A 114,513-nucleotide genomic window follows, 5' to 3' on the forward strand; every position below is an offset into this window, starting at 1 on the left:
CAAACTGTAACCGCTATGTAATCTACTCCAATCTGCTGAGATGGCAATACATTGCAGAAAAAAAAACCAACAGCAGCAAATGCTATTATTTTTTATTTTTTATAATCATAAGGTTAACAAAAAACAGTACTATAAAAAAGTTCAATGTATTTTCATTTACAGCCAATATCTCACAGACTTTGTGCGATATATCTCACAAAAAAGGCAGCGGCTGAAAAAGAAAAACCGGCGATGAACGCCGGTTTTTCTGAGATATATAGCTAGATTAGTGTAAGCCACCCAGATATTGCGATAAAATTTCAATATCTTCATCAGTCAGCTTTTTGGCGATATCCTGCATCATACCATTTAAATCATTCGCGCGTTTACCGTCACGAAACTCCTGCAAGGTTATCTTCAGATAGTTTGCATGCTGAAACGAAATTTTTGGGAAACCGCTTAGATCAGAGCCATTGCCTCTTGGTCCGTGACAAGCAATACAAGCTGCAATGCCGCGTTCAGCATCACCACCACGATACAACTGGCCACCACGCTCAATAACATTTTCTGCCGTAGTGCCCGACTTCATTTTCTGCGATGCAAAATATGCGGCCAAGTCTTTCATATCCTGATCAGACAATGCTGCTACCATGCCGAACATAATGCTGTTATTACGACCTTGCTTGCCGGCGGTTTCCATACCGGTTTTATAGTCACGCAATTGTTTGTAAAGATAAGGCGCGTGCTGACCTGCAATTTTAGGATACATGTCAATTGCACTATTACCATCAGCATTGTGGCATGCAGCACACACAGCTGATTTCGCTTTACCTGCTTCGGCATCGCCGTCAAACGCCTGAGCTGTTCCGATAAAACCGAATAGCAGCGCCAGTGGAAATAGCATTTTTTTCATTTTTTATCCGTCTCTGTCCGCGTTAAACTGCCAGCATACTGGCATACTAAGGGTAATAACCTTATTTTTTCTACCTATTTTACACGAAACTGTACAAAGTAGAATCCCATACATTACGCAAATGCTTCTGCCGATCTATCAGATCCGCTACAATAGCTACAAAATGTTCGCCGGAGAAGGCAGTGTACAAGTCAAAAATAAATTATCAAAGCACCACATTTCTTACCAGTGCGCCGGATATCAGGGCTCTTCCTGCCGATACAGGCATAGAAGTTGCTTTTGCTGGCAGGTCCAATGCTGGCAAATCCAGTGCACTTAATACGTTAACACGGCAAAATAGTTTGGCTCGCACCAGTAAAACACCTGGCCGTACTCAACTAATCAATACTTTTAGCCTGGACAATGGACGCCGCCTGATCGACTTACCAGGTTATGGTTTTGCAAAAGTGCCATTAGCAGTTAAAGAAAAATGGCAGAAGTCGCTGGCAGAGTATCTAACAAAACGACAGAGCTTAAAAGGCCTGGTGGTGTTAATGGATATTCGTCATCCACTGAAAGATTTAGATCAGGATTTAATTCAGTGGGCAGTGCAGAGCAAACTGTCAGTGTTAATTCTACTGACTAAAGCCGACAAACTTGCGTCCGGCGCCCGTAAGAAAACCTTACTTGAAGTACGTGAAGCTAGCTTGGCTTTTATGGGCGACATTACTGTGCATACCTTCAGTTCACAAAACAAACACGGCTTGCCGGAGCTGGAGCAGGTATTGGATCTTTGGTACAGTGCAGATAACACCGTGGTTGCTGAGTAACAGTGATAAAAAAACCGACACTCTAAGGTGTCGGTCATAGCAAACGGGGAGAAGCTATAATTTCAAATCAACAGGGTGTCTTATCGCTAAGACAGCTGCATTATACAACAAAATTTCCTCGTTTGAAGTATTTACTCTAAAAATCTTGCAAATTTTCAGCGTGCCGCCAGCAAATACATCGGCTGCATGCGAATAGCATCACCGCCAGCCGGATTAGCCATAAAAAAACGCCCCACTGCAAGCAGTGGGGCGGCTAAATAAGCCTACTTTCATATGCTGTAGCGAATTGCTCCAACAGCGAAAGATAGAACATCTTACCTCTGTACCCTACAGTGCAGATTTTAGCCAGCCCCGTGCAGATTGCAAGCTATATATGTAATAAAACTACATAAAGCGGATTTTTTTGCTTTTTGTCGTCAATTTGGTAATTAAGTTACCAAAAAAATACCCCGAACAGTGTCGGGGTAAACGGTTTTATCAGGAGAGACAAAATGTAGCTGCTTGTTCAGACTACTAACAAACACAAAAGTTCCGCTTAATGTGCCTGATCCCAATTATCTCCGTCACCTGCTTCAGCCAACAGCGGGACATCCAGATTAGCGGCCTGCGCCATCAGCTCAGTCAGCTGTTGTTTAGTTTGAGCCACCTTGTCAGCATCTACTTCAAACACCAGTTCATCGTGTACCTGCATAATCATTACCGCAGCAGGTTTTTCCTGCTGAGATAACCACTGATCTACCTTGATCATCGCTTTTTTAATAATGTCCGCCGCAGTACCCTGCATCGGCGCGTTGATAGCTGCACGCTCTGCACCTTTGCGACGCATCATATTTTGCGCATTAATTTCCGGCAGATATAAACGCCGGCCAAACAACGTTTCGACATAACCCTGTTCATGTGCCTGTTTTCGTGTCCGCTCCATATAATCCAGCACACCGGGGAAACGTTCGAAGTAGCGGTCAACATATTGCTGCGCTTCATTACGCCCAACGCCAAGTTGCTTCGCCAGACCAAAAGCTGACATGCCGTAAATTAAGCCGAAATTGACTGCTTTCGCGCTACGACGCTGGTCAGCCGTAACATCTTCAAGAGCCACAGAAAAAACCTCTGCAGCCGTAGCGCGGTGAATGTCACGCCCATGAGCAAAAGCGTCAAGCAACGCTTTATCCTGAGACAAATGCGCCATAATGCGCAGTTCAATTTGTGAGTAATCTACGGCAACAATCTTTTTGCCGGGCGGGGCAATAAATGCCTGTCGGATACGGCGTCCCTCTTCAGTGCGGATAGGAATATTCTGCAAATTGGGTTCTGTTGAACTTAAGCGGCCGGTGGCAGCAACGGCCTGATGATAAGAAGTATGCACCCTGCCACTTGCTGGGTGCTGCATTTTTGGTAACTTATCGGTGTAGGTGGATTTCAACTTACTTAAACCACGATGCTCAGTGATCAGTTTGGGAAAGTCGTACTCTAATGCCAGTTCGGCCAGCACTTCCTCAGCTGTCGAGGGCGCACCAGTTGGGGTTTTTTTCAGCACTGGCAGGCCCATTTGATCAAATAGAATTTCTTGTAGTTGTTTAGGTGAAGATAAATTGAATGTTTTACCGGCCTGCTGATAAGCCTGTTGTTCCAACTCTGTTATGCGCTGCGCTAATTGCTCACTTTGCTTGCTTAGCAAGTTGCTATCTATCAGCACGCCGTGACGTTCAATACGCGACAAAATATCGACCAGCGGCATTTCGATATCGCGCAGTACCGCTGCCAAACCACTATGTTGTTGCAACTGTGGCCATAGTGTTTGGTGTAATTGCAACGTAACGTCAGCATCTTCTGCCGCATATTGCGCCGCTTTTTCTATTTCGATCTGATTAAAACTGAGTTGCTTGGCACCTTTGCCAGCAATTTCTTCAAAACTAATGGTTTTACGACCTAAATACTTCAGTGCCAGGCTATCCATGTCATGGCGCGACGCCACCGAATTCAGCACATAAGATTCAAGCATCGTGTCAAAGCGGACACCTTTTAACACGATGTCATAACGTGCCAGCACACTTTGGTCGTACTTAAGGTTTTGCCCGACTTTGGCTTTACTGTCATCCTCCAGCCAGGGCTTTAGTTGCTCCAATACCCAATCACGTTTTAGTTGTTCAGGCGCACCAACATAGTCGTGCGCTACCGGCACATACCAGGCGCTTCCGGAGACAGTTGCTACCGACAAACCAACCAGCTCTGCCTGCATATAATCCAGACTGGTTGTTTCGGTGTCAAACGCGACCAGGTCGCTGCCATGCAATGTTGCCAGCATGGCTTTAAAGGTCGTTTCATCCAACACGGTAAGGTAATTAGTAGACAATTCGTCTGTTACTGTGTTGCCGGTATTTTCAGTACTGTCAGCGCTGGCAAACATATCCGGTTGTGCAGCTTTAGTCTGTGGCCTGGCGGCTGCCGGTTCATCGCCTAGTACCTCGCTTAGCCAGCGACGAAACTCGCATTCTTTATACAGGGCAGCAAGCCGGGTATTGTCGGCACTTTTTATTGTTAAGTCAGTTAATTGATAAGGCAGCTCAACATCGGTTTTAATAGTCGCCAGTTGATAAGACAGCTGCAACTGGTCACGGAATTCTTCCAGCTTGGCAACCATTGTCTTCGCACCACGAAAACTCAGTGTTGCCACTTTATCCAGCTGCAAATAAATCTGCTCAATAGAGCCCAACCCTTGCAATAGTGCTGCTGCGGTTTTTTCGCCCACACCCGGCAAGCCGGGGATGTTATCGACTTTGTCACCCATAAGCGCCAGATAATCGATAATAAGCTCCGGACCTACACCAAATTTATCTGTTACAGCTTGAGGGTCAAGCAGAGTATTGGTCATAGTGTTAATTAACGTAATGTGTTGATCAACCAGCTGAGCCATATCCTTATCGCCGGTAGAAATCAGCGTATGTCGCCCCGCAGCACTGGCCTGGCACGCTAAGGTGCCTATAACATCATCCGCTTCTACGCCACTTACACAAAGCAGTGGCAGCCCCATCGCTTGAATAATCTCGTGAAGAGGTGCTATTTGGCTGCGCAAATCGTCAGGCATCGGTGGCCGGTGCGCTTTATATTCGCTGTACATGTCGTTACGAAAAGTGGGCCCTTTGGCGTCAAATACTACCGCCATTTGCGTTGGCTGATACTGCCGCAACAGACTTTTTAGCATGTTGACTACGCCGTAAATTGCCCCGGTTGCTTCGCCTTTAGAGTTTGTTAAGTGAGGAGGAGAATGATAAGCACGAAATAAGTAAGATGAACCATCCACAAGGATCAATGGCGTAGTGTCAGTTGTCGGCATGGTATAAAGTCCTGAAACCATAAAGCTATAGCATGCCACAGCGGGCAGTTAGCTGCCAGTTCTGGGCTATACCTTAGCTGGCAAAAGCTGTGGATAACTTTGTGAAGAACAATAAGATAACGATGACCTTTCCAGCTGAAAAGATCCGCTATTATTAAATAAGTCGCTAATTTTAAAGAAAAATTAAGGGGTGAACTACAGAACCCATACTATTATTTTTATATTTCCTTAATGTGGAAAACACTTTTTACTAAGTGTTTTCCAGCGATATCAAGACTGCTTGTCAGCGCAGATATCGGCCGAATAGACTACCACAACTACACAAGATGCAAAGTACAACCGTTAAAAAATTTTGCTTTAAAAAAAACCATAATCCCAGCATAAAAGTATAAAGCAGTAGCAGCAATGGTTGCCGCCTAATTGCCCTTGTAGACAATTACTCATACCCCTGTAGGCGCAATAGGCAAAATGCTGTACTTTTCAGGGCTTCCCCTTCGAGCAGCTTGAAGGCTATAATGGCGTAAACTTTGTGCGGACATGACCACAGGAAAGAATAATATGACTAAATATACACTCGCTGTCGCCTTGCTGTTAGCGACCTTTGGTATTAGTGCCAGTTCAGATGCCGACAAAGAGGCGTTAGCCAAACGACTGGCGCCAATTGGCCAGGTGTATGTTGCCGGTGCGGCTGCCCCCTCTGATGCTGCAACATCGGGTCCGCGCAGCGGCGAGAAAGTGTATCAGACGGCCTGTTTTGCCTGCCATGGCACGGGTGCGCTGAACGCGCCGAAAAAAGGTGATGCTGCATGGAAACCAGTTATAGCGCAGGGCTTTGACACTATGTTAAAACATGCCATTGAAGGCATTCGAAATATGCCGGCACGTGGAACCTGCGGTGACTGTAGCGACGATGAGATAGCTGCAGCAATTAAATTTATGACCGACGGCGTTTAATCTTAGTATTCCCCCCTACTACAGGCCGCTATAACGCGGCCTTTTTGTTACTTAGTACACTAGTCAATGCTATTTTCGCTGCACTTATAGCTAAATCGTCCAAATGATACTCTTCCCTGCGCTTAAACTTTGTGCATAATGGAGTGCAATCAAAAAAAGTTGTGCCATGCTGGCAGAAACAACATACGAGTCAGGTTTGAAGGGAATAACAGAACCGGGTAAACAGCTTAGACAAGCCCAGATAAAGATACGCCGCTTGACGTTGCTAGCGCAACGTTACCAGCAAGCATACATTAGCCAGGGTGCTCTGCTTAAATTGTCAGAACTTGCCAGTACCATCAGTGATATGCGGGATTTCTACCCAGCTATTCACAAAATGGTGGCTGAGTTTCTACATGCCGAAAATTTCTATGTTGTGTTTTACGACAGCGATAGCCAGCAATACAGTCCACAATATTTCTCTGATGAAAAAGATCAGCAGATGATTGCAGATGTACCGTCCAGTGCTTTCTCCAGTGGTTTGACCGGCTATGTCGCTCGCACAGCGCAACCCTTGCTATGTGATGTTGGCCAATTCAAAAAAATGGTGGCCGATGGCCATATCAAAGCCCAGGGCTCACCTTGTGCACATTGGTTAGGTATTCCGCTGTGTCGTGGCAATCGCGTTATCGGTGTGATGGCGATACAGTCTTACAATCCTGAGCAACTGTACACTAATACAGATCTTCTGCTGTTCAATAGTATTGGCGGCCACACCATCACAGCATTAGACCGGGTAAAAAGCCGTGAGTTACTCGAAGATACTGTGCGCCAACGCACCCGACAACTTGAAGTCATAAATCAATCTTTGCAACGTGAAATTAAAGAGCGCACCTCAGCAGAACAGCTGCAGGCAGCACTTTACCGGATATCCGAACTGACCGCCAGCAGCAGCGATATGCAGAGTTTTTATCGCGCGGTGCATCAGGTGCTATCAGGCTTAATGCATGCCGATAACTGTTACATTGCGTTGCTGGATCAGACAAAGGCAAAATTAACTTTTCCATTTTATCTGGATCAGTATTCACCACCGGCGCGAGAGCGTCCGCTTAGCCGTGGATTTACTGAATATGTTATACGTTGCGCCGATGCCAGATTAATTAACGAGCAACAGGCTATAAAATTAGTCAACGCAGGTGAAATAAAACGCGGCATGGCAGATCCAGCCAGGCCCGCCCGTCACTCTACCAGTTGGCTGGGCGCTCCATTGCTGATAGACCAGCAGGTTATTGGTGTTATTGCGCTACAGTCTTACGACAAAGGTAACAGTTATGGTGATAACGAGCTGAATATATTGCGTTTTGTCTCGCAACATATTGCCGTTGCTATTCAGCGAAAACTAACAACCGAGCAACAAAAACGCCACCAGGAAGAGCTCGAACGCAAAGTGTTTGAAAGCACTCGGGAATTACGCCAGACCAATCTTTTTTTACGCTTACAGGTGGAAGAGCGAAAAAAAGCCGAGCAGAAGCTGTTTTTCGAGGCAAATCACGATGCTCTTACCGGCTTGGCAAACCGGCAAATGTTTTTACAACAACTTAAGCAGCAACATGCTTTGTATAAACGTCAGCCGCTACAAAGCATTGCTTTGCTATTTATCGATCTTGATCGCTTCAAACTAATCAATGATAGCCTGGGCCATCATATTGGTGACGCCTTCCTCATAGAAGTAAGTAAACGTTTACAAAGCACTGTGCGTGAGCATGATTTGGTTGCCCGCCTTGGCGGAGACGAATTTGTTGTTTTGCTCACCAGCCTGCTACATGAGCAGGATGCTGAAGATGTTGCTGAGCGTATAATTGAGCACATTCGTCTACCCTTCTTACTCCAGGGGCAGCAGGTGCAGTCTGGCGCCAGTATAGGTATCGCTTACTTCAATGTGCATCATAGTCAGGCCGAAGCCCTGCTCCGCGATGCAGATGCCGCTATGTATCAGGCCAAGTCGATGGGCCGCAACCGCTTTGTAATCTTTAATGAAACCATGCGTGAGCGTATGCTGCAGGCACTGACCATGGAGCAGGTTATTCAGCAGGCTCTTGAGCAACAACAATTTAATGCGATATTTGAGCCTGTATTGTGCGGCCAGGCCAGAAGCCTGTTAGGCTATGAGGTTCATACGCAATGGCAACATCCGCAGTTTGGCACTCAGCACGATTTCAGCAAATATGCAGCCGATGCCGGCCTGATGCCACAGATTGAGCAACTGATTTTACAGCAAGCTTGTCGTCAGCTTAATCTGAGTGATGATTGCAGCGGCTTACTCACTGTGCGCCTTAGTACCAGTCACCTGTTGCAGCAAGAATTGTATGACTGGCTGAAACAGCAAGTACAGAACGTTGAACAGAAACATCGATTGTGTCTGGCGTTTACTGAACGCGAGCTGTTGCAAGCCGGTAATGACGTTAGCCAGCAACTGCAATATCTGCGTAAACAGGATATACGACTTGCTATTCATCAGTTTGCCGCAGAGACGGCGCCAATGGGTTTGTTGATACAACAGCTATTTGATTTTGTTAAATTGGCACCGGCGTTCTGTCGTCAACTGGTCCGCAGCGAACAACGGCGCCAACTGTTACAAATGCTGCAAACACTGGCACTGCATTATAAGTTTCGTCTGTTAGCCGATGGCGTAGACAGCCCGGAGTTGCTCAACTTGCTGCTGGCAGAAGGCTGTTGTTTTATGCAAGGCAAGTATGTTGCAGACTTAATCTCAGCCGAGCAACTGGCCAAAACCCCCTCACTTGTTTTTAAGCAACTGGCGTAAACGTTCGATATGCGCTTGTCCGCTCTGCTGACGTTGCTCAGCCGTTTTTACCACTACCGCGCTTTGCCACTCTAAATCATCTGACGGCAGCTCGTGCAGAAACCGGCTGGGTTCAGGCCGGATAACTTCACCAAACTGCCGGCGCTCTCTGGCGTAGGTGAAAAACAGTTCACGCTGGGCCCGGGTAATACCAACGTAAGCTAAACGCCGCTCTTCCTCCACATTGTCTTCATCTATGCTGGTTTGATGCGGCAAAATGCCTTCTTCCATGCCAACCATAAACACATAGGGAAATTCCAGGCCTTTAGAGGCGTGTAGTGTCAACAATTGTACCTGGTCAGCATTGTCTTCCTGCTCCTGTCGCTCCATCATATCGCGCAATGTCAGTTTGGTGACGACTTCAGGCAAGGTCATTGGCTGTGCATCATCTTTGCCCTGCAGCATTTCACTGATCCAGCGATACAGTTCGTTGACATTTTTCAGCGCCATCTCTGCCGCTTTAGCACTACTGCTGGTTTCAAACAACCAGGCTTCATAATGACTCTGGCGAATTAAGTCTCTGATTGCCTCTGCCGGTTCAGCACGCTGTACATTATCGGCAATTGCAATTATCCAGTCAGCAAACTGTCTTACGGCGCTATGGGCACGGGCAGAAAGGTGCATCGACAACTCACTCTCACAGCACGCAGCAAACAAGCTGATATGTTTGTCTTTGGCCAAATTACCAATTTGCTGCAAGGTAGCGGCACCAATTTCCCGACGCGGTACGTTGATAACACGCAATAAGGCATTGTCATCATCCTGGTTTACTACCAGGCGCAAATAAGCCATCACATCTTTAATTTCAGTGCGGGAAAAAAACGAGGTGCCACCAGAAATTTTGTAAGGAATACGGTTAGTCATCAAGGCTTTTTCAAATACCCTCGATTGATGGTTCCCCCGGTATAACAGCGCATAGTCGCGATACTGGCTGCGATTAATAAAACGGTGTGAAATAATCTCTGCTACAACCTTTTCCGCTTCATCTTCTTCGTGTTTACACGGAATAACTTTTAGCGGCACGCCATAGCCATTCTCACTAAATAATTGCTTATCAAACTCATGCGGATTGTTGGCAATTAAAATATTGGCTGCTTTGAGAATACGCTCAGCCGAGCGGTAATTTTGCTCCAGCTTAATCACATTAAGATTGGGGAAGTCGGTTTTTAATAACGCCAGATTTTGTGGCCGGGCGCCACGCCAGGAGTAAATAGACTGATCATCATCGCCCACTACAGTAAAACGCTGCCGCTCACCTACCAACCATTTCACTAATTGATACTGGCTGGTATTGGTATCCTGATATTCATCTACCAGCAGATACTGGATCTTCTGCTGCCATTTTTGCCGCACCTCGGCATTGTGGGCAAACAGCAAGGTAGGCAGAAGAATCAAGTCATCAAAATCCAGCGCATTACAGGCATTTAATTGCTCAGTATAACGCTGATAATAACTGGCGAAACTGATATTTAGCGCATCGTTGGCCTCTGCCAGAGCTTTTGCAGGCAAGGTAAGTTCATTTTTCCAGTTGCTGATCCGACTTTGCAGCGCGCGCAATGAATCTTTATCGCCTTGCAAATCGTGTTCAGTCAGCTCTTTTAGCAGCGCCATGCTGTCTTGATCATCGAACAGCGTAAAGTTAGCCTTGTAGCCAATATGGCGGTATTCCTTTTTTAGGATTTCCAGCCCAAGTGTATGAAAAGTAGAAATAGTCAGGCCGCGGGTCGCTGCTTTTGGCAATTGCTGGTTTATCCGTTCACGCATTTCACGTGCGGCTTTATTAGTAAACGTTACAGCGGCAATATGCCTGGCAGGCATATCGCACTGCTCAATCAGATAGGCAATCTTGTTAATAATCACCCGGGTTTTACCACTCCCGGCGCCCGCCAATACCAGACACGGCCCACTAATGTATTTGACAGCAGCATTTTGTTGCGGATTCAGCTTCATTCACATACCCTTTTTGCAAGGCGGGCATTGTAACGAAAATTGCGGGTAAATTTCATTCGCGCACAACACTTTTCGCCGTAGAATAGCCAACACTATATAGCAACCGTCACTAACTGCCTGATGCAACACAGGAGCATAGCATGATCGATCCGAAGAAAATTGAAGATATTGCCAAACAAATCGGCAATGCCATTCCGCCTCAGGTGCGCCAGTTCGCCGATGACGTCGAAGCGAAAGTAAAACAAGTACTGCAGCACAAGCTTGCTGATCTGGATTTTGTCAGTCGTGAAGAATTTGATGTGCAACGCAACGTATTGCTGCGCACCCGGGAAAAGGTTGAAAAGCTTGAGCAGCAACTGGCTGCATTGTTAGCAGAAAAAACCCAGCACTTTGACAAGCAGGACCTGCCGTCGTCAGATCAGCAATAACTGTATAATCACCAGTAAGCTTAATTTGAACAGGGGCTCATCGCCCCTGGTCTGTTTGGCATTGCTGTGGTTGTTACCAGATTTTTACCCGTACTTTATCGTCACGGTACATACCGTCGCCTGGCTTCACATCATACGCACCGTAAAACTGCGGCATATTCGATAGCGTACCCAGTACGCGATACATGCCCGGTGAATGCGGCCCGGTAATGACTTGCTGGCGCAGCGCTTCGTCACGAAACTTAATCCGCCACACCTGGCTCCAGCCCATAAAGAAACGCTGCTCTGGTGTAAAACCATCAATTACTACGCCCGGTTGGCCTTGCAGTGAGTTTTGATAGGCCTTGTACGACACGGTTAACCCACCTAAGTCAGCGATATTTTCACCCAGGCCCAGTGCCCCCTGCAGGTGTAAGTCGTCTATTGGATTAAAGCTGCTGTACTGATCGACCATCAGCTGGGCACGTTGCTGGAATTGTGCAGCGTCTTGCTCTGTCCACCAGTCGCGTAGGTTACCATCACCATCTGAGCGGCGGCCTTGATCGTCAAAGCCGTGGGTAAACTCATGGCCGATAACGCCGCCAATAGCGCCATAGTTAACAGCGTCGTCAGCATCTACGTTAAAGAATGGCGGCTGCAAAATAGCGGCGGGAAACACAATTTCGTTCATGGTAGAGCTGTAATATGCATTTACTGTTTGCGGCGTCATGCCCCACTCGGTGCGGTCGACCGGCTTACCTAAACGCTCGATAGTACGCTGATACTCACACTCGGCGCTGCGACGCAGGTTACCGATCAAATCGGCAGCGTTTATTTCTACACAGCTATAGTCACGCCATTTATCCGGATAGCCAATTTTGGTATTAAATTTTGCCAGCTTAATTTGTGCCTGCTTTTTGGTTACGGGGCTCATCCACTCCAGCTCGTCAATCGACTGGCGAAACGCGCCGCGCAGATTTTCAATCATCTGGTCCATCCGCGCCTTGGCTTCTGGCTTGAAGTATTGTTCGACATACTTTTTGCCCACCATAAAACCGAGGTTATTGTCGACCAGGCTAACAGCACGCTTCTCACGGCTGCGTTGTTCCTGCAAACCATTTAGGGTTTTGCCGTAAAAATCAAAGCTGGCATCAACAAAGGCCTTGCTCAGGTTATTGGCATTGCTGCGCAGCAAATGAAACTTCAGATATTGCTGCCACTGCTCAACCGGCGTATTCGCCTGTAATTTGGCAAAAGCAGTAAAGTAAGTTGGCTGACGTACCACCAGTTCATTAACATTACCAAGGCCAGCAGCAGCTAAAAAAGCTTGCCAGTTAAAACCCGGCGCTAATTTGCTTAGCTCAGCCAGCGTCAGTTTATTGTAGGTGGCGTTACGATCGCGGTTTTGCACCCTGTTCCAGTGCGCAGCCGCAATTTGTTTTTCCAACGCGACAATATCTGCAGCCACTTGTTCGGCATTATCAAAGCCGGCAAGGGTCCACAGCCTGGCAATAAATGCCTGGTACTGCTCTAGCAATTCTACTGAACGGGCATCATCTTTTAGATAATAGTCGCGGTCTGGCAAGCCTAAACCTGCTTGCGAGGCGCCGGTAATGTATTGATTTGACTGTTTTTGATCCTGCCCAACGTAGACTGCTACCGGCGTACCGACACGATAGCGCTGCCAGTTACCCCATAATTCGGTTAGATCTGTATGGTTGTTAATATTTTCTATCGCAGCCAGCTCGCCGCGCAGTGGGTTTAACCCCAACACTTCGGCCAATTTTTCATCCAAAAATGATTGATATAAATCCGCAATTTTCTGCTCGTCCGAGCCTTTGGCATGCTGCTCTGCTGCCAGTTGCTGCACTATGGCTAATACCTGCTTTTCAGCATTTTCGCGCAGTTCGTCAAAACTGCCCCAACGCGCTTTGTCAGCTGGGATCTCGGTATTATCCAGCCATTTGCCATTCACATAGCGGAAAAAGTCCTGCTGCGGTGCCACGCTGGTATCCATATTGGCCAGCGTAATGCCCGAGCTTAAATCGCTCTGGCTTTTAGTTGCAGTTTGCGCTGCGGCACTATCGCTTGTGGTTAGGGTGCTGTTAGAACAAGCGGCTGCGCCAAGCGCCAGCGCAATACTTAGCGCCACTGTGGTCATTTTTTTCATCTTGGGTTCCTGGTTGAATAAATCACTATTGTTGTTATAACTGCTGCTATTTAGCTGATTACAGTGCCAGTGTAGGGCCCGGATCAGCGCTGTCTAGCGCTTAACGGTTAAGCGCAAGGCAATCTGCGATAAATAACCATGCACTACCGGCCGATTTAACTTGAACTACGTAGCGTTTTTGCGCAGGATCGGCGCCAGACGTTTTTAATAAAGGACTTGTCATGTTAGATACCGCCTTAACTTCACTGGCTGGCTTACCCGCCTTCGCCGCTTATTTTGGCTTGGCTGTTGTGCTGCTGCTGCTGTTTATCCGCTTATATACCTGGGTAACGCCGCACGACGAATTTGCCTTGATCCGCGCTAATAACCCGGCAGCCGCGATTGCCTTTGCCGGTGCTATTATTGGCTTTGCCTGGCCGCTTTCAAGCGCCATTACCCATTCAATGTCGCTGCTCGATTGCGCCATCTGGGGCGGCGTGGCATTAGTGGTGCAGGTGCTGACGTTTATAATCAGTAGTGCCGCACTAAAACAGCTGCCACAACGTATTACGCAGGGTGAATTAGCCGCAGGCATGTTCTCTGCCGGCTGTTCAATTACTGTCGGTATGCTAAACGCCGCCTGTATGAGCTATTAAGGAGCACCCTATGAGCAAAACATTTAAACGCAGCAAAACGGCCCGCTTAATAATGATGGTGCCGGCCGCCGGCATGGTTCTGGCTGGCTGTGGCGAAAAGCCGGTAGAGGTACAAGTATTTAATACGCCGGATGAGTGCGCAGCCTACTACAACCCGCCGGCAGAGTGCAAATCTGCCTTTGCCGATGCTAAAGCCTTGCACCCGCAGGTAGCACCACGCTATGCCAGCAAACAGGAATGCGAAACCGATTTTGGTAGCGGCCAGTGCGAGACTGCACCGGTAGTCGCAGCAAACAATACCGTAGCAACAAGCAGTAGTGACCAAGGCCAAACACAAAGCCAGCAAAGCAGCGGCTTTTTTATGCCTATGATGATGGGCTTTATGGCTGGCCAAATGTTAAATCGCGGCGGCATGGCTGGCGCACCACAACAACAATCTACTGCAGCAAACCGCTCTCCGGTTGCGAACCAGCCGCTGTATAAGTCCCGCGATGACCGTGGCACGTTCCGCACCGCCACTAATACCGCGGTAGCAACGCAGCCAGGCACGACAAGTATTAAACCATCCGCAGTGCAACCCAAGCCTGCCACTATGGCTCGCCGTGGCGGTTTTGGTGCTCAGGCAGCTAAACGCAATGTCAGCAGCTACGGTGGTTAACACCCTATGAAACGCATAGAAAGTAACCCCCGCCCGGGCTGGAAAGCCTTTGCCGAAAGCGTCGGCTTTAATTTTCATACATTTGACGGTGAGCCGTACTGGGATGAAAGCGCTTATTATCAGTTCTCTCTTGAACAGATAGAGCAGGATCTGGAAGATCCCACCGAACAGCTGCACCAAATGGCGCTGGATCTGGTCGACGATATCGTCAGCGATGAGCAAAAACTGCAGCAACTGGGTATCCCGCCGCAGTTTTGGGATGCCGTGCTGGCCAGTTGGCGCGGTAAAGAACCGCATTTGTACGGACGGATGGACTTTAGCTATAACGGCAGCGGCCCAGCCAAGCTATTAGAGCTGAACTACGACACCCCCACCTCCTTGTATGAAACCGGCTTTTTTCAATGGGTATGGCTTGAAGATCAGCTAATGCGCGGCGAATTACCGCAGGGTGCCGATCAGTTCAATTCTCTGCAAGACAAACTGCAACAAGCCTTTGGCGAGCTTAACCTGCCACAACCGTTCTACTTTGCCAGTGTCACCGAAAGTATCGAAGATAAAGGCACCGTCGATTACCTGATGGACATTGCACTGCAGGCCGGCTTGAACTGTCGCTATATTCAACTGGAACAGTTGGGCGATATCGACGGCCAACTGGTCGATTTAGATGGCTTCCCTGTTCATGGCTTGTTTAAGCTGTATCCGTGGGAATTTATGCTGCAGGAGGATTTCGCCAGTACTATTCTCAGCAGCAAGACGCAGTTTATAGAACCGCTGTGGAAATGCCTGCTGTCAAACAAAGGCATACTGCCAATGTTATGGCAAAAGCATCAGGGTCACCCCAACCTGCTGCCTGCCTTTTTTGATGATGGTAGTGCGCTGCAAAACGGTTGGCTGCGCAAACCACTGCTATCGCGTGAAGGCGCCAATGTTGAATTACTGACTAGCGATGGCCGCAACATTAAACAAGACGGTCCTTATAACGACAGCGGCTTTATTCGTCAGCAACTGGCACCGCTGCCAAAATTCGGCGATAACTATACGCTGATTGGTAGCTGGGTAGTTGGCGACAGCGCAGCCGGTATTTGTATCCGTGAAGACAATAGCCTGATCACCAAAGACAGTTCGCGCTTTGTGCCACACATAATCCTCGACTAAATCATCAGCAATAACTACAGCGCGGCTAACAGCGCTGTAGTTACAATTAACATCCTTCCCGAAAAGTGCTTTTCTGGCCCGATAATCCGTAAAGTTTTCTGACAGTAAAACCGAATTATTTTTACAGTTAATTCAGCTAGTTAATTACTAATCATAAAAATATCATTGAAATCTAACTGCAATATTTTGACAACGCTGTCATTCTTGCCATAGTCAATACCGCTTATTTTGTAAGCAACAGGGAGCAGTACTGCCGGACTGGCGTAAAAACAAATCAACCTGAATAGCGGCTGAATAGCGTGCCAAACAGGTAATAAATAATCAATTAAAATTATAAATTATTGATGCAGCACGACTGGAGGAAGTTATGTTAAAACAGATGGTTAAAACAAGCGGCAGTATGTCATTGCTGTTGTTGGCAGCCACTATTCAAGCCGCTACACCCAACACACCGGTGATCAGTTGGATGCCATCCGACTACCAATTGCAAAACGGCAGTGTACAGGTGCCGCTACGCTGGGATATGTGGTGGGGCACCAACGGCAACAAGTGGTACTTAAATAAAAATGACAGCGTTGTCTTTGAGGCTGCATTGACGCCAAATGGGCAGAGCGCACAAACAGGCACTACTAGCTTAATCTTTACCCAGCCAGGTAGCTATCAACTACAAGTCAACCTGTGTCAAGTAAGTGCCGCCATTGAAGAATGCGCCCCAAGCGGCATCACCACAGTCAATATAACTGGCACAGGCGGCGAGCCTGATCCGGTGGAACCTGATCCAGTTGACCCTGTAGAGCCTGATCCGGTGGAACCTGACCCGGCCGCACCGGCCAAACCGGTATTTGCCTGGAGCGACAACAACATTACGTTAACCGGCGGCAGCGCCAACCTTAACTTGAGTTGGAATATGTGGTGGGGAACTAACGGTAATCTGTGGCAATTAAAGCAAAATGGTAGCGTAGTGCACAGCGCTGCGTTAACGGCCAATGGCCAGCAAGCGCAAAGCGGCAGCAAGACGGTTAGCTTCAACACAGCCGGTAGCTATAACTTTGTTGTGAGTTTATGTCAGCAAAGCAGCAGCGCTTTGCTGTGTACCGACAGTGATGTGAAAACAGTCTCTGTCACCAGTGATGGTGGTGGCGGTGGTGGCGGTAGCTTCGATCCCTGGACCGATCTGGATATGACAGCCTGGCCGCATCCGTTAAAACAAAATAACCAGCCTTACCACAACAGCACTGGTAAAAAAGTAGGCGCTTATTTTGTTGAATGGGGTATCTATGGCCGTGCCTTTCATGTCGCGGATATACCAGCACAAAACCTGACGCATATTTACTACGGCTTTGTTCCGGTATGCGGCCCGAACGAAGGTTTGCGCCAGGCTAATCCGGAAGGTTATGCGGCTCTGCGTAGCCAGTGCGTCGGTAAGCCAGATTATTCGGTGGTAGTACACGATAAGTTCGCTGCGCTGGAAAAAGGCTATCCGGGCGATCGCTGGGACCAACCGATACGCGGTATTTTTGCCGAGCTATACCGGCTGAAACAAGCGCATCCGCATATCAAAATTCTGCCTTCTGTTGGCGGCTGGACCTTATCTGATCCGCTATATCAGGTTGGCGTAAACCCGGCAGCACGTGCTGTATTTGTCGACTCCATTATCGACTTTATCCGCACTTATGACTTCTTTGACGGTATTGATATCGACTGGGAATTCCCGGGCGGCGGCGGTGCTACACCGGATCTGGGCAGCCCGCAAGACGGTGCCGGTTTTGCTACCTTAATGCGTGAGCTGCGTGAAGCCTTAGATGCCCTCAGCGTGGAAACCGGCCGTGAGTACGAGCTGGCAGCAGCAATGTCGGGTGGGGTGCAAAAACTCAGTGTCGTGGACTGGGAAGATGCCGCACCTTACATGGATTACATCAACCTGATGACCTACGACTACTACGGCGCCTGGAATGGTGTGCTGGGTCATCAAACCGGCCTGTATCCGTCACCTAATTCACCTATTGTTGGATTTAGCGCCGATGAAGCCGTGCAATACCTGTTAGACCGCGGTGTACCGGCCAGCAAGATAGCGCTGGGCGCCGCCATGTATGGTCGCGGCTGGCAGAATGTGTCGGGCACAACAGGAGGTAATCCGTTTACCGGCACCGGTGGCGATGGCATTACCGGCGGCTGGGAACGCGGCATTATGGACTACAAGAAAATAGAAGCCGACTTTATGGGAGGTCCAGAGGCCAGCGGCGTTAATGGCTTTACTGTGAGCTGGGATGATACTGCCAAGGCCAGCTATGTCTGGAACCCGGCCACCAATACGCTGATAAGTTTCGATACCAAGCGCTCAGTACGCGAAAAAGGGGCTTACATTCTGCAGCATCAGCTGGGCGGCATTTTCGCCTGGGAAATTGATGCCGACAACGGCCATATTTTAAACGCGATGCACGAAGGCTTAGGCCATACGCAGCAATAACTAATATTGCCGCAGCAGCTAACAGCTTAGACAGAGGAGTAAGCAAGAACCGTTTTGCCCACGCTAACACGCCGTAAACCCATCCATGGGGGCTCGATTGTAGACTTCTTCCATGAAGTCTACCCTTCGGGCCAGCGGAGCTGTCCAAATTCGTTCCAGACGAGTTTGTCAGCGTCCGGGGCTTCAACGGTTAGCTTAGAGCAAAGCGGTTCCTGCTCCCTGGCATCTGCTTAGATTCCCTGCGGCATTTTGCAGGAACTTTGATATGAAACTCACTACAACACTATCGCTGCTGGCCCTGGCCAGCGCTTCGGCATTTTCTGCCCGCGCCGTTGATTGCAGCAACCTGGCGCAGTGGCAAAGCGCTATCGCCTACAACGGTGGCGCTCAGGTACAACAGCAACAACAGGCATTTCAAGCTAACTGGTGGACGCAAGGCAATGACCCGCTCAGCCACTCTGCAGCGTATCAGGAGTGGAGCTTACTCGGCAGCTGTGATGGTGCTGAGCCGGACCCTATTCCCGACCCTGAGCCGGAGCCCGAACCAGATCCTACTCCGGACCCTGAGCCGGAGCCTGAACCAGACCCTACCCCGGACCCCGAGCCTGAACCCGGTCCCGGCGTACCGGGTGATAACAGCTGCCGGCCGGATGGCCTGTATCAGACACCGGGTATTACCGTGCCCTATTGCACAGTGTATGATGCCAACGGCCGTGAAATCATCAGCCCTGATCATCCGCGGCGCATTATTGGTTACTTTACCAGCTGGCGTCATGGCAAAAACGGCCAGCCGGCCTATTTAGCCTCGGATATTCCGTGGGATAAAATTACCCATATCAACTACGCCTTTGCCCATGTTAATGGCGCCAATCAAATCTCGGTGGGTGATACGACTGACGCCAACAATGCCTCTACCGCTATGGAATGGCCGGGTATTGCCGGCGCTGAGCTGGACCCTGCCCTGCCGTACAAAGGCCACTTTAATCTGCTGAACAAATACAAACAGCAGTACCCGCACGTAAAAACACTGATCTCGGTCGGTGGCTGGGCAGAAAGTGGCGGTTACTTTGACAGTAACGGTAACCGGGTCGCCAGTGGCGGTTTTTATACCATGACCACCAACAGCGACTTAAGCATTAACACTCAGGGTATTAATACCTTTGCCGACTCGGCGGTGGCCTTTATCCGCCAGTATGGCTTTGACGGCGTGGATATTGACTACGAATACCCCACCAGCATGAATGATGCCGGCAACCCGGACGATTTCGCCATTGCCAACAGCCTGCGCGGCGGCCTGAACCGCTCTTATATTGAGCTGATGAAGGTACTGCGGCAAAAACTGGACGCCGCCGGCGCGGCTGATGGTAAGCACTATCTGCTGACTATTGCCTCGCCGTCTTCCGGCTACCTGCTGCGCGGCATGGAAGCGTTTCAGGTTACCCAATATCTGGATTACGTTAACATTATGACGTACGACCTGCACGGAGCCTGGAACCAGTTTGTCGGCCATAATGCGGCGTTATTCGATACCGGCCAGGATGCTGAACTGGTCGCTTGGAATTACTACGACACCAGCCAGTACCAGCAAATTGGTTATCTGAACACCGACTGGGCTTACCATTATTTCCGCGGCAACATGCCAGCCGGACGCATCAATATTGGTATTCCCTATTACAGCCGCGGCTGGAAAGACGTACAGGGTGGCAGCTTTGGCTTATGGGGCAGCGCTGCTTTACCAAACCAGAACGATTGCCCACCCGGCACCGGTGGCAGCACAGTGAGTAAATGCGGTAACGGCGCCGTTGGCATCGACAACCTGTGGCACGACAAAGACAGCAACGGTAATGAAATGCCGGCCGGCTCTAACCCGCTGTGGCACACCATGAACCTGGCCGAAGGCATCAGCGGCAGCTATCTTGGCGTGTATGGCCTTGACCCGGCCAACCCGGCGCATCAGCTAAGCGGTAATTACAGCCGCCACTATGATGCGACGGCAGTAGCGCCCTGGCTGTGGAATGCGCAGAAAAAGGTGTTTTTATCGGTAGAAACCGAGCAAAGCATTGCCACCAAAGCGCAGTACGTGATTGATAACGGTATCGGTGGTGTGATGTTTTGGGAGCTGGCTGGCGACTACGACTGGGATGCGGCCAAAAGCGAATACTTTATCGGTAACAGCCTGACCACGCAGTTTTACGACAGCTTCCGTGGCGCCAGCCAATACGGTGCAGTAAAAGCTGAACGCGCTATGCCAACGCAGGCAGCCGATATCCGCCTGAGTATCAGCGACTTTAAACTGGGCGATCAGAATTTCCCCATCAACCCTAAACTTACGCTAACCAACCACAGCAACAGCACTATTCCGGGCGGCAGCAACATCAGCTTTGATGTACCCACCTCGATCCCCGATAGCATCAGCGATCAAAGTGGTTTTGGCTTAACCGTAATTGAAAGCGGCCGTAACGCCAGTGGTAATAATATCGGTGGCCTGAGTAATAACTTCCACCGCGTGGCCTTCACCTTGCCCGGTTATTTAAGCGTGGCGAACGGCGAAAGTGTCACCGTAACGCTGAATTATCAGCTGCCGATGCCAATGCCCTCCAACTGGGTGTTAACAGTAAACGGCAATGAGTATGCCTTTGCCGAAGAATATCCGCAGTTACCGGTAGTGAGTATTGGCGACGGCGGCGGTGATGATGGTGGCGATGGCGGCAACAGCTGCGGTGGTATTACTGCCACTATTTACCCTTACCCGCAGTGGCCGCAAACCGACTGGGCCGGTAACCCCAGCCATGCCAACGGCGGTGACCATTTGTCTTACCAGGGCGGTGTGTATAAAGCCAATTGGTGGACTAACTCGGTGCCAGGCAGTGATGGCAGCTGGAGTTTTATCTGTAATTTATAGCGCATGGCAGGAGCAAGGCCGGTAAGTTCAGGACTCACTGTCTGCTCCGATGCTTTTTATGCGAGGGGCGGGGTTTGGAGTAATGCGGTGAGCGGGTAACAGTTGTCAGGCTCGTCGCAGCAACTCGCGCCCGCTCGGGCGGGCACTCAGACACGCTGCGCCGCCGTGCCAAGGTCACGCCCCTCACCAATGTCGAATACAGTGCAGCCGGGAAGTTTCCTGGCCGCACAGGAGATCCAAAGATGAACGTAAAATATGTAATGCCAGCATTACTCACAACCAGCCTGCTATTTATCAGTCTGCAGGCCAGTAGCCATGGCTATGTCGATTACCCCAAGGCCCGGCAACAAATTTGTAAAGACGATGGTGGCTACTGGTGGCCGGCCGATGGCAGCGGCATACCCAATGCCGCCTGCCGTGCCGCTTATCAGCAATCCGGCGGTTATATGCTAACCCAACACCATGAGTTTTCAGCCAACGTCGCCAACTACCGCAACATGGCGGCTGTGCAGGCCGTGGTCAGTGATGGCAGCTTATGTGCCGGTGGCGACAGCCGCAAAAGCGGTATGGACATCCCGTCTGACGCCTGGCAGCGCACCCCTATCGACCTGGCGCAAAGCAGCGAGCTTACCCTGCGCTTTCGCGCCACTACCCCGCACAACCCCAGCTTCTGGCAGATTTACTTAAGCAAACCAGGCTTCGATGCCGCCGCGGCGCCATTAAGCTGGAACCAATTGGAGCTGATTTACCAGCAAAGCGATGTGCCCGCCGCAGCCGGTTATTACACCCTGCAGGTGCCGTTACCAACTGAGCGCAGCGGCCCGGCGGTGCTGTATACCCGCTGGCAACGGGTCGATGTGGTCGGCGAGGGCTTTTATAACTGCTCGGATATTGAACTGGTAAACGGCAGCGGCGACACCCCGCCCACGCTGTGGTTTGATAAAGGCGCTTATGTAAACCTGCAAACCCCGGCCGAAGTCGGCGGTTATGCCCAGCTGCGGTTATTTGATGCCAATGGCCAGGAGCTGATAGACGAAAGCTGGCAGATCACTGCCAACAATATTGCCAACGCACTGTGGGCCACCGAGCTGGCGGCACAGATAAACACCCAGTACAACAACCTGCTGCAACTTGGGGTATTAAGCGGTGATAATGTTTTATTTAACAGCGACTTGGCCAGCAACCGTGCCTATGTGCGGGATAACAGCCATTTTTACAACCTCGACCTGCGCCCGGCGCCAGACGATGGGGATGATGGTACCCCGCCGGGTAATTGCCCGGGTTATGACTTAAGCCAGATAAACACTTATCCGAACTGGCCGCAGTTAGACTGGCAAGGCCAACCCAGCCACGCCGCCGCCAGCGATAAGCTGATTTACCAAAGCGCGCTGTATCAGGCCAACTGGTGGACGCAAAGCTTGCCAGGCAGTGACAGCAGCTGGACGCAGTTATGTAGCTGGTAATTGCTTAGCCAAAGAAATAACACAGGCCGCAATCGCGGCTTGTATTCTTTGCAACAATCAGGGCAGCAACGCCTCTGCTACTTGCTGCTTTAACGCCTCGGCGGTATCGAGGCCGGTAATGCCTTCGGCCAATACTAAGGTTTTGCCGTCGACATTGGCCTGCAGACAGAAGTACTCGGTGCGTTCACCTTCGGCGGTTGTCGAGGCAAGCGTTTGTTTTATCTTTAGTTGGTCCGGGTTGTTGCATGGTGCTTGTCGCTGGTATAACCGGATACCAAACATAGAACGCTGCATCCACACCTTGCCTGGCGCCACACTGGCAGTAAGGCCTCGCCCCAGCCAAAACAGGCCGTAAGCTAAAATCAGCACACCAATGGGCGTAAATATTAACGCCATAAACCATAACATGGCGGTTTCCTGCAGGGCTTTGTAAACCAGAAACACACCGGCTCCGGTAAAAACTGCACCAAACAAAATCAGAATCAATGCGGTACTGCTATGCCGGCCAGCCTTGCTGGTTAAATACAAAGTATTGCCCTGCACCTGCTGATGGATCTGACTGGCAGCAGCGTTGAAGGCATCCGCTGTGCGCTTTTGCTGCTGCAGCGCCACTTCGCTGGCGTGGGGCTGCCAGCTGCAATGCGCTTTACCTACCGTTACCGGCAAAGTCCACTGCCGGCTAAACTCCACCATTTTTTTATCCAGCGTTAGTTCGCCTTTGCAACTCAGTTGCCACTCTATGCGGCCTGAATAGCTTATATTCTCGCCACTGGCAGGTAAGTGCCCGGGGGCGTTTAGTGCCAGCCAATATTTACCATCTACCGAGCGGGAAACGTCACATTTAGCTGACCAGAGCGAGTCGCGCTGGGTGGTACGGTTTTTACCACTACCGCTTTGATACACATGTAAACAACTCAGTGTTGCCTGCGGCATGTGGTCAAAACGGCCGTGCTGTAAGGTAAAGTAGCCCCCTACCTGACCACCGGCGTTGCCGGGAAATGGATCGGCGAAAAACGGCGTTTTGCCAATTTTTTGCCACTGTTTAAGCTTGCTACGGCCTTGCCACAGCAATAGCACCCCGGCTAGCGGAAATACCAGCACTAACAATACCGCGTAATTAGCTTTTGGCAGCTCATCAGTTATTGCCATGTAACTGATAGGTGCGCCGATAGCAAAAAACAGTGCGCCCAGTGCCAGCATGGTCAGATAGCCGGCTTTGTTATTACTGGCGATACCCTCCTGCGGCGCTGCGCCTTGCAACATCGCCTGCTCTATCAAAGCTTGTTTATGGCCATACAGTAGTAAAAACATCATCAAAGCGGAAATACCACAAAACATCGCCATAAAAATCAACCCGGCGCCGGGCTGACCATCGCGAAAAAATGCCACACCGCCTGTTATACCGGCCAGCATAAAAACACTTAAAAAAGCCAGGCCGAACCAGGGCAAACCTGTGTCATTGTTTTTATCACGCTGCTGTTTGCGCATCCTGTATCCCGCCTTACACTCTGCTGCCCCAATTATGTAGCAACAGTTTTACAATAGCTCTGCTGCTGAGACAACTGCTTCTTAACAACAGCAAAAAGGAATAAATATGCCAATAAAGTGGATATAAAACCACAAACAATCTAAAATGCCGCCCTCAATATGGCTTAAGTTGGCATTTTGTCATGCAGCTGCCATCTTTATGGCCTATATAACTATGGTCTTATCAGAAGGAAGCCCAACGCCCGTGCGCACTACTGAACTTGTTTCCGGTTTTCGCCAATCAGCCCCCTATGTTAACGCACACCGCGGCAAAACCTTTGTGGTTATGCTAGGTGGCGAAGCTATTAGTCAAAGCGGCTTTCGCAGCATTATCAACGACATTGCCCTGTTGAACAGCCTGGGTATTAAAGTGGTGTTGGTGTATGGCGCACGGCCGCAAATAAACGCTGCGCTGCAGCAGGCTGGTTTGGAGCCAACCTATCATAACCGTGTGCGGGTCACAGATGATGAATCATTTCAGCTGATTAAACAGGTAGCCGGTGCTCTACAGCTGGATATTACCGCGCGTTTATCAATGAGCTTAAGCAATACGCCAATGCAGGGTGCTCAAATTAACGTGGTGAGCGGCAACTTTGTTATTGCCCAACCATTGGGCGTGGATGAGGGCGTAGATTACCATCATAGCGGCCGTGTGCGGCGTATTGACGCTGCCGGTATCCGGCGTCAGTTGGACAACAACGGCATAGTGCTGATGGGGCCAATAGCAGCCTCCGTTACCGGTGAAAGTTTTAATTTAACGGCCGAGGACATTGCTACTCAGGTCGCAGTTAAACTTAAAGCAGACAAAATGATTGGTTTTAGTGAAATAGGCGGTATTGTGGGTGCCGATGGCGAGATCACCGCAGAGCTAATGCCCAATGCTGCCGAGCAAATTATGCTGCGGATGGAACAACAACCCGATGCCTGCCCGGGCACACTGGCGTTTTTACATGCCGCCATTACCGCTTGCCGTGCTGGCGTGCCGCGTTGTCACCTGGTCAGTTACGATGAAGACGGCGCTTTGCTGCAAGAGCTGTTCTCGCGTGATGGTATCGGCACCCAAATTGTTACTGAGTCGGCAGAGAAACTGCGTCAGGCCACCATCTCCGACATAGGCGGTATTTTAGATTTGATCCGCCCGCTGGAGCAGCAAGGCTTGCTGGTAAGGCGTTCGCGTGAGCAACTGGAAATGGAAATAAACCAGTTCAGTTTAATAGAGCGCGATGGTTTAGTAATTGGTTGTGCCGCGCTGTATCCGTTTCCGGACGACAACGTTGGTGAATTTGCCTGTTTAGCTGTGCATCCGGATTACCGTGATGCAGACCGCGGCAGCGTTTTACTTAAGGCCGTTATTCAGCAAGCGCGGCAACGGAAGTACAGTAAACTATTTGCCTTAACCACACGCAGCATCCACTGGTTTTTAGAACATGGCTTTGAACTACTGACAGTTGATGATTTACCTGCGCAGAAAAAACAGCTGTATAACTATCAGCGTCGCTCCAAAATTCTGGCCATTACGTTGTAACGCGCCAAGTTTATGATAGTTCAACCTCTGCCCTGGCTTACCGACTGAGTAATTTGCGCTGCAACACTTTTACCCAGCGCGCGGGCAGTGGTCCATTTACCGCCAGACACCGTTAGCACTTGGCCCTGCCAGTTAAGTTGGTACTCACGACTGGCTTTACTGGCATTTGCACTGCCTCCCAGCAATGGCCGCACGCCGGCAAAATTGGCTAACACGGTTGTAGCATCAGCTTGCGGTTGGAAATAATGGTTATACACGCCCAGCAAATAATCACGCTCGACAGCAGAGCACTTAATCGGCTCAGCCAATTGCTGGCGTACTTCAGTAGTACCGAGCAGAGTATTGCCCTGATACGGCAACACAAACACAATACGCGCTTCACCCGGCACTTCCAGCATATGGCCGTAGCGGCTTATCGCCGGCAACACTAAATGGCTGCCGCGTACTAAATCCAGCGGTTGCTGCACCAATTCCGACTGTTTCAGCAATTGCTGGCTCCAGGGACCCGCGACATTAACCACCCGATCAAATTGTTGCCAACCATTGCTAAGCAACACGCGGCCATCAGCCGCTACTTGCTGCACCGGGCTGTGCTCAAACAACTGCACGCCGGCTTTGCGACATTGCTGTGCCATCCACAGCCCCAGCTTTTGATCATCCATTTGGCCGTCAAAAAACAGGTACGCGCCGGTTAAGCCCGCTGCTTTTAGCTGCGGTGAGCAACGCAGCGCTTGCGCTGCCGTCAGCCAGCGATGGCGGCCAATACCTTTGCGGCCAGCAAACGTATCGTACAACCACAAGCCTATTTTCAACTGCCAACGGGCACGGCGCGAATCGTTATAAAGCGGATATAAGATAGGTAACCGGCGTGTGAGTTGCGGCGCTTTTTTCAGCCACCAGCGTCGCTCTTGCAGTGCTTCGCGCACCAGGCGAAACTCGCCTTGTTCCAGATAGCGCAAGCCACCATGTAACAATTTTGATGAAGCAGCGCTAGTGGCCTGCATCAGGCTGTCGCGTTCAAACAGGCTGACATCATATCCGGCCAGCGCTAACTGCCAGGCACTGCTTAAGCCATTAATGCCACCGCCAATTACCGCAATTTTCATTCGCCACCTGCCCTCAGCTTGTCAGCGCAATATCATCCCGGTGCACCACTTCCTCACTGGGACAAAAACCCAGCGTATCAGCAATTTGTTGGCTGTGTAAGCCTTTGATTAACTGCAGCTCAGTCGCGCTGTACTGACAAATACCTTTGGCCAATTGTTTACCGCCACTGTCACACAACCAGATGGCATCACCTTTATCAAAGCGCCCATTTACTGCGGTAACGCCTTTTGCCAGCAACGATGCGCCTTTGTGTAGCAAGGCCTGCACCGCACCACTGTCGAGCACAATACTACCCTGGCTTTTTAAGCTGTTAAGCAACCAATGTTTTTTTGCGCTAAGCCTATCCTGTTGCCGCAAAAACAAGGTGCCTGCCTGCTCACCGCGCAACAACCTATCAAAGCTTTCAGCTTTCTGGCCGTTGATAATCAACGTATCGACACCCAGTTTAGTGGCTTTTTCTGCTGCCTGAATTTTAGTCAGCATGCCACCAGTGCCAATAGCGTGATGGCTACCACCCGCCATAGCATATATTGCCGCGTTAATCTGTTCTACCCGGGGAATAAACTGCGCATCCGGCACAGTTCTGGGATTGGCACTGTACAAACCATCAATATCCGAGCAAATAATCAGTGCATCGGCATCTACCAGTACCGCCACCATTGCCGCCAGGTTATCGTTATCACCCACTTTAAGCTCAGCCGTGGCCACGCTGTCGTTTTCGTTTACGATAGGCAGCACCTGATTGGTCAGCAAGGTACGTAGCGTATTGTCGATATTCAGGTAACGGCGCCGGTCGGCTAAATCATCATGTGTTAGCAGAATTTGCGCACAACGAAAATCAAACAGGTTGCTCCAGGTCGCCATCATTTGTGTTTGGCCCACTGCCGCCATGGCTTGCTTGATATTGATCGAAAGCGGTTGATGCACAAAAGCGATTGCTGAACGGCCAGCTGCCACACTGCCGGACGACACCAGCACCACTTCTGTCCCTTGTTGACGGCATTCACTGATAAAACGGGCAATTGCCAACAAATAGCGGGTAGAACACCCTTTAGCATCAGGGGAGATCAGCGCACTACCAACCTTGATAACAATGCGCCGCCAGGCTGAATTCAACATAGATTACCTGCCTACATAATGTACTGGCAGCAGCTTAAAGTTTGGGCGTCTATATGTCTATTTAATTTTGAGTGCTGGCCATGATTAAGTCGCAATCGCCCGCTGTCAGGTGGGTAAAACCGCCATAGGCAGAAATGACCAACTGATTATCCGTTAAGGTACGCACTTGCCAATTTACCTGGCCACTGCCAAACGCCGGATGATCAACCACAAATGAGCCCGGGCTCTGTCTTATCGGATAGCGGAACGTATCCTGACGCTGCCCCTGGCTAATTTGCTGCACCATTAAACGTTCGGTAAAAACCCAGGTTTTACGCATAGCCGTATCTTGTTGTACACTACCGCCCGCCACGGTTGAAGTGCCTATTTCACACCAGCTGCCGACGATCAGCTGCTCTACTTCCTGACGCTGCTGTTCAGCAAAACGAATGTCTAGTTTTACCTCTTCACCCGCGCGGCATGGGTCTCCCTGAAACACCACTTCACCGCTGCTGTCGGTACATTTATATACGTCAGCCACTGCAGGCTGTGCCAGCATGGCTGCAGTCACTAACAATAAAAAGCGCGCCGCTCTTGTCATTATGTATTCCTTTATTGCCTTTTCCGGCCAATCCGCCAGAATGCTAAACCCTAGTACAATACTGAAAAAAACAGTCAATGTGAATATGAAGTAACAATCAAATAATTTACATAATATGTAAACAATGACAAACATTTATAGTTCAGCAGTAATTCAGTTAGCTACGTTAAGCTGCAAAAAATGATTAAGGAGTTCACCTATGCGTTATTCAGTATTTGTTGTTGGCGTGCTGTCGGCCAGTCTGACCCTGGCGGGATGTGCAACAAATGAGTACTCCAACACCGGCAAAGGTGCTGCTATCGGCGCCGTGTTAGGAGCTGTTGCCGGTAAGGCCACCGGCAACCATAAAGATAAGCGTCTGGTGATTGGCGCTGCAGTAGGCGCTCTGGCCGGTGCTGCCGTTGGTAGCTACATGGATAAACAGGAAAAAGCGCTGAACGAAGAACTTAGCGGCAGTGGTGTTAATGTGATCCGCGATGGCGACAAACTGCGATTAGATATTCCAGCTCAGTTAACGTTCGATGTTAACCGCTCAGATATTCGCTCTAACCTGTATCCGGTATTTAATGATATTGCCAAAGTACTGCGTGACTATGAAAAAACCATGCTGGTTATTGCCGGCCATACCGATGATACTGGCCCTTATCAGTACAATATGAATCTGTCTCAAAGCCGGGCAAACAGCGTAAAACAATATTTGGTTGCGCAAAACGTGCAACCTATCCGCATTGAAACCCAGGGCTATGGCCCAAACTACCCTGCGGTACCCAACAATTCGGATGCAAACCGGGCGCAAAACCGCCGGGTAGAAATTCATATCGAGCCGATAGTGCAATAAGCCACTTGCGAATCAGATCAGATAAAGCACTGTTGTGCCCGCGATCTAACATGCATTGACCTGTATGTTATTACACGGAGCTTTAACGGGATGTAAAATTAAGATATTTTGTTTTATTTGTGTTTAAAAGTGGTTTATTTTTAAGCGGCATAAAGCAATTTATGTCGCAATAATAAACCCAATACAAAACGAATAAATCAAGGAAAAGTAATGAAAAAAACATTCTCGGTACTGTTACTTGGCGCGCTTACGCTGTCCTCTTCCATGGCCACTGCAACCCCTTTTGGTGAGCCGGTGGATTGTACAACCACCACCACTAATGTACCTATCTATGGCGGCTGGGCTCAATGTAGTGTGACTCACAACGGTGAAACTCGTCAGCTTTCTGAATATTTCTTCGAAACACTGTCCCCCTTTGTACAGGTGTCTGACTTTACCACCATTGGTGGTTACTACGGCAGATTCAGTTGTAGCGCAACTTTACCTTTCATCAGAATGGAACAAGTCACATCACAACAATGCAAATATAAACCCGTTTCTGGCTTTAGCGTTTCTCCACGAGCAGGATCCTTTGTATTAACAAGTTCTGCCCGCGATTATGATGGTTCGATAGTAAATTATCGTTGGATAGTGAACGGCAGTGTGGCAAGCAGTTCAGCGAGCATATCGCTGCCGCACATCCAATCTGAATACCGAAATGGCAAGTGGTATTCACGCTATGAAGTATCGCTGGAAGTGACTGATAATCACGGCTATAAAAACACCGTAAGCAGATCATTGCTGGAATTAAACGATGAATGCCGAACTCAGGCCTGTCGTAATCGTTAAGTAATGCTACTGCAAAAGCTGATTATCAAAGCCGTGGAAGATTGCTTGTCAATTTTCCCGGCTTTGGCTTATTTGAGCCATTAACAAAACAGTTTAAAAACTGCCTCACCATACATCTCACCTACCAACACACAATAAAAACATTTAAATTATTAATTTTTTACAAAATACAAACTCTTAGCTAAGCTTTTGCCTGAACTTATCGGCGATAAGCTCATTTCGCTGCTAGTTGCCTGGCTACCAGGATACGTCAGGCAAGATGTCAGCAGTTATTCAAACAACAATTATAAGGAATACTGCATGCGCATTTATTACTCTACGCTATCTATTGCTGTGCTAAGTGCACTGGCATTAACAACGCCTCAAATCCAGGCGCAGGACAACACTGCTGATAAAAGTGTGGAACGCATCGAAGTTACCGGCAGCCGGATTAAGCAGACTGAGCTTGAAGGTCGCAGCCCGGTACAAATACTGGACCGTGATGCAATAGATCGCTCGGGCCTGTCTTCAATCGGTGACATTATTCAAAATATAACTGCCTCGGGTTCAGCGCTTAATACAAAATTTAACTCCAGCGGTAACTTCGGCTTTCCACCAGATGGCGGCGGCGTTGGGGCCGGCGCAACCACAGTCGATTTGCGCCATTTGGGCGCTAAACGCGTGTTGGTTCTGGTAGACGGTATTCGCTGGGTTAATGAGAGCTCTGCTTCAGGTGTTGGCGGTGTTGTAGATTTAAACACCATACCGCTGGCAATTGTTGAGCGTATCGAAGTATTGGAAGACGGTGCCTCATCTATTTACGGCTCCGACGCCATTGCCGGCGTAGTCAACATTATCACCCGCCGTGCCGCAACCGGCGCAACACTTAGTACCAGCTTTGGTCAATTCAGTAAAGGCGACGGTGATACCACGACCTTTGAACTTAGCTTTGGTGGCGAAAGCGACAAACATAGCTACTTTATGGCTGCCAGTTACAACGAGCAAAAGTCTGTATTTGCCAGCACCCGGGCGCAGTCCAGCTTACCGGTGCCCGGCACCGGTTTAGCTTTTGGTAGCTCTGCTATCCCCGCCGGCCGTTTTATCATTACCGATCCCAATACTGGCTTTACACTGGATTTAGTACCTAACGCCGGTGTAACCAGCCCGACTTATGACCCAGCACTTGGTAACAGTTGCTCAAGAACAGACGATTTTCACTGCTTTACCACTAATGACCGCTTTAACTACGCCAGCTATAACTTACTGCAAACACCGAATAAACGTATTTCACTTTATGGGCAGCAACGTTACGAATTTAGCACTGATACTCATTGGTATATGCGAGCATTATACAACCAGCGCAATAGTGTCAACCAGGCCGCACCGGAACCGATGTTTATCGGTACCGCAGTACCCAGTAACTTTTGGCTGGATAATCTCACTATTGCCGCCGACAATCCTTACAACCCTTTTGGTTTTGACCTTGTGGCATCGGGTGCTAATCCGAATTTAATTCTCGGCGGCCGTCGTCCGGTTGAAGGTGGCCCGCGCCGTTTTGAGCAAAACGTCGATACTTTTTACCTTGGTAGTGGCATTGAAAGCCAGTTTGAACTGGCTGGGCAACTGTTTTATTGGGATATCAACGCGGCTTACAGCACCAACCGGGCAAAACAGGATAACTTTGGCAGTTATAATGCCAGGCGTATTGCCACAGCTTTAGGTCCGCTGGCAGCCTGTCAGGCAGATCCTGCCTGCGTACCGCTAAACATCTTTGGCGCTGGTAGCATTACCCCGGCTATGTTTGACTACATTAGACCTGTGGTACGCGATACCAGCGAAAACAAACTAAGTTTGTACTCTGCCAACATCACTGGTGATCTGCTTGAGTTGCCGGCCGGCGCACTCAGCTTCGCCTCAGGCTGGGAATACCGCAAATATACCGGTGAATACAATCCGGATGCATTGACAGTAGCGGGCGAATACAACGGTGTCGCTTCCTTGCCGACAACAGGCTCACTCAATGTAAACGAGCTGTTTATAGAGGTTAACGTACCCTTACTGGCAGACCTGGTACTTGCCAAAGAACTAGATTTAAGCCTTGCCAGTCGTTACTCGGATTACTCAACCTTTGGCAGTGAAACCACCAGCAAAGTCGGCTTTCGCTGGTTAATGCAAGACGAATTGTTGTTTCGCGGTAGTTGGTCGGAGGGCTTCAGGGCGCCGAACATTGGCGAGTTATTCGGTTCGGCAAGCGGTTTCGATGCGGTACTGTCAGATCCCTGTTCACAGCCTGTCGCCGGGTTGGCAGCAAATTGCGCAAGCTTAGGCGTGCCGGCAAATTATCAGCAACCCAACCCGCAAATCAGCGTTGTCACAGGTGGTAACCGCGATCTGGCACCCGAAACCTCTACCAGCTATAACCTGGGCATGGTGTTCAGCCCGGAACTTGCCGTTGCGACTGCCTGGTCTGCACGATTGGATATCGGCGTAAGTTGGTATCAGCATGAACTTAAAGGGGCAATTCAGGCATTGGATGCACAGACACAGCTGAACTTGTGTGTACAAACCCTGTCGGATACTTTTTGTAATGGTATTGGCCGCAACCAGCTCGGAGCTATCGATCAGTTTAACAACGTGCTGACTAACATCGGCAGTATTGACACTTCAGGTCTGGACTTTGATATCGGCTGGTTGTTGCCGCAAACCGAATTCGGTCAATTTGATGTGAAACTGCGTGCTACTCTGGTTGAAGATTACACAGTCTTAGATGCCAACGGCCAACGGCAACCCAAGACAGTTGGTATTGAAGTTAATAATTCTGCTATTCCGGAGTGGAGCGGCAACTTAGCATTAAACTGGAAGCTGGACGCCTGGCAAGCCAGTTGGACTATTCGCTACACCAGTGATCTGGAAGAAGACTGTGGCGACGCAGCCAGCTTTGCCATTTGCCGTAACAACCCGAAAGTAGGCCAAAATCGACTTGGTAGCACCACTTACCACGATGCTCAGCTAAGTTGGCGCACTGATGCTGTGTTATCAGGTATGCAGTTAAGTTTCGGCGTAAATAACCTGTTTGGCAAAGAGCCGCCAGTGTGTTTATCTTGCTCGCTCAATGGCTATGACCCTTCAACCTATGACATGCCAGGCAGCCGGTACTGGTATTTACGAGCCTCGTTTAGTTTGTAAAAAAGTAACCCGCTAACAATAAACAGCCCCGCATAAGCGGGGCTGTTTTACATCGTATTAAGCGTTTAATTTTGCGCGTATTGCCGTTCTAAGTTGTTGGTTTTTTGCTTTAAACCCACCAGCTTTGTTTTTTCAGCGGCAATTTTCTCATCGAACTGCTGCTCTAAGCGATCTATTCTTTGCTGCAATGCTACCAGTTCTTCTGCTCTGGGGAAGCTGCGCCGCAGTTTATATAACTGCGCCTTTAACTCATCAGCTTGTTGCTGTTTTTGTTGTTCCAGTGACGTAATTTGATATTCAACAAAGCGACCTTGACGTTTTAATGCATCGACCTGCTGACGAAACTCGCCCCTGCTACCTGGCGTTGCCGTACCAATAGGGCGCATATCTAATTGCTCAGCTTCTGCCGCGCAGGGAAACTGGCTAAATTCCACTACGCCATTACGCTCGCATTTGTACACCTGAGCCTGAATGGAAAAAGCACTGAAAAACAACAGGTAAGATAATTTCTTCATTTGCCACCCCACTTATGAACAATAAATGTACAGAAAGCTTGCCAAAACCGCAAGTTAACCTGCACATTTATTTTTACAGCCCACAGCTAATGTCACTGAACTAGCCTAGCAGTGCTTTCTTCATAAAATTAGGCCAGGCCGATGCGGCTTTGTGCACGTCAACATTGTAATACTCTGTATTAAACGGTGCTGCAGCCGCATCAGCTTCGCGGAAACCTTCAAAGCCCGCGTCTTTGCGCGCCAGCGTGCAGGTCCACCAACCGGACGGATAAACCATTTGTGGGAATAACAAGGTTTGCAGTGCGGCAAAACCAGCATCCTGCATGGCACTTCGCATATCTTTTAACAGTGGCATATGAATAAGTGGTGATTCGCTTTGCTGCACCAAAATACCGCCCTGGCGCAGCGCTTTACGGCAACTGTCATAAAAAGCGCGATTAAATAATCCTTCGCCCGGGCCTATTGGATCGGTTGAATCAACGATAATCACATCGATAGATTCCGCTGCTGCTTCACGCATATACTTAATGCCATCATCAAATTTCAGCGTCGCTCGCGGATCACTGTTTGAAGCGCATAACTCAGGGAAGTACTTTTCGGCCATGCGGGTAACCTGCTCGTCGATGTCGATTTGCGTTACACTTTCTACGCTTGGATGTTTTAACACTTCACGAAGGGTACCGCAGTCACCGCCGCCGATAATCACCACGTTTTTCGGGTTAGTGTGAGTAAAAAGCACAGGGTGACTTAGCATTTCGTGGTATAAGAAATTATCCCGGCTGCTGAGCATGATAACGTCATCTATCACCATTAAATTGCCAAAGTGGCTGGTTTCGTACATTTCAATCTTCTGAAATGGTGACTGTACTTCGTCCAGCTTTTTTGTGACCTGCAAGCCAAAAGCGCTGCCGCTGGCGGCGAATATTTCGGTGTACCAATTGTTCTTAAAACCAGACATAGTTATCCCCTCGCTGTAACAGGGCGCGTATTGTGCCTTTTAGTGCCGTTACACTCAAATTTTTTCTGTTTTTCGTGTTTTTTGCTGCAGCTGAACCGTATAAGCCTTAAACTATAGCCAACTTAATTTTAAAGGAACGACAATGGCCGACTGGGGTACTGAAAAAGCACGCTCTATCTACAACGTAGCAGTATGGAGTGAAGGATATTTTGATGTTAATGCTGAGGGCGATCTGGTCGCTTATCCGGATCAGGATCACAGCAAAAAAGGCATCAGTTTTCCTGAGCTCACTGCCCGTTTTAAAGAAGAAGGCTTAACGCTGCCTGTACTGGTGCGTTTTACTGATATCCTGCAACACCGTGTTGACACGCTTATTAAATCGTTTCAGCGCGCTAAAGCCGAGAAAGACTACCAAGGCCAATACACGGCCGTGTATCCAATTAAAGTAAACCAGCAGTTCTCGGTAGTAAAACGGCTGATCAGCCATGACAGCGGCAAAGTCGGTCTGGAAGCCGGTAGTAAGCCGGAGCTGATGGCGATTTTGGGCGTTACCGAACAGCCACTGCAAATAGTCTGTAATGGTTATAAAGACAGTGAGTTTCTGCGCTTAGCCACTATCGGCGACATGATGGGCCACACCGTGTATGTGGTGGTAGAAAAACTGTCTGAGCTGAAAACCCTGCTGCGCGAAATTGATAATTTAGGCGCGGCGCCGCGTATCGGTATCCGCATTCGCTTAAACTCTGTGGGCAAAGGCAAATGGCAAAATACCGGTGGGGAAAAAGGTAAATTCGGTTTAACCGCCACACAGGTGTTGCAGGCCATTGACGTGCTGCGTGATGCCGGCAAGCTGGACTTACTGCAGCTGGTGCATTTTCATATCGGCTCGCAAATTGCCAATATCCGCGATATTCATAATGCTATTCGTGAATGTGCCCGCCACTATGCTGAACTGCGCACCCTTGGCGTACCAATTACGACGGTGGATGTTGGTGGTGGTTTAGGTGTTGACTACGAAGGCTCTAAATCACGCTCAGCCTGTTCAATGAACTATACCATGTACGAATATGCCCGTAACGTGGTGAATGGTTTAAAAGAAGTGTGTGACGAGTATGACCTGCCACACCCGAACATTATTACCGAATCTGGCCGCGCCATGACAGCACACCATGCGGTTTTGGTAACTGACGCCATAGATATTGAGCGGGCGCCGGGTCTGGTTAATCTGCCGGAGCCAAGTGAAGACTCACCGACGGTTATTCTTGGCCTGTGGGAAGCTTACCAAAACGTAACGCCGCGCACCGCCATAGAAGCTTACCACGATGCCGTGCACTACTTTACCGATGCCCATGCCCAGTATGTACATGGTTTATTGACACTAAAAGACTGGTCGTTATTGGAGCAAATTTACTTTGCCACCATTAACAAAGTAAAAGCGCACTTAGATTTAACTGCCCGCTCGCACCGTTCTATTCACGATGAACTAAACGAGAAACTGGCTGATAAGCTATTTGTTAATTTTTCGCTGTTCCAGTCGATGCCTGATGCCTGGGGTATTGATCAGTTATTTCCGGTTATGCCACTGGAGCGGATGAACGAACCATTAAACCATCGCGCCATTATTCAGGATATTACCTGTGACTCTGACGGCCAGCTAAAAAGCTATGCTGACGGCAATGGTATCGAGTCGAGCTTGCCACTTCCGCTTTATAAAGAAGACGAGCAATACCTGTTGGGTATGTTTATGGTGGGTGCTTATCAGGAAATACTGGGCGACCTGCATAACCTGTTCGGTGATACCGACTCTGTGCATGTTGAGCTGACGGAAGATGGCAGCTACAAACTGACCAATATCATCAAAGGCGATACCGTAGCCGATGTGCTGCGTTATGTGCAGTTTGATGCGAAAAAGCTGATTGCTTCTTACACTAAACAGCTGGCAAAACTGGATATGGAAGATGGCCGCAAGGATGAGCTGCTGGATGAGCTTAAAGCCGGCGTTTACGGTTACACCTATTTCGAAGATTAAGGTAAACTGGTAGCTGATCGGATGTGTTAACAGCAGGCTCGCCTGCTGTTATTATTTTTGCCGGCCCTTAGACCGCCGGTAACAGATATCAGGTACTATTTATGCTACATTTTTTGCCACGCCCACTTATCGGCGCAGTCTCTTTACTGTTGTACATCATTAATACGCTGTTCTGGTTTGTGCCGGTAATGCTGTTAGCTCTGCTGAAGTTGCCGCCCATTCCGCGCTGGCAAAGCTGGATGACCTACCTGCTTGACGCCTGTGCAGTGTCGTGGATCAGCGTAAACAACTTTACTACCCGTGTGTTTACCCGCATTCGCTGGCAGATATCAGGCTTGGACACGCTTTCGCGCAAAGACTGGTATTTGGTATTGGCTAACCATCAGTCCTGGGCCGATATTCTGGTACTGCAAAAAGTGTTTAACCGCAAAATTCCATTTATTAAGTTCTTTTTGAAAAAAGAGCTGATTTATGTGCCAATTATTGGCTTGTGTTGGTGGGCGCTGGACTTCCCTTTTATGAAGCGTTATAGCAAAGCATTTTTGCAGCGTAACCCTCAGTTACAAGGCAAGGACATTGAAACCACGCGCAAAGCTTGCCGCAAGTTTCGCTTTAAACCGGCGGCCATCATGAATTTTGTTGAAGGCACCCGCTTTACCAAACAGAAACACGACAAACAACAATCGCCTTACCTTAACCTGCTAAAGCCCAAAGCCGGTGGGGCGGCTTTTGTGTTAGGGGCCATGGGAGAGCAACTGCATAAAATTCTTGATATCACTATTTACTACCCGGCTGGCATCCCTACGTTCTGGGATTATATCTCCGGCAAGGTTCGTGATATAAAAGTGCAGATAAAGGTGTTACCAATTACGCCGGATTTGCTCGGTGACTACAATGATGTGCAGTACCGTGAGCAGTTCCAGCAATGGATCAATCAGCTTTGGCATGAAAAAGATCAGCAGCTGAGCACGCTGAAACAGGGAGTTAAGCAGTAATGTTAAGTTTTTTACCCGGTTGGTTGTTATTGCCGTTCAGTTTTAGTTTGTTTGCATTAAATCTGGCGCTGTGGGGTTTACTTGTAACGCCGCTGGGAATTGTTAAGCTGCTGCTACCCTTTAAAGTTGTGCATCGCATGACCGGCATTGCGGGCAAGGGCTGTTATCGTGGCTGGACCAGCGTTAATACTGCCCTGATTAATCTGTTTAATAATGTCGACTGGCAAATTAGCGGTGCACAAACGTTGGATAAATCCAGCTGGTACTTGCTTATCTCCAACCATAAAAGCTGGCTGGATATTCCGGTAGTCAGCACGGTTGCGCATAGCCGTATTCCCGAGCCAAAATTCTTTTTAAAAGACCAGCTGAAATGGTTGCCATTTTTGGGCACTGGCTGCTGGGCACTGGATATGCCGTTTATGAAACGCTACAGCGCAGCGCAACTGGCAAAAAGGCCCGAGCTGAAAGGCAAAGATATCGCCACTACGCGCGCCTCCTGCCAGAAGTTTAAAACCGTGCCCACCACCATTATTAATTTTGTCGAAGGCACCCGCTGTACCGAGCAGAAAAGGACGCAAAAGCGTAGCCCTTTTCAGTATTTACTGCCGCCTAAAGCCGGCGGTATTGCCTTTACGCTGGCCAGTATGGGCGAGCAGTTTAATGCCATTTTAGACTTTACCCTGCTATACCCGGACAACCAGCAGCATGTCGCACTGGACATGTTGACAGGCAAGCTAAAACGGGTGGTTGTGCAGGTTGAAGTGCTACCGGTTGATCAGCAGGTTATTGGTGACTATTTTAACGATGAACAATTTCGACAACACTTTCAGCTGTGGTTAAACCAGCGCTGGCAGGCTAAAGACCAACGCATTGCACAGTATTACCAGGCTGAAGCTGTAAACCCGGCAACTGCGCAGTTGCCTTGTTAATGCCGGCCAGTATCAACAGTTTTACTGGCCTGTAGTAACAGGTTGCGCGGTGTGAGCCGGTACTCACAGAACTCTGTCAGGCTGACGCTGTAGCCATGTTGCTGTAAAAAAACGGCTTTATCCAATGCCAGCCATAACTCTAGCGGCCGGCGAAACAAATTCCGTACCAGTTGGATTTTCTTAACCAGCTCCAGCCTCATTCGCGCCCGTTGTAAATATTCTTCGCAATCTATTTGCGGGGGTAGCATTAAGCCATGCTGCATAGCGGCCCACTGGGCAAAAGCAGAAAAATGGCCGCTAAACCAATGCTTTGCTACCGACACCAACGGTTGATAGGCCTGCTTGCCCGTCAGCTGTTTACGTAATTCGTCGTATGCCAGGCGCCAAAGTACCTCGGTATGCCGCAGCCGCTCCGTACGCTCACCACCTGTCACCTGGCCCTGCACCACCAGCTTCAAATCCTCTTTTGTCAGAAACAAATCAGCCTGTTGCGCTATTGCAGATAGCGGCTGATAGCAGTCTGCACTGATCAAGTGATAGCAACAGGGTACTAACTGCAGCTGTTGACAACCTGTCGCTACCACCTGCTGCAACAAACTAATATGCAGCTGCCCGCAAGCATGCAATGCCACAACCTGCTGCTGCGGCTGCAATATGCCGTTAAGTGGATGTTGTAACACATCAGCGCAGATAAATTGCTGCGACAGCTGAAACTGCTGAGCTAATTGTGTACCTTGTTCACACAAGCTGGGTTGCCATTCAACACTCACTACCGGTTGAGCAAAACGGTGCGCCAGAATACGGCCCAAATGGCCTTTACCGGCACACCACTCCAGCACAGGCAATGGCTGCTGCGGCCAATGTTGGCACAAAGCCGAGATTTGCTGCAATTTGCGACCGCCTACGCCATTTTCCAACCAAAAAGGTAAGGCTGGTAGCAGCGCGGCAGCTATTTTTGTGCTGACTTTTTCGGTTCCAGGTAGCTGAAACAGCTCAGGAAAATACGGCTGTAACAGCTGTTGCTGTGCGACAGGGGCTTGTTCAAGTGCAGCCAACTGTGGCTCGGTAAGCTGCTGCAACAACTGTTGCACGGCAGTACCCTGCCAGGGTAAGTCGACACAGGCAAACGGCAAGATCTGCCAGAATGGCCGGTATTTTTGCAGCGTATCGGTGTACTGCTTAAATTGCTGCGTAAACATCAGATACGTTGTTAATCTAATACAACAAGCTATACAGCTTGCGCCGATACTGGCTGGCAACACTATCGCCTTTGGGTAAGGCCGCCAAAATATCCAGATACAACTTTTTGCTGCTGCCAAAGTTTAAATCCTGCTGCAATACTGCTAACAGCAATGCCAGCGCTTCTTCGCTACGCTGTACCGCCTGATACTGCACTGCCAGTTGCTCCTTTAATTCATTATTGTCCGGCGTGGCAGCCAGTGCGGCTTCCAGCGCCTGAATTTCCGGTGTATCTGCCGCCTCTTTTGCCAGTTGCAACTTGGCTACTACCGTTTTGTAAAACGCATCCTGCTCTGCCAGCTTTATTTCGCCAAGCAAAGCTTCCGCCTGGGGTAACTGGCCCAGACTCACGGCGGCGTCAGCCAGCCGCAGCTTAATTTCTGCGCGCTGTGGCGCTAACGCCAGCGCATCTTTTAACAGTGGGTAGGCCGCGGCGTAATCTTGGGCACCAAGCAATTGCTCTGCCTGCGCCAGCAATTCATCTTCCGGCTTGGGTAAGTAGGGTGCCAGCTTGTCGCGAATCCCCTGCTCGGTTTCAACGCCGGCGAAACCATCTACCGGCCGGCCTTGTTTAATCAGCATTACCGTAGGCAAAGACTGCACGCCAAACTGCATGGCCAGGTCCGGTTCTTTGTCGCAATCTACCCGCGCTAACAGCAATTGTTGCGGATACTGTTGCACTATCCGCTCCAGCAACGGGCTTAACTGTTTACAGCCCTCACTGCGTGGTGACCAGAACTGAAACAGCACCAGTTTTTGCATAGAAGCATCCAGTACCTCACGGGCATTATTCAGTGATACATCAACGATTGTTTGCTGCATAAAACGCTAAATCCTGTGCTGGAGAATTCAAATTCGGTTATTTGTTATAATGTGGGCACAGTCATTGCTTTGCAAGCCTTGTAACTGCTGACAAAAGCAGCAAAATCAGACTAAAAAGCATCGACATCCGGCCGCCTATCACGTAAATTATCTTTGCGCATCAAAAAATGACTGCACAGCAGCGAATAACCATAGCGCCATAGTTTAAGTTTAACAGCCTTGCCTGTTTTGCCTGTCCACGTAGCAAACAAAAAAGCAGCCTAAATGCTGTTTTTATATAATTCACCCGCGACTTTGCCCGCAAAGCCGTGGCGTGTAACCTTTGCCACAGTAAACTATGAGATACAAAAAATGACCAGCCAGACCCAGCCAGACGATAAGTCAGCCGAGCACAACCGCAGTACAGAAATGCTGTCCGGTGCCGCCATGGTAATTCGCGCCCTAGCAGATGAGGGCGTAGAGTACCTCTACGGTTATCCGGGCGGAGCGGTATTGCACATTTACGACGCCCTGTTCCAGCAAAATAAAGTTAAGCATGTGCTGGTACGTCACGAACAAGCAGCCACCCATATGGCCGATGCTTACGCCCGCGCCAGCGGCAAAGCAGGCGTGGTACTGGTAACATCAGGCCCGGGCGCCACTAATGCTGTTACCGGCATAGCCACCGCCTATATGGATTCTATTCCGATGGTAGTGCTTACCGGCCAGGTAATGAGCCACCTGATTGGCGGTGATGCGTTTCAGGAAACGGATATGCTGGGTATTTCGCGGCCGATTTGTAAGCACAATATGTCGGTGCGCAGGCCGGAAGATATTCCGTATTTAATCAAAAAGGCCTTTCATATCGCCCAAACCGGCAGGCCGGGGCCGGTGGTGCTGGATATTCCGAAAGATATGACCATGCCAAACCAAAAGTTTCCTTATCTTTATCCGGCAGACATCAGCCTGCGCTCCTACCAACCAAAAGAGCAGGGCCACAGCGGCCAAATTAAAAAGGCCGTTACCGCGCTGCTGGGCGCAAAAAAACCGATTTTATACGCCGGTGGTGGGGTCATTATGGGCAGCGCAGCCAATGAGCTGACTGAACTGGCACAGCTATTAAATCTGCCGGTAACCAACACCCTGATGGGCCTGGGCGCTTACCCGGCGGGTGACAAACAGTTCATTGGTATGCTGGGCATGCATGGTAGTTATGAAGCCAACCAAACCATGCACCATGCCGATGTCATTTTGGCAGTGGGTGCACGGTTTGACGACCGTGTAACCAATAACACGAAGAAATTCTGCCCCGACGCCACCATTATTCATATTGATGTCGACCCGGCCAGTATCAGTAAAACGGTGAATGCGCATATTCCAATTGTTGGCTTGGTAAAACCGGTGCTGACAGATATGTTGACATTGTTAAAACAGAAAAAGAAAAAATTGGACAGCGCAGCACTAACCCAATGGTGGCAACAAATAGATCAATGGCGCGCCTTGCATGGCGGCCGTTACGACACCAGTGCAGCACAACTCAAGCCACAGTATGTGATCGAGCAGTTAGGCAAAATAACTAACGGCAACGCCTATGTTTGCAGCGACGTTGGCCAACACCAGATGTTTGCCGCGCAGTACTACCCGTTTAACAAACCTAACCGCTGGATCAACTCCGGCGGCCTTGGCACCATGGGTTTTGGCTTGCCAGCCGCAATGGGCGTTAAGCTTAATTACCCTGATGCCGATGTCGTGTGCGTTACCGGTGAAGGTTCTATTCAAATGAATATTCAGGAGCTGTCCACCTGCAAGCAATATGGCCTGGGCGTAAAAATTATTAACCTTAATAACGGTTATCTGGGCATGGTAAAGCAGTGGCAGGACATGAACTATGAATCGCGCTACGCCAGCTCCTACATGGATTCCTTGCCTGATTTTGTCAAGCTGGCAGAAGCTTACGGCCATGTCGGTATTCGTGTAACAACTCCAGAAGAACTGCAACCGGCATTAGAGCGCGCTTTTGCACTGAAAGATCAACTGGTGTTTTTGGATATTCATATCGACCCGAAAGAGCACGTCTACCCGATGCAAGTACCCGGCGGTGCCATGAACGACATGTTTTTAAGCAAGACAGAGAGGACTTAACATGCGGCATATTATTTCTGTTCTGCTAGAAAACGAATCTGGCGCCTTAGCACGTTTAGTGGGCCTGTTTGCGCAGCGGGGCTATAACATAGACTCACTTAATGTGGCCCCCACTGACGATGCGACCTTATCACGGTTAACCCTGGTTACCCATGGCAATGATCAGGTTATCGAGCAAATCAGCAAGCAGCTGCATAAGCTGATTGAAGTGGTTAAGGTATCGGATATCAGTGAAGCGGCGCACATTGAGCGCGAGCTGATGCTGGTAAAAGTCAAAACCAATGGTAATCAGCGCGACGAAGTAAAACGCTGCGCCGATATTTTCCGCGGCCAAATTATCGACGTCACGCCAACCACTTACACCATTCAACTGGTAGGCACCAGCGACAAACTGGATGCCTTTATCCAGGCGCTTGGCAGCACACCGATAATGGAAGTGGTGCGCAGCGGCGCCTCGGGTATTGCCCGTGGTGAAAAAACCCTGGCGCTGTAACTGTTTACCATCACGTAAGAATGTACGCCTGAATCGGTTTGCTCACGTCAACACGCCGTGAACCCCTCCCTGGGGGCTCGATTCAGGCATCCATGCCTTCAACGATTGACTTAGAGCAAACCGTTTCATGCTGATTAATATCCAGATCCGTCAAACCAGCCCGCTAAACCACACCAAAAACAGTAACGCAAAACCGATAAGATAAGTGAGCCCCAACCAACTTAACAGCTTTAGCGACGTGCTGAGCACTATAGCGCTATCACCGCGCATCAGGCTGTAATTCAGCCAGGCAAATACCGGCGTGGTTAAAAACGCCAGTGTCATGGCAAAAGTGAGCATCGGCGCCAGTGCGGCTTTGAAAAATAAGATCAGAGCCATACCACAGCAGGCTTGTGCCAGCAGCCAGTAATTCAGTGCCGCTTTGTGCTTTATCCAGCCCAGTTGTTTGAATGAGGCATGCAAGGTACGGGCATAACCATCCAGCACGGTAATGGTAGTGCCGAACATACATAAAAAGGCTATTAACGCTACCAAAGGCCTGGCCCAATCACCAATAGTGCTGGCATACATTTGCATCAGTTGCTGAGCAAAGGCGCTGCCGGCCAGCGCTATCGGTTGCTCACTACCATATTGCACCAGCGCCCCTAACGATAAAAATATCAACGCCAATACTGCCGTCAGCCAGTAGCCGAGGTTAAAGTCAAACAAGCCCTGAGCACGGGTGATAGGCGTATGGCGCTGCTTAGCTTTTAGCCACAACGAACTGATAGCCGAAATTTCAATCGGTGCAGGCATCCAGCCCATTAGTGCCACCAAAAAGCCTAAACCAGCTAAAGTCCAGGGCGACGGGCCAACATAATCAGCCGGCGCCTGAGAGCCGTTTTGCCAGGCAATAACAGCGGCAACTAGCGTTGTAATAGTCAGCACTACCATAATCAGCTTAGCGACATTATCCAGCGCCCTGTAATGGCCCAGCAGTAAAATGGCTAAACAGGCCGCTAAAATCAGCCAGCATAATAAGGTAACGGATAACTGGCCCGGCAGCGCGTACTGCAGCAAGCTGGCGGTGAGTAACAACACTCCGGCGGTATTGACCACCGCAGCAATAATATTCAATACAATGAAGCTGTAAAAATAGCCACGGCCCTTGCGCTGGTAACCCGCCAGCAGGCTTTCCTGACGCGTTAGGGTGTACTCAACACCAAAGCGGAAAAACGGATACTTCAGCACATTGACCAGCAAAATAAGCCACACCAGCTGCCAGCCAAACAAAGCACCGGCCTGCGTCGACGCGACCAAATGCGAGCCACCAATAGCGGCAGTGGCCATTAGCACGCCCGGCCCCAGTGTCTGCAGCCGGCCGCGCCAGCCATTGATCTGTTGTTGCATAGTTATTGTTCTGTATGGTTATTTTGACTGTGCCCAGCTTAGCCAAAGCGGCAGTTAAATACTATTGGCGTTAGCTATTTTCTGCTGATGATTGGCAAGCGGCGGCAATTCTTCCATACTGACGTTTTTGCATTGAACACTGGGAAAAATATGAACGACGACCTGCTCGACCAGGCCATGTTATTTGAAGTGGTAGAAAACCAACTGGCGGATAATTACCCAAAGCAAGTTACCGAGACCCTGCTTCGACTGCGCATGACCGGCCATAGCCGCGAAGAAGCAATCGAGCTGATCGCCTGTGCGTTGGCGCCAGAAATGATAGATGTAATAGAGCATCAGCAAAGCTTTAATTTAGAACGTTATGCCGCCCATCTGGCGCAATTACCACAAACACCCTGGGTGGGTGAAGAAGAATGACAGAAACTATGATCCAACATCAGGTAGCACATCAGCGCTTTGTATTGCAACTGGATGGCGCCGAAGCGGTACTGGATTATGCAGTTTCCGGCGACAACATTAACTTTCATCATACTTTTGTCCCGGCTGAGTTCCGCGGTAAAGGTCTGGCAGAAAAGCTGGTGCGCCATGGCCTGGCCTGGGCCAAACAGCAGCAGTATCAGATCAGCGCCAGCTGCTGGTTCGTGCAGAAGTTTTTGCGCTAAAACAGATTAGGTGACAAACGAAAATTGATTGCCGCCAAAGCTCAGAGGTTTTGATGCATTTTACTCCGACCTTGCAGCATTTTAATTTCCTTTTTAGGCAATCAAATCCGGCGGCCGCGAATAAGCCGGATAGCAACCACAATAAGCGCGATAACCAGTAAAAGATGGATAAAACCGCCCATGGTGTAAGATGACACCAGCCCTAAAGCCCACAAAATTATAAGTAGTACAATAATAGTTTCTAACATAGGGTTCTACTTTTTACAGTGCAAGAAGCATTAGTATTGCAGCAGCACAGTGCCTTTGTATGTACGCTATACAACACAACTCAGCCAAAACCGTGCAATCTAATTAAAACACCGTTATTAGCGCGACAGTGCGTTGGCGTACAGACGTCTCTTTTTAACCAGCGTACGCTTAAACCTCACCCAAACTGAGTAATATTCCATGAGAACACGCAATATCTACGCATTATTTTTTCTCAGCCTTTTTAGCCTGACATTACTGGGCTGTGGCTCAACCTATAACAGCGAAGGCACTGGCGAATATATCGATGACACTGTAATAACAACCAAAGTAAAGGCAGCCATCCTGAATACGGCCTCACTCAAGGTAAGTGAAATTAATGTTGAAACGTTTAAAGGCGTAGTGCAGCTGAGTGGTTTTGTCAGTTCACGCGAGGATATTAATACTGCGGTCCGCGTAGCGCGTGAAGTTAAAGGTGTTACCGCAGTAAAAAATGCCATGCGGGTTAAATAAGCTGTTTGCATTATATGTACGCTACCGTACAGTGTTAACAGCTGATACAACTATACTGAGTAATAATTTCACTCAACAAAAGGACTATTTGTTATGCAGGCTTCTGGTATGCCAATGCATTTCAACACCACAATGGCAGCAAAACACTCACCTGCACAAAATCATTTGTTAAATGCCCTACCTGCCGATGTGCAACAGCGTTTGTTTCCCCATTTAGATTTAGTAGAAATGCCGTTGGGTAAAGTGCTTTATGAATCAGGCGATGTGATGCGCTATGTGTATTTTCCAATCGACTGTATAGTGTCATTGTTATACGTGATGGAAAACGGCTCTTCTGCCGAAATTTCAGTTGCCGGATACGACGGCATGGTAGGTGTTTCGTTGTTTATGGGCGGTGACAGCACAACCAGTCGTGCAATAGTGCAAAGTGCAGGCTTTGCCTACCGTTTATTCGGTCAACGCATGAAAGACGAGTTTAACCGCAACGGTGAATTTTTGCATTTACTGCTGCACTACGCTCAGGCATTAATGACGCAAATGGCGCAGACCGCAGTCTGCAATCGCCACCATACTATCGATCAGCAACTGTGTCGCTGGTTGCTGCTGTCACTCGATAGGTTAAAAAACAATCATCTGGTGATGACGCAGGAGCTTATCGCTAACATGCTGGGGGTGCGCCGTGAGGGCGTTACCGAAGCCGCTGGTCGCCTGCATAAAATGGGGGTTATTGATTACAGCCGAGGCCATATTACGGTTACCGACAGACCTAAACTTGAGGAGCTAAGTTGCGAGTGCTACTCAGTGGTAAAAGCCGAAACTGATCGTTTGTTACCTTTATAATTACCAAACTCCGCTAACACTAAAAACCGTGCTGCATTAAACATCTCGTGTTTGCTGCAGTATGATTATATGTTTTATTGCCGCCCATTCACTATGTACGATACCGTACCGACAATAAACAAATTGCACTATACGCTAAGCGCTCCCGCTTAATGCTACTAGCTGCAGGTTGTTATGTTTGTTTCGGTATTATCATTTATTCGTACTGCTATTCACTATATCTACCACGCACTGTTATCGCCGTTTATCAAGCTACGTCTGCACGTTAACAACTGGTTTTACGCTGAACTATGGCAACAAACTAACCCCATTAGGGCTGAGTTATTTAGTGTCGAGAGGCTAGAGCTGCATGCCCAAAGCCTGGCATTAGCACAACCTATCGTTAGTACTACAGCACTACAGCAACAACTTCGACAATACTGCCAACCTGCCTTGCAACAACGCCTTAGCGCTAATGCCAATACCTTGCTGGCAGCCTACCGTACCAGTGCCGCTGAGTTACAAGCCGGCCATAGTATAGTTCCTGCTGCCGAATGGTTATTGGATAACTACCATATTGTCGAGCAACAAATCCGAGAAATTCGTGATGATCTGCCCGCAGGCTACTACCGTCAGTTACCCAAATTGGCTGATGGCCCTTTTCGTGGCTATCCACGGTGAAGCCGCGCGCGAAAATTAGCGCCCTAAAGTTGCGATAAATGCGAAAATTAATCTTTTCGCATCGTGAAAGACAGTTTCAAATTATCACATACTGCTGCAGGTCGTCGAACAGTCCGTTAGGATGGTTTGACCTAGTCAGTTTCAATATCTCGCTGATCGCTTCGCTGCAGTACTTCTTCTTTGGATCTTGTTTCAAGAACTTCAGCTTATAACGTAATGCGCCTGGGTAATCGTATTTAGCTGCGCAGTGTCGCCAGAACCACTCCCACGCATCTGCGATTGTAGCCCCGGTATCGACTGTTAAATGCACCCAGTTAGAGGTGCTGATATCAATTAGCTTTATTCTGACGCCGCCATCCATCATGCTCGCTGATACGCATAGCGCCCAACCATTCGCGTAGCGCTCAAGTATCAGCTCAACATGGGAGTATGGCCCGTCAGTAAGGTCTGCAATTAATCTGTTTGCAACACGCTTACGCCCTCTGTAAAACGCTAACTGCAGCATTATTATCCCCTTACGCTATAAACGTCACGTCTGGCGTGTCTAACTTCCAATTTGCACCAATAACATTCAGCGCATCGTTGTTACGGCTAGTCAATATTTTCCAGTCACCGCTACGAGGTATGCTGCCAGTTGTTGTCATCACACCATTGGCTAACGTTACGTTGAGATAAATCTCATCATCGGTCGGCTGACCGTTTGCGTGACGCACAATGGGCATTTTGATGGTAAAAGGCAGAGACAGGTCTGATCTTATGACACCATCCTGATGTATTTCGGCACTGATAGACAAAGTGTCCTCCGGGTTGCAGAAATAAATGCCATTGAACGCTGTAGCGGGTTGGCCTGCCAGCTGTAGTCCGATATTTTCTACTGTACAGATTGTACGAACGTCCGAGGTAGTCCTGTCTGCGAAGCTAATTATTCTGTCCATTATAAGTACCTTAAGTAATCGTGTTGCGTTAAGCGCGTAACCCCAACACCTCTATTTGAAATGATGCAACCGCTGGATGGTGAAGTGGAAGCCAAGAACCAAGTGCCGTTATCACTAGCCTTGATCAAACGTGTTAAGTTATTTACTTGATCTGTGGGTTTATCGACAAGCGACCACGTTTCGCCGTTATCAAATGTTCGGTAACTTAAGTTGATATGATGAGAAGCAATAAATAACCCGTCGATTGAACCTTCTATGCCGTTTACAGCACCTAACGGTACATTAGTGAGCTGAGTCCAGTTCAATCCATCATCTAAGCTTCGGTAAAGTCTACCTCCGGCTGCAACCATCCAAGTTTCATTGTAATCCGTGGCGATGTGCTGGATAGATGAGCCGCCGAAAGAAGTAGGAAGAACTGACCAAGTCAATCCATTATCTACACTACGTGAAATTTGGTTTATACCGCCTGCCATTAACCAAGTATCGTTTTTACCGCATTTTATATGTGTATTGTTATAACCAGAGAACCCTGAATCTATAGCTGTAGGAAAAGTCGCACCACTGTCTGTACTGCGACGCAGAGTGTTGTTAGTACCGCATATCAGTGCCACCCCACCAGATTTACTGAAGTCAGCTGAGTAGATCTGTTGAGATGTACCAGGGTTGATTGTAGTAAACGAAGCACCATTATTTGTGCTGCGCGCCAAGTGCCCTGCTAAAGAAAGAGCAGCTAAGAAAATTAATCCTCGACTACCTGCTACAAACTCCACAGGATTTGAACCACCAGGAATTCCTACGGAAGACCATGTCAATCCATTGTCTACACTCCTATTTACAGCGGCGGCAGAGGTAGCTGACAACCAAGTGTCCCCATTAACTGAGACAGCGCGATTCGTATACGGCGGTTCAGTAATGGCAGCTTGGAACCAATTAACACCATCAAATTTTTTTATATCTAAGCGTGTCGCATCGAAACCAGAAGTAACGGCGTAACCGTTCTTAATGAACTTTTGCCCGTCCACCTCAAGATCGATAGGAAGTGCACTAGCGAAACGCGCTATGCCTCCAACAGGCACGCCGAAAGCACTTTTAAACTTAGCAACCATGTCAAAATCCTCTGTATAAACCGGCACCCAGCCAGTGCACGTCTAATTGATATAACCCCTCGATGGTGAAACTGTCGTGCAGCACACCGTCGCTATCTGTTATTTGATGCCCAGCGCCTAAAACGCCATTAACTACTGCATTCTTGCCAGTTGATTTGACAACATATTTAGCAGCCGCAAACGGTGCTGTGGGGAATGTAATAGTCGCAGATCCCAAACACACAATTTCTACAGCTGGCGTATGGTCTGCAATGGTGTAACTGCCATCTGCCGCCACGATTACTGGTAATGCCAATGCATCAGAGAACGCCGCTTCCGCAATGGCCAACGTGTCGGCACGAATTGCCGCGATGTCCAGCATCGCCGTAACCATTGCAGTGTTGATTTCAGCCTGTATTAATTCAATTTGTTGAACATAGCCACTGGCATCTGTGCCAGCAGCAACAGCTGCGTTGTAGGCCGCTATGCTGCTATTAACTGCTGCTGCCAGTAGCTGCAGCTTAGTGAAATAATCCCCCCCTCTGTCGCCAACATTAAAGCTAACATTGGGCAATGGAATTGGCTCTGACATCATGCCTCCTGCACCTGAAGGGGTGCTGTGTAGTTATTAAAAAAGGTGCCGGTCAATTCCGGGTTTGTTGTGAATTTGCAGGCCATCGCGTACTCAATTTCTTTCTGCCCGCCGTGCTCAGGGAACATGCTGATAAACCAGTCTTTGGCTATACCAACGTGGGCAATAGCGTTGCTCAGGTGCGGCCGCTCCAGCTCGCTTAAATAGTCCAGGCTAAACGTAAGCTGGCGGTAGCGCTGGCGGGCCGTAGCAAAGGTGCTGCCGGCAGACGTTTTGCGCTGCGCCTCACTACTTAGCCATTGATGCTGATGGCCATAGCTAAAATTGAACGTCGGGCTGAACACTTGCCCCAGGTAAATGCGGTCAAATTCGTGCAGGCCGTCGCGGGCTTCAGTGTCCTGTATCGTGATACGGCCAGACTGAAAAAACACCGCATCAAACCACAGCTGGCTGTACTTATGTGGCCAGTTATCGAATACGCTGCTAACCAGGGGGTCAACAAGCCAATCTATTTCGCCCAGGGTTTTAGTGGGCGTGCATTCAACCAGGGCAGAATCTAAAACGCAGTTGCCTGCAAGACCTGGTTCGTCAAACAGCTCCAGTCGCCACTGCGCGATGTTGCTCAGCCAATGCCGGTACAGCACAAGGCCACTGGCTAATGTCAGCTCCGGGCAGTCAAAGGCAGTAACAGACAAACCCGTTTCATCTGGCGTGATAGCGGCAGTTTTACTACGGCCATAGGTTTGCGAGTGTTCAAGCGGCAGCGTCGGTACCGGCGCGCCGGTGGCCACTGTTAATGTGGCGTCATCCCACAGATTTTTTACTAACATGCGTAATGGTTTCATTAGCGCCATACCTCTAATCTAACGCTGTTATCCGCCGGCAAGTCAGTCAGCCGAACGATCATGGCTTGCTGGCCGTAGGCGAAGTACTGCGGGTAATCCACTGTTATTGTCTGCCCCAACTGCATCGCAAAAGGGGCGGCGAAAGCGGACAATTCAAATACCCGCCGCGGCACACTGGCTATAGTTGCCCGGCGCTGCGCTTCTATTTGTGCATCGGCTTCAAAGGCAATTAAGGTGCTGACAATAATGTCGACCGCGTCCGGGTAAGTTGCGCTTATACCTGCAGTTTCGATTACTGCCAGGCTTTCGGTTTGTTCGTAAAGTGTGGCAAGCTCTGGTTCGGTTTCGCGTATTACACCCGCCAGTCCGTCGGCCTGCGGTGTCCAGTTGCGCTGATAGCCCACCGTTACCGATTTAGCCGGCGTGATACGCCGAACCGGTAGTAAGCTATCGTCCTCAATATCGTCCGGGCTTAACACGTCGACTGCTGCATTCAACCCATTAAAGTGGGTTAACACTACCTGGTTAACTCGGTTGAAAAACCACGCTGCGCCTACGCTGGCGGCAATCTCATCCAATACAGCAGTAACGGTTTTATCTTTAGTGATATACAGCCCCAGCGTGTATGCCGGCAGCGGGGCCCCGACCGGAGCTGGCAGGCCCATCACATCGGTAACCAGGTAGTCAATCAGCTGATCTGCGGTCGACAAATAAAGCCCGCCGACAACTGCGCCTTGCACATCCGCAGTTACCCGGCCCTTAGCATTAAGCGCCAGGGTAAAAGTGCCGGTGGCCAAGTCAGCAGTAAAGCTAATGGGCATGCCGTTTTCACGTACTGCAGTAATGGCGCTTACTGCGCCGTCATGTACATGGTACTTTTTGGTTACCGGGTCAATCAGCACAGCCGATACGTTAAAACACTGGCCAAAGCATAGCGGTACCGGTTTGCCGGCATTGGGGCCGGTAGCGATGGTGTTAGGTTGAATGTTCTGGCTGAATAATGCGGAACGGTCTTTAAATGTCAGCTGCGCGGTGTCATAGCTGTTGGCTTCTACGCGTTCAATCTGTGCTACTAAAATCTGACCAAACTGCGCCAGTTGCCAACGTGCATCGCCGCAGTACATACGCAGCTGTTGCCCGCCAAATACGGCCGTTTCAATCAGCTGCAGCAGTTCATCATCTAAAAATAACTCCAGCTCACCCACGGCAATGCGGCTGGTACCAATAAACGCCTCAGACATTTCCCGATCGAACTCTGGCAGCGCCAGTATTGTGTCCGGGTAAGGGGTTAGCGCTGGTGTGTCAGATGCACCGGTGCGGAACGGGTGTGTACTGCGGCGCAGCGTGTGCAGTTCGCCAGCCAGCAGGTAGTCCGCCTCTATTATATAGCAGCGGTCAACACCTGGTGTTTTTAGCCATTCGCTAAACATTAGGCGATCCTCTTAGATGAGTAAACCAGGTCTTGAGTGCGCGTTAGCTCGTTACGCATCCGGCTCAGTTCTCTTACTAACTCAGAGTTTTGTTTTGCTGCGTCATCACGCTGCTTTTGCAACTCGTTTAGCAGGTCATCATTGCGGCCCGCACCAGTGTCCGTTACCACCGGGCCAGTTTTACCCGTTGATGCATCCACTGGTGCCGGTGGTACCACAATAACGGGTGCCGGTATGGCTGCTATAGCGGTAGTAACGTCGACAGCGGCACTTTGCACCGCGGCGGTAATAGCCGTTGTTTGAGTGGCTAAATCGGCTGCCGCCTGGGCTTCCAGCTCAGCCAACAGCACTTGCAAGCCGCTTAGCTCGTCAATAGTGCTTTGCTGCAGGGCCAACGTATCAGCCTGGTAAGCGGCCAGTGCTGCTTCAGCTTCTGCTAACTGCTTTTCATGCTCGGCCGCGGCTTGTTTTTCCAGTTCATCCAACAGCACCTGCAGGCCAGTCAGCTCGTCAATAGCCGCTTGCTGTAACTGCGCATCACGCTGCTGATACTGGCGCACTTCTGCCGGCACAGCAGGCTCACCCGGTGCGGCTGCGCCAATGCCGCGGTAAGCACTTTGGATCTGGTTAAATATATCGGCATATTCGTCACTGCCCTGGGCGTAATAATCCTTGGCAATGTTCAGGTAACTGCCACCAACCTGCTGCAACTGCCGTGCTGCATCGGCATCACCGCCACGGGCCGCGGCCAGCAACTTATCAAACTGGTTTTTCGCCTCGGTTAATTGCGTACCCAGCAATTCAGGGCTGGCATCAGATAGCAGCAACGCGTCCGCCGCTTGCAGCAGCTGCTGCGCAGCCTGGCGCATGGCCTGGCTGGCGGCCAATTCGGTTTGGTAGCGCTGGTTTGCGGCGTCCTGCAGCTGTTTGTTGGCGGCAACCTCAGCCTGGTAACGGCCATTAATAGCGGCTTGCAGCTGTGTAATGGTGTTTACCTGGTCAGCAGTACTGCCCAGGCCCAACTGGCTGCGTAGGTCGTTTATCTGGCCAGACTGGTAGCCCACTTCGTTCCAACCTGCGCCCTGGCGTTGAATATCCAAAATGCTGCTGGCAATGCTGCTACTGGCAGACTGAATGCTGCTAACCAGCTGCGAATAGGATGATTTAAGCGCATCAATAACAGACTGTTGCTGCGCGGCCAGGGCGTTAAGCGCAGCTTGCTCCGCGCTGTAGCGGAGCATAATAGCCGCCTGCAATTGCTCAATGGCCTTTATTTGCTGTGCTGTGTCGCCAACACCTAACTGGCTTTGCAAGTCGTTAACCTGGCCGTTCTGATAATCCGCTTCGTTCCAGTCGGCGCTGCTGCGCTGAATGTCCAGAATGCTCTTAGCAATAGTGTTGCTAACAGCCGCAATACTGTTTACCAACTGGGCCAACTCGGCATTAATAATGTCGCTGCGCTTACGGGCGTATAAGCGCTCTAAAAACACCGTTTCCGCGCCCAGCTCTTCGGCTATCGCTATCTGTTCATCATACCAGCCCTGCAAATCGTCCAGGCTGCGCTGCATTGGCGTCATGTCCAGGCGCTGCAGTTCCTTCTCAAATCCATCTGAAAAACCAGCACGCTGCTCAGCCAGTTTCTGCTCAGCTTCAGCCGCCTTTTCAGCGGCATCAGCCTGCTTATCCATGGCTTTAAAATATTCAGCAAGCCCCGGTACCAGTTGCATTAGTTGGGCAAACAGTTCCTGGCCGGCCTCGGTCGTTAAATCCAGGCTGTCCACCAGGGCTTTAAATTCATCGCGTGCACCTGGCACCGCCAGGCCCATGCTTGCAAACGCCTGGGCAACGGTCTTGCTTAAGTAATCAAACTGCTCTGTTTCACTGTAAAAACTAGCAAAGTATTGGTTGGTTAAATCCCGGAACGCTTCAACGCCGCCCATCAGCTCAATAATGCTTTGCGCCACATCGATGCGCAGCGCGGCACTTAAATCACCCAGCGATAAGCCCAGCGCATCCAACTGGGCATTAAATACGGCTTGCTCCTGGGCAACGCGGATAAGCGTCTCGTAAAGCCCTTCGCCCATTTGCTGGTATTCACCAATGGCCGGTACCAGGTACTGCACCATCAGGTCAGCCTGGGCGCTAAATATCGCTTCCAGCTCGGCTTGTATCTCGTCGCCGCTCAGGTCTTTAAAACTCAACGCCGGCAGGTCAATAACAAAGTTTTCTAAAAGCTTGCTGGTGTCCAGGCCCAGCAGGTCTACAGCATCGGTAATTGAATTACCGATAGACGCAAAAATACGGCCAAACTCCGCCTCCAGGGCATTGTCCAGGTCGGTGTATTCGGTGCTTTGTTTGGTCTTTTTGCTCAAGCCCCAAAGCTTGCGCTTTGTAGTTTCAATTACGTTGTAGTAGCTTCCATCAACCAGGCCAGTGGCTAATATGTCGCCCAGTTCTTGGGCTTTAAAGGCGATGCCGCTGTCTACCAACTTTTTGGTGGTTTTGCTGATACCGCCAATAATGCTGCCGGCGATGCCTGACAACGCACCACCTAATAGCTTATCGACAGCACCCACAATGCCGCCGCTTAACTGATCTAACTTATGGGTAAAATCAACAAACGCCTGGTTGCCAAAACTCTTAACCGTGCCCAGCTGGCCATCGTAGTTTTGCTCGTTAAACTTACCAAAGTTGCCCACCAGGCTAACGGCGAGGTTAGCAATGCCGGCAGACAACGATTTAATGTTGGCGTTAATCTCGCGCAGCTCAACGTACTGATCTAGCTCCAGCGACTCAATGCGGTCCAACGTATTTGCGATAGATTCAGATTTCGCATCTGAGTCACCCAGTACTGTGCCGGTACCCTGGCTGGCCTGGCGGTCTGCGCTGATATTGGCATTGCCTGAAGCCGAACCACTGAACAGCCCTAAGCCGGCCATAATTGCAGCCATAGCGGCAATCCGGGCGAAAGCTGTATAAGGGTCACCGCTGCCCTGATTGGCAATAGCTGCCAGGGCATTAGCCGCGGCGCGCTGCATTGACAGTGCAATTTCTACAACGGCAAATGTCTGTTCCAACTTGTGTAACTTCTCACGCTCTTTGCTTTGCGCACCAAACATCTGGCTAGCTGCACCGCTTAGTGCTGCAAACTGGCCCATTTGTGTTTGAAAATACTCTTTGCCCAGCCTAGCTTCGGTTTGCTGAATGGTCAGCAGTTCCTTAGCTCGTTTCGGGTCACGTTCAGATAGCGCTTGTACCGACTTTTTATGTATGGCCAGCTCTTCCAACTGCCGGTTGTAGCTAATTTGGGCTGCAGTCATGCTATCTATCTGCTGTGCAACATTGCCAAATGCTTGCGTTAACGCATCACCAAAAGACTGGCCAGCACTGCTTAGTGCCGTCATATCATCCAGTGCCTGGCTAAAGGCGCCGCTGGCAATGTCTTCGCTGGTTTTAATCTGTTCGTTAAGCTGCTGGCGTAAACGCAGCTCTGCCTCTATGGCTTTTAATACTGCAGGGTCTTTGCCTTTTAATGCCGCCAGGGCCTTTTGGATCTCGTACTCTTTTTCGCCGTGGGCAAGGCGCACAATAAGCAAGTCGTTCTCTTTCGTCAGGCTGGCCAGGGTGGTACGGTCAGCCAATATCAACTGCTTTTTCTGCATCAATGCCAGTTCAGCCTGCAGGGCGGCTAACCGGGCAGGATCAGCACCGGTAAATTGTGCCAGGGCTTTTTGCAGTTCGTACTCTTGCTCGCCCTGGGCCAGGCGAATATCCAGCAAACCAATCTCTTGCTGCAGTTGTGTAATGTGCGTGCTAATGTCCAGGTTCTTTTCTGCAGCCAGGGCTTCAGCTGCGTACTTACGGATAGAGGCTGCAGCGTCTGCCGGCAGCTTAGTTACTTCAATAAACTGGGCTTTGAATAACTCCAGATTAATACCATCTAACGATGCACCGTAGGCATCAACTGCAGTGGCATTAAGCAGCTGGGCGTTGTACACACCCAGCAGCGCTTTTTCTAATTCTTTGTTCTCTTCAGTAGGCAGATTGGGGTTGGCGTCGACTGGATCAGGCCCACCGCTGGCGGCTTTAACGGCTGCTATTGCTTTCGCAGCTTGTTCAGCAGCCGCTTTGTTGTCGGCGTAAGCACCGGCCAGTTTAATCCATTCTTGAATGCGCTCAGGTGATACACCAGCTTCTGCACCAACACGCTCCAAAATTGGCGTTAAATCTTCACCAGCAGCTTTAGCTTCACGCAGTTGATTAGCCAGATTGAGTGATTCACCAAAACCGACGGATGCTCTCATTACACCAGCGTAACGCCCCAGCAAGTCGTCAAATGCTTTGTTTGCTTGAGAAACAGCCTCTCTTTCCGCGTCGCCCCATTTGATCAAAGCTGCGGCTTTTTGGTCGTTATTGAATGCTTTAAACTTTTTAATTAATGAATCAAACGGCTGCTCTAGCTCCTGCAAAGAGGCTTTAACGTCATCAGCCGAAGAGCTAAATGATAAAAACGAGATCGCAGCAACGCCAGCTATTAGCGCCAAACCTGCAGGCCCACCCAGCACACCCAGCATTCCGCGGGCGACCGTAGTGTGTGCGGCCTGGGCTGCAGTAAGACGTGTTACAGCGGTTCTATATGCTTCCGCGGCGACAGTTGCCTGAGCATGTGCGCCTGTGGCTCTGGCCATTACGGCAGCTTGTACCAGTGTTTCTTTGGCCTGAATTACTTGCGCTTGTGCAAGGCGTAGTTCTTGAGCGGTCGCTGCCTGAGCTGCCATCATTTTTGCTACGGTGGCTTTTGTCGCAATGCCTGCCTGTACAGCATAACCCAATAAAGCACCACCGGCTGTTACACCAACGACTTTAACCAGGCTATCAAAATGCTCGGCCAGAAATACAATGCCATCTGCCATCCCAGCGGTAACGCCTTTTGCTTCGTTCTGCCAGCCGATGTACTCAGAAAATACGGTATTAAGTGATTGCAGCGCATCGCGCACAGTCGTCGGCATGGCTTCAACCGCTTTGCGATTATCTTCGTAGCTTTGTAGCAGCGCGTTGGTTAGGTCGGTAATACTCAGCTTGCCGGTAACACCTAGCTGGCGTATCTCGGTACCGGTTTTACCGGTGGCCGCGGTGATGTTATCCAGGATAGACGGCATTACACCAAAAATGGTCTGCCAGGCGTCGGCGTCAATTTTGCCAGCCTGTATGCTCTTGGCCAGGGCCGCCTGGGCGGAGGATGCCCGCTCAGAGTTTGCCGCGTTTATCACCAGTTGCGAGCTAAATGAGTCGACAATATCAATGCTCTGGCTTAGCTGGTAGCCCATGTCGCGCAGTATTGGCGACATCTGAATAAAGCTTTCTTTGGTTTCGTTAATGGCCCGGAAGGTGTCGTTAGCAGAGCTAACCATGCGCTGCTGCACATAGCTATATTCGTCAGTGTCTTTTGTAGCTTTGCGAATACGGGCCGCGTACTGGCCCCATTCGTCACCCTTGTCAATAAGGGCCATAGCACTTAAGCCACCGGCTACCACGCCAACCGTTTGCAACAAGGTTTTCATATGGGTGTTTAGCGTAGCGGCACCAGCAGAGGCAGCAGTAAGCCCGCTGCCAGCTGCTTTACCTGCAGGGTCAGTCGCAGTTAACGCTTTATTGGTGTTGCCAGCAGCGGTACCAATTTGCGTAAGCTCTTTAACGACAATCTGGCCGCCTTCAGTAGTCAGTTTTATTGCTAACGCTAAATCACTCATTTGGCCTGTTTACTCTGCTGATTCCACACTGTTAAGCATTCAGATTCCATCACCTGAACGCCGTCCCATACTCTGTTTTGTAACTCAAGAGTCAGGCCCGCATACTCTGGTATCTTGCTGGCCCGTAACTCTAAGGACTGATAATTCAGCCCTGTTTTCGCGCCGGCCATGCCGGCATAGTTCCACTGCGTAGCCGCTTTAAAAAACACATGAACGATCAGCTGATTGGCGGGTTGAATATCGGGGCTATTACTACGCGCCGATATTATCTGCTGCACCACTTCAGGCGGCGCACCGGCTGCCTCTGCAGCTTCTGCGGTTCGCCTGGCGTCGGTTGCTGACCGGCCAGATGCCCACCAGCGCGCTACTTCCTGGAGTTTTTTGCCAGCAGATCCTTATTGCGGGCGTCTTGCCATGTTTGCTGAACGGCGTCGCGGACATCTTTGGTGTTTAGCAGTACCCGGATATTGTCAACATTGCTTTGTAGTGCCTGGCCATCAGCGGTAAATGGCAGTTCTTCGCCTGGTACGGGCTCAAAACCAACAAAATACTGCTCCATCTGTTTTGCTGCCGCAGCAATAGACTTCATTGGGTCGCCGCTCTCCTGCAGCTTCTGCAGCTCTTCCAGCTGTTTCATGGCAGCATCGACCGGTAAGCAACGGAATACACCAATAAAGCGGGCTTTAGCTTTTACAGTCTCTAAATCTTTATCCAGCTCTTCAGTTGGAATAGACACCGTAACCAAGGCTTTAAACTGTTGGTTAGCAAGGGCTTTAATATCGAATTTCATAATGTAAAACTCTTTTTCAAAAATGGTTGAAGGGGCGGCATCCTTGCCGGAATGAAACAGTTTTGCTACTAACTCAGCCAGTAAGCTATGACGCACTCTTTAAAGGGTGGCTGCTCCTAGGCCCACCTCCTGGCTATCAGTGTCAGCGGTAGGTAATCGTAAAGTCGTTATCCCGCGCGGTAGGCACCACATCACACACCGCAGTCAAATGGCTAATACCATCAATTATCGTTGGGGTGAGTGTGCGCAGCTGCAGGTTAGGAATATCCAGGCCGAATATCTTGCCAATATCCGCTACATCATCGCCGATCTGATATTCCAGGGCACCGTAAGTGCTTACCTTGTCCCACCAGTTAAAGTCGTTAATTAACGGCTCTTCAAAGGTAAGTTCCACTTGCGGTTTACGCCCTGTGATCTGCGCCGACTCGTCGTTAGTTACCGCGCGGTAAGTAACAGTGTTTCCCAGGCGAAATGTCATAGAAGCCATTTTTACGGCCTGGCCAAACAAATTCATCTTGGTGATAGACACCGGATCAGTAACCAGCGGGTTCCCAAACTGGCTGAAGTCGGCATTCTGAAATGCTGCAACCTGGGTTGGATCTACAAACAATCCGATTAAGTTGTTAAAGGTAAACTTAGGCAGCGCGTCCGGGCCCAGCGATATTTCCAGGTTCGCGCGCACACCCAGTGCCACATGCTTAATTTTGCCGCGGAATATATGCAGAGTGCAGCTGTCGTGGTCGGTTGACACCGGGCTGTACACTACTTTTTCAGTGGCTGTAATGGTTGGCACCAGGCCACACATTTGCAGTAACGGGGCAATGGCTGGCGGCGTATCTACCGCGCCACTACCTGCTACATAACCGGTCAAACTGCCGGTAATGCGCTTATTACGTTGCACTGCGCCTTTGCTACCGCCGCGGCCGGCATCGTATTCCAGGTCCTCCTGATCACCGTCATGCAGTGACAAGTCAACTGAAACCATCATGGCATTGGCTGCAGCCGTAGGCGCAATGTCGGTACCATAAACGGTTTCAACCGCACCAAGGACACAGGTGTCCTGCTCATAAATACGCTCGCCCATTACTTGGCTCCTTTCATCGCTTTAGCGCGTGCTGCCCGGCGTGCTGCCAGATAGCCATTTTTGCTGTTATCGGTTTTAACAACCGTTGCCGTTTTTTTCGGCTCAGTTGTCGCGGGGGTATCAGTGGCTGCATTGGTATCCGCCGCGGCCGGTTCAGGCTTCTTTGTCATCTTCATGCTCCGTTTACAAAGTAAGTTGTTTCAAACACATCACACCAAAGCAGCGTGCTGTCGTCATAATCCAGTACATCACCCTGCAGCCAGGCGCAGGCATGGAACTCGCGGGACGCAGGCCCCCAGCCAACCAGCGCAGTACGTACTGCTTTAACCATGTTCCTGGCATCATCCAGTTGATCTTCGCCTGTGCCCTGGCGGTAGTTGCGCACTGCGATAATGACGCCGAACACAGCCGATATCTGCTGCACCATGCGGGATGTTTTATCCCGGTTACCTTGCTCTTCTACCAGCACCACATAAGCGCTTGGCGTTCTAAAAGAGCCCAGCGATTTCACCGCGGCATAATCCGCTGCGCCCTCTACGGACTGCAGCAGCTGTACCTGGTCACGTATGCGCTGTTCAATCAGTGCGGTGTCTAACATCAATAATCCTTCAGCGCGTCACGAAACGTAGTGCTGCCCTGGGTAAATTCCGGCATGCCGGCACCAGTGGTAACCACTTCATCATTACCACCCAGGCTAAACTTGCCATCAGCCGTTAACTGCAGCAGCCGCTGCGCATCTTTGTAGTCGCGGGTAATGGTGTCGTTGTCGTCGGCCTTTAATCTGTCCTGGTGCAAAAAGTACCGGGTAATGGCCCGGCACCAGGTGGTAACAATGTTTGGTACCGGGTTAAGCGGCAGGTAACCGCGGCGGCCCAAAAAGCCGTCTATCATGGCTACGGCATCTGCAATGGCGTCGTTAATGCGTGCCAAGGCAGCATCAGCAACGGCAATTTCCTCAGCTGTCCAGGCACTGCGGTCAGTCCCCAGTAGCGATGCTGCCATTAGCTCAACATTCACTACCCGCGACTGTGCCGGGGTAGCCACCTGTGCCAGCTCCTGCACACCAGGGCGCGCGGCTAATTGCACTAAACTGATGTACATAGTTAAAACCCACCAGGTTGGGCAATGGCACGAACAACAGCCATTACACCGGTTTGTAAATCAGTGCGGCCAATGTTCAACCAGCGGCCAGGCTGCGCCGCATCGATGCGGGCTAACTCAGCTTTACCAGCATCACTATCCGCACCTTCCGGGCCGGCACTTACGCGCTCAGCATCAAGGCGCTGCGCAGCCAGGTAGGTTTCAACTTTATTAAGCAAGGCGCCTAACTCCTGGCCTTTCGCTTTAACCAGATTCATTAACTGGGCTTCTTCGTCATTTAACTGGCGATACCCGGTTATTTTTGGCTGTGTAAACTGCTCGGCCATGATTAGCTCCTTACTTAGGTTTGCTGTCTGCTTTAGCAGGTGCTTTGGCAGTAGCGGCTTGCAGCTCGGCGGTCAGCCGGGTAGCTTCAGCCTCTGCTGCAATCTGCGCTTCAGCAGCAGCCTTAGCCGCCGCCTCTGCTTGCTGGCGGGCTTCTTCCAGCTCGGCAATGGCCTTGGCCTTACTCTGAACATCCGCTTGCAAAGCGCTGTTCTTTTCAAGCAGCTGAGTTTTTGCCTGTGTCAGCTCGTCTAACTGCTGTTGCTGCAGTTGCTGCCGCTGCAGTAACTCTTCAACTTCAGCAGTGCGTTCAGTTACTACTTGCTCCAGTTTTGCTTTGGCATCTTCTGGTAGCGCAACAACTGTACCTAACAGTGGCTCCGCTTCTTCATCAGTAAGCTCTACCGGATCACCTGCTTTTAAGCGCGCGTTGTTGTGCAGTAATTGCATGCCAAGTAACACGACATATTGAGTTTTTTTCATTTCACTCTCCTGCAGGCGGCGTTGTAGCGCCGCCGACATTGTTATAAAGGTGCTTTTACCAGGTATTAGCCGGCTACAGCGTTCTCAAAGAAAAAGCCAAGGTCCGGCGCAGTGATAAGCTCTTTTACCTGCTCACCAACGCGCACCATTTGGCCGCCATTTAAGCCGATGTTACGGTCAAAATCGTTGCGGGATGTTCGCGAACCATACTCACCGGTAAAGCCAAAGGTAGTACCGCTCTTAGCATCAGCTAAGCGGTCACGATAGATAAAGGCAGCATGGCCGCCCCATACCCGTGCCAGGCTGGCTGCTTGCCCTGGGCGGGCAATGTTTAACTTGGCTTCACCAACAAAGATCGCTTCCAGTTCAAGCAAATCTGCCAAAAACTGCAGCGGTACCATGCCGTCATCCCCCAAAGTGCCGTTATAGGCTTTTACAATTTTTGGGTGGCGGCGCAGCATGGTCGACGTGCGTCGGCCCCATACACCAATGTTTGGCCGCATTATGCAGTCGTCCAGTGCATCAGTAATTACCGGTAACGGGCTGCTATCGGCATGGCTCCACTGGCTGGTGCCACTTAATGTCAGCTTGTTGTTTGCTCCGTAGCTTGCTGCATTAAATACCAGTTGGCTGGTACGTACTTCACGGTCAAGCATGATCAGGTTAGTAGTCTGCTCGGTTGCCTTGGCCAGTGGGTCGTAGCCAGGAGTATTTTTGGCTTTATCGATATCGCTTTGCGGTACCGGCGCATCCAGACCATGATCTTCGGTGCTGGCGGTTTCTTCTGTAGCGCTAAACTCTACCTGGTTAACCCGGCCTTTGCGGCTTACCTTGGTGTCTGGCACGGTAAAACCGTCTGCCAGGTTGTGCAGCATGTACTTAAACTCTGTGCCATCTACAGGCACTCGCGGCAGTACTTCATCGGCAATTAAGCGCGTATTGCGGTAAGCAATAGCAATGGCCGTGTTTACCGGGTTAGTTGGAAATGGTGCTGAACTCATATTGTGTTGCTCCTAAAATGCCTGGCGGCAAGGTTGGTATTACGCCGGGATAAAACCAGGCACTACGTTTACAGAACCAATGTCACCGACAACGCCACCAACTTCGGCATAGCCAATGGTGTAGGTGTTGGCACCAACGGGGAAGCTCACGGCAACCGCACGGCCCTGCGCATCTGCAGTTAGCAATGCACCATCCGGTACAGTTCCGCCATACTCAACAGGTGTAAGCCCATTGCGTACAACGTCCATTACGGCACCTGCAGCAGCATCAATGTCGGTGCTGACACCCAGTATCGCTGCAGTAGCACCAGTCGCCTGAACTGCAGTGCCATCAGCGCTACCTGTTTTAACGATGCGCCGTTTAGCAACAGCTGACTGAGCGCGACGAGGGGTTGTTAAGCCTGGAATATTCATTTTTTCTTAGCTCCGTTAACGTGCTTAACAGCGTCAGTTGCGCTCACTGTTATGCCTTTATTTGCCATTTCTGACTGATAGTTGGCAGCCGCTTTTGCCATCGCTTGGGGGTCTTCAGAAAAGTCTGTTGAACCATCATCGGCACCGTGTTCAGCAAAGCTGACGCGGGCCGGTAAGCCGGTTAAAAACTCCCGAAACCAGGCCGCTTGTGGTTGTTGCTTTTCTTCGCCATCGGCAGCAGCAAACGATACGGTGTCGCTGTCTGTCAGGCTGGCCATAAACGCCACTGCGCCGTCTTCTTCGCGCGGTAACAACTTACCGGCTGTTACCAGTCCAGCGGCAAAGCTGGCTATTTCGCCGCGTTTAACTTTCGCCTCGGCATCCGCCAGGGCTTTTTCACGCGCGGCCAGCTTGGCTTCACGGGCAGCAAAATCTGCAGTCTGCTGCTCCTGCTTTTTATCTTTATTAGGGTCCACTGTGGGCTCCTCCGTCGGTTGGTTTTGTGGGGCAGCAAACCCCGGTGATGGTTCTTCAGAAATAAATTCACGTTCACGCTGGTTTTCCAAACCCTGCACCACGTAATCAGGCAATGCCCGGTCGGCTTCTTCGGCGCCGAACTTTTCCAGCATCCAGTCGCGCATGCCGCGGGCCATCCGACTAACAGACCACAGTACTTCTAAGTCGCTGGCGGCAAACTCAATGGTCACAACGTCATCATCTGCAGCAAACTGCGCCATCTTTAGCCCTGGCACAGCCGGCGCGGCAGCACCCAAAAAGCCAACATGGCGCAAGTACCATTTGCCAGGCTTAGGGTTGGCCGGATTGTCGGGAGTAAAGAAGCTGGAGGATATTTTGGGGAAGCGCTTTTTGTTGACCATTTCAGCAAACTGCGGCTCTACGTCCATCGGCTCGGCTTGTAAAATGGTTTTGTCCAGGCTAAGGCTTTTTACCAGGCCGTAAGCCGGCGCATCCATTTCAGGGTGGCCAATAACCAGTGGCGCAGCAAACACGGCGGGATCGTACTCACTAACCACTTCGTTAATAATGCTATCGCCATCCCATTCGCGGCCTTGGCTGTCTGTGCGCATGCCGGCTTTAAAAATTTCTAGCAGTTTTGCCATGGTGGCCTCTGGTTCCTAATGCAATTCAGGTTTCAGAGGTCAGCGTAAGATTTTCTGGTTTAAGTGTCTTTTGAACGGGGGCTAAACTTTTAAATACCGCTTAAAGGCATTTATAAACGTTTACAAGCAGGGTTTAGGGGGGGCTGTCACACCGTGACAGCACACAAGGGCTTAAAATCGCTTACAGCGCGTTTCGGGCGGCTGCAGCATTTTGCAGGTAGCGCTGTGTTTTTTGCAGTATCGTCGCTTCATCAGCCTTACTGGTACCCAACCAGGGGCGGGCTGGTATGCGTATTGAATATGGGCCTACATTTACCGTCTGCACAAAGTTGCTGTTTTTCTTTTTCACAAAGCGGTTGCCTACACTGCCATCTTTGCCCTGGCGAAAGTGCAAATCGCGCTGGCCGGCTTCGCGCTTGATAATACCGCCATAGTGATGGATAGCGCCATAAACACGGTTGGTACCAAACTCCAGGCCCTTATCATCATATTGGCCGCTTAAGGTGCCCTGCAGGTGGCCACGCAGGGTTAAGATCTTATCTGCATTGCGCCGCTTGCGCCTGGCATAACGTGGCGACAATGCCTGCCAGGCTTTACCATCGGGCGATATTTGCTGCTTAAACCGGGTACGATGCGCCTGCAACAGGTATTCGTTTATTTGCGCAAACAGCGGTGCCGGGTGTTCAATAGTCTGAATAAGCCCGGCCAGCTTGGGGCCAATGTCTGATGTTATTACTGCCTTTACGCCTGCCATTTAAAATCCTATAATTAAACCCTAACTGATCGGGTGAGCCGCCTCTGCTAGGGCCTCCAATCCTATACCCGCAGTAACCCCGGTGTGGCGGCGCCGGGGGTTTTTATTGCCCGCGTTTGTATATCCGGGTGCCTATGCGAAACAAGTTAACATCACGGTTATCATCATAAACCGTTACGCCATCCCAACCGTCTTTGCCTTGCTCCCACACAGCGATACCCAGTACGTCCTGTCCCGGCAACTGAAAGCGTGCGATGTAGCGGCGGCGTACAACGTTTTTGTTCAGCCCGTGCAGGTATTCCATTCGCACCCATATTTCATCGGGCTCCAGCACGCCCTGGGCTAACACCCGCATATACTGGCCACGGTCACGCTTGTTGTCTTTCAGCCGGCCTTTGGCGTCGGTAAACAGGTTACTGCCCATTACCAGGGCGGCGCCGGTCACATCTTTAAACACTGCAGGTTGTGCCAATGTAGCGCCAAATACCTGTAAAAACTCAGTGGCGTAGTAACCCGCTGGCTGGTTAGTGGGTAAGATCATCTCTTTGGTCAGTGCCCTGGCTGGTGGTAGCTCGTCCAATGCTGGGCGGTTCGGTAGTCCATAACTGCCGGTCGAGCCGTCAATCAGTGCAGGCCGCTCTGGTGGTATGGCGCTTTGCAGCCGGCTTTGCCCTGGCGCATGCTCAAAACTGGGGTCTATGCCGGCAGGTACCTGTACTTCAAACGGGCCGCCAGGGCTGCGCTTACCAATAAGCTGGGTTTGCATGTCTAACGCAGGGGCTTTGTCCGGGCCGGTTTTACCCAGGGCGCGCAGATCATCCTCGGTTAAGCCCTCAACATAGCACTGGCAGCCCCAGCCATTTGGCGGGTAATGAGTACGCCACCACGGATCATCAGCACGCAATACCAGATTGTTCCACTTAACATGCTCTTCGCGCGGCTCTTCTACCGCGTCACTGTGCCGGTACCGCCAGTAAGGCAGCGCGGCTGTTTGTGCCTGCAGCTGCTCATAACGGCCGGCGTTATAGCTGCTAAACAGGTTGGTTTCATAAATTACCCGGCTACGCCATTCGCGGCCGCCGTTATAGTCCCAGCCGTACTTGGCCACAATGCTGTCAAAGTCTTTGCGAAACTGCTCCAGCGTAGTGCCATCGGCTATGGCTTTATCAACTGCAGTTCTAAAATCTGCCAGCAAGTCATCCCGGTTCGCGCCGGCGACAACAAACGCATAGTCGTGCTCTCGGCTGTAAATATCTGTCCAACTGGTAGTGGGTATGTTCAGCTTTTTGCGAAAGAACGCTATTTGCTCGGCGAATGGCAAAGAGCCATAACTGACGCTGGCCATCAGTTAGCACCTGGCTTAACGTCATCACGGCCGGCCAGGTTAGCGGCAACTGTCGCATTGGCCAGCGCATCAGCGTATTGCTCCAGAGACATATCCGGGTACGCAGTTAACAGCTTGTCGCGCAGGTCTTCCATGTCGCTGGCACTGTTGGCCAGTTCACGTATCTGGTTTATCCAGCCGTTAGTGGCCGGCGCCAATGTTGTGCGGGTTTGCTCTAACATCTGCTGTGGTACCGGGGCATCAACTGGCGCCACCATGGCCGCGAACTCAGCAAAACTGGCATTGCCACCTAGCAGTCGTTCTATCTGCTCTGGTTGTATCGCTGGGAATCCGGCTTCAATCAGCGCCTTGGCCCGGTTGCGGTCAAGTTCGCCTGTCTGCACCTGGGCAATAACATCGCTAAGCGATTTAATCTGTGCACCATTTAAGGCGGTCTGTTGTACAGACTCTACGCCAGGCGCAGCAGCTGTTGGCAATGATGTGTCAGCTGGTTTATCTGCTGCCGGCGGCGTTTCATCTGATCGTTGCTGTTCTTCCCAACCATCACCGTAGTTTTCCTGCACATACTGCAATGTCGGCTTAAAGCCCATATCAAAAATGTTTTTGTCACGCTGGGCGCGTTTAGCGCTGTCTTCATCTGGCTGGACGTTACGGTAAACCCTGGGCGGCACAGCATTGGGAAAGTTCCATTCAGTCAGCCAACGGCCTAAGCCACGGTTAAAGCTTTCACAAATTAGGTCGGCATCAGCTGCTATAAGGTCTGTTCGCACATCGCCTTGCAGTTCATCGTTTCCAAGTTTACCAGGTGTACCCTGAGTGCTGGCGGTTTGCCCCAATATCACCTTAGCAATGGCCGCATCCATTCTGTCGTACAGGGCAACATAATCAGCGGTACCACTACGGGCGGCCTCAAGTAGCTCAATTTTCATGCCTTCAGGCACAGCAATACCGGTATCGGTAGATATTGCCGCTAAAGCTTGTAGTAGCCGGTTTATTTCTTCCTTTTTTGCACTAGGGCCGTATTCACCTTTCGCCGTTGGCTGGCCAAACTTCTCTAAAAACAACAGCCAGTATTTTAAACCATTGCGTTTAAAGAACGTCGGCCAGTAAAGCCAGTGGGCCAGACCAACACCATAGGGATTATCGTCATGATCAGAGCCAGTGCTGTACGCCCAGAACTTACGATCAGGCATTAGCTCACCCTTCGGGTTAGCCTGGGTTTTCATGCGTAAGCGTCCGGTACTATCAAAGCCGAAGCGGCGGCGATCACGTACTTTAATATCATCCAGTGCGATAGTGCTGCCGTCGCGGGCATACATGCCCTCAGCCACAGCAAAACCATAATGAATGCCATACAGCATCATGCCAGTGGCATTGTCCCAGCGTACATTCTCCAGCTGTTCTTTTAGGTATGCTGCAGCCGACTTGTCAGCTCGGCTTTTACCGCCAGCCTCAATGTTCCAGTCTTTACTCAGTACCGCTAGGCGTCGCTGGCCAAAACATGAAATAACCTGATCATCGCGCAGCACTTCGCTGTAAATCTTATAGTCACCGCTACCACGTGATTGCAGCACGCTGTCGGCAGGTTGGGCAATCTCAAGCGGGTCAACATAACCCCGTGTAATGTCCTTACCATCAGCCGTCGTAGCAATTTCATCAAATATCGGTTTGGTGTTTTCGGCCATTAGTCGAACCCTCTGTAATCGTTACTGCCAGAGACAATGCCAAAGCCACTGTCCTCGCGAATATGTGTTTTAGTTTCGCCCAGCTGAATAAGTGACTGCCGCCGTCCGGTAGACTGAAAATCAATAGGCGCGCTGGGTTGGCTGGCGGCATGTATCGCCAGGCCCAATGCCCAAAAGTGATCGGCGTGGCCATCCACTGTGCGTTCTGCCGCAAAGCGGATATTGCCGGCCGCGGTTACTTGTTTGGTTACCTGGCGCAAGTCAGCGCGTATTTTGGGGTCGTGCGGAATACGTAGTTTGCGATCTTCCATCGCGCCACGTATTGGGTAAGCCAGAGCTTCCTTAGCTTTCGGCGTAAAGGTAACGGCCTCAACCCGGTTGAGGCCAAAGTAGTCCTGGGCATCATCTGCCCAGCCAATACCCAAACCGGTGGTATCAATACAAATACGGTCGCAGCGCTGCAGCCAGGGCCACATAATGGCTTCCTGGTCACTCTTACGCATGTTTTGCATGCGCTCTATATGCCGGGTGTAAAACACATCGCCCAGCTGCTCTACAATCCACAGCACGGTTAAATCTTTCTTGCGGCCAATATCTACACCGGCATACAGCCTGCCGCCCTCCAACGCTGTCCAGTTGGCGGTTGACGGGTATTCGCTTGATGCAATAAGGTCATATTCCAAAAAGGCCACATCATCGTCAGCAGGGTTGCACATGTATTCCTGCTGAAAAGACTCTTCATCGGCACAGCCAGAGCGGACAAAATCAAAATACGCTGCTTCGTCCATTGCCTGGCGTTCGTCGTCAGCTGGCAGCATTTGCTGCAGCTTGAACAAAAAGCCCTGGTCTAGCGCATCTTGCAGCGTAACCCGGTGCAGGCTGATGCCTTTAGGGTTACCATGCTCGCGCACTTCGCGTACCAGCTGGTTAAAAAAGTTATGGCTGCCGCGGTGAGTTGAAATAACTTCCATGTTGCCGCCCCAGGTAATACCAGGATAAGCAATAGACCATAGTTTGCGTGGGTCTGGATGCAAGGCAAATTCGTCCAGAATACGGCCACCGCGTTTACCGGCTTGTGCATCCGGGTTAGAACTCATTGAGTGAATGCGCTTGCCACTGGCGAACTGCAGTACATAAGCTGATATGCGGTCTTTAGGATCGATAACCAGCTCGCCCAAGTCTTTCGCGGCCAGGTTCATAATGCCTGCCCACATTTTGCAGTCTTCAACAAATAAGCGCGCCTGCAAGTCGTCGCGGCTGCTTACCCATTGATCATGCTTTGCACCTGCAGCTGCTGTGCGTTCGTTTGCTGCATAGGCCGTTGACCAGGACAAACCAATCTGGCGTGACTTTTCCATCAGCTTTAGCCGGCTGTTATCCGTTATCCATTTGGACTGAAACGGCAAAAATATCCCAGCCGGGTTCGCAGGAATACATTTAGCGTTGCCCCTGCGTTTTGTCATGAGGCAATCCCTAATGCTTCCCGAATGGCCGCACGGGTTTCATCGGTAACGCCACCCTTGGTTTCCATGGCAGATAACCGGGCTTTCTGCTCTTCCAGCAGCAACTTGCGCCCACGTTCTTCCGCCTCAACCTGGTACTTTTTCAGCGTTACGCTACTGCGGGTTAGCGTGGCAATATTCTTAGCAGCGTCGGCTAGCAGGCCAACGCGCTCGGCCGGTGTCATATCTTCGTTGCTGACGTCCTGCAGGTTCATAATGGATTCAAACAACTCAGACTGGATCATGGCGGTAAGTGCTTCCGAACGGGCGTCTTCTTTATCGCCTGCCTGGTCGCGGATAATCTTGGCCGCTTCAGTACTGGCCCGAATTGCCGCCAGGCGCCGTTCCAGCTTTTGGCCGTAGCGGCCAACAGCACTGCGGCTGGGTAGTTCGCCGGCTGCGGCTTCCTCCGGGAACTGCTGTTGCAGGTTAGCTATCAGCTCGTCAAGCGTTAACTTGTTCTCAGCCAATTTGCCCTGGATATAGGCTTTAACAACATCCGGCAACGTGTCTAATGACGATTTACGTGCCATGGCGATCACCAATACTTAGCTGGGCGGGCAATGCCTGGTGCACAGTCAATGGTGTACTCAGCAATGTCGGTACCATAGCGGGTAAGGTCAGCAAACCAGCGGCCTGACGGCTCTTTACGCAAGATGATTAGCTTTCGGTCTTCCAGGTAATCCAGTTCCCGGCGTATTTCCAGCGCTGTCGCGTCCGGGTATTCGGACTGTGCCACTGACAATATTGGCCCTTCATAAGCCCCAATTGGCCTAGCATTATTCAGGGTTAACAACACCAGCCAACGCAGGCTTTCACGGCGAATTTTAGCGGTATCAATTTGCGACATATTACTTTCCTCCGCCTGGTAACAGGCTACGCAACTGGGTGTTTTCAATTTTTATAGCCAGCCCGTCCAGCTTGGCCTCGATAATAGATTGCCCGCGAATATAGTCTTCACGTCGCACATAGTTAAGCGGCAGCTCGGCCTTTAAATCCATCAGTTCACGCTCTACGCGTGCCCACTGGGCGGCTTCTTCTTTGTTGGCCACCTCAATACCATCAAGGCGCAGGCTGACATTACTAAACCGGTCATCTAAATGGCGCTGCGTTTGCCCGAGTAACAGTTTGAATGCCCAGGCACAGGCGCCAAAAAACGAAATAAGCAGCAGTACCAACTGCCAAAAATCTACCTGAACTGTCACGTGGCAGCCCCCTTGTTAATGCTTTCTAAGTAGTCCAGCAGTTGGTTTAACTGGGCTTCAATGGATTGGCACCGGCTGCCGTAGCCGGCGATGTGGTGCAAGATGTCGCGTTGTTCGATGCCGCTGGGTTGCAAGGCGTCAGTAGCTGTGGCGGCGCTGGCCGTTGTGTCAGCTCTGGTGGCAGTATCAGCGGCGGGCATGGCGGCTGCAGTTGCACCACCGGGGCTGATGGCACCGTTGTACACGCTGACAAAGCCATGAGTAAAAATACAAGCAGGCAAAGGCTCAAGCTCTGCAGCAGGGCTTGGCCGGTAATGGGTAGTAACATAATCTATCTCCTGGAGCAGTAGCTGCTCGCGCTGCGCTATGTCGCGGTTGGCTGCCCGCAGCGCGTTAACGGCGTTATTGGCGTTAGTTAGCTGGCGTTTAAACTCGGCCTGCAGCGTGCGTTGTTGCTCTGCCAGGGCGGTGCTTACAGCTGTTGCGTGCTTTGCCTCTGCGGCGCTGTAGCCAGCGTCATAGCTGGTTTGCTTAATGGCACTAAGGCCAAGCTGAGCGATGGCCACCACCGCTAACACAGCAGCGATAATGGCCAAAGCAGCTAGCAGATGTTTCTTAAAATTCATAACACACCCCGTGGCCCCAGCCAGCCTGCACATACAGCGGCTGCCACTGGTTAATAATGGTGGTTACGTAGTGTCTGTTTTCTGAAATGCTGGCCGCGCTGCGCCCGGCGTTAAAGGGCGCAACAGCGTTGTACACCAGCCCATCAGCCCCCGAAGCTGACGCCAGTGCCTGGTCACGCTGTACCCAGCCTAAGCCGCCGTTATAGGCGCTTAAGGTGAACGACCAGCGGTTGCAGTTATCACGCGCAACAATGCGTTTGTGGTTCCAGGCGTTATAAAGCACCAGGGCACGCATTGACCAGGCGGGGTTAAAGGGCTGGGCTGTGGTTAAGTCCTGCGGGTTAATGCGGGCAAACCATTCGCTGGTGGCAGGCATAAATTGCGCCAAGCCCTCGGCCCCAACGGGCGACCTGGCTCCGACATGCCAGCGGCTTTCCTGGTGAATTTGTGCGGCGAACGTGGCCACCGGCGCATCTAAACCCCAATGTGCGCGGGCACTGCGGATCAGCGTGCGTTGATGTATTTTGGCTTCGCGCGGTATGAGCGCACTAGCCGGGTATTCGTCATTGTCACGGGCAACCAGTTCAAAATCACCGGCGGTAGCGCTTTGTAACAACCCCAGGGCTAAAACGCCGATACAACCAAGTACAAGTATTCTGCGCATAGCTATAGCCCCAATGTTAAGCCAAGCACACAGGCCATTACTATCAATGCACGGCGCAGCATGGCTAAACCGCGGGGGATCAGGTCTTCACCATATTCCTGGTAAGTATGCGGGCGGTCATACGGAAACAGCGTGCGGTCAAGCCAGTAACCCAGCACACAGGCCAGCGTTACCAGGGCCAGCTTGTACAGCACAACTGGCAACTGCTGTGGGCTTACCACGCTAATGGCAAATAACAGTATTACGGCCACAATGGCCCATAGGGTTAAACGGGGTAAAGCAAAGGTGCGTAGTAGTGACATGGCGGTTCCTTAGCAGTGAGATCAACTGCTAAGGTGCCATGTGGGTTACGGAATGTAATTTGAACGGGGGCTAAACTTTCAATACGGTGTTACCAATCAGATGAAGCACCGTGCGCGTTGCTATTTACATAGGCTTCAATATTTGCGGCAATCTTATCCACATGCTCTTTAGCTTTATTTTTTCTGTCTCCGCTTGGAGTGGCAACATCGTATGTACCATATGTGGAATCACTATTGGTGTGCTTAATAATGTTAGTTAATACTCTAAAGCGCCCGTCCTTCGTCTCAACACGGATGGTGTAATCAATACCGTACGCTATTACACCCATAAAATCTGAACCTATATCAGCTTTGCCATTGCCGATGATGACCCCAGTGTTAACGTCCTCATAGTCAATAACTGACTTGCCTGACACAAAATAGTGAGAGAACCATTGCCTAGCTTTGTCATATATCTCTTGTTGGTTTTTGCCCGGCACGTTGATAACTTGAGCAACTTCAACTGGTACGTAACGGACAGTGCTAACACCGCATCCCATCAGAGTAAATAAAAGAGCTGCGCAAAAAATACTATTAACTTTCATATAAATTTCCTTATTAATAAACCCGCTTACTTTTTACCCATGCAACCAGCTGACTTCAATAAAAAAAACACTGCCTGAACAATAATTAAGCGAAAACACTGAAATATCATCTTTTTGTCAGGAAAAATCAAATTGCCATTAGTTGGCACTATCAGGCTTTTGTGTATGTTGTGGTAAAGTTTTGCTGTGCAATTGGGCACCGGAGTACATTAAATGAGCATAGAAACTTTGAGCGGCACACAATACCAACCTGGTATTGCAAATCAAACACCACAAACTGGTGGTAGCACCCCTTTAGGCAGTGGCAATGGCAATGACCCGCCTACATCAAAGAACGTCAGCACCACCGATACTGTAACAATTTCAGCTGAAGCCCAGGCATTGCTGGAGGCGGAAGATAGCGCCCCAGTGCAACCTATGGGCAGTGGCAACGGAAATGATCCGCCAAAGAGCGAGTGATTTAAAACCCAATGGAATATTCATACTTTTTGTTGCAGGTCGGGAATTATACGTGGCTGGCCTACATTTTAGCATTTGTTGTAGTGTTCAAGCTGGGCCTGGCAGACCGATCTTATTGTTTCGGTGTTGCGGTTTTGATAGTTTCAAATCTCATTATGCAGGTTGTTGAACCAGGCTTAGTTGCATTGTCGTCATATCACAAAGAGTTAGTTAGACAGCTGTGGTATCCAACTTGGGCAAGCTTTGCTTTGATCAGTATCTATGCCATTAACCTACTACACAAGAAGACACACTGCAGCATTGGTTTTGTATCTAAAAGCATTGTGTATGCGTTCTGCGCTCTGGGCCTGTTGCAGTTCTTGCGGTACTTTGATTACCTGGTACTGCAAACCAACGCATTAGCAATGCTTTACCGCTATGGTGTGAATGCCATTAATATTGGCGCAGTGATCATATTGTTAGCCCCCGTATTTACGGCTTTAACACAGAAACTAAAAGCAATAATAAGGACGAAAAGAGCATGATCAGCTTAGGAATGACGGTATTAATTGCCCTGATTTTTTACAGTGCACTGAAAACCATCCACTTGCAGTATCCGGCTAATGCAGAACAACACGACAATATACTGGCGCGGGCGCAATACCTTGCGCAGTGGAAACAAACCATTGAGCAAATGCCAGAAGGTTTTGAGAAACTTGACGCACAGCGTGATTGGTTTCAGGAAGTTGAAAAATTAATGACGGCAACAAAGCCAACAGCAACTGCCACCCACTCAAATATTGTGAACCTTTATCAGCTGAGGCATTAAGCCTTTTTAATAGCGTTATCAACGCTAGTCTCACGCTCTACTACACGCCCAGCGCTCTGGCGCAGTTGGCGCATAAACATCATTACAAGCATGTTGTATGTGTCTTTATCGTAGATATTAACTGCCTTGATCTTATCTGCATCCCTTAGCAGAGCCTGAAACGCATTTTCAGCTTCACTTTCTGAATAATATTGGGCCGGTGTTGGCTCGCGCTCACCAGTAACAACATAGTTAACGTTAAAACCTATCCGCGATAAAACCTCAAGTTTGTCAGATGGAATTGCAATAGAGGTTTCCCATCGGCCAACTTGTTTGACTGACATATCAACGGCACTAGCTACATCAGCCTGACTTAAATTCAGCCGAACGCGCTCTTCTCTCAATCGAGAATAGACATTTGTGTCCATATAAGTATTGACCAAAGGACATATAAGTCCTATATTGTGCTTGCACTAACACTAAAGCAGCGTTGCACCGCTGCTTAACCCTACCTAACCAAGAGGTATATTATGGAAGCCACAGCCATTAAACAAGCGCTTTACGCCAAAGGCTTTAGTTTCGCCATGATTGGCGAAGCCCTAGGCAAAGGCGCCAACGTAGTTAGCGGTGTTTGTTACCGCCGCACCACGTCTAAAGACGTTGCCACTGCCATTGCCAAAGTGCTGGATAAGCCAGTTACTGAGGTATTCCCCGATGTAGAAAGCTACCGCAAAGGCCGCCTGCCTAAAGGCAATGCCCGCGCCGCTAAACAAGCCGAGTTAATGCACCTGCTGGCGTCATAGGGCGCTAGCAACCAGTTCGTTACTAACTCGTTCATTGTTTTTTGGCCAGGAGCGGCTTTATGCAAACAACACCAATTAAACCACTGCAGCAGCTGCAACAGCACGTTGTCGCCGCTGATAAGCAAAATACCCACCGTTGCACTGCGCTGTGCCACGGGCAATGCCACCAGGCTTTGCAGCAAAAAGCGTACCTTAGCAATGTTTACTTTTTGGCTGGCACCGTAGCCGGCAGTGGCTTCTGGCAAACCCAGCCAGACTCGCAATTGTTTTTGTATCGTCAGTTCATTAGCGTGCGTATTGGGGTGCATATTGTTCTCGCCTCGGTTGAGCAAATTTCAGATGTGGCAAGCCTGACGCCGTTCGGCGTTCCAAACAATGTGTATTTTTGGAGCGACGTTAAGGTGGGGTGTTTCCAATGAGCCGTAAGAATTGGAACCAGGTTATACCGCGCAGCCTTACCGAAAGCCTGCAGCTAACTAAAGACTTTGCCTGCGCCACCAAACAGCTAAGCGTGCCGCGCATTGCCGACCGCATGGGCTGCAGTACAGACAGCCTGTACAAGTACCTGGGCGGCGCCACCATGCCCGCTAATTTGCTGATCCCATTTATGGAAACCTGCCACCGGGTTTACCCCATTCAGTACATGGCGCACTCGTTAAACATGATGCTGGTACCTATGCCACGTGGCCGCAAGGCTGAGCATAAAGAGCTGGTGCAACTGAATATGTTTTGTAGCTCGGTAATGGGCAAATTACTGGCCCTGCACAGCGGCGAATGCAGCCAGCAAGAAGCCGTAGACCACTTAACGCTGCTGATAGAGAACCTGGCTTACCACCGCGCCGAGGCCAGCAAGCTGCAGCAGCCAGAACTGGAGCTATTTGTATGACCGACCAAACCCGCATTAGTGGCAGCGGCCAGAAGGTGCTGCGCGTGTTAAAGGCCCTAAAAGGCCACAGCCTTACCGGCCTTGGCAATGGTGATTTAGCCAAAGCACTTAACGAAAGCCCGGCCACGGTAAACCGCTGCTTAAACACGCTAATGGCCGAAGGCTTAGCCATGCAGTTAGAAAGTGGCCGCTATGCGCTAAGCGTTGCCACGCTACAAATAGCCCAGGCGCATGCCACTGAAATAAGCCGCGCCACCAACCGCATTAACGAACTAAACCAGCGCGTAGCCGCCGGTAGCCTTTAAGGGGAACACACATGCCAGCTAAGAAAAACACCGCAACAACAGCACAAATGGACGATTTAGAAGCCGCAGCCCTGGACATGGAAACGTTGCACACTGCACCCGCACTGGAGGATGACGATGCCTTTGGTGCTGCGGTCGAAGAGCATTTAGCCAATAAACGCCTGGCGGAACTTGCCAGCAACACTCAGAACACCGCAGCTGCTTTAAGCAGCGTAGTTACCGAAGACCACGCCCTGGTAAACCAGCTACTTGGCCAGGCTCAAATGGCCGATGCGTTTGGTAAATTTTCCCAAACGGTTTGGGCTTCTAAACTGGCCTTCGTCAAGGAAAACAAGCTTTACAAGGCAATTGCAGGCCAGAAAACTCCAAACGGTTTGGATCTGAAAGGCACTTGGATCGAGTTCTGCACCTTGCTGGGTGTATCCGATGAAAAAGCTAACCAGGACATAGCCAACTTAAGATCCTTTGGCGAGGAAGCGCTGGAAAGTATGAGCCGTATGGGCATTGGTTACCGCGAAATGCGCCAGTACCGCAAGCTGCCTGCAGACCAGAAAGACGCCTTAATTGAAGCGGCCAAAAGCGGTGATAAAGAGGTATTTATTGACCTGGCCGAAGAAATTATTAGCAAACACACCTTTGAAAAAGCCGAGCTGATAAACAGCCTGGAAGAAGCCAAAGCCGACCACGACGCCCAGGGCGAACTGCTGGCAAGAAAGAGCAAAGAACTGGACGACACCCGCCTGGAGCTGGAAAAAACCCGCCGCCGTATTCAAACCCAAACGCCAGACGCCGCAATGCAGCAGTTGCATGCTGAGGCTGGTGGCATATTCAGCGAGGCACAAAGCCTGTTTAAGCTGAAATTGCAGCCCGCGTTTGAAGTGCTGGCCCAGGCGGGTAAAGAACATGGTACCGACCAGCGCCAGTACATGGCTGGCTTGCTGCAGGTGCTGGAAAACCACATAAGCGCGCTGCGCGATGAATTTGACCTGCCCGACAACCTAACGGGCGGCGAACCAGAATGGATGCACCCCGACGCCCTGGCCAATGCCGAAGCCCTGGTGGCTGCCCAGCAAGCCCAGCTGGAGCAGTAGTTATGAACCCGGTTATTAATGAACGCATAACAGCGCTGGCCAGAGCGGTGCGCAGTGCTGGCCACGGTGCTAAAGGTGAGCTGATAGAAGCAGCCGCGGCCGAGCTGCAGCTGAGCAAAGCCACGGTGCACCGTAAGCTGGCAACGTTAACGGTAAAAGCGACACGTAAGCGCCGCACCGATGCGGGCCAGCATGGCTTAACCCGTGACGAAGCGCTGATGATTGCCGGGATAATGATGGAAAGCCGCCGTGGCAATAACAAGCGCCTGTATAGCCTTAACGATGCGGTAGACCACCTGCGCGCGAACGGCCTGTTACGTGCCGAGCGCATAGACACAGGCACTGGCGAAGTATTGCCGCTGAGCTATGACGCCATACGCCGCGCTATGCGCAGCTATGGCGTACACCCTGAGCAGTTAAGCCAGCCAGACCCGCATGTGGAAATGGCCAGCGAACACCCAAACCATGTATGGCAGATAGATGCCAGCTTGTGTGTGCTGTATTACCTGAAGCCAAACAAGGGCCCCAACGGCTTGCATGTAATGGACTCTGCCGAGTTTTACAAAAACAAACCGGCCAACGTGGCCCGCGTAATGGCAGACCGGGTATGGAGTTATGAAATAACCGACCACTGCAGCGGCTGGATTTACGTGGAATACGTAATGGGCGCTGAAAGCGGCGAGAACCTGTGCAATGTGCTGATTAACGCCCTGCAGGAACGTGGCGGCGCTGACATGCTGCATGGCGTGCCGCGCATACTGTATATGGACCCTGGCAGTGCCAACACCAGCGCCATGGCGAAAAACCTGTGTAAAGCGTTGGGCATTACAGCGCTGGCCCACGCTGCAGGCAACGCGCGGGCTACCGGCCAGGTAGAAAACGCCCGTAACATTATTGAGCGCAAGTTTGAAAGCGGCCTGCGCTTTAGGCCGGTTGCCGACCTGACAGAACTGAACAGCCTGGCGGCGCAATGGCGTGCCGTATTTAACGCTACCGCCAAGCACAGCCGCACCAATGACACCCGCAGCAATGTATGGATGCGTATTACGCAGCAGCAGCTTATTAAAGCCCCCAGCATTGCTGTATGCCGCGAACTGGCTGTTGCCACACCAGTAGAGCGTAAAGTTACACCTAAGCTGCGCGTCAATTTTAACGGTGCTGAATACGATGTAAGCGCGGTACCGCTGATTATGGTTGGCCAAACCGTGCTGATTACCCGCAACCCGTGGCGCAGTGATGCCGCCCAGCTGGTAACGCAGGACATTGACGGCAACGAAGTGTTTTACGTACTGCCACAGGTAGAAAAAAACGAGTTTGGCTTTGCTACCACCTCGGCGGTATTTGGCGAAAGCTTTGCCAGCCAGGCCCACACACCCACGCAAACTGCCAAGGCTGACATTGACAAACTGATGACAGGCACCAGCACCGCAGCTGAGGCCGACGCAGCGCGTAAAGCCAAAGCCATACCGCTGGGTGGCAAGTTTAACCCCTACAAGCCACTGGATGATGCCCAGTTGCCAACGTACATGCCGCGCCGCGGTACCGAACACAGCTTAAAAGCGCCAACGGTAGAAACTCCGGTACTACAAACCGTTGAACTGGCTATGCGCCTGCGCGCCCGTATGGGCAGCAAGTGGACACCAGCGCATTTTACCTGGCTGGTACAGCGCTACCCCGAAGGTGCCAAAGAAGATGCGCTGGACAGCATAGCCCAGCAACTGCTTAAACCCGCCGCCGCGCTGCGCGTTGTAGGAGCTGAGTAATGTTAAAGCTGAAAAAAATGCTGCAGGACTTAAATGAGAGCCAAGCCGAACTGGCCCGCCACCTGGGGTTAAGTACAGCAGCTGTAGCGCAGATGATTAACCACGACCAGTTTCCGCGCAAGTCGGCGTCAATGAAGTACTTGACTGTAAACATATCTGAATTTCTGGTTGCGAGAGGTGTTGCCCAGCAAGACGCAGACCAGGCACTTGAAGAAGAAACGGGGCTGGTACCAGCAGCCCCTGATCGTAATAAAAACGACCAGTCCGTGGAGGACCAATTAATGCTACTACGTAAACAACAACTAACACCAGCAGCAAAGCGTCATTTTGTATTAGGCCGTAACCCGTTTGACGAGGTACGCAGCAGTGAAGAAGTGTTTTTAACCGGTGAAAGCCGCTATGTACGTGAAGCGCTGCGCCAGACAGCCCGCCACGGTGGCTTTATGGCAGTGGTAGGTGAAAGCGGCGCCGGTAAAAGCACGCTGCGCCGTGATGTTATTGAATGGATCAGCCGTGATAACCAGCCGGTAATAGTGATAGAGCCCTATGTGCTGGGCATGGAAGACAACGACATTAAGGGCAAAACGCTAAAAGCGGCCCACATTGCCGAAGCCATTATGGCCACTGTTGCGCCCGGTACCGCGGCTAAGCGCAGCCCTGAAGCCCGTTTTCGCCAGGTGCATAACACGCTGCGCGAATCGCACCGCGCCGGTAACCGCCACTTGCTGATCATCGAAGAGGCCCACGGCCTGCCAGTGCCAACACTGAAGCACTTAAAACGCTTTTTTGAACTGGAAGACGGCTTTAACAAGCTGCTTGGCATAGTACTTATTGGCCAGAGCGAACTGGCGCAAAAGCTGGACGAACGCAACCCCGCCGTGCGTGAGGTAGTGCAGCGCTGCGAAGTGGTGCATTTGCAACCGTTGGACTTAGAGCTGGAAGGCTACTTAACGCACCGCTTTAAGCTGGCCGGCAAAGCCCTGGCAGAGGTAATGGACGATAGTGCCATTAATGCGCTGCGCACCAAACTAACCGGCAGCGGCAATTTTAGTGTGCTGTACCCGCTGGCCATTCACAACGTGCTGACTGCAGCGCTGAATATGGCAGCAGAGCTTGGCGCGCCCGTGGTAACCGGCCCGTTGGTTATGGAGGTGTAACGTGAAAAGCACCGAAGATATTAAACACGCGCTGTACACCGCACAGATGGCGGTGCACAAGCTGGCCAAAAGCGGCTACCAGGTTACCAATGTGTGCCTGGGCAACACCCGCCCGGTGATCAGCATTGAGCGGCCGCGCAAATTTCCCCAGGGTGCCACGGTGATCTGCGTTCGCGGTAGCCGCGGCATAACCGAAAACATTTACGCCGCCTCGTTTAACGAGTGCCTGATCACCTGGGCGGCTGACGTATTGGAGATACCAGCATGAACCAGCCACAACTAGCACAACCAGAGTTAACTAAGCTGCAGCGCCAGGTACTGCAGGTATTCAAGAACCTGGAAAGCAAAGAAAACGTTACTGCAGTTGCGCGCCAACTGAAAATTGAGCCGGCATTAGCTAAAAACTTGCTGACGCAACTTACAGATTTACACCTGCTACGCCTGACGTTTGAAGGTGCTGCTCAGTACTACGTTATGCAACAAGCCGCGGTTGACTACTTATGCCAGTTAGCCAACGGTGATATTGCCGTACCAGGTGAGCCAGCGGGCATTTTATACAGTGAAGCCCGCAATTTGGTAAGCCAGGCTGGCAGTTATGGTGTTTCTGCATCAACGATTGCTGAGAACCTTAGCCTTGATCACAAGGAAGCTTTGCAGCTGTTGCTTCACCTGAAAGAACAAGGCTTTGTTAATAGATGGGGCCAGGGGCGTTTTTTTGTTCCGGCAGCCCAACGTAAAGCCGCTAAGGCTGTAGACGTTATCCCTGAGCAGGCAAGCGACACCACAGAGCAACAGGCCAAAAGCACGCTACCTGCAGGCCAACTTCAGGATGAACGTTTAAAGGCACTTAAAAAAGCCCTGGGCGAACTGGAGGAAAAGATTCAGTTCCCGCCGAAGATATTAATACCGGATTACGAGCTGAAACAGGAGGTTTTACAGCGCCTTGCGCAGTTCTTTGACGACAGCATTAGCAGCGTTTTGACGGATATCCGCACCGACCTGCAGCACATTCACACTTTTAATTCAGGAGTACAGCAATGACTGAGCAAACCGCTATTCCAGAGGGCTACTGGAAAGATGCCAAGGGCAACCTGACGCATGACAGCTTAATGAAGCCTATTGATAAAACCCGTGATGCCCTGGTGAAAGAACTGATAGCCAAAGGTACTGCGCTTAACCAGCAACTGGCGGCGTTTAAACAGGCTTCGTTTGCTGATATCGCTGCATTTATTCAGCTGTCTGCAGAGCAATACGAGGCCGTTGTGGGCGGTAAAAAGGGCAATATTACGCTGTATTCCTATGATGGCCGCTACAAAGTGCAGCGCTCTATCTCTGAGACGATCACCTTTGACGAACGCCTGCAGGCAGCCAAAGCACTGATTGACGAGTGCCTGAAAGACTGGACAGCCAGCGCCAGTGCCGAGCTTAAAGCCATTGTTAACGGTGCCTTTGACACCGACAAGCAAGGCAATATCAGCACCGGCCGCGTGTTGGGCCTGCGCCGCCTGGATATAAAAGACGAGCGCTGGCTGCGCGCCATGACAGCCATTGGCGAAGCCATACAGGTTATTGGCAGCAAAGCCTACGTGCGCCTGTACGAGCGCATAGGCGACAGCGACCAATACAAGCCTATCCCCCTGGATTTAGCGGCGGTGTCGTTATGAGCGCAGCGGCTGCAATAGACCAGATTTCGCTGGTAGATGGCGAATATGACAACGACCTGCTGCTTAAGATAGCCAGCGAATCGCCAACGTTTGCGCACATGGTGCGCTCGTCGCTGGAATACCTGGACAGCTCTGGCGACAACCACTTACCAACCTGGTTAGGCAGCTGGGTTGAAGACCGGCCAAAAACGCAGGTGCAGTTGGTTGTTACGCAGCACCCTGATTTCACCATAGACGAGGATTAAGCCATGGATGAACGCATTTTAAGCAAAATTAAAAAGCTGCTGGCCCTGGCCAAAAGCGGCAACGAGCACGAAGCGGCGAACGCGCTGCGCCTGGCTCAAAAGCTGATGCAAGAGCACCAGCTAAGCGAGCAGGAAGTTAAGTTATCTGAGGTAGGCCAGCGCGAGATTAAACGGGCCAACGCCGCTGATAAGCAACCACAGTGGGCTAACTTGCTAACCGGCTGCATTACTAACGCATTTGGCTTAGAGGCTATTTTATCCTGGTCCCGAGGCTTAGGCGCGACGCTGATATTCATTGGCCCGGCTGACCGGGTTGAAATAGGCACTTACTGCTATGAAGTACTGGCCCCGCAACTGGTTAAAGCCCGCAAGACATACCTGCTAAGCCTGAATAAACGGCTAAAGCTAACCACTAAAACCAACCGGGCAGACCTGTTTGCCGAAGGCTGGATCAGTGCTGTGCGCCGCCAGGTGCACAAGCTGGTACCCACAGAAGAAGAGCAAAACCTGATCCAGCTGTACAAGGAAAAGCATCACCCGAACCTGTTTAAATCTGAAGTGCGTTCTGCCGAGCAGAAAAAGCGTGATTTAGCGGCGTACTACGAGGGCCACGGTGCAGGCCGGAACGTGCGGCTAAACGCCGGTGTTAATGGTGCAGAGCAAGGCAAAATCGGGAGCAGAGTATGAGCGGAATCATTAAAAATCCACAGTTTGTGGCCATCGCTATAAAGGTTCCTGAAGGTGTAGAGATGCAACTGGGCTGTGAAATTGAAGTGCAGGGGCACAAGGTTGGCTGCCAAAGCATTAACTGGGGCACCAACTCTTGTATGGAAGCGGCTGCTTTAGAGCAACACCTGGATGCTGCTTTAGAGGTACTGGAAAACGCAGGTCATGGCTACATGGATTACTACCTGGAGAAGTTAGAAGAACTACGCGAAGCCAACGACCTTATTGAGCTTGAAAAAGACTAAGCGAAACGCCCTGGTATGGGCGTCTATCGGAAGTAGCGACCCGGTACTGAAGAGCAAGCCAACTATATAAAGGTGAAACATGAACAAATCTCAATTAGTAGACGCAATTATCGCAAAAATGAAAGGCACGCATGACCGTATAGTAAGTAAAACAGACGTCAATGCGTACCTGGATTGCCTGGAATCTGTGGCAACAGCTGAGCTGAAAAGCGGCGGCGAAGTGGCACTGGTTGGCCTTGGCAAACTTAAAGTGGCACAAAAAGCAGCTCGTACTGGCCGTAACCCAAAAACCGGCGCAGCCATTGATATTCCGGCTAAAACAGTAGTGAAGTTTACCCCCGCCAAGGCACTGGCAGACGCCATTAATTAAGCGAAACATAGCCGCGTAAGCGGTTATGTCTGCCAGGCGCGGTGGCTTGGCACTGACGAGCAGCCGAGGAATATATGAGCAACACACAAATTAATGTGACCTGCAGATACCGCAGCGGAACCTACGTTACCAGTAAAGTGAATGGTAAATCAGCAAGTGCCACCCAAGATGCAGAATCAGCCGTTAGAGCACTGGCCAGAAAGCTGCTACCTGACCAGCAGTTCACTGTAACTAAAGCCGAGGGCGAGAATTGGACAATCCAGGGGGATTTTATATGTTAGAGACAGCAGAACGTTTAATTATCAGTGAAATTGGCGATTTTACGGCGGGTTTAGGGCATCCAGGTGCACCGGAAACATTTGAGCAGATTCATGCTGAATTAATAGCACGTGTTCAACGGGTTTTTGCTGATGTTAAGCAGCAAGGCGACTTTCTAGCATTCATACCCGCACCGTTGGAAAGACCGCGCTCAAACTGGACTGCTGGGCAATGGATGGAGCATGTGGGTGGCCGGTATAAGGACAATGACCCACTCAATTACTTTGAATTTGGTTCACTGCAGGCAGTGGTAACAATGCTGCGGCAGTTTGCTGCAGATCAGCAAAAAGCAGGTTGGAATGCATGCTGTGAAGAAATGCAGAAGCAGTTAATTCTCAGCAGGAAGATGCCAAATGAAACAGCCCACTAAAAAGAGCCGCGTCTATGATGCTGCCCAAGCTCGTCGCTTGCTGGTAACTAAGATCCACATAGGCCGAAACCAACTAGGCATGGATGATGACAGCTACCGCGCTAACCTGGCCCATTACGCTAACGGCAAGAACAGCTGCAACGATATGACCATACCAGAGCTGCACGCTGTGTTGGCCGCATTTGAAAAGCTGGGTTTTAAGGCTAAGCCCGGAGCTAAAAAGCAGCCTGTAGCACCTAAAAGCAGCAAGGTAGCCGCACCAACCGACGAGCGCAGTGTAATATGCGCAATTTGGGCATTTATGCACAAAGCTGGCTTTATCCGCGACGGCAGCGAAGCGGCGTTAAATGCCTGGGTTGCCCGGCAAACCGCACAAAGCGGCAATGGTACCGGCATTGCGTCTGTGCAGTGGCTTACCGGTACCGACGCAGTGCTGGTATTAGAGGCGCTTAAAAAGTGGTGCCGCCGCAGCATGTACAGCGACCTGCAAAAACGTGGCCATGACGTATGGCCATACATCGGCTACCAGGAGCTGCTGACTAAGTGGCAGCGCCTGGCCGGCGCGATGGTATGAGTTTTACCAAGGCAACTGAGGGCAAAACCAATGACGACTAAAAAAACGGGTATGGATGCACTGCGCAGCGAACTGCTGGACGACGTAGCGTTACACGCTAAAAACCTGTTGGCTGATCATGGTATTGAGGCCGATGTTGCCGACCAGTGCGGCATGGCGATGGCAGAGTTCCTGGCTGAACATTGGGGCGGCCAGCTGATCAACTTCCCTAAAAACTTCCTGTACAAACTGGCCCAACGCGACATGGCTATATATGAGGAATTTAACGGCCGCAACCATGCTAAACTGGCATCTAAATATAATATGTCGGTACGCGGTATATATAAGCTGGTTGCCAGAGCGCAGAAACGAATTGTTGCAGAGAAACAGCCCGACTTATTTACTGATTAAATTTGAAAGGTTGTTTCATTTTGTGTTCCACTTGATCCCAATACGTCCCATCAGATCCCACAATTATCTCAACTAACCTGGTATATTTATCTCAAGTCTTCTCACCACGGGTATTAGGCATTGCCTGGGCGTATGTTGCCCATACCGACAGTCATTTTGATCCGGTTACTCTGGCGCGATTTCTTAGCGCTTATCAGCAAATACAGCCACTTAGCATTGGCGAATTGTGGGCAGTAGCGATCACACTTCGCATTGTACTAGTTGAAAACCTGCGACGCTTAACCGATCAAATCAGTCTAGGCCTGCAACAAAGAGCTAAAGCCGACCAGTTGGCAGAAATTGTGCTCGCTGATGCACAATGGCGAGACCAGTTACCTCATGATGATATAATTTTAAGCGATAATTTTTCAGCGCAACTGGCCAAACGCTTGCGCGATCAAGACCCCAGCACTACCCCAGCGCTTAATTGGCTGATGCAACAGCTTGCGACACAGGACGATGGTATCGACCAAGTCGTGTTGCGGGCACAACAACGGCTGGGCGCATCTAATGTCAGCGTGCGTAATGTCATTACCAGTATGCGCCGTATTTCAGCCATCGACTGGAATGAATGGTTTGAAAGCGTCAGCCTGGTTGACGCCAAGCTGGCAGCGGCTAGCCGTTTTAGTGAGATGGACTTTGCCAGTCGTAACCTGTACCGCACGTCTATTGAGCACCTTGCCCGGCGCGCTAGGTGTACTGAGCTACATATCACAGAAAAGGTGTTAAAAGCGACAAAAGACGCTAGCCACCAATACGACAACCCAATACAAGCCGCCCGCGAAGCAGACTGCGGTTATTATTTACTGGGTGACGGCAAACCCCATTTTGAGCAGCAATTAGGCATTAAACACCGCGCGCTATCCTGGCTACCCTGTGGCAGGGCTAATTACGGTATAGTCGGTTACCTCTGTGTGTTTTTCTTACTTAACGTCGGGCTATTATTCCTCGCTGGCACATTACTGGCAGTAAGCGGCATGCAGTGGCTATGGCTGATATTAGTGGCCAGCCTCCCGCTTACAGAACTGGCCAGCGCCATGCTACAAAATATGGCAGGGCGTATTTGCGGCGCACGGGTACTACCTGCTTTAGCTTTAACACAAGGCATTCCAACCGCGCAGCGCACCCTGGTTGCTGTGCCTGTTTTACTCAGTAACAGCAAAGACATTCGCCAACATCTGCAACAACTTGAAGAACATTATCTGGCCGTTGGTCAAGGCGATATCAGCTTTGCATTACTGTCTGATTTTACCGATGCGTCGCAGCAACACCTGCCAGATGATCATGCACTACTACAACAAGCCATAGAGGGCATCGCCGCATTAAATCTTCAATATGGTACCGGTATCAGTGGGCCAAGGTTTCTGCTGCTGCACCGACAGCGCGAGTATAACCCCGGTGAAGACAGCTGGCTGGGTAAAGAGCGCAAACGCGGTAAGTTAACCGATCTTAATCTGCAATTGCGTAGCGTTGGTAGCAGCCGCTTTTGCACCAGCAGTGCACAGTACCCGGGCTTATCAGACGTTGTGCCTTCGGGCGTGCGGTATGTCATTACACTGGATGCCGACACCCGCTTACCACGTAACGCGGCCATTAAGCTGGTTGGTAAAATGGCACACCCATTAAATCAGGCGCAATTTTGTCAACAACAACAGCGCGTTATAGCCGGATACGGCATTTTACAACCCAGAGTAACCCCATCTCTGACTTTAGCTGAACAAAGCTCGCGCTATCTGCGCTTAAGCTCTGGCCCGGCAGGTATTGACCCTTACGCCGGCACCGTATCTGATATATACCAGGATCTGTTTACCGAAGGTTCTTTTACCGGTAAAGGCATTTACGATGTTGATGCCTTTACCGCGGCATTACATGGCCGGGTACCGGAAAACAGCATGCTAAGCCATGATCTGTTTGAAGGCACATTTGCCCGGGCAGGGCTGGTATCAGATGTTGAAGTCGTAGAGGATTTCCCTACCCGCTATGACGTCGCCGTAAAACGGCAGCACCGTTGGACCCGGGGCGATTGGCAACTTGCACCCTGGATTTGGGCTGCTTTATTTAACCGCAAATTACCACCTTCAGAGCACATGCCATTACTGGGATTGTGGAAAATGCTGGATAACCTGCGCCGCTCAATGCTGGCTCCTACTAGTTTTATTGCATTATTGCTGGCACTTATGCTGCCATGGCAATGGTCTGTTAGCGCCACAATATTGGTGCTTACAGCCTTGCTGCTGCCAAGCTGGCTAATGCGGCGTTTTACCTTGTTGCCAAGACACAGTATTTTGCAAAACGGCGGGGCTATTCAACTAAGCAGCCTTTACCGCAACTTGCTCACTGATATTAAACAAACGCTTAGCCAAAGTCTGTTAACGATAATGCTGCTGCCGGATCAAGCATGGCGTATGAGCCACGCTATTGTCGTTACACTTTGGCGTTTGCTGGTAAGCCGTAAACACCTGCTACAGTGGGTAACCGCAGCGCACAGTGCTTCACAGCGACGCCCCGGCTTAACAGGTTACTACCGTCAAATGACTGCGGGGTTAGTGTTGGCATGGTTAAGTTCAGCGGCAGTGCTGTGGCTGGCACCACATAATCTGCCCCTTGCGTTGCCATTACTGGCATTGTGGAGCTTAGCTCCGGCAGTAATGTACTGGCTTAGCCTGCCCTACAGTCAATATACGCCCGCGCCACTATCTATCGCCGACAGCATTTCTCTGCGTTTAACTGCCCGACGCACCTGGCGCTTTTTTGACCACTTCGTTAATGCAAAAGAAAACTGGCTGCCACCTGATAATTTTCAACAATTGCCAGAGCCAGTCATCGCACACCGTACCTCACCTACCAATATTGGCGTGTATTTACTATCGGTGGTGACCGCACGCGACTTCGGCTGGATTGGTACCAAAACCAGTATTGAAAAATTGGAACATACCTTTGCCACACTGCAGCAACTTGGACAATATCAGGGACACTTTTTTAACTGGTATGACACCCAAACCCTACAACCATTAGCACCGGCTTATATTTCGTCTGTTGACAGTGGCAACCTGGCCGGGCATCTGCTGGCGTTAGCTAATAGCCTGGATGAGTGGCAACAGCAACTGCAGGCGCCACTGGCAATGCAGGGGCTGGCCGATACCCTTGCATTGGCTCAGCATAGCCTCAGGCATGGCAACCATGAACAACTACAAAACGCTCAGTTGCGCACAACGTTAGCTGAGATAGCGCAAAGGTTAGCCATGCCCAATGATGCAACAATACAACATAACCTATTAATTAAACTGGTCTCTACCGCATTAAACTTGTGCCTTACCAACATTGCAATAGACGATAACGCCAGCAACATAGACACTGACAGCTTGCAATACTATTTACAGTCATTGCTAAACACGCTTAAACAGCATCAGCAGGAGAGCACGACGAATACCCTGGAACAACAAAGCCTGCGACAGCGTTTGACCATACTTTCTGCCCAGAGCCGAGAATTAGCGCTGCAAATGAACTTTGCTTTTTTACTTAATACTGAGCGCAATTTGTTGTCTATTGGATATGCAGTTGCTCACAATCAACTCGATGAAAGTTGCTACGACTTGTTAGCTTCTGAGGCACGTTTGGCCAGCTTGTTTGCTATCGCTAAAGGTGATATCGACAGTAAACACTGGTTTAGGCTAGGTCGCAGTGCAACGCCACTACCCGGCGGCGCTGCCTTATTGTCGTGGTCGGGTTCAATGTTTGAATACCTTATGCCATCACTGGTGATGCGAGCAGCTGAAGGTAGCCTGTTGGAGCAAAGCAACCGCTTAATCGTGGCTCATCAAATTCGTTATGCCGGCCAGCACAATATTCCGTGGGGCATTTCTGAGTCAGCCTACAATGCCCGCGATTTGCATTTAACCTACCAGTACTCAAATTTTGGCGTGCCAGGGCTGGGACTAAAGCGTGGTTTGGCGCAAAACCTGGTTATCGCACCTTATGCTACAGCTCTGGCCAGCATGGTTGATGCATCCGCCGCCTGTGAAAACTTTGCCCGGCTAACACAACTTGACGCCTTGGGTGATTATGGTTTCTTTGAAGCGATAGATTATACTCCGGAGCGGCTACCCAGCCCGGATAAACCAGCGTTAGTACAAAGCTTTATGGCGCACCACCAGGGCATGACACTGATTGCCATTCTTAATACTTTACAAGATGGTTTAATGCGCACACGCTTTCACCGTGAGCCAATGATTAGCGCCTGCGAGCTGTTGCTACAAGAACGCATACCTCGTGATGTGTTAAACCTTCATCCCAAAGCAGAAACCGTCACTATTGCCGCAGGCAGCGTTAGTGAGTTATTAACTGAACTTAGCCTAAACCCCGCAGCAGACGGCGCACCGCACTGCCATATGTTAAGCAATGGCAGTTACAGTGTCATGCTAAGCGCCGCTGGTAGTGGTTTTAGCCATTGGCAAGGCATGGCCATTACACGCTGGCGTGCCGACAGCAGTATGGACAATTACGGCAGCTATATTTTATTGCGCGAACGCAATAGCAAAACATTTTGGGCCACCACTTTACAGCCACTGGCAGCTAGCATGGCAGCGCCAGCTCAAAATCATGCCGCTACCTTTAGCGAAGACAGTGTTGAATTTGAAGTTAAACAACATGACATCAGCTGCAAAGTAACGGTAGTGGTCGCATCAGAACATAATGGTGAGGTGCGTTCTGTGTCACTGTGCAACCATAGCAATAGGGAACAGCAAGTTGAACTAACCTCATATGCTGAACTGGTGCTAAGTAGCGCAGCCAGTGACAATGCACACCCGGCTTTTTCTAAATTATTTGTGCAAACTGAATTTGTTAGTAAATACGGTGCCATTATTGCTACTCGTCGCCTGCGTTCGCCAAAAGATCAGCCAGTATGGCTGGCGCATTTTGTCGTGGTTGAAGGGCAAAATAGCCAACCCCTGCAATATGAAACAGACCGGGCCGCCTTTTTTGGCAACGGCACTTGCCTGCAACACGCAGATGCGATGCGCCAGGGTCAGATGTTAAGCAACAGCGGCGGTACCGTGCTTGACCCCATCATCAGCTTGCGACCCACCGTAACATTGCAGCCAGGCAAGTTACTCAACGTTGCATTTTGGACCCTGGTCGCCAGCTCACGCGACGCACTACTGGAGCTGGTTAGCCAGCATCATGAAGACAGCGCATTTGAGCGCGCAGCCACGCTGGCATGGACCTTAGCGCAAGTACAATTGCGTCATCTATCAATAACCGTTGCCGAAGCCGCCTTATTTCAGCGTCTTACCGGCCCGCTATTGTTCAATGACAGTCGTTTTCGAGCACCTGCGGCAGCTATTGGGCGGGGCGCCGGACCGCAATCTGGTGTATGGCAACATGGTATCTCTGGTGATTTACCCATTGTACTGCTACATATTGACGATACTGACGATCTGGATAGCGTACGCCAACTGCTTCGCGCACACGAGTACTGGCGTTTAAAACAGCTACCCGTTGACTTAGTTATTATTAACGAACGCGCCAGTTCTTATGTACAAGATTTGCAGCAAGCGATAGATGCACTGGTACGAAGCAGCCAAACCCGGCCAGCGCCGCAACTGTCGCCTGCCATGCGCCTGGCCAACGGCAATGTTTACACTTTGCGCGCCGATTTAATGACCGTATCCAGCCGGGCACTACTGGCTGCAATAGCCAAAGTCGTGCTGTACGCCCGTCGCGGTCCCCTGCAGCGCCAGCTAAAGCGTATTGCTGCTGTACCGGTACAACAGCAAGCCGCTGCTTACAGTAAACCAGCCATGCCAAGTATTGCTGATCCGACAGCAAAACCAGCCTATATCAGCAGCGATTTAGAGTTTTTTAACGGCCTGGGCGGCTTTGCCAGTGAAGGCCGCGAATACGTGGTGTTATTACATGACCACCAACGCACCCCGGCGCCCTGGATTAACGTTATTGCCAACCCGCAATTTGGTTTTCAGGTATCGGCCTGTGGCAGTGGTTTCACCTGGGCGCAAAGTAGCCGTGAAAACCAACTGACTCCCTGGTCTAACGACCCGGTAACCGACCCTTGCGGCGAAGCCATCTATGTGCAGGATGAGGACAGTGGTGAATTATTTACTGCAACCTCTGCCCCGATAAACGATGGCGGCCATTACAGTACAACCCATGGCTTTGGCTACAGCCGCTTTGAACATCAGGCCTCAGGTATTGCGCTTAGCCTGCTGCAATATGTGCCTTTGAGTGAACCGATTAAAATTTCACGCCTAACACTGACAAATACCTCTTTACGAACTCGTAAGCTGAGTGTGACAGCCTACACAGAGTGGGTATTGGGCCGCGATCGCGCGGCCTGCGCGCCTTATCTCATCAGTGAAATGGATACAGATAGTCAGGTATTGTTGGTACAAAACCCCTGGCAAACCGCTTTTGTGGGTAAAGTCGCCTTTGCTGCACTTGGTTCAAGCTCTTCTTTAGCCAGTTGGACCACCGACCGCACCGAATTTATCGGCCGTAATCACAATCGCCAAAGCCCACAAGCACTAACGCAACAACAAGCTTTAAGCGGCAGCAGTGGCGCAGCACTCGACCCCTGTGCTGCTTTGCAGCAGTGTATTAAGCTGGCACCAGGCGAGCAGCTTGAACTGGTATTATTGCTAGGCCAAAGCGCAGACCGAGCCAGTGCTTTGGCTCTGGTGCAGCAATACCGGCAGGCTGATTTAACCGCCGTTTTGCAACAGGTGCAGCAGCACTGGCAACAGTTATTGCAAACCGTACAGGTAACAACGCCAGAACGTGCAATGGACATTATGCTTAACGGCTGGCTGCTGTATCAAACCATTGCTTGCAGGCTAAATGCCCGGGCTGCGTTTTATCAGGCCAGCGGGGCTTATGGTTTTCGGGATCAACTGCAAGACACCATGGCGTTGTGCTTTTGCGCGCCAGAACTTACCCGGGCACACTTATTGCGCGCGGCACAACGCCAATTTGCAGAAGGTGACGTGCAACATTGGTGGTTACCGCACAGTGGGCAAGGTGTGCGAAGCCGTATTTCTGACGACAAAGTATGGCTGGGTTTTGCCTGTGCCCGATACATTGCTGCATCTGGCGATAGCGCAGTGTTAGATGAAAGCGTTAGCTTTTTACAAGGGCCGGACTTAGAGCCCGGACAACATGACGCTTTTTTTCAACCGATGCCTAACGACGCCATAGCGCCCTTGTATGAACATTGTGCACGCGGTCTTGATCTCGCCATTACGCTTAGCAGTGAACGAGGCTTACCCCTGATAGGTTGTGGCGACTGGAACGATGGTATGGATCAGGTAGGTAGCGACGGTAAAGGTGAAAGCGTCTGGCTTGGCTGGTTGCTGCTTGCTACCTTGGCTCAGTTTATTCCGCTGGCAGACAGCCGCGGCGACCCACGCGCGCCGTTATGGCAAACACATTACGACACCTTACGCCAGGCAATAGAGCGGCATGCCTGGGACGATAATTGGTATAAGCGTGCCACCTACGACGATGGCAGCTGGCTGGGTAGCCAGTATAGTGAAGAATGCCAATTGGATTCGATTGCCCAATCCTGGGCGGTATTATCAGACGCTGCCGACACCGAACGCACAGCAACCGCGATGGCGGCTGTAGGGCAACGGCTGGTAAAGCGCCAGCAACAGTTACTCTTGCTGTTTACCCCGCCATTTGATACCGGAGCGCGCAACCCGGGTTACATTAAAGGCTACCCGCCGGGATTACGTGAAAACGGCGGGCAATATAGCCATGCTGCCATGTGGGTGGTAATGGCCTTTGCCAAACTGGGGCAAGCACAACAAGCGCATCAGTTATTTAACATGCTAAACCCTGTTAATCATGCTCTTAACCCAACGGATGTTACGCGCTACAAACTTGAGCCCTATGTGGTGGCAGCCGATATTTATTCGGTTGCACCACATGTTGGCCGTGGCGGCTGGAGCTGGTATACCGGTGCTGCAGGCTGGATGTACCGCGCTGGCGTAGAGAGCTTGCTAGGCTTAACCCGGCATGGCAACGAAGTGCGTATCTCGCCCTGCCTGCCGCCACACTGGCCGGGTTTTAGCGCCACCATTACTATTGGCAGCACTCATTATGCGCTGCAGATTAACCAGCAGGTCAAAATGCCGGCTGAACAAGCCGCCCTAATACTGGATGGCAACGCAGTAGCGGCTGACTCGGCGCTGTTTATCAGCGCCAACTGCATAGCCCTGCCGCTAGATAACCTGCCGCATCAGCTCAGCTGGCACAGGTTAATTGATTAAGTATTGGCAATGAGTGCCTCAGCGCACAGACGCTGCCTTCGCTGGCCCTTATGCTGACCATTCAAGGCTGCTCAGCACCTGTCTTGCGCCATAGTGGCAACGCCCGTGCCGGAGACTTCTGCAATGCCCGCTTCCTCAGTACCACTTATTACTAATCATCTGCTGCAGTTGCTCAGCAGTAAAGATCGCCACATCCTGCTGCAATACTGCGATGTAGTGCAGCTGGAGTTTGCCGATATTCTGTGCGAGCCAAATCAGCGTTACCGCTACCTGTATTTTCCGCTCAGTGGTTTTATTTCGTTAGTCACCAAACTGACCGGCCACAAGCCGTTGGAGATAGGGCTGATAGGCAATGAAGGCATGTTGGGGGTAACGCTAGCTCTGGGTATGACCACAGCGCCGATGCAAGCCGTGGTTCAGGGCAAGGGCACTGCCTGGCGTATTGACGTTGCCGACTTACAACAATTCTTGTTGCAATGCCCGCAGTTGCTGCACGTGCTGCAACAGTATTTGTTTGTCCAACTGGCCCAACTGTCGCAAAGTGCCGCCTGTGCCCACTTTCACGAGTTAAGTCCGCGCCTGGCACGCTGGCTGCTGATGAGCCATGATCGCGCCCACAGCAGCAGCTTTTATCTGACACATCAGTTTCTGGCCGATATGCTCGGCGTACGCCGCAGTGGTATTTCCGTAGCCGCTGGCATTTTGCAACAACAGCAATTTATCCGTTACAGCAGAGGCATGATTAAGATTTTAGATCGCGATGCACTAAAACAGATCGCTTGTGAGTGTTACCAGGCCGGCCTGGATGACTATCGCAATATACTCGGTGAACAGCTAACCACAACGTCAGAATACCATCTCAGGCAAGACTGCGTGCAAGGTACGCCATAAAAGCCGCAGACAGGCTTTGCCTTAGCAGGCTGCCAATTACCGGTGCGGCAACTTTGCCCGTTTGCCCGTCGCTGCGCCCGCCACCTGTGCCATCTTGCTCACCACCTTCTGCCGGCCTGAACCAACACCAGCCAACTAAAGCCCCACCTACCGCCACCGCTGCCAGTGTGGCAGGTGAGCTAACATCATTGCCAACAGCCTGCATCAGGGTTGTAGTTTGGCCTGCCAGTTGCCGGCGTTGCAGTGGTAACTGCGTAGCTAACAGTGCTATACGTTGATTAGTTTGCAAGTGCCGCATATCAAACTGCCTGTTTACTATCAGTCTTGGCTTGCTGCAGGCTTTGCATGGTGGCGGGAAACCGTAACAAGCCGCTATAGTGTGCACAGCGACGCAATACAAACCATAAACCAAGCAAATTAACCACCATTGCCAAACCCAAAGCCTGCGCCATTGACAGTCCGTAGTGCTGGGCCAACATAATTGTTTGGGCCAGGGCGGCAAACCATAGTGTCAGTGCCAGCAAACCAGCTAGCAAGCCAAACACCAGCAACGCCACTATGCTGTTAGCCACCCGCTCACCTTCCAGCGTCAGCAGCTGTAGCTGGTCGTACGCCAGCGCTCTGGCCTGTAACCACCACGTTGCCAGCTCGGCACTGCTATCTGACACCGCAGAAAAAACACCCGCCGCAGCGGGTGCATCAACAGGTTCAGCTGCCATCATGGCCAGCACTGCGGCGGCTTAGCCACCAGCTGAATAACACCCCACCTGCCAACGCAATACCTATCGACATTAACGGATGGTTGCGCACCTGGTTGCGGGTATTGTCGGCCAACTGCTGTTGCAGATGATGCAACTGCGTGCCCTTTGTTGCAATAGCATCAGCGGCATGGTTCGCACCATTGGCCATCTTATCCACTGTAGTATGGGCGTTGGTTGTCATGTGCTTAATCGCCGGAGAAGCCGCTTCAGCAGCATGGTCTATGGCTTTGTGCATAGTGCCCGAAGCAGCATCTACTCGGCTTTTGAAGGTGTTGTTACTGGTATTGTTGTCTGTTGGCTGTTCCATAGTGACCCCGGAAATAACGCGGCGGCGGCGGAATTGCTGCGGCCTTACCAGAAGTATGCCCGTTAAAGTAAGCTCTGTCGGTGCGCCAGCGCGCTTAGCATGCAACGTTGTGTTAGGGTTGCACGTCGGCAATAATCACCTCTACCCGCCGGTTTTGCGCCCGGCCACCGGCCGTGATGTTAGCCGCAAGCGGGGCATCCTCGCCCTTACCTGTTGCCTGTAACCGGCTAGACGCTATGCCTTGCTCCAACAAAAAAGCTTTTACCGTGTCGGCACGGCGCTGCGATAGCAGCATATTGGTGGCATTACTGCCAACATTGTCAGTATGGCCTTCTATCGCTGCGGTACGCTCGGGATAATTTTGTAAGAACAGTGCCAGCTTATCCAGATGATTACTGCTGCCATTTTTTAAACTGTCCTTACCGCTATCAAACAGCACATCGCCCAACGTAATCACCAAACCACGTTCTGTTGGTCTGGCATTCAGTTCGGCGAGCTCATCGCGCAATCGACTGGTCTCTGCATCTGCCTCGCTGGCTTGCTGACGTGCAGAGCGGGCCTCAGACAATGCAATTTGCTCCCGGTTTGATGCCAGTAACGCCTGGCGCTTGGCCAGCTCAGTATCACTGCGGGCTCCACTGGCATCCGCTTTTGCCCGGCTGGCTAAACTCCGCGCCTGCTCTGCATCATCTCGCGCAGCACTGGCATCGGCACGTGCCAGGTTGGCCTCGCGGGTACGAGCTGCTATGCGAACTTCATCACGCTGCTGATTTAACCTATCTCGATGCAACTCCAGCAAACGCGTTTGTGCCTGCGTATTGGCCATGGCCACTTTTCGCTCTGCCATTAACAGTCGGTGGGCGGACACAGCGGTATTTTTCTCTGGTTGCTCAGCCAGTATCACTGCCTGCTCAGCATCCTTTATCGCCAACGGTACCAGCAACGCCAGCTGGCCATCATTTTGCAACCTGACAAGTTGCTGACGTACATTAGCGCTACCATCCGGGCTTTTTGGCGCTGTGGCACAGGCAGATAGTAATACAGCAGCCAAACTCAGGCTGAGCAGGCTTTTGCTAAAACGGGTTGGCGTTTTCATGGTTTTACTCCTGACAGGTTACGCTGCGCTTCGCTTTGCAAAGCATCTATGCTTTGCTGCATATCTTTATTTACTGCCTGGGCTTTAAGCAACTCAGCCCGGGCCAGTGCCAGTTCGGCGCTGAGTTGCGCCTGAATTGCCAGTCGTTTAGCGTCTGGCATATTTTTCGCGATAACTGCCGACCTAGCGTTATTTAGTTCATTACGGGCGGTGTTGAGCTCACTACTGGTATACCTGACCACCTGAGCTCGTTCAGCATTGCTGATGGCCAACTCGGCGGCCTGCAGTTCGGCTGATGGCGCTTTGGTCGCAGTAGCGCAGGCGGCTAACAACACCACAGAACCGAGCAGCCCAGCACGCTTTTGCAACCGGGTAAAAGGCAGTATTTGGGTATAGCGGGTAGAAATATCCATCTGAAGCTCCTGCTGGTACCGGGCTGCAGCAAAGGTGCGCCCTGCGATACTATGACGCAGTAACAGCGGTTTATCGGTGCGCTGGCGCGCATAGCCGCAATATGTTCAGCAGAGCCATTTCAGCGGCTACTGTGCTTTGGCAGCGCCGCGTTGTTTTATAAGGTACATTGCAGCATCTGCGTGGTTTATCAGGTCCTGCACAGTGTCACCATCGGCAGGATAGCGGGCAATACCAATACTGGCAGACAGCGACACTGTGCCCTGCGCCAGCTCATAGGGCTGCGCTAGCAGCTGCTCCAGCTTAACGGCAAATACACTGGCGTCTTGCGGCTGATTAATATTATTTAACAACAGTAAAAACTCATCGCCGCCGTGCCTGCTAATAGCATCGCTGTCACGTATAGCGGCGGTTAAGCGACCACTGACTTGCTGCAACACTGCATCACCAGCGGCATGTCCGTAGCCGTCGTTAATTGGTTTAAAATTGTCGAGGTCAATAAATAACAGCGCAAAGTGGCTTTGCTCACGCTTTGCCCGGCTGAGTGCCTGGGCGATACGATCTTGCATGGTATTACGGTTCAAGGTTTGCGTTAATGCATCGCACTGACTGTCCAACGTCAATTGCTGCAGTTCGGCTTGTACACTGGCATTTAATGCGCTGGCTTGTAACAAGGCCAGCGACAGTATGCTGTTGCGCTGTTCCAGCTGATGCTGTGTGTCACCCCAAAAGCGTTGTAGCAATAACGCCTCACAACGTATTCTGACTAATTCTGCCTGCTGACCTTCACTATACAGTTGCAATACTGTGTTACGCAGCAAATACGGATTACAATTCTGAGGTTCATTCATGCTGGCGTCTCCCGGGTTTGCCTGGGTTAAAATAGTGTCAATCTAACCTGCCCACTTAGCAGCCAACGTGCGCAACCGCACATTGGCGCAACAAAATGTCAACTTAAAACAGCAACTGCTTCGACGTGACGCTCTTAACACCGCGGATATTTTGAGCCAACTCAATAGCCAGCGCTTGCTCAACGCCACTGTCAACCTTGCCGGCAAGTGTAACAACGCCTTTATCGGTATTTACTGAAATATCAGAACCAGCGACATTGCTCGAGTACAAAAAGGTTGATTTAACTTTAGTGGTGATCCAGCTATCAGCGATCATCGTGCTGTCGTCATCCTTGTCTTTGCGGTAACTTTTGCCATCAGCGGTTTTGTCGCTGACACGCAATTTGTTATTTACCGAGCGTACACCATCGGTGTTTTTCGCCAGTTTTTCCGCCTGTTGTTTCGCCAGCGGCGTTGCAACCGTGCCGCTTAACTCAACTTTGCCGTTATACGTCACGACCTTGGTGTCCATACCTTCAGTGTGTTTACTCCACAACAACTTAGACTTAACTGCAGTAGTAATGGTGGCGTCGTCTACTACATCACCAAAGCCGCGGGTGCTGCTGCGGTCTGCTGCGGTATAATCAGCAACGACAACAATGTCGTTCTCGACATTTTTAATGCCGCTTACTCCCTCAGCAATAGCGCCTGCCAAATCTTTATGTACATCTTCTGCCACATTGCCGGTGAGCGTAGCCGTGCCATCTTGCACGCTAACGCTTAAATCATTGGCTCGCAAATAAGGGCTAAGCGCATAGGTGGTCCAGATTTGCGCCTCCTGACGCGCATTCACAACCACCATGCTTTGCTTTTGGTTCAGCATCTTGCCGTCTGTTTTATTGTCGTCCGCTAAGGCAGCGGTGCTACCCAGCCCGAGAGCCACCGCTGTCGCCAACAGCAGCTCCAGTTCCGGGCTCCGGCTAGGCCAGATTGCATTTATCCAGAAAGGTTTTAACCTGCTTATCCGCAATATCACGACCAATGTCGTAGCGTTGCTGCACCAGGCCACTGAGCTGCTGCGGGTTCCCATCACTTTTTAATATTTCCGCTTCGCTGAGCTTGCCCCACTGGTTTTTCGCCGCTTTCACTTGTTGTGGCCACTTACCTTTTGCGCCTGGTAAAGGCGTTAGCTGTAAAGTTTTTGCCGCCGACTGACCTTTAGGCTTAGCAGCATCAACTTTATTGGTCATGTCGCCACTGCTCGCTTTGTTGCTGTGTTTGTCTTTACTCTGTTCACTGAACTTATTCATACCGACCTCATTCTCAAAGCCGCCACTGCAGAATCGCATTGGCTGGTAACACACTGTACCCCAGAGTAAAACCGTGGTCGGTGCGCCAGCGCGCTTAAGGTGCATATCTTCCGGCTTCATTTTATAGTAAGGCTTTAGCGACAACGGATAACGGTAATGCCTGAAACAACATCAAGCAGCAAAGCTGGCACCCTGCCTCGCCATATGGGTTTGTTCGGGCTGCGGTTACTGGTAGTTAATGGCTTAATTGGCGCCGGTATTTTATGGCGCGCTATCAGGCAAGGCGCACAAATTCATCTGCAAGCCATTAACCTTGCGCTATAGTACGCCACAACATTCATTAACACGCTAACAGCACGAGGCTGGGGCAATGCAAACCGTAGCGCTGGTTACCATTCATGGCATGGGTGAAACACGGCCGGATTATGCCGCTAAATTGTTTCGCCGCGTGCAACAAGCCGCAGGTATTAATGCAGCCAGGCTGTATTGCGGCACAGTGTATTATCAGGACTTACTGCTGTATAACGAGCAGCGGGTATGGCAGGCGGTAGGTTCGCGCCTGCGCTGGAGCAAATTACGCCGCTTTATGCTGTTTGGCTTTGCCGATGCCGCCGCGCTGGAGCATCGTAAAGAGCAGCCGCACAGTCTGTATCATTACAGTCAGCTTAAGATCGCCCGCGCGCTGTATTTGGCCAAACAGCAGTTAGCCGCCGATGGCAAGCTGGTGTTACTGGCGCATTCATTAGGCTGCCATGTGTTGTCATGCTATTTATGGGACGCGCAGCAAGCTAAAGCCGGTGTTAAACCTGCTGCAGGTATTTGGCGCGATATTAAGCGCTATCAGGCCGGCATCAGCGGCGATAACACGTTAACAGATGAGGATATCGCATTTCTACGTGGCGATAGGCTGCTAAGCCTGATCACTACCGGCTGTAATATCCCCATCTTTGTCGCTGCCCACGCCATCGAGCAAATTATGCCGTTTAATAAACCAAATAACGATTTTGCCTGGCACAACTACTACGACAAAGACGATGTATTGGGTTGGCCACTGGCCGATTTATCACCCCGTTATAAAGCACTAGTTAATGACATTGAAATTAACGCCGGTGGTGGCTTTTTTGGCTGGCTCGCCGCCAGTTGGAACCCGTTGTCACATAACCAGTATTGGCAAAGCGAGAACGTTATCAGGGCGTTGCTTGCGCTGCTTATCACCGCCCAAAACAAGCCAATTTAACCTCAGTAGGTGCCACCTCAGCATTAGCAATCAGCACTGCCGTCTGTTTTTTACACAAAAAATAATTAATTGGCGATTAGATAGTTATAAAAATACTAAAAAACACTCTATTAACGGTAAAAAATGCTTTATATGGTCTTTTATTGGCGCTAAGCTCAGCCTATCGTCACGTTTTTTTACAACTGTAAATTTATGTGCCGAAATAACATAACTATACTTTTTGAACCGGGAAGAACATGTTGAACGCAAATAACTACAGATTAAGCGGCATAGCTGTCGCCATTGCTTTATCTGTCACCGCTTGCGGTGGTAGTAAAAACGTCGCACCAGAAGCCTTTAATGTCAGCGTTGCCGCTGGCAAAAGCTGGGTACCGCAGCAAGGCAGTTTTATGGTGAGTGATGCCAATATTAAAGACACTCTGCGTATTACCGCTATCAGTGAAAATGGCAACGTAGTCACTGCCACCCAGGGCGTCTATACCTTAAGCAATGGCCTATTAACCGTAAGTGGTACTGACTTCAGCTACCTGCCGTTAAACGACGCAGCAAGCAGCCTGCGTTATACCGTATCAGACGGCCAACAAACCGCGTCAGCGTTATTAACAATCGCTGCACCGGTATCCGATCCGCTGGCGTATCAACAATGGCACCTGCGCAATACCGGCCAAAAAGCTTATGCCATGAACGCAGAAGCCATCGCCGCTTTTTTACAAGCTGAATTGGGTTGGACTGATGAAGCTATCAATGCCTGGCTGGCTAGCCGTTTAGATGACGGTATTCTGGTAGCAGGTGAGGATATGAATGTTGTCAGCGCCTACCAACAGGGTGTTACCGGTGCAGGCAGTATTGCTGTGGTAGTAGATTCTGGGTTAGAAATTGACCATGAAGATTTGCAGGCTAACGTACTGCCTAATCGCTCGCTAAATATGGCTGAAGGCGCGCTAAACGTCACCGATCCGACCTCCGTTAACCTGACCGGTGATCATGGCACCAGTGTAGCAGGCTTAATTGCCGCAGTGGGCTGGAACGGCTTGGGCGGCCGCGGTGTAGCGCCGGATGCAAAGCTGATTGGTATGAACTACCTGAACGCGCAGACTGATCTAAACTCAGCTCTGAGTCATGGTATTCCTGGCAGTGGCATTACTGAAACTGAGCCACTGGTAGTATTTAACCGCAGCTACGGCATCAGCTACCCTGCAGTAATCTCTTATGATCAGTTGGAAGAAGCTCTACAAGCTTATTCTTCCTTAGCCTTGCGTCAGGGTAAAGGCGCAGTAAATATCAAATCCAGCGGCAATAGCTTCCGCCGTCCTGGTAACATCGCCTGGGCAGGTTCTGTATGTAGTAGTGCCAATGCGCTTGGCCTTACCTGTTTAAATGGTAACTTTGAACCGTCACAAAACACGCCGTACTATTTATCTGTTGCAGCGGTAAACTCAGACGGTAAACACACCAGCTATTCAACCGCAGGTGCCAACGTACTGGTATCAGCACCAGCGGGTGAATATGGCGAGCTGGCGCCAGCGATGGTCACAACCGATCAAATGACTTGCCTGCGCGGTTATTCAAGCTTCCCGCGGGTAGATGCCGCAGGCTGGCCAGAATATACTGCAGCGTTTACGCCCTTTAATTACCCTGGCCACCCGGAAAATCCAAGCTGTAATTACACCAGCACCTTTAACGGAACCTCGTCAGCGGCGCCTAATGCTGCCGGCGTAGTGAGTTTAATTAACAGTGCAAACCCCAACTTGTCTTATCGCGAAATAAAAGACATTTTGGTGAAAACCAGCAGCAAAGTGGATCCGGACAATGCCGCAGTTGTCTTACCAGTTGGCGAAGATAGCTTTGTCGCGCACCTTGGCTGGGTAGAAAATGCCGCGGGCTATGCGCACAACAACCTTTATGGTTTTGGCCGTGTCAACGCCGGCGCTGCAGTAGCTTTAGCAAAAAGCTATACCGCAACGCTTCCAGAGCAAGTTACAACCAACTGGATTAGCTTGGGCACCCAAGCCGCTGAAAGCTCACTGGCACTGCCTATTGCTGACAACAACGCTACCGGTGCTGTTCAGACCATTGAAGTGACTGACGATGTTGTTGTCGAGGGCGTGCAGTTTGCTTTTGACGTTGCTAACGCACAATTAGTTACTGATGAAGCAGACAGCCAAACTACAGCAGGTATCGATTTAGCCATTGAGGTTACCTCACCCAGTGGCACTAAAAGCATTCTGCTGTCATCAAAACAAGCAATTGTATTACCTGCCGTTGACTTCAATCTTGGATTTTACGAAGGTTATATCCTGAAAAACTCAGTATTTTTATCTAATGCGTTTTACGGTGAAGATGCCAAAGGCACCTGGACTATCAGATTAGTTGATACTAATGGCGCAGATTTACCGGTAACCAGCACACGCTGGCCGGCCGGTTATATCAATAACAGCCAGCCTTCAGTGTTAGAAGGCGTAGCTATTCGCGTGTTTGGTCATTAACAGTCAAAGGAGTAAATTATGAAGTACAGTTTATCCGTAGTAGCCATTGCCCTTTGTCTGTCCGCAGCAGGTGTGCAGGCACAAACCGTCAAAGATGAGTTTCGCCCGGCTGAAACCGTTACTGCAGAGCAAGCTACTGTGAAACAAAACGGCACTAAATATGGCGTATACCAGCTAAACACTGAGCTTATCGCTGTGCCGCAAGCACTGGCAGATCGCAGCAACGCTCAGCAGGAATTAGCCAATATGACATTGGTTAGTCGCGCAGCTATGGCAGATCTGGATCAGGTAATTGAATTTCGCCGCAATGCTGTGGTGGAAAACCTGCTCACCGGCGAGACAGGCATTGTCACCGGCAATATTAGCCTGTTAAGCAACCAGCGTGCGGATGTGCAAACGTTGTTACAACAGTTTGACCTGAAAATCGTGCGCTCAGCAACAGCAACCGGAGTGTACATAGTGCAACCTAACAGCGATGTTGAGCTGCTGGGTTTGCTACAGCAAATACAAAGTTCTGGCCTGGTAAAAACAGCCCGGTTAGATATTCTTGAGAAAAAATATACTAATCAATAATCAGTCGGCCGATAATGGCCTACATGTTGGTTTAATAGCGAAGGCCCCGTTTTAACGGGGCTTTTTATCAGCGCAACGGTAAGAATACCGTCACCACTAAGCCACCTTGCGGATGATTATGCAGCGTAACATCGCCTCGGTGCATATCGACAATTTTTTTGATAATAGCTAGTCCCAAACCAGAGCCTCCGCTACCACGTGCTCTGTCGCCCTGTGTAAAGGGTTCAAACATACTTTTCATCTGGTACTCGGGAATACCGGGGCCATGATCACGCATTTGCACAAACACCCGCTTGCGATTGCGTTCAAAGCCGGTGCTGATTTCAATGTCGCCATCACTGTAGCGCAGCGCATTTTCCAGCAGATTATTAAGCAACCGCTTAATTGCGATACGGCGCAGCATTACATCGGGCATCACCGGCGCCAGCTCAACCTGGATTTGTCGTTGTTGTAAATGCTCTGACTGCACTAGCTCTTGCACCAGAGTATTGAGGTTTTCTTTCTGGCCCGGCTCTTCTTTATGGTGGCGCAGATAATCAATAAACTGATCGATGATAGCGTTCATATCTTCAATATCATTGATAATGCCATCGCGGATCCAGCTATCTTGCTCACTCATCATCTCTGACGCCAACCGGATGCGGGTTAGCGGTGTACGTAAGTCGTGTGACACCCCGGCCATTAACAACGCCCTATCCTGCTCCAGTTGTTGAATACCACGCGCCATATAGTTAAACGCCTTGGTCACAGCAATAATTTCAGTTGAGCCTTTGTGCTCAGGCAGCGGTGGCGGAAAATCACCACGGCCTACCTGCAATGCTGCTTGTTGTAAGCTTTTTAATGGCCGGTTTAACTGTCGTGCAAATAGCCAACCGCCGCCCACACTTAGCACGCCTATCATGAGCAAGTAAAAAGTTAAAGGTGAAAAATCGGTTTCATCCAGCCCGGTTAGTGGCACCTTTATCCAATACTGCGGCGCCTGTGGCGGCCGCACCCAAAACGCATAAGATTCGCCCTGAGCTACGCGCACTTCAGCTGCACCTCCGAGCTCACGTGACATTAAATCTGAAAAATAGGCGTAGTAAATAGCCTCATTCAGGCCATGCTGCCGCGCTTGCTGCTCGCTGTGTACTTCTATGCCGGTAGCCTGCTGAAACCGCTCAGTTAACTCGCGTGACAGCACCATCTGCTGATGACCAACGTCAATAAAAACCACCTTTATTTGCTTGGCAATTAAGTGGTTAATTTGCTGCGTTGTCGGTTTGATGACATAAAAGGCTACTGAAAGATAAGACACCAGCTGGTTAATCAGAAGCAGTAAGCCTATAAGAAATACTGTCTGACCGAAGGCACTGCGCGGAAACAGACGCATCTATGTAACGCTGCCATCCGGGACAAACACATACCCCAGGCCCCACACCGTCTGGATATAGCGCGGGTTAGCGGCATCATCTTCCAGCATACGACGCAAGCGCGATACCTGAACATCGATACTGCGTTCCATCGCCGAATAATCACGCCCTCGCGCCTGGTTCATCAGCTTGTCGCGCGACAGCGGCTCCCGCGGATGACTTACCAGTACCTTGAGTACGGCATATTCACCGCTGGTCAGCGGCAGCAGCTCGTCGCCTTTGCGCATCTCGCGTGTAGCCAAATTAAATTTAAACGGACCAAACTCAACTGTCGCTTCTGACAGGCTGGGAGCCCCTGGCAACTCTTTACTTTTACGCCGCATTACTGCTCGAATACGTGCTAACAGCTCACGCGGGTTAAAAGGCTTTGGCAGGTAGTCATCAGCACCCATTTCCAGGCCAATAATACGGTCAACCTCGTCGCCTTTAGCCGTTAGCATAATAATCGGAATTTCGTTTTCCTGCTGGCGCAACCGGCGGCAAATAGATAAGCCATCTTCGCCGGGTAGCATTAGATCTAACACTACCAGATGAAAATTTTCCCGCTCCATCATGCGCTGCATTTGTTCAAAATTTGCCACGGCACGCACCAGATAGCCCTGCTCAACCAAATAGCGCTCCAACAGTGCGCGCAGGCGCATATCATCGTCAACTACCAGTATTTTAGGCGTTTCTGAACTGACCATAGTGAAGCCTCCCTGAGTTTTGCTTCACTATAAACGAAAAAACCGCCGTGGCGAAAAACCTTAGCGGTTGTTTATGTTACAAAGTTTGTCTGGCTATTTTTGTTCGCTTACCGGCACCCGTTTCATTGGCGGGTTTAACCAAACCACATGGCCGGTGTGGGCGCTGGTACGGGTAAGATTATTGGCTTGTTCGGTTAAATCCGGGTCAACCACATAGGTATATTTTGCTGGTGCGGTAGAGCAACCTGCCAGGCTGGCTACCAGTAACGCTGCTACTAAGCTGAATAATTTTGTCTTCATATGCTGCTACCTCTGTTCATCTAATGAACCAACTATAGCCAAAGCTGTTTTTTATGGCTAGCATATTTTTGTGACACCTAAATGACAGATGCGAAACATTTAAAATAAAAATTCATGCCATTGTTTTTATTGAGAATTTAAACAGAAAAATTTAGCACTTATTATTTCTCGTCAAATTTATGGCGCGAAGATAGCGATGCCGCAGCAAAAGCTGCTACCATTTCCGCCCCAACTGGCAAAGAAATTTCCTGGCTATGCGCACTGACTTGATTACCCGCGAAGGCTTTAACGCCCTACAACAAGAACTGGATTACCTGTGGCGTGAAAAACGACCCGATGTTACAGCCAAAGTAGCCTGGGCGGCGAGTCTGGGCGACCGCTCAGAGAATGCAGATTATCAATACAACAAGAAACTACTACGCGAAACTGACCGCCGGATCCGCTTTTTGCGCAAACGGCTGGAAGTGCTGAAGATTGTCGATTACTCACCCCAGCAGGACGGCCGGGTGTTTTTTGGTGCCTGGGTGGAGATTGAAAACGAACAGGGCGAGCAACTGCACTTTCGCATCGTCGGCCCGGATGAAATCTACGGTCGCAAAGATTATATATCCATCGACGCCCCCATGGCGCGGGCGCTGCTAAAAAAGACCACAGACGACGAAGTACGGGTTAACACGCCAACCGGCAAAAAACTGTGGTTTATTAATCGTATTCGCTATAACGCTGCACCCGAATAACCAAACACTTAGCAGACTCAGCGCAGCATCGGATAAGTGAACAATCCAAAATGTACCAGGTTTAGCGCAAAGTGCGCCAGAACCGCCACCTCTATTCGTCCGCTGCGCTGATACACCCAGCCATAGCCGATGCTGGCGACCACAGCGACCAGCGCATAGGCCCAGCCGGCGCCAATATGTGCCAGACCAAATACAGCACTTACACTGGCAATGGCTAACCAGGAGGCCGCATTAGCACCTAGCCCTTTTTGCAATAGCCATTGCCCTAAGGGGCGTTGTAATACACCGCGAAACAATGCCTCTTCGGCAACACAAGTCAGAAAAAGATTACAAAATATAAAGCTTAACGCAAACGCCGGCCACTTTAACGCCGGCTCAACCAGCCCCAGCTGCAGTGCCAACGCCATAGTAAGAAAAACCGTTACCGGCCACACCGGCCAAAAACCGCGCCAATAAGCAGAGTGCCATTTAGCTGAGTGCTGCGCAGGCCAAATTGCCAGTAGCAAACAATAGCCAGCCCAGCCTTTGTCAAAGTTTGCGTACAAGGTGTAGGCTATAGCATCTGGCGTAAGCTGCTGTGCCGGCACCAACAACGGGTTTTGAATGCCCGGCAACCAGTGTAATGCAGCGGCCAGCGCGAGTAGCACCAACAGCAACCAGCCACCAACATGCACCATTGCCGTTGCACGCCCCACCGCCAACCACAGCGCCAAACCGGTTAGCAGACTTAATAGCAAGGCCGCCAAAGGTGTAATAAACCCATCAGACAGCGCCAGCAGCAAGGCTGTGGCCGCCAAGCCCAGTGACAACACAGGTAAGCGCGCTAACCGGGCATACCAGCACGGTTCAGCACACTTGGTTACGGTAACGCCCACAGTACACATCGCCGCCGCCAACGCCCAAAAAGCGTACATTGTCATGCAAAAAGTTCCTCAATCAGCAAGTGACAACATACTGATTCAGTTTTTATTAGCTGTAAATACAATAAACCGGGTAGCAACACTATTAGCCAGTCTGCAAAGCTGGTTGTCTTTTTTTAACAGCGCCTGGCCACAGGATATTGGATTTTTTGCTTCACAAAGGTGACAATCGCTTTACTGTACACTGTTAAACTGCCCTGAGGGCTGTGTTAAATCAGGAATTTTAGCTATATGTCTATGATTGTTAAACAAATCGCTTCAGAAATTGCGGCACGGCCGGAACAGGTCTCTGCCACCATTACGTTATTAGAAGAAGGCGCAACAGTACCCTTTATCGCTCGCTACCGTAAAGAAGTAACCGGCGGCTTAGACGATACCCAACTGCGGCATTTAGAGCAGCGTCTTACCTATTTACGTGAGCTGGAAGAGCGTCGTCAGGTGATTTTAAAAACCATTGATGAACAGGGTAAGTTAACGCCTGAGCTAAAAAGCCACATCCTCGCTGCAGATAATAAAACCCGTTTAGAAGATTTATACCTGCCCTACAAGGCCAAGCGCCGCACCAAGGGCCAAATTGCCATTGAAGCCGGCATTTTACCACTGGCTGATGCGCTGCAGCACAACCCAACACTAAACCCACAAACTGAGGCGACAGCTTATATTAACGCTGACGCCGGTTTTGCCGATGAGAAAGCGGTGCTCGATGGCGCTAAGTACATTTTAATGGAGCGTTTTGCTGAAGACGCTAACCTGCTGGCCCGCTTACGCCAGCACCTAGCCCAGCATGCGGTAGTTAAAAGCACGCTGGTATCGGGCAAAGAGCAGGAAGGCGCCAAGTTTCGCGATTACTTTTCCCACACAGAAAGCTGGAAAACCACGCCGTCGCACCGGGCATTAGCTATGTTGCGTGGCCGCAATGAAGGCTTTTTACAGTTACAACTAGTGCCGGATGCCAACGAAGAAACGGCACACAGCATATGTGAGCAGATGATTGCCAGCCATTTTAATATAAAAGATGAGGGCCGCGCAGCCGATGCTTTTTTACGCACCGCCGTGCAGTGGACCTGGAAGGTAAAACTGCATCTTAGCCTGGAAAATGACCTGCTTGGCGAGCTTCGTGAAAAAGCCGAGGAAGAAGCCATTAAGGTGTTTGCCCGCAACTTAAAAGACTTACTGATGGCCGCTCCGGCTGGCATGCGCACGACACTGGCACTGGACCCGGGCCTGCGCACCGGTGTTAAAGTTACTGCAATTGATGAAACCGGTAAGCTGTTAAGCCAAAACACCATTTTTCCGCATGCGCCGCAAAATGCCTGGGACAAATCGATACGCACTCTGGTGGCACTGTGTCAGCAGCATAAAGTTGAACTGATTGCCATTGGTAACGGTACTGCCTCGCGTGAAACCGATAAACTGGCCGCTGAGGTGATAAAAGCACTGCCGGCGCAAGCGATACAAAAAATTATGGTGTCAGAAGCTGGCGCCTCTGTATATTCGGCATCTGAGCTGGCAGCACAGGAGTTTCCGGATCTGGATGTGTCGTTGCGTGGTGCCGTCTCGATTGGCCGCCGTTTGCAGGATCCATTGGCCGAACTGGTGAAAATTGAACCTAAAGCTATAGGCGTGGGCCAGTACCAACACGATGTTAACCAAAGCCTGCTGACCAAGTCACTTGATGGCGTGGTGGAAGATTGCGTAAACGCCGTTGGCGTTGATTTAAATACCGCCTCTGTGCCGCTTTTGGCGCGGGTCGCCGGGTTAAATAAAACGCTGGCACAAAACATCGTGTTTCACCGCGACAGTAACGGCCGCTTTAACGAACGCAAAGAGCTGCTTAAAGTGCCGCGCCTGGGGCCAAAGGCTTTCGAACAGGCGGCAGGTTTCTTGCGCATTAATAATGGCAAAAACCCATTGGACGCTTCAGGTGTTCACCCCGAAGCCTACCCGTTGGTGGAGAAAATACTCAGCACACATCAGAAAACTGTCGAGCAGATTATTGGCAACAGCAGCTTTTTGAAAAATATTGATGCCAAAGCCTTTGCCGATGAACACTTTGGCATACCTACCATCAGCGACATTTTGAAAGAGCTGGATAAACCTGGCAGGGACCCGCGGCCAGAATTTAAAACGGCCAGTTTTAAAGACGGCGTTGAGACCTTGAAAGATCTAAAAGCCGGTATGCAATTAGAAGGTGTGGTGACAAACGTCACCAACTTTGGAGCCTTTGTCGATATTGGCGTGCACCAGGACGGTTTAGTTCACATTTCATCACTGACCGATAAGTTTGTCAGTGATCCGCATGAGGTGGTAAAAGCCGGTGATGTGGTGAAAGTAAAAGTGTTGGACGTGGATATTGAGCGTAAGCGCATTGCGCTAACCATGCGCATGGACGAACAGCCGCAAGCTAAAGCAGCGGATAAAGCAGCACCGCGCCAGCAAAACACCAAGCCCGCTGCGGCACGGCCGGCAAAACCGGCAGATAACAATGCCGCTATGGGCAACGCTTTTGCCGAAGCGTTTGCAAAGCTGAAAAAGTAAGCCTGACAATGTTTAACACCAGCCATACCCGGGCTGGTGTTTATTGCAATAACGGATGGCTCAACCGATTTAAGTCAGCACTTGGGTGCATTGAGAGTTCAAATATCAACCGTTGCTGTTTGCTGTCAAAACTCATAGTGCTATGCAAATGTAACTGATCGGGTGGTAGCAAAATCAGATCTTCTACTACACCGCTAGCCAGATCATAATAGCTTACCAACAGTTGCCGTGGTTTTTGCTGCAAGAAATAGATGCCTTGCCCGGCAACAGCCCAAGCCGTTCTGGAGCTGAAGACACTACCAGGTAATAGCTGCTGCTCTGTACCATCTGGTAACAGTTGCCATAAACCACGATTGCGGCCTTTACTAAAATAAAAACGCTCTGCCGCGGGCATTTGAGCCCAAACGCCACCTTTCAACGTTAGTTGCTCTACTGCACCGCTAGAAATATCAATACTGAACAAGTTACCATTGTGAGAATATATAACAGCGCTATCGTCAAACCACCAACTTAACTTACCATGCCAGCGTACGCCAGTTTTTAGCTGAGTCAGTTGACCTGTTTTGACTTCCAACAACATTAATTTATCTTGCTCTTCAGTGGGTAGACGGCCGACAAAAGCGATATAACGACCGTTATTAGACCACTGTGGATACTTAACCATACCATGCAATTGGGTGAGCTGACGCCGGTTTTCCATATCGGTATCGGCTTGCCATATCTCCATATAGCCCGATTCATTGCTAACATAAGCTAACAAATGCAATGCTTTACTATAATCTGGCGCTTCATATCTGGCTTCATTTGCTGTTAACGGAAATACAGCGGCGCTTACATCATTATTTAACGGCAAGTAACCCAACTGCGGCACGCTTTTGCTATTGTGGAAATAAACATCACCGCTGTCAGTAATGCGGCTGGGCCAGGCAAAATTATCTAGCTGCAGCGAAACGCTGCTACCATCGGGAACATTTAACACAAAGCCCTGACGCTTACCGTTGTGTAACGCGGCAAACAACAAACGTTCACCATCAGGGTGCCAGCTCATACCAAGAATATCCTCTTCGCCTTTGGTTAGCTGCCGCTCTTCGCCGCTGGTAAGATTGTGCAGATAGATCTCTTCTGACAACCGGTGAGCTCGCCGGGTTATAGCCAGATAGCGGCCATCCGGCGAGAACGCTAAATCTCTGATACGGTATTGGCAGTTTTGATAGCAAGCTACAGGCTGAGGTTCCGCTTCCGGGTTCTGCAAATCCAATTGGTACACACTGGCACCATCCTCATTAATTGAGCCACTAAAGGCCAGATAACGGCCATCCGGCGTTATGTCCATGTAGCCTGTACTATGGCGATTACATGCTGCCAGTTTCTCGCTATGCAGCGTAACAGTATCCAGTTGCATGATGTTACATTCGCCATACACTGCGGTTTGGCTGGAGTAAAAAATGTAGCGGCCATCTTTAGCCCACAAGGGCCGGCTTTCGTCATCAGCACTAAAGGTTAATTGCCGCGCCGGTTTACCAGGTTCAGTCAAATCCAGCGTATACAAATCACTGGCTGTTTCGAATTTACGCCAGCTAAACACCAGATAGCGCCCATCCGGTGACAACGACGGAAACATTGCCCGGCCATTGCCTTTAGTCAGCGCCATAACCTGCGCAGCAACCGGCCCGGTGTTAGGGTAATAGAAAACCAGCGCAATGCATGCCAATAAAAATAGCATAGCGCCAGCTAGCAGATAAGGTGACTGCTTTGGTGCTGGTATATAAACCGCCGGCTGTGAGTTATGGTTAACGCTGCCACTTAGTGGTGCCGTTACAGGCGCAACTGTTAGCCGGTAACCTTTTTTCCTTACTGTACAGATAAGCTCACTGTGCGCCAGTTGCTGCAATACATTACGCAATTGCCAGATGGCATTTGTCAGCGCCTTTTCGCCAACATAAACATTGCCGCCCCAGACGTTATCAATCAGCTGTTGCCGGCTCACAAGCGCCGGGTATTGCTGCGCCAAGAATACCAGTACATCCATTGGCTTTTGCTGCAACGCGATATGCTGGCCAGCGGGCGTATGAATGCTAAGTTCGGCCGGATTAACAAACAGTTCAGCCAGATAAAAAGAGTGCTGCGTTGTCATTTTTTCCCGATACAGGTTTTTCTATTAAAGCTAACGTCAGGATACTACCACAATAGCCAGCGCAACCGCGCTCTTTGTTAACATAGTGGCGACACGGATGCACTGGTCGCTAGACAGTCGGCAATGGCATATAGCAAAAATAGTAAAGCCCCGTTTGGCGGGGCTTTAGCAATAACAGCTGCTCAACCGTTAAAAACGCAGCTCATAGGCAGCGTAAAAGGTCCGCCCGAGAATGTTGTAGCCATTACTGGTCGGGTAATAAGGGTGTTCATTACGCTCCGGATGGCCAGGCACATACACCGGCGGCTTTTCGTCGGCCAGGTTGTTTATCCCCAACGTCAGTTTATTACTGCTATTAAAACGGTAACTGGTATTCAGGTTAATCCGCTTAAATGGCGCCAGCTTACTATAAACGGTGTCTTCATAGTCTTCGCCGTCAGCATCTACCAGCTCCCACTCGTCACGGCCTTCACCGGTGCCCAGGTAATACCATGCCAGGTTCACGCTCAGATCGCCCCAGTTCCAACGCGCAGCCAGGTTACCTTTCCATTTTGGCAGGTAATCGTCTTCGGTCTCTTCTATCAGCTCACCGCCGGCAAACGCCTGATAATCTTTTTTCAGCGTGTAGGAGCTTTCTGCTGTAAGCTTCAGGCTGCCCAACGTATCCAGGTCAATGTTGTAGCTTATCTGAGCGTCAATACCGCGTGACGACTCATAGGCGCTATTGATAATACCGCGACGTACGCAGAGCACATCTTTGTATTCCTGGCCGGCAGGTTGCTGCATAATGTAACCCAGCGTGTCTAAGTCGAAACAGTTGGCAGCGGTGCCGGTTCTGTCGTATGCCGGGTTATCCAATATGCGACTGACGCTTTCGGTATACACAGCACCACGCAGTTCAATATTCCAAAAATCCACACTGGCACTGAGGTTATCGCTCAGTTCTGCTACCACGCCTAAGTTCCAGAATTTACCCTTTTCCTCGGTCAAGTCAAGGTTGCCGGCACTGATAGACTGATAGCTGTCATCTATATCAATCGGGTGATTAGGGTCTACCCTTTTACTGGTTTCACCGAAGGAACGGCTTACACCAGCGTACATGCGGTGTAAATCCGGCGCGCGGAAACTACGGCCCATATTGGCGCGCAATAACCAGCTGTCATTTGGCCGGTAAACCAAACCGGCTTGTGGTGTAACAGCACCGCCAACATTCGATTTATCATCATAATGGTCGTAACGTAGCGCGACACTGGCATCCAGAGCGCCCCAATCAGACCCTTTCTCCAGTACAGGTATTGCCAGTTCGCCCGCTGCGGCATAGCGCTTGCGTGAACCGCGCCCTTGGGTACCGCCCTGACCTATCAGGTTACCACTTGTTGTATCAGCATCTTTTACATCAGAGTACCAGTCACGCGCCCACTCAGCCGAGGCAGCAAACTGCAGCGGCCCGGCTGGTAAGTCGATAATATCGCCGGTTAATACCGCAGAAAACTGGTTCATGCCGGAATCAGCAAAGGTCAGCGTCTCAGCATACAGATAACTCACCTGATCCGGCGTCATTTTATCCAGCGGATACCATTTCTCTGGGTTAGCAGAGTCGGCTGAGTTGAAACTGATCACATCCAGTAAGCGGTCAGCCCGAATTTGATTGCGGCCAATACGATCGAACGAACTTTTACCATAGGCCCAGTTCAGCTCAAGCTCGTACTCGCCAACCGCACCGCTAACACCAACCGAGCCGTTAAAGTTCTTTTCTTTACCGGTGTAATCGCGGATTTGGCCGTAATCGTCCAAACGCCGGTACAGACGAAACTGTTTATCGTTTGCAAACGCTGCGGCATCGTAGCTGTACACACCCGGGTTATCAGCATCCATATAGAAAGTTGGGCTGATACCTTTCTGGCCATTGCCGCGTTGGGTGGTTTTATCACTGGTTTGCAGCAACAGGCTGTATTGCCACGCATCAGATAAATCACCATGCTGGCTTAACACCAGGTTAAATTCTTCTTTACCGGTATGCAGGCCGTCGTCGCTGACGGTGTCATAG

At 50.5% G+C, this 114,513-nt stretch carries 110 protein-coding genes, 2 other RNA genes and 1 other annotated feature (1 of these 113 cut by a window edge); of the genes, 54 read left to right on the forward strand and 58 right to left on the reverse strand.

Translation table 11 applies throughout. The features are described 5' to 3' along the window. Positions 1–265: 265 nt before the first annotated feature. Positions 266–892 (reverse strand): c-type cytochrome, encoded by a 627-nt coding sequence (locus tag ACYVIC_RS13985; protein WP_460860909.1) that lies wholly within the window; start codon positions 890–892, stop codon positions 266–268. 182 nt (positions 893–1,074) lie between these two features. On the opposite strand from ACYVIC_RS13985, the gene yihA reads away from it, so the two are divergent. Further along, positions 1,075–1,701, forward strand: coding sequence for a ribosome biogenesis GTP-binding protein YihA/YsxC (gene yihA / locus ACYVIC_RS13990; RefSeq protein WP_460860911.1), 627 nt, complete (start codon positions 1,075–1,077; stop codon positions 1,699–1,701). Positions 1,702–2,236: 535 nt separating this feature from the next. Here yihA and polA read toward each other — a convergent pair. After that, positions 2,237–5,032: a DNA polymerase I gene (gene polA, locus ACYVIC_RS13995; protein ID WP_460860912.1), complete on the reverse strand. Its 2,796-nt coding sequence runs from the start codon at positions 5,030–5,032 to the stop codon at positions 2,237–2,239. 558 nt (positions 5,033–5,590) lie between these two features. Here polA and ACYVIC_RS14000 point away from each other — a divergent pair. After that, entirely contained in the window at positions 5,591–5,986 is a 396-nt protein-coding gene (locus tag ACYVIC_RS14000) for a c-type cytochrome (RefSeq protein WP_460860914.1), read from the forward strand. Positions 5,987–6,242: 256 nt separating this feature from the next. Next, positions 6,243–8,789 (forward strand): sensor domain-containing phosphodiesterase, encoded by a 2,547-nt coding sequence (locus ACYVIC_RS14005; protein ID WP_460860915.1) that lies wholly within the window; start codon positions 6,243–6,245, stop codon positions 8,787–8,789. On the opposite strand, the gene rep is transcribed toward ACYVIC_RS14005, so the two are convergent. Next, positions 8,763–10,778 carry a DNA helicase Rep gene (gene rep / locus ACYVIC_RS14010; protein WP_460860917.1) on the reverse strand — a complete coding sequence of 672 codons (2,016 nt, stop codon included), beginning with the start codon at positions 10,776–10,778 and terminating at the stop codon, positions 8,763–8,765. The two genes, ACYVIC_RS14005 and rep, sit on opposite strands and share 27 nt — an antisense overlap. Before the next feature lie 140 nt (positions 10,779–10,918). On the opposite strand from rep, the gene ubiK reads away from it, so the two are divergent. Further along, entirely contained in the window at positions 10,919–11,206 is a 288-nt protein-coding gene (gene ubiK / locus ACYVIC_RS14015; protein WP_460860919.1) for a ubiquinone biosynthesis accessory factor UbiK, read from the forward strand. Between the two features lie 73 nt (positions 11,207–11,279). On the opposite strand, the gene ACYVIC_RS14020 is transcribed toward ubiK, so the two are convergent. After that, the gene (locus tag ACYVIC_RS14020; RefSeq protein ID WP_460860921.1) at positions 11,280–13,355 is read right to left on the reverse strand and encodes a M13 family metallopeptidase; all 2,076 of its coding nucleotides are present in this window, start codon (positions 13,353–13,355) and stop codon (positions 11,280–11,282) included. A 221-nt stretch (positions 13,356–13,576) separates the two neighbouring features. Here ACYVIC_RS14020 and ACYVIC_RS14025 point away from each other — a divergent pair, with 221 nt between their 5' ends. The 6 genes from ACYVIC_RS14025 to ACYVIC_RS14050 all read left to right on the forward strand — a co-directional run bounded on the left by ACYVIC_RS14025 (position 13,577) and on the right by ACYVIC_RS14050 (position 22,635). Further along, entirely contained in the window at positions 13,577–13,990 is a 414-nt protein-coding gene (locus tag ACYVIC_RS14025; RefSeq protein WP_460860923.1) for a DUF350 domain-containing protein, read from the forward strand. 10 nt (positions 13,991–14,000) lie between these two features. Beyond that, positions 14,001–14,648, forward strand: coding sequence for a DUF1190 domain-containing protein (locus ACYVIC_RS14030; protein ID WP_460860925.1), 648 nt, complete (start codon positions 14,001–14,003; stop codon positions 14,646–14,648). A gap of 6 nt (positions 14,649–14,654) precedes the next feature. Continuing rightward, entirely contained in the window at positions 14,655–15,803 is a 1,149-nt protein-coding gene (locus ACYVIC_RS14035) for a glutathionylspermidine synthase family protein (RefSeq protein ID WP_460860927.1), read from the forward strand. Positions 15,804–16,170: 367 nt separating this feature from the next. Further along, a complete protein-coding gene (locus tag ACYVIC_RS14040; RefSeq protein WP_460860931.1) occupies positions 16,171–18,270 on the forward strand; it encodes a glycosyl hydrolase family 18 protein in 2,100 nt (699 codons plus the stop codon). Positions 18,271–18,535: 265 nt separating this feature from the next. Next, the gene (locus ACYVIC_RS14045) at positions 18,536–21,172 is read left to right on the forward strand and encodes a glycosyl hydrolase family 18 protein (protein ID WP_460860933.1); all 2,637 of its coding nucleotides are present in this window, start codon (positions 18,536–18,538) and stop codon (positions 21,170–21,172) included. A 242-nt stretch (positions 21,173–21,414) separates the two neighbouring features. Further along, positions 21,415–22,635 (forward strand): lytic polysaccharide monooxygenase, encoded by a 1,221-nt coding sequence (locus ACYVIC_RS14050; protein WP_460860935.1) that lies wholly within the window; start codon positions 21,415–21,417, stop codon positions 22,633–22,635. Between the two features lie 57 nt (positions 22,636–22,692). Here ACYVIC_RS14050 and ACYVIC_RS14055 read toward each other — a convergent pair whose 3' ends face one another. Further along, positions 22,693–24,123, reverse strand: coding sequence for a hypothetical protein (locus ACYVIC_RS14055; RefSeq protein ID WP_460860938.1), 1,431 nt, complete (start codon positions 24,121–24,123; stop codon positions 22,693–22,695). 244 nt (positions 24,124–24,367) lie between these two features. Here ACYVIC_RS14055 and argA point away from each other — a divergent pair, with 244 nt between their 5' ends. Next, positions 24,368–25,687, forward strand: coding sequence for an amino-acid N-acetyltransferase (gene argA, locus ACYVIC_RS14060; RefSeq protein WP_460860939.1), 1,320 nt, complete (start codon positions 24,368–24,370; stop codon positions 25,685–25,687). Between the two features lie 20 nt (positions 25,688–25,707). Here the strand turns inward: argA and ACYVIC_RS14065 are convergent, their stop codons facing one another. From ACYVIC_RS14065 to ACYVIC_RS14075, 3 genes are all read right to left on the reverse strand, one after another. Next, complete coding sequence (locus ACYVIC_RS14065) at positions 25,708–26,793, reverse strand: glycerol-3-phosphate dehydrogenase/oxidase (protein ID WP_460860942.1); 1,086 nt, start codon at positions 26,791–26,793, stop codon at positions 25,708–25,710. A 13-nt stretch (positions 26,794–26,806) separates the two neighbouring features. After that, entirely contained in the window at positions 26,807–27,913 is a 1,107-nt protein-coding gene (gene proB, locus ACYVIC_RS14070; RefSeq protein ID WP_460860943.1) for a glutamate 5-kinase, read from the reverse strand. 61 nt (positions 27,914–27,974) lie between these two features. Beyond that, on the reverse strand, positions 27,975–28,493 hold the full coding sequence (locus ACYVIC_RS14075; RefSeq protein WP_460860944.1) for a DUF4124 domain-containing protein: 519 nt from the start codon (positions 28,491–28,493) through the stop codon (positions 27,975–27,977). Between the two features lie 199 nt (positions 28,494–28,692). Between ACYVIC_RS14075 and ACYVIC_RS14080 the strand changes: the two genes are divergently transcribed. The 3 genes from ACYVIC_RS14080 to ACYVIC_RS14090 all read left to right on the forward strand — a co-directional run bounded on the left by ACYVIC_RS14080 (position 28,693) and on the right by ACYVIC_RS14090 (position 33,324). Continuing rightward, positions 28,693–29,331: an OmpA family protein gene (locus ACYVIC_RS14080; RefSeq protein ID WP_460860946.1), complete on the forward strand. Its 639-nt coding sequence runs from the start codon at positions 28,693–28,695 to the stop codon at positions 29,329–29,331. 210 nt (positions 29,332–29,541) lie between these two features. Next, on the forward strand, positions 29,542–30,159 hold the full coding sequence (locus tag ACYVIC_RS14085) for a hypothetical protein (RefSeq protein ID WP_460860948.1): 618 nt from the start codon (positions 29,542–29,544) through the stop codon (positions 30,157–30,159). 300 nt (positions 30,160–30,459) lie between these two features. Further along, complete coding sequence (locus tag ACYVIC_RS14090; RefSeq protein WP_460860950.1) at positions 30,460–33,324, forward strand: TonB-dependent receptor domain-containing protein; 2,865 nt, start codon at positions 30,460–30,462, stop codon at positions 33,322–33,324. Positions 33,325–33,389: 65 nt separating this feature from the next. Here ACYVIC_RS14090 and ACYVIC_RS14095 read toward each other — a convergent pair whose 3' ends face one another. Both ACYVIC_RS14095 and speE read right to left on the reverse strand, forming a co-directional pair. Further along, positions 33,390–33,839, reverse strand: coding sequence for a DUF4124 domain-containing protein (locus tag ACYVIC_RS14095; RefSeq protein WP_460860951.1), 450 nt, complete (start codon positions 33,837–33,839; stop codon positions 33,390–33,392). A gap of 100 nt (positions 33,840–33,939) precedes the next feature. Beyond that, positions 33,940–34,797, reverse strand: a complete 858-nt coding sequence (gene speE, locus ACYVIC_RS14100; RefSeq protein ID WP_460860953.1) for a polyamine aminopropyltransferase — start codon at positions 34,795–34,797, stop codon at positions 33,940–33,942. 142 nt (positions 34,798–34,939) lie between these two features. Here speE and speA point away from each other — a divergent pair, with 142 nt between their 5' ends. The 3 genes from speA (at position 34,940) to ACYVIC_RS14115 (ending at position 38,750) form a co-directional block, all read left to right on the forward strand. After that, positions 34,940–36,826, forward strand: a complete 1,887-nt coding sequence (gene speA / locus ACYVIC_RS14105; protein WP_460860955.1) for a biosynthetic arginine decarboxylase — start codon at positions 34,940–34,942, stop codon at positions 36,824–36,826. A 101-nt stretch (positions 36,827–36,927) separates the two neighbouring features. Next, positions 36,928–37,821, forward strand: coding sequence for an acyltransferase (locus ACYVIC_RS14110; RefSeq protein WP_460860957.1), 894 nt, complete (start codon positions 36,928–36,930; stop codon positions 37,819–37,821). After that, the gene (locus ACYVIC_RS14115) at positions 37,821–38,750 is read left to right on the forward strand and encodes an acyltransferase (protein WP_460860959.1); all 930 of its coding nucleotides are present in this window, start codon (positions 37,821–37,823) and stop codon (positions 38,748–38,750) included. The genes ACYVIC_RS14110 and ACYVIC_RS14115 overlap by 1 nt, the downstream gene beginning before the upstream one ends. On the opposite strand, the gene ACYVIC_RS14120 is transcribed toward ACYVIC_RS14115, so the two are convergent. Both ACYVIC_RS14120 and ACYVIC_RS14125 read right to left on the reverse strand, forming a co-directional pair. Then, a complete protein-coding gene (locus tag ACYVIC_RS14120; RefSeq protein WP_460860960.1) occupies positions 38,747–39,949 on the reverse strand; it encodes a methyltransferase in 1,203 nt (400 codons plus the stop codon). The genes ACYVIC_RS14115 and ACYVIC_RS14120 overlap by 4 nt on opposite strands. Before the next feature lie 16 nt (positions 39,950–39,965). Next, positions 39,966–40,811, reverse strand: coding sequence for a co-chaperone YbbN (locus tag ACYVIC_RS14125; RefSeq protein ID WP_460860961.1), 846 nt, complete (start codon positions 40,809–40,811; stop codon positions 39,966–39,968). Between the two features lie 351 nt (positions 40,812–41,162). Here ACYVIC_RS14125 and ACYVIC_RS14130 point away from each other — a divergent pair, with 351 nt between their 5' ends. Together ACYVIC_RS14130 and ilvN are read left to right on the forward strand one after the other, a co-directional pair. Then, positions 41,163–42,932: an acetolactate synthase 3 large subunit gene (locus ACYVIC_RS14130; RefSeq protein ID WP_460861298.1), complete on the forward strand. Its 1,770-nt coding sequence runs from the start codon at positions 41,163–41,165 to the stop codon at positions 42,930–42,932. Position 42,933: 1 nt separating this feature from the next. Next, a complete protein-coding gene (ilvN, locus tag ACYVIC_RS14135) occupies positions 42,934–43,425 on the forward strand; it encodes an acetolactate synthase small subunit (protein ID WP_460860963.1) in 492 nt (163 codons plus the stop codon). Positions 43,426–43,575: 150 nt separating this feature from the next. Here the strand turns inward: ilvN and ACYVIC_RS14140 are convergent, their stop codons facing one another. Further along, complete coding sequence (locus ACYVIC_RS14140) at positions 43,576–44,814, reverse strand: NRAMP family divalent metal transporter (RefSeq protein WP_460860965.1); 1,239 nt, start codon at positions 44,812–44,814, stop codon at positions 43,576–43,578. Between the two features lie 150 nt (positions 44,815–44,964). On the opposite strand from ACYVIC_RS14140, the gene ACYVIC_RS14145 reads away from it, so the two are divergent. Together ACYVIC_RS14145 and ACYVIC_RS14150 are read left to right on the forward strand one after the other, a co-directional pair. Next, positions 44,965–45,231 (forward strand): hypothetical protein, encoded by a 267-nt coding sequence (locus ACYVIC_RS14145; RefSeq protein WP_460860967.1) that lies wholly within the window; start codon positions 44,965–44,967, stop codon positions 45,229–45,231. After that, positions 45,228–45,476 carry a GNAT family N-acetyltransferase gene (locus ACYVIC_RS14150; RefSeq protein WP_460860969.1) on the forward strand — a complete coding sequence of 83 codons (249 nt, stop codon included), beginning with the start codon at positions 45,228–45,230 and terminating at the stop codon, positions 45,474–45,476. Before ACYVIC_RS14145 ends, ACYVIC_RS14150 begins: the two co-directional genes overlap by 4 nt. A gap of 101 nt (positions 45,477–45,577) precedes the next feature. On the opposite strand, the gene ACYVIC_RS14155 is transcribed toward ACYVIC_RS14150, so the two are convergent. Then, positions 45,578–45,724: a lmo0937 family membrane protein gene (locus tag ACYVIC_RS14155; protein WP_335735761.1), complete on the reverse strand. Its 147-nt coding sequence runs from the start codon at positions 45,722–45,724 to the stop codon at positions 45,578–45,580. Between the two features lie 199 nt (positions 45,725–45,923). Between ACYVIC_RS14155 and ACYVIC_RS14160 the strand changes: the two genes are divergently transcribed. From ACYVIC_RS14160 to ACYVIC_RS14170, 3 genes are all read left to right on the forward strand, one after another. Next, complete coding sequence (locus ACYVIC_RS14160; protein ID WP_460860971.1) at positions 45,924–46,235, forward strand: BON domain-containing protein; 312 nt, start codon at positions 45,924–45,926, stop codon at positions 46,233–46,235. Between the two features lie 93 nt (positions 46,236–46,328). Next, entirely contained in the window at positions 46,329–47,075 is a 747-nt protein-coding gene (locus ACYVIC_RS14165; RefSeq protein WP_460860973.1) for a Crp/Fnr family transcriptional regulator, read from the forward strand. 174 nt (positions 47,076–47,249) lie between these two features. After that, the gene (locus ACYVIC_RS14170; RefSeq protein WP_460860975.1) at positions 47,250–47,735 is read left to right on the forward strand and encodes a hypothetical protein; all 486 of its coding nucleotides are present in this window, start codon (positions 47,250–47,252) and stop codon (positions 47,733–47,735) included. 76 nt (positions 47,736–47,811) lie between these two features. Here the strand turns inward: ACYVIC_RS14170 and ACYVIC_RS14175 are convergent, their stop codons facing one another. From ACYVIC_RS14175 to ACYVIC_RS14315, 29 genes are all read right to left on the reverse strand, one after another. Continuing rightward, the gene (locus tag ACYVIC_RS14175) at positions 47,812–48,240 is read right to left on the reverse strand and encodes a hypothetical protein (protein ID WP_460860977.1); all 429 of its coding nucleotides are present in this window, start codon (positions 48,238–48,240) and stop codon (positions 47,812–47,814) included. A gap of 10 nt (positions 48,241–48,250) precedes the next feature. After that, on the reverse strand, positions 48,251–48,670 hold the full coding sequence (locus ACYVIC_RS14180; RefSeq protein ID WP_460860978.1) for a hypothetical protein: 420 nt from the start codon (positions 48,668–48,670) through the stop codon (positions 48,251–48,253). After that, positions 48,670–49,776, reverse strand: coding sequence for a WD40/YVTN/BNR-like repeat-containing protein (locus tag ACYVIC_RS14185; RefSeq protein WP_460860980.1), 1,107 nt, complete (start codon positions 49,774–49,776; stop codon positions 48,670–48,672). The genes ACYVIC_RS14180 and ACYVIC_RS14185 overlap by 1 nt, the downstream gene beginning before the upstream one ends. A 1-nt stretch (position 49,777) precedes the next feature. Next, the gene (locus ACYVIC_RS14190; RefSeq protein WP_460860982.1) at positions 49,778–50,347 is read right to left on the reverse strand and encodes a hypothetical protein; all 570 of its coding nucleotides are present in this window, start codon (positions 50,345–50,347) and stop codon (positions 49,778–49,780) included. Further along, entirely contained in the window at positions 50,347–51,192 is an 846-nt protein-coding gene (locus tag ACYVIC_RS14195; RefSeq protein WP_460860983.1) for a hypothetical protein, read from the reverse strand. The genes ACYVIC_RS14190 and ACYVIC_RS14195 overlap by 1 nt, the downstream gene beginning before the upstream one ends. Then, the gene (locus tag ACYVIC_RS14200; RefSeq protein WP_460860985.1) at positions 51,192–52,622 is read right to left on the reverse strand and encodes a hypothetical protein; all 1,431 of its coding nucleotides are present in this window, start codon (positions 52,620–52,622) and stop codon (positions 51,192–51,194) included. The genes ACYVIC_RS14195 and ACYVIC_RS14200 overlap by 1 nt, the downstream gene beginning before the upstream one ends. Continuing rightward, positions 52,622–58,372, reverse strand: a complete 5,751-nt coding sequence (locus tag ACYVIC_RS14205) for a tape measure protein (protein WP_460860987.1) — start codon at positions 58,370–58,372, stop codon at positions 52,622–52,624. Before ACYVIC_RS14205 ends, ACYVIC_RS14200 begins: the two co-directional genes overlap by 1 nt. After that, a complete protein-coding gene (locus ACYVIC_RS14210) occupies positions 58,369–58,653 on the reverse strand; it encodes a DUF1799 domain-containing protein (RefSeq protein WP_460860988.1) in 285 nt (94 codons plus the stop codon). The genes ACYVIC_RS14205 and ACYVIC_RS14210 overlap by 4 nt, the downstream gene beginning before the upstream one ends. An 83-nt stretch (positions 58,654–58,736) precedes the next feature. Beyond that, positions 58,737–59,162, reverse strand: a complete 426-nt coding sequence (locus ACYVIC_RS14215) for a hypothetical protein (protein WP_460860990.1) — start codon at positions 59,160–59,162, stop codon at positions 58,737–58,739. 68 nt (positions 59,163–59,230) lie between these two features. Beyond that, positions 59,231–59,308, reverse strand: a sequence feature (23S ribosomal RNA rRNA prediction is too short). Continuing rightward, positions 59,305–60,246: a phage tail tube protein gene (locus tag ACYVIC_RS14220; RefSeq protein ID WP_460860992.1), complete on the reverse strand. Its 942-nt coding sequence runs from the start codon at positions 60,244–60,246 to the stop codon at positions 59,305–59,307. (Overlaps the previous feature by 4 nt.) Next, positions 60,246–60,416, reverse strand: a complete 171-nt coding sequence (locus tag ACYVIC_RS14225) for a hypothetical protein (RefSeq protein WP_460860994.1) — start codon at positions 60,414–60,416, stop codon at positions 60,246–60,248. The genes ACYVIC_RS14220 and ACYVIC_RS14225 overlap by 1 nt, the downstream gene beginning before the upstream one ends. Before the next feature lie 2 nt (positions 60,417–60,418). Then, positions 60,419–60,844, reverse strand: a complete 426-nt coding sequence (locus tag ACYVIC_RS14230) for a phage tail terminator protein (protein WP_460860996.1) — start codon at positions 60,842–60,844, stop codon at positions 60,419–60,421. Beyond that, a complete protein-coding gene (locus ACYVIC_RS14235; RefSeq protein ID WP_460860997.1) occupies positions 60,844–61,347 on the reverse strand; it encodes a gp436 family protein in 504 nt (167 codons plus the stop codon). The genes ACYVIC_RS14230 and ACYVIC_RS14235 overlap by 1 nt, the downstream gene beginning before the upstream one ends. Before the next feature lie 2 nt (positions 61,348–61,349). Further along, on the reverse strand, positions 61,350–61,673 hold the full coding sequence (locus tag ACYVIC_RS14240; RefSeq protein ID WP_460860999.1) for an Acb2/Tad1 domain-containing protein: 324 nt from the start codon (positions 61,671–61,673) through the stop codon (positions 61,350–61,352). 10 nt (positions 61,674–61,683) lie between these two features. After that, positions 61,684–62,154 (reverse strand): hypothetical protein, encoded by a 471-nt coding sequence (locus tag ACYVIC_RS14245; RefSeq protein ID WP_460861000.1) that lies wholly within the window; start codon positions 62,152–62,154, stop codon positions 61,684–61,686. Between the two features lie 65 nt (positions 62,155–62,219). Beyond that, a complete protein-coding gene (locus ACYVIC_RS14250) occupies positions 62,220–63,155 on the reverse strand; it encodes a phage capsid protein (RefSeq protein WP_460861002.1) in 936 nt (311 codons plus the stop codon). Positions 63,156–63,194: 39 nt separating this feature from the next. Next, complete coding sequence (locus ACYVIC_RS14255; RefSeq protein ID WP_460861004.1) at positions 63,195–63,569, reverse strand: capsid cement protein; 375 nt, start codon at positions 63,567–63,569, stop codon at positions 63,195–63,197. After that, on the reverse strand, positions 63,566–64,690 hold the full coding sequence (locus tag ACYVIC_RS14260) for a hypothetical protein (RefSeq protein WP_460861005.1): 1,125 nt from the start codon (positions 64,688–64,690) through the stop codon (positions 63,566–63,568). The genes ACYVIC_RS14255 and ACYVIC_RS14260 overlap by 4 nt, the downstream gene beginning before the upstream one ends. 181 nt (positions 64,691–64,871) lie before the next feature. Next, the gene (locus ACYVIC_RS14265) at positions 64,872–65,444 is read right to left on the reverse strand and encodes a phage virion morphogenesis protein (protein ID WP_460861007.1); all 573 of its coding nucleotides are present in this window, start codon (positions 65,442–65,444) and stop codon (positions 64,872–64,874) included. A 103-nt stretch (positions 65,445–65,547) separates the two neighbouring features. Beyond that, on the reverse strand, positions 65,548–66,789 hold the full coding sequence (locus tag ACYVIC_RS14270; RefSeq protein ID WP_460861008.1) for a PBECR2 nuclease fold domain-containing protein: 1,242 nt from the start codon (positions 66,787–66,789) through the stop codon (positions 65,548–65,550). After that, positions 66,789–68,474, reverse strand: a complete 1,686-nt coding sequence (locus tag ACYVIC_RS14275; RefSeq protein ID WP_460861011.1) for a DUF935 domain-containing protein — start codon at positions 68,472–68,474, stop codon at positions 66,789–66,791. The genes ACYVIC_RS14270 and ACYVIC_RS14275 overlap by 1 nt, the downstream gene beginning before the upstream one ends. After that, a complete protein-coding gene (locus tag ACYVIC_RS14280; protein WP_460861013.1) occupies positions 68,474–69,937 on the reverse strand; it encodes a phage terminase large subunit family protein in 1,464 nt (487 codons plus the stop codon). The genes ACYVIC_RS14275 and ACYVIC_RS14280 overlap by 1 nt, the downstream gene beginning before the upstream one ends. Then, positions 69,934–70,509 carry a phage protein Gp27 family protein gene (locus ACYVIC_RS14285; protein WP_460861015.1) on the reverse strand — a complete coding sequence of 192 codons (576 nt, stop codon included), beginning with the start codon at positions 70,507–70,509 and terminating at the stop codon, positions 69,934–69,936. Before ACYVIC_RS14285 ends, ACYVIC_RS14280 begins: the two co-directional genes overlap by 4 nt. Positions 70,510–70,514: 5 nt before the next feature. Next, a complete protein-coding gene (locus tag ACYVIC_RS14290; RefSeq protein ID WP_460861017.1) occupies positions 70,515–70,826 on the reverse strand; it encodes a hypothetical protein in 312 nt (103 codons plus the stop codon). Position 70,827: 1 nt separating this feature from the next. Continuing rightward, positions 70,828–71,181, reverse strand: coding sequence for a hypothetical protein (locus ACYVIC_RS14295; protein WP_460861018.1), 354 nt, complete (start codon positions 71,179–71,181; stop codon positions 70,828–70,830). Further along, a complete protein-coding gene (locus tag ACYVIC_RS14300; protein ID WP_460861020.1) occupies positions 71,178–71,807 on the reverse strand; it encodes a hypothetical protein in 630 nt (209 codons plus the stop codon). Before ACYVIC_RS14300 ends, ACYVIC_RS14295 begins: the two co-directional genes overlap by 4 nt. Further along, on the reverse strand, positions 71,797–72,471 hold the full coding sequence (locus ACYVIC_RS14305; RefSeq protein WP_460861022.1) for a transglycosylase SLT domain-containing protein: 675 nt from the start codon (positions 72,469–72,471) through the stop codon (positions 71,797–71,799). Before ACYVIC_RS14305 ends, ACYVIC_RS14300 begins: the two co-directional genes overlap by 11 nt. 2 nt (positions 72,472–72,473) lie before the next feature. Further along, complete coding sequence (locus tag ACYVIC_RS14310; RefSeq protein ID WP_460861024.1) at positions 72,474–72,773, reverse strand: putative holin; 300 nt, start codon at positions 72,771–72,773, stop codon at positions 72,474–72,476. An 89-nt stretch (positions 72,774–72,862) separates the two neighbouring features. Beyond that, a complete protein-coding gene (locus ACYVIC_RS14315) occupies positions 72,863–73,357 on the reverse strand; it encodes a DUF4468 domain-containing protein (protein ID WP_460861026.1) in 495 nt (164 codons plus the stop codon). Positions 73,358–73,570: 213 nt separating this feature from the next. Between ACYVIC_RS14315 and ACYVIC_RS14320 the strand changes: the two genes are divergently transcribed. From ACYVIC_RS14320 to ACYVIC_RS14330, 3 genes are read left to right on the forward strand one after another with little or no spacing between them, the layout of a single operon-like run. Next, the gene (locus ACYVIC_RS14320; protein WP_460861028.1) at positions 73,571–73,816 is read left to right on the forward strand and encodes a hypothetical protein; all 246 of its coding nucleotides are present in this window, start codon (positions 73,571–73,573) and stop codon (positions 73,814–73,816) included. A gap of 11 nt (positions 73,817–73,827) precedes the next feature. Beyond that, on the forward strand, positions 73,828–74,340 hold the full coding sequence (locus ACYVIC_RS14325; RefSeq protein WP_460861029.1) for a hypothetical protein: 513 nt from the start codon (positions 73,828–73,830) through the stop codon (positions 74,338–74,340). Then, entirely contained in the window at positions 74,337–74,624 is a 288-nt protein-coding gene (locus tag ACYVIC_RS14330; RefSeq protein ID WP_460861031.1) for a hypothetical protein, read from the forward strand. Before ACYVIC_RS14325 ends, ACYVIC_RS14330 begins: the two co-directional genes overlap by 4 nt. Here the strand turns inward: ACYVIC_RS14330 and ACYVIC_RS14335 are convergent. Continuing rightward, positions 74,621–75,031, reverse strand: coding sequence for a helix-turn-helix domain-containing protein (locus ACYVIC_RS14335; protein ID WP_460861033.1), 411 nt, complete (start codon positions 75,029–75,031; stop codon positions 74,621–74,623). The two genes, ACYVIC_RS14330 and ACYVIC_RS14335, sit on opposite strands and share 4 nt — an antisense overlap. A 102-nt stretch (positions 75,032–75,133) precedes the next feature. Here ACYVIC_RS14335 and ACYVIC_RS14340 point away from each other — a divergent pair, with 102 nt between their 5' ends. The 21 genes from ACYVIC_RS14340 to ACYVIC_RS14440 all read left to right on the forward strand — a co-directional run bounded on the left by ACYVIC_RS14340 (position 75,134) and on the right by ACYVIC_RS14440 (position 94,728). Further along, positions 75,134–75,406, forward strand: coding sequence for a hypothetical protein (locus ACYVIC_RS14340; RefSeq protein ID WP_460861035.1), 273 nt, complete (start codon positions 75,134–75,136; stop codon positions 75,404–75,406). Positions 75,407–75,465: 59 nt separating this feature from the next. Continuing rightward, positions 75,466–75,825 (forward strand): hypothetical protein, encoded by a 360-nt coding sequence (locus tag ACYVIC_RS14345; protein ID WP_460861037.1) that lies wholly within the window; start codon positions 75,466–75,468, stop codon positions 75,823–75,825. Continuing rightward, the gene (locus ACYVIC_RS14350; RefSeq protein ID WP_460861038.1) at positions 75,822–76,292 is read left to right on the forward strand and encodes a hypothetical protein; all 471 of its coding nucleotides are present in this window, start codon (positions 75,822–75,824) and stop codon (positions 76,290–76,292) included. The genes ACYVIC_RS14345 and ACYVIC_RS14350 overlap by 4 nt, the downstream gene beginning before the upstream one ends. After that, the gene (locus ACYVIC_RS14355) at positions 76,289–76,597 is read left to right on the forward strand and encodes a helix-turn-helix domain-containing protein (protein WP_460861040.1); all 309 of its coding nucleotides are present in this window, start codon (positions 76,289–76,291) and stop codon (positions 76,595–76,597) included. The genes ACYVIC_RS14350 and ACYVIC_RS14355 overlap by 4 nt, the downstream gene beginning before the upstream one ends. 11 nt (positions 76,598–76,608) lie before the next feature. Beyond that, positions 76,609–77,688 (forward strand): hypothetical protein, encoded by a 1,080-nt coding sequence (locus tag ACYVIC_RS14360; protein ID WP_460861041.1) that lies wholly within the window; start codon positions 76,609–76,611, stop codon positions 77,686–77,688. Positions 77,689–77,690: 2 nt separating this feature from the next. Further along, on the forward strand, positions 77,691–79,451 hold the full coding sequence (locus tag ACYVIC_RS14365) for an integrase catalytic domain-containing protein (protein ID WP_460861043.1): 1,761 nt from the start codon (positions 77,691–77,693) through the stop codon (positions 79,449–79,451). Continuing rightward, a complete protein-coding gene (locus ACYVIC_RS14370; protein WP_460861046.1) occupies positions 79,451–80,608 on the forward strand; it encodes an ExeA family protein in 1,158 nt (385 codons plus the stop codon). Before ACYVIC_RS14365 ends, ACYVIC_RS14370 begins: the two co-directional genes overlap by 1 nt. 1 nt (position 80,609) lies before the next feature. Continuing rightward, on the forward strand, positions 80,610–80,876 hold the full coding sequence (locus tag ACYVIC_RS14375; RefSeq protein WP_460861047.1) for a hypothetical protein: 267 nt from the start codon (positions 80,610–80,612) through the stop codon (positions 80,874–80,876). Beyond that, positions 80,873–81,649, forward strand: coding sequence for a hypothetical protein (locus ACYVIC_RS14380; protein ID WP_460861049.1), 777 nt, complete (start codon positions 80,873–80,875; stop codon positions 81,647–81,649). The genes ACYVIC_RS14375 and ACYVIC_RS14380 overlap by 4 nt, the downstream gene beginning before the upstream one ends. After that, complete coding sequence (locus ACYVIC_RS14385; RefSeq protein ID WP_460861050.1) at positions 81,646–82,272, forward strand: DUF3164 family protein; 627 nt, start codon at positions 81,646–81,648, stop codon at positions 82,270–82,272. Before ACYVIC_RS14380 ends, ACYVIC_RS14385 begins: the two co-directional genes overlap by 4 nt. Next, positions 82,269–82,517 carry a hypothetical protein gene (locus tag ACYVIC_RS14390; protein ID WP_205310644.1) on the forward strand — a complete coding sequence of 83 codons (249 nt, stop codon included), beginning with the start codon at positions 82,269–82,271 and terminating at the stop codon, positions 82,515–82,517. The genes ACYVIC_RS14385 and ACYVIC_RS14390 overlap by 4 nt, the downstream gene beginning before the upstream one ends. Positions 82,518–82,520: 3 nt before the next feature. Then, complete coding sequence (locus ACYVIC_RS14395) at positions 82,521–83,204, forward strand: DUF2786 domain-containing protein (protein WP_460861051.1); 684 nt, start codon at positions 82,521–82,523, stop codon at positions 83,202–83,204. Next, on the forward strand, positions 83,201–83,488 hold the full coding sequence (locus tag ACYVIC_RS14400) for a hypothetical protein (protein WP_460861053.1): 288 nt from the start codon (positions 83,201–83,203) through the stop codon (positions 83,486–83,488). Before ACYVIC_RS14395 ends, ACYVIC_RS14400 begins: the two co-directional genes overlap by 4 nt. Beyond that, positions 83,487–83,551: hammerhead ribozyme type II (locus tag ACYVIC_RS14405), an RNA gene on the forward strand. Before ACYVIC_RS14400 ends, ACYVIC_RS14405 begins: the two co-directional genes overlap by 2 nt. Positions 83,552–83,567: 16 nt before the next feature. Further along, entirely contained in the window at positions 83,568–83,858 is a 291-nt protein-coding gene (locus ACYVIC_RS14410; RefSeq protein ID WP_460861054.1) for an HU family DNA-binding protein, read from the forward strand. Further along, positions 83,857–83,927, forward strand: an RNA gene (locus ACYVIC_RS14415) — hammerhead ribozyme type II. The genes ACYVIC_RS14410 and ACYVIC_RS14415 overlap by 2 nt, the downstream gene beginning before the upstream one ends. Positions 83,928–84,132: 205 nt before the next feature. Continuing rightward, a complete protein-coding gene (locus ACYVIC_RS14420) occupies positions 84,133–84,546 on the forward strand; it encodes a hypothetical protein (RefSeq protein WP_460861056.1) in 414 nt (137 codons plus the stop codon). Beyond that, the gene (locus ACYVIC_RS14425; RefSeq protein WP_460861058.1) at positions 84,530–85,120 is read left to right on the forward strand and encodes a gp16 family protein; all 591 of its coding nucleotides are present in this window, start codon (positions 84,530–84,532) and stop codon (positions 85,118–85,120) included. The genes ACYVIC_RS14420 and ACYVIC_RS14425 overlap by 17 nt, the downstream gene beginning before the upstream one ends. Positions 85,121–85,150: 30 nt before the next feature. Further along, entirely contained in the window at positions 85,151–85,510 is a 360-nt protein-coding gene (locus ACYVIC_RS14430; RefSeq protein ID WP_460861059.1) for a Mor transcription activator family protein, read from the forward strand. A gap of 224 nt (positions 85,511–85,734) precedes the next feature. After that, positions 85,735–93,837, forward strand: a complete 8,103-nt coding sequence (locus ACYVIC_RS14435) for a GH36-type glycosyl hydrolase domain-containing protein (RefSeq protein ID WP_460861060.1) — start codon at positions 85,735–85,737, stop codon at positions 93,835–93,837. Between the two features lie 123 nt (positions 93,838–93,960). Next, positions 93,961–94,728, forward strand: a complete 768-nt coding sequence (locus ACYVIC_RS14440) for a Crp/Fnr family transcriptional regulator (protein WP_460861062.1) — start codon at positions 93,961–93,963, stop codon at positions 94,726–94,728. On the opposite strand, the gene ACYVIC_RS14445 is transcribed toward ACYVIC_RS14440, so the two are convergent. From ACYVIC_RS14445 to ACYVIC_RS14480, 8 genes are all read right to left on the reverse strand, one after another. Continuing rightward, positions 94,697–95,026, reverse strand: coding sequence for a hypothetical protein (locus ACYVIC_RS14445; protein WP_460861063.1), 330 nt, complete (start codon positions 95,024–95,026; stop codon positions 94,697–94,699). The two genes, ACYVIC_RS14440 and ACYVIC_RS14445, sit on opposite strands and share 32 nt — an antisense overlap. 1 nt (position 95,027) lies before the next feature. After that, entirely contained in the window at positions 95,028–95,450 is a 423-nt protein-coding gene (locus ACYVIC_RS14450) for a hypothetical protein (protein WP_460861064.1), read from the reverse strand. Continuing rightward, on the reverse strand, positions 95,437–95,796 hold the full coding sequence (locus ACYVIC_RS14455) for a hypothetical protein (RefSeq protein ID WP_460861066.1): 360 nt from the start codon (positions 95,794–95,796) through the stop codon (positions 95,437–95,439). The genes ACYVIC_RS14450 and ACYVIC_RS14455 overlap by 14 nt, the downstream gene beginning before the upstream one ends. 112 nt (positions 95,797–95,908) lie before the next feature. Then, positions 95,909–96,892, reverse strand: coding sequence for an OmpA family protein (locus ACYVIC_RS14460; RefSeq protein ID WP_460861067.1), 984 nt, complete (start codon positions 96,890–96,892; stop codon positions 95,909–95,911). Then, on the reverse strand, positions 96,889–97,305 hold the full coding sequence (locus tag ACYVIC_RS14465) for a DUF4398 domain-containing protein (protein WP_460861069.1): 417 nt from the start codon (positions 97,303–97,305) through the stop codon (positions 96,889–96,891). The genes ACYVIC_RS14460 and ACYVIC_RS14465 overlap by 4 nt, the downstream gene beginning before the upstream one ends. 126 nt (positions 97,306–97,431) lie before the next feature. Beyond that, on the reverse strand, positions 97,432–98,154 hold the full coding sequence (locus ACYVIC_RS14470; RefSeq protein ID WP_460861071.1) for a diguanylate cyclase domain-containing protein: 723 nt from the start codon (positions 98,152–98,154) through the stop codon (positions 97,432–97,434). A gap of 103 nt (positions 98,155–98,257) precedes the next feature. Then, positions 98,258–99,088 carry a BON domain-containing protein gene (locus ACYVIC_RS14475; RefSeq protein ID WP_460861073.1) on the reverse strand — a complete coding sequence of 277 codons (831 nt, stop codon included), beginning with the start codon at positions 99,086–99,088 and terminating at the stop codon, positions 98,258–98,260. A 25-nt stretch (positions 99,089–99,113) separates the two neighbouring features. Further along, positions 99,114–99,443 (reverse strand): CsbD family protein, encoded by a 330-nt coding sequence (locus ACYVIC_RS14480; protein ID WP_460861074.1) that lies wholly within the window; start codon positions 99,441–99,443, stop codon positions 99,114–99,116. A gap of 156 nt (positions 99,444–99,599) precedes the next feature. On the opposite strand from ACYVIC_RS14480, the gene ACYVIC_RS14485 reads away from it, so the two are divergent. From ACYVIC_RS14485 to ACYVIC_RS14500, 4 genes are all read left to right on the forward strand, one after another. Continuing rightward, entirely contained in the window at positions 99,600–99,767 is a 168-nt protein-coding gene (locus ACYVIC_RS14485) for a hypothetical protein (protein WP_460861076.1), read from the forward strand. A 46-nt stretch (positions 99,768–99,813) separates the two neighbouring features. Beyond that, a complete protein-coding gene (locus tag ACYVIC_RS14490) occupies positions 99,814–100,680 on the forward strand; it encodes a hypothetical protein (protein WP_460861077.1) in 867 nt (288 codons plus the stop codon). A 236-nt stretch (positions 100,681–100,916) separates the two neighbouring features. Continuing rightward, complete coding sequence (locus ACYVIC_RS14495; protein ID WP_460861079.1) at positions 100,917–103,166, forward strand: S8 family serine peptidase; 2,250 nt, start codon at positions 100,917–100,919, stop codon at positions 103,164–103,166. 18 nt (positions 103,167–103,184) lie between these two features. Then, the gene (locus ACYVIC_RS14500) at positions 103,185–103,739 is read left to right on the forward strand and encodes a hypothetical protein (RefSeq protein WP_460861080.1); all 555 of its coding nucleotides are present in this window, start codon (positions 103,185–103,187) and stop codon (positions 103,737–103,739) included. Positions 103,740–103,806: 67 nt separating this feature from the next. Here the strand turns inward: ACYVIC_RS14500 and envZ are convergent, their stop codons facing one another. From envZ to ACYVIC_RS14515, 3 genes are all read right to left on the reverse strand, one after another. After that, positions 103,807–105,111 (reverse strand): two-component system sensor histidine kinase EnvZ, encoded by a 1,305-nt coding sequence (gene envZ, locus ACYVIC_RS14505; RefSeq protein ID WP_460861081.1) that lies wholly within the window; start codon positions 105,109–105,111, stop codon positions 103,807–103,809. Beyond that, entirely contained in the window at positions 105,112–105,837 is a 726-nt protein-coding gene (gene ompR / locus ACYVIC_RS14510; RefSeq protein ID WP_460861083.1) for an osmolarity response regulator transcription factor OmpR, read from the reverse strand. A 93-nt stretch (positions 105,838–105,930) separates the two neighbouring features. Then, positions 105,931–106,137 (reverse strand): hypothetical protein, encoded by a 207-nt coding sequence (locus tag ACYVIC_RS14515; protein ID WP_460861084.1) that lies wholly within the window; start codon positions 106,135–106,137, stop codon positions 105,931–105,933. Between the two features lie 254 nt (positions 106,138–106,391). Between ACYVIC_RS14515 and greB the strand changes: the two genes are divergently transcribed. After that, a complete protein-coding gene (gene greB / locus ACYVIC_RS14520) occupies positions 106,392–106,874 on the forward strand; it encodes a transcription elongation factor GreB (protein WP_460861086.1) in 483 nt (160 codons plus the stop codon). Positions 106,875–106,891: 17 nt separating this feature from the next. Here greB and ACYVIC_RS14525 read toward each other — a convergent pair whose 3' ends face one another. After that, positions 106,892–107,794: a lysostaphin resistance A-like protein gene (locus ACYVIC_RS14525; protein ID WP_460861087.1), complete on the reverse strand. Its 903-nt coding sequence runs from the start codon at positions 107,792–107,794 to the stop codon at positions 106,892–106,894. Positions 107,795–108,025: 231 nt separating this feature from the next. Here ACYVIC_RS14525 and ACYVIC_RS14530 point away from each other — a divergent pair, with 231 nt between their 5' ends. Further along, positions 108,026–110,332 carry a Tex family protein gene (locus ACYVIC_RS14530; protein ID WP_460861088.1) on the forward strand — a complete coding sequence of 769 codons (2,307 nt, stop codon included), beginning with the start codon at positions 108,026–108,028 and terminating at the stop codon, positions 110,330–110,332. A gap of 40 nt (positions 110,333–110,372) precedes the next feature. On the opposite strand, the gene ACYVIC_RS14535 is transcribed toward ACYVIC_RS14530, so the two are convergent. Then, the gene (locus ACYVIC_RS14535; RefSeq protein ID WP_460861090.1) at positions 110,373–112,466 is read right to left on the reverse strand and encodes a winged helix-turn-helix domain-containing protein; all 2,094 of its coding nucleotides are present in this window, start codon (positions 112,464–112,466) and stop codon (positions 110,373–110,375) included. Between the two features lie 189 nt (positions 112,467–112,655). After that, on the reverse strand, positions 112,656–114,513 hold the 3' portion of the coding sequence (locus ACYVIC_RS14540) for a TonB-dependent receptor domain-containing protein (protein ID WP_460861091.1). The gene runs 911 nt beyond the window's last position; the window shows 1,858 of its 2,769 coding nt (coding positions 912–2,769); the start codon falls outside the window, past its right edge; the stop codon is at positions 112,656–112,658.

The organism is Rheinheimera gaetbuli, from assembly GCF_054781935.1.

Excerpts from the sequence above, each read along its gene's own strand:
- ACYVIC_RS13985 (WP_460860909.1), bottom strand. The coding sequence starts at position 892 with ATGAAAAAAATGCTATTTCCACTGGCGCTGCTATTCGGTTTTATCGGA.
- polA (WP_460860912.1), bottom strand. The coding sequence starts at position 5,032 with ATGCCGACAACTGACACTACGCCATTGATCCTTGTGGATGGTTCATCT.
- ACYVIC_RS14000 (WP_460860914.1), top strand. The coding sequence starts at position 5,591 with ATGACTAAATATACACTCGCTGTCGCCTTGCTGTTAGCGACCTTTGGT.
- rep (WP_460860917.1), bottom strand. The coding sequence starts at position 10,778 with ATGAAGCTGAATCCGCAACAAAATGCTGCTGTCAAATACATTAGTGGG.
- ubiK (WP_460860919.1), top strand. The coding sequence starts at position 10,919 with ATGATCGATCCGAAGAAAATTGAAGATATTGCCAAACAAATCGGCAAT.
- ACYVIC_RS14020 (WP_460860921.1), bottom strand. The coding sequence starts at position 13,355 with ATGAAAAAAATGACCACAGTGGCGCTAAGTATTGCGCTGGCGCTTGGC.
- ACYVIC_RS14025 (WP_460860923.1), top strand. The coding sequence starts at position 13,577 with ATGTTAGATACCGCCTTAACTTCACTGGCTGGCTTACCCGCCTTCGCC.
- ACYVIC_RS14030 (WP_460860925.1), top strand. The coding sequence starts at position 14,001 with ATGAGCAAAACATTTAAACGCAGCAAAACGGCCCGCTTAATAATGATG.
- ACYVIC_RS14035 (WP_460860927.1), top strand. The coding sequence starts at position 14,655 with ATGAAACGCATAGAAAGTAACCCCCGCCCGGGCTGGAAAGCCTTTGCC.
- ACYVIC_RS14040 (WP_460860931.1), top strand. The coding sequence starts at position 16,171 with ATGTTAAAACAGATGGTTAAAACAAGCGGCAGTATGTCATTGCTGTTG.
- ACYVIC_RS14045 (WP_460860933.1), top strand. The coding sequence starts at position 18,536 with ATGAAACTCACTACAACACTATCGCTGCTGGCCCTGGCCAGCGCTTCG.
- ACYVIC_RS14050 (WP_460860935.1), top strand. The coding sequence starts at position 21,415 with ATGAACGTAAAATATGTAATGCCAGCATTACTCACAACCAGCCTGCTA.
- ACYVIC_RS14055 (WP_460860938.1), bottom strand. The coding sequence starts at position 24,123 with ATGCGCAAACAGCAGCGTGATAAAAACAATGACACAGGTTTGCCCTGG.
- ACYVIC_RS14065 (WP_460860942.1), bottom strand. The coding sequence starts at position 26,793 with ATGAAAATTGCGGTAATTGGCGGTGGCATTAATGGCTTAAGCAGTGCC.
- proB (WP_460860943.1), bottom strand. The coding sequence starts at position 27,913 with ATGTTGAATTCAGCCTGGCGGCGCATTGTTATCAAGGTTGGTAGTGCG.
- ACYVIC_RS14075 (WP_460860944.1), bottom strand. The coding sequence starts at position 28,493 with ATGACAAGAGCGGCGCGCTTTTTATTGTTAGTGACTGCAGCCATGCTG.
- ACYVIC_RS14080 (WP_460860946.1), top strand. The coding sequence starts at position 28,693 with ATGCGTTATTCAGTATTTGTTGTTGGCGTGCTGTCGGCCAGTCTGACC.
- ACYVIC_RS14085 (WP_460860948.1), top strand. The coding sequence starts at position 29,542 with ATGAAAAAAACATTCTCGGTACTGTTACTTGGCGCGCTTACGCTGTCC.
- ACYVIC_RS14090 (WP_460860950.1), top strand. The coding sequence starts at position 30,460 with ATGCGCATTTATTACTCTACGCTATCTATTGCTGTGCTAAGTGCACTG.
- ACYVIC_RS14095 (WP_460860951.1), bottom strand. The coding sequence starts at position 33,839 with ATGAAGAAATTATCTTACCTGTTGTTTTTCAGTGCTTTTTCCATTCAG.
- speE (WP_460860953.1), bottom strand. The coding sequence starts at position 34,797 with ATGTCTGGTTTTAAGAACAATTGGTACACCGAAATATTCGCCGCCAGC.
- speA (WP_460860955.1), top strand. The coding sequence starts at position 34,940 with ATGGCCGACTGGGGTACTGAAAAAGCACGCTCTATCTACAACGTAGCA.
- ACYVIC_RS14110 (WP_460860957.1), top strand. The coding sequence starts at position 36,928 with ATGCTACATTTTTTGCCACGCCCACTTATCGGCGCAGTCTCTTTACTG.
- ACYVIC_RS14115 (WP_460860959.1), top strand. The coding sequence starts at position 37,821 with ATGTTAAGTTTTTTACCCGGTTGGTTGTTATTGCCGTTCAGTTTTAGT.
- ACYVIC_RS14120 (WP_460860960.1), bottom strand. The coding sequence starts at position 39,949 with ATGTTTACGCAGCAATTTAAGCAGTACACCGATACGCTGCAAAAATAC.
- ACYVIC_RS14125 (WP_460860961.1), bottom strand. The coding sequence starts at position 40,811 with ATGCAGCAAACAATCGTTGATGTATCACTGAATAATGCCCGTGAGGTA.
- ACYVIC_RS14130 (WP_460861298.1), top strand. The coding sequence starts at position 41,163 with ATGACCAGCCAGACCCAGCCAGACGATAAGTCAGCCGAGCACAACCGC.
- ilvN (WP_460860963.1), top strand. The coding sequence starts at position 42,934 with ATGCGGCATATTATTTCTGTTCTGCTAGAAAACGAATCTGGCGCCTTA.
- ACYVIC_RS14140 (WP_460860965.1), bottom strand. The coding sequence starts at position 44,814 with ATGCAACAACAGATCAATGGCTGGCGCGGCCGGCTGCAGACACTGGGG.
- ACYVIC_RS14145 (WP_460860967.1), top strand. The coding sequence starts at position 44,965 with ATGAACGACGACCTGCTCGACCAGGCCATGTTATTTGAAGTGGTAGAA.
- ACYVIC_RS14150 (WP_460860969.1), top strand. The coding sequence starts at position 45,228 with ATGACAGAAACTATGATCCAACATCAGGTAGCACATCAGCGCTTTGTA.
- ACYVIC_RS14155 (WP_335735761.1), bottom strand. The coding sequence starts at position 45,724 with ATGTTAGAAACTATTATTGTACTACTTATAATTTTGTGGGCTTTAGGG.
- ACYVIC_RS14160 (WP_460860971.1), top strand. The coding sequence starts at position 45,924 with ATGAGAACACGCAATATCTACGCATTATTTTTTCTCAGCCTTTTTAGC.
- ACYVIC_RS14165 (WP_460860973.1), top strand. The coding sequence starts at position 46,329 with ATGCAGGCTTCTGGTATGCCAATGCATTTCAACACCACAATGGCAGCA.
- ACYVIC_RS14170 (WP_460860975.1), top strand. The coding sequence starts at position 47,250 with ATGTTTGTTTCGGTATTATCATTTATTCGTACTGCTATTCACTATATC.
- ACYVIC_RS14175 (WP_460860977.1), bottom strand. The coding sequence starts at position 48,240 with ATGCTGCAGTTAGCGTTTTACAGAGGGCGTAAGCGTGTTGCAAACAGA.
- ACYVIC_RS14180 (WP_460860978.1), bottom strand. The coding sequence starts at position 48,670 with ATGGACAGAATAATTAGCTTCGCAGACAGGACTACCTCGGACGTTCGT.
- ACYVIC_RS14185 (WP_460860980.1), bottom strand. The coding sequence starts at position 49,776 with ATGGTTGCTAAGTTTAAAAGTGCTTTCGGCGTGCCTGTTGGAGGCATA.
- ACYVIC_RS14190 (WP_460860982.1), bottom strand. The coding sequence starts at position 50,347 with ATGTCAGAGCCAATTCCATTGCCCAATGTTAGCTTTAATGTTGGCGAC.
- ACYVIC_RS14195 (WP_460860983.1), bottom strand. The coding sequence starts at position 51,192 with ATGAAACCATTACGCATGTTAGTAAAAAATCTGTGGGATGACGCCACA.
- ACYVIC_RS14200 (WP_460860985.1), bottom strand. The coding sequence starts at position 52,622 with ATGTTTAGCGAATGGCTAAAAACACCAGGTGTTGACCGCTGCTATATA.
- ACYVIC_RS14205 (WP_460860987.1), bottom strand. The coding sequence starts at position 58,372 with ATGAGTGATTTAGCGTTAGCAATAAAACTGACTACTGAAGGCGGCCAG.
- ACYVIC_RS14215 (WP_460860990.1), bottom strand. The coding sequence starts at position 59,162 with ATGAAATTCGATATTAAAGCCCTTGCTAACCAACAGTTTAAAGCCTTG.
- ACYVIC_RS14220 (WP_460860992.1), bottom strand. The coding sequence starts at position 60,246 with ATGGGCGAGCGTATTTATGAGCAGGACACCTGTGTCCTTGGTGCGGTT.
- ACYVIC_RS14225 (WP_460860994.1), bottom strand. The coding sequence starts at position 60,416 with ATGACAAAGAAGCCTGAACCGGCCGCGGCGGATACCAATGCAGCCACT.
- ACYVIC_RS14230 (WP_460860996.1), bottom strand. The coding sequence starts at position 60,844 with ATGTTAGACACCGCACTGATTGAACAGCGCATACGTGACCAGGTACAG.
- ACYVIC_RS14235 (WP_460860997.1), bottom strand. The coding sequence starts at position 61,347 with ATGTACATCAGTTTAGTGCAATTAGCCGCGCGCCCTGGTGTGCAGGAG.
- ACYVIC_RS14240 (WP_460860999.1), bottom strand. The coding sequence starts at position 61,673 with ATGGCCGAGCAGTTTACACAGCCAAAAATAACCGGGTATCGCCAGTTA.
- ACYVIC_RS14245 (WP_460861000.1), bottom strand. The coding sequence starts at position 62,154 with ATGAAAAAAACTCAATATGTCGTGTTACTTGGCATGCAATTACTGCAC.
- ACYVIC_RS14250 (WP_460861002.1), bottom strand. The coding sequence starts at position 63,155 with ATGAGTTCAGCACCATTTCCAACTAACCCGGTAAACACGGCCATTGCT.
- ACYVIC_RS14255 (WP_460861004.1), bottom strand. The coding sequence starts at position 63,569 with ATGAATATTCCAGGCTTAACAACCCCTCGTCGCGCTCAGTCAGCTGTT.
- ACYVIC_RS14260 (WP_460861005.1), bottom strand. The coding sequence starts at position 64,690 with ATGGCAAAACTGCTAGAAATTTTTAAAGCCGGCATGCGCACAGACAGC.
- ACYVIC_RS14265 (WP_460861007.1), bottom strand. The coding sequence starts at position 65,444 with ATGGCAGGCGTAAAGGCAGTAATAACATCAGACATTGGCCCCAAGCTG.
- ACYVIC_RS14270 (WP_460861008.1), bottom strand. The coding sequence starts at position 66,789 with ATGGCCAGCGTCAGTTATGGCTCTTTGCCATTCGCCGAGCAAATAGCG.
- ACYVIC_RS14275 (WP_460861011.1), bottom strand. The coding sequence starts at position 68,474 with ATGGCCGAAAACACCAAACCGATATTTGATGAAATTGCTACGACGGCT.
- ACYVIC_RS14280 (WP_460861013.1), bottom strand. The coding sequence starts at position 69,937 with ATGACAAAACGCAGGGGCAACGCTAAATGTATTCCTGCGAACCCGGCT.
- ACYVIC_RS14285 (WP_460861015.1), bottom strand. The coding sequence starts at position 70,509 with ATGGCACGTAAATCGTCATTAGACACGTTGCCGGATGTTGTTAAAGCC.
- ACYVIC_RS14290 (WP_460861017.1), bottom strand. The coding sequence starts at position 70,826 with ATGTCGCAAATTGATACCGCTAAAATTCGCCGTGAAAGCCTGCGTTGG.
- ACYVIC_RS14300 (WP_460861020.1), bottom strand. The coding sequence starts at position 71,807 with ATGAATTTTAAGAAACATCTGCTAGCTGCTTTGGCCATTATCGCTGCT.
- ACYVIC_RS14305 (WP_460861022.1), bottom strand. The coding sequence starts at position 72,471 with ATGCGCAGAATACTTGTACTTGGTTGTATCGGCGTTTTAGCCCTGGGG.
- ACYVIC_RS14310 (WP_460861024.1), bottom strand. The coding sequence starts at position 72,773 with ATGTCACTACTACGCACCTTTGCTTTACCCCGTTTAACCCTATGGGCC.
- ACYVIC_RS14315 (WP_460861026.1), bottom strand. The coding sequence starts at position 73,357 with ATGAAAGTTAATAGTATTTTTTGCGCAGCTCTTTTATTTACTCTGATG.
- ACYVIC_RS14320 (WP_460861028.1), top strand. The coding sequence starts at position 73,571 with ATGAGCATAGAAACTTTGAGCGGCACACAATACCAACCTGGTATTGCA.
- ACYVIC_RS14325 (WP_460861029.1), top strand. The coding sequence starts at position 73,828 with ATGGAATATTCATACTTTTTGTTGCAGGTCGGGAATTATACGTGGCTG.
- ACYVIC_RS14330 (WP_460861031.1), top strand. The coding sequence starts at position 74,337 with ATGATCAGCTTAGGAATGACGGTATTAATTGCCCTGATTTTTTACAGT.
- ACYVIC_RS14335 (WP_460861033.1), bottom strand. The coding sequence starts at position 75,031 with ATGGACACAAATGTCTATTCTCGATTGAGAGAAGAGCGCGTTCGGCTG.
- ACYVIC_RS14340 (WP_460861035.1), top strand. The coding sequence starts at position 75,134 with ATGGAAGCCACAGCCATTAAACAAGCGCTTTACGCCAAAGGCTTTAGT.
- ACYVIC_RS14345 (WP_460861037.1), top strand. The coding sequence starts at position 75,466 with ATGCAAACAACACCAATTAAACCACTGCAGCAGCTGCAACAGCACGTT.
- ACYVIC_RS14350 (WP_460861038.1), top strand. The coding sequence starts at position 75,822 with ATGAGCCGTAAGAATTGGAACCAGGTTATACCGCGCAGCCTTACCGAA.
- ACYVIC_RS14355 (WP_460861040.1), top strand. The coding sequence starts at position 76,289 with ATGACCGACCAAACCCGCATTAGTGGCAGCGGCCAGAAGGTGCTGCGC.
- ACYVIC_RS14360 (WP_460861041.1), top strand. The coding sequence starts at position 76,609 with ATGCCAGCTAAGAAAAACACCGCAACAACAGCACAAATGGACGATTTA.
- ACYVIC_RS14365 (WP_460861043.1), top strand. The coding sequence starts at position 77,691 with ATGAACCCGGTTATTAATGAACGCATAACAGCGCTGGCCAGAGCGGTG.
- ACYVIC_RS14370 (WP_460861046.1), top strand. The coding sequence starts at position 79,451 with ATGTTAAAGCTGAAAAAAATGCTGCAGGACTTAAATGAGAGCCAAGCC.
- ACYVIC_RS14380 (WP_460861049.1), top strand. The coding sequence starts at position 80,873 with ATGAACCAGCCACAACTAGCACAACCAGAGTTAACTAAGCTGCAGCGC.
- ACYVIC_RS14385 (WP_460861050.1), top strand. The coding sequence starts at position 81,646 with ATGACTGAGCAAACCGCTATTCCAGAGGGCTACTGGAAAGATGCCAAG.
- ACYVIC_RS14390 (WP_205310644.1), top strand. The coding sequence starts at position 82,269 with ATGAGCGCAGCGGCTGCAATAGACCAGATTTCGCTGGTAGATGGCGAA.
- ACYVIC_RS14395 (WP_460861051.1), top strand. The coding sequence starts at position 82,521 with ATGGATGAACGCATTTTAAGCAAAATTAAAAAGCTGCTGGCCCTGGCC.
- ACYVIC_RS14400 (WP_460861053.1), top strand. The coding sequence starts at position 83,201 with ATGAGCGGAATCATTAAAAATCCACAGTTTGTGGCCATCGCTATAAAG.
- ACYVIC_RS14410 (WP_460861054.1), top strand. The coding sequence starts at position 83,568 with ATGAACAAATCTCAATTAGTAGACGCAATTATCGCAAAAATGAAAGGC.
- ACYVIC_RS14420 (WP_460861056.1), top strand. The coding sequence starts at position 84,133 with ATGTTAGAGACAGCAGAACGTTTAATTATCAGTGAAATTGGCGATTTT.
- ACYVIC_RS14425 (WP_460861058.1), top strand. The coding sequence starts at position 84,530 with ATGAAACAGCCCACTAAAAAGAGCCGCGTCTATGATGCTGCCCAAGCT.
- ACYVIC_RS14430 (WP_460861059.1), top strand. The coding sequence starts at position 85,151 with ATGACGACTAAAAAAACGGGTATGGATGCACTGCGCAGCGAACTGCTG.
- ACYVIC_RS14440 (WP_460861062.1), top strand. The coding sequence starts at position 93,961 with ATGCCCGCTTCCTCAGTACCACTTATTACTAATCATCTGCTGCAGTTG.
- ACYVIC_RS14445 (WP_460861063.1), bottom strand. The coding sequence starts at position 95,026 with ATGCGGCACTTGCAAACTAATCAACGTATAGCACTGTTAGCTACGCAG.
- ACYVIC_RS14450 (WP_460861064.1), bottom strand. The coding sequence starts at position 95,450 with ATGATGGCAGCTGAACCTGTTGATGCACCCGCTGCGGCGGGTGTTTTT.
- ACYVIC_RS14455 (WP_460861066.1), bottom strand. The coding sequence starts at position 95,796 with ATGGAACAGCCAACAGACAACAATACCAGTAACAACACCTTCAAAAGC.
- ACYVIC_RS14460 (WP_460861067.1), bottom strand. The coding sequence starts at position 96,892 with ATGAAAACGCCAACCCGTTTTAGCAAAAGCCTGCTCAGCCTGAGTTTG.
- ACYVIC_RS14465 (WP_460861069.1), bottom strand. The coding sequence starts at position 97,305 with ATGGATATTTCTACCCGCTATACCCAAATACTGCCTTTTACCCGGTTG.
- ACYVIC_RS14470 (WP_460861071.1), bottom strand. The coding sequence starts at position 98,154 with ATGAATGAACCTCAGAATTGTAATCCGTATTTGCTGCGTAACACAGTA.
- ACYVIC_RS14480 (WP_460861074.1), bottom strand. The coding sequence starts at position 99,443 with ATGAATAAGTTCAGTGAACAGAGTAAAGACAAACACAGCAACAAAGCG.
- ACYVIC_RS14485 (WP_460861076.1), top strand. The coding sequence starts at position 99,600 with ATGCCTGAAACAACATCAAGCAGCAAAGCTGGCACCCTGCCTCGCCAT.
- ACYVIC_RS14490 (WP_460861077.1), top strand. The coding sequence starts at position 99,814 with ATGCAAACCGTAGCGCTGGTTACCATTCATGGCATGGGTGAAACACGG.
- ACYVIC_RS14495 (WP_460861079.1), top strand. The coding sequence starts at position 100,917 with ATGTTGAACGCAAATAACTACAGATTAAGCGGCATAGCTGTCGCCATT.
- ACYVIC_RS14500 (WP_460861080.1), top strand. The coding sequence starts at position 103,185 with ATGAAGTACAGTTTATCCGTAGTAGCCATTGCCCTTTGTCTGTCCGCA.
- envZ (WP_460861081.1), bottom strand. The coding sequence starts at position 105,111 with ATGCGTCTGTTTCCGCGCAGTGCCTTCGGTCAGACAGTATTTCTTATA.
- ompR (WP_460861083.1), bottom strand. The coding sequence starts at position 105,837 with ATGGTCAGTTCAGAAACGCCTAAAATACTGGTAGTTGACGATGATATG.
- ACYVIC_RS14515 (WP_460861084.1), bottom strand. The coding sequence starts at position 106,137 with ATGAAGACAAAATTATTCAGCTTAGTAGCAGCGTTACTGGTAGCCAGC.
- greB (WP_460861086.1), top strand. The coding sequence starts at position 106,392 with ATGCGCACTGACTTGATTACCCGCGAAGGCTTTAACGCCCTACAACAA.
- ACYVIC_RS14525 (WP_460861087.1), bottom strand. The coding sequence starts at position 107,794 with ATGACAATGTACGCTTTTTGGGCGTTGGCGGCGGCGATGTGTACTGTG.
- ACYVIC_RS14530 (WP_460861088.1), top strand. The coding sequence starts at position 108,026 with ATGTCTATGATTGTTAAACAAATCGCTTCAGAAATTGCGGCACGGCCG.
- ACYVIC_RS14535 (WP_460861090.1), bottom strand. The coding sequence starts at position 112,466 with ATGACAACGCAGCACTCTTTTTATCTGGCTGAACTGTTTGTTAATCCG.